At 63.7% G+C, this 115343-nt stretch carries 99 protein-coding genes, 1 tRNA gene and 3 pseudogenes (2 of these 103 cut by a window edge); 50 read left to right on the top strand and 53 right to left on the bottom strand.

All coding sequences use genetic code 11. The features are described 5' to 3' along the window. From gltB to HU752_RS03020, 9 genes are all read right to left on the bottom strand, one after another. Positions 1-142, bottom strand: the 5' end (the start) of a protein-coding gene (gltB, locus tag HU752_RS03060) for a glutamate synthase large subunit (RefSeq protein ID WP_186688868.1). The gene continues 4307 nt to the left of window position 1, outside the view; 142 of the gene's 4449 nt are visible here — the first part of the coding sequence; the start codon lies at positions 140-142; its stop codon lies off the left edge, out of view. Positions 143-489: 347 nt separating this feature from the next. Beyond that, positions 490-2097, bottom strand: coding sequence for an AAA family ATPase (locus tag HU752_RS03055; protein WP_186688867.1), 1608 nt, complete (start codon positions 2095-2097; stop codon positions 490-492). 10 nt (positions 2098-2107) lie between these two features. Continuing rightward, entirely contained in the window at positions 2108-3208 is a 1101-nt protein-coding gene (aroB, locus tag HU752_RS03050; protein WP_186688865.1) for a 3-dehydroquinate synthase, read from the bottom strand. A 149-nt stretch (positions 3209-3357) separates the two neighbouring features. Beyond that, positions 3358-3876 (bottom strand): shikimate kinase AroK, encoded by a 519-nt coding sequence (gene aroK / locus HU752_RS03045; protein ID WP_186688851.1) that lies wholly within the window; start codon positions 3874-3876, stop codon positions 3358-3360. A 4-nt stretch (positions 3877-3880) separates the two neighbouring features. After that, entirely contained in the window at positions 3881-5956 is a 2076-nt protein-coding gene (locus HU752_RS03040; protein ID WP_186688849.1) for a type IV pilus secretin PilQ, read from the bottom strand. A gap of 11 nt (positions 5957-5967) precedes the next feature. Beyond that, on the bottom strand, positions 5968-6495 hold the full coding sequence (gene pilP, locus HU752_RS03035; protein WP_186688847.1) for a type 4a pilus biogenesis lipoprotein PilP: 528 nt from the start codon (positions 6493-6495) through the stop codon (positions 5968-5970). Further along, the gene (pilO, locus tag HU752_RS03030; RefSeq protein ID WP_186688845.1) at positions 6492-7115 is read right to left on the bottom strand and encodes a type 4a pilus biogenesis protein PilO; all 624 of its coding nucleotides are present in this window, start codon (positions 7113-7115) and stop codon (positions 6492-6494) included. The genes pilP and pilO overlap by 4 nt, the downstream gene beginning before the upstream one ends. After that, positions 7112-7678 carry a PilN domain-containing protein gene (locus tag HU752_RS03025; protein WP_186688832.1) on the bottom strand — a complete coding sequence of 189 codons (567 nt, stop codon included), beginning with the start codon at positions 7676-7678 and terminating at the stop codon, positions 7112-7114. Before HU752_RS03025 ends, pilO begins: the two co-directional genes overlap by 4 nt. Beyond that, on the bottom strand, positions 7678-8742 hold the full coding sequence (locus HU752_RS03020; RefSeq protein ID WP_186688830.1) for a pilus assembly protein PilM: 1065 nt from the start codon (positions 8740-8742) through the stop codon (positions 7678-7680). Before HU752_RS03020 ends, HU752_RS03025 begins: the two co-directional genes overlap by 1 nt. A 206-nt stretch (positions 8743-8948) precedes the next feature. Here HU752_RS03020 and HU752_RS03015 point away from each other — a divergent pair, with 206 nt between their 5' ends. Beyond that, entirely contained in the window at positions 8949-11381 is a 2433-nt protein-coding gene (locus HU752_RS03015; protein WP_437182350.1) for a penicillin-binding protein 1A, read from the top strand. 770 nt (positions 11382-12151) lie between these two features. On the opposite strand, the gene HU752_RS03010 is transcribed toward HU752_RS03015, so the two are convergent. Both HU752_RS03010 and rpmE read right to left on the bottom strand, forming a co-directional pair. After that, positions 12152-13420: a malic enzyme-like NAD(P)-binding protein gene (locus tag HU752_RS03010; protein ID WP_186687223.1), complete on the bottom strand. Its 1269-nt coding sequence runs from the start codon at positions 13418-13420 to the stop codon at positions 12152-12154. 353 nt (positions 13421-13773) lie between these two features. Next, a complete protein-coding gene (gene rpmE / locus HU752_RS03005) occupies positions 13774-13992 on the bottom strand; it encodes a 50S ribosomal protein L31 (protein WP_017901761.1) in 219 nt (72 codons plus the stop codon). Between the two features lie 165 nt (positions 13993-14157). On the opposite strand from rpmE, the gene HU752_RS03000 reads away from it, so the two are divergent. The 10 genes from HU752_RS03000 to HU752_RS02955 all read left to right on the top strand — a co-directional run bounded on the left by HU752_RS03000 (position 14158) and on the right by HU752_RS02955 (position 27139). Further along, positions 14158-16377 (top strand): primosomal protein N', encoded by a 2220-nt coding sequence (locus HU752_RS03000; RefSeq protein ID WP_186687226.1) that lies wholly within the window; start codon positions 14158-14160, stop codon positions 16375-16377. 239 nt (positions 16378-16616) lie between these two features. Beyond that, complete coding sequence (gene argS, locus HU752_RS02995) at positions 16617-18353, top strand: arginine--tRNA ligase (protein WP_186687229.1); 1737 nt, start codon at positions 16617-16619, stop codon at positions 18351-18353. Between the two features lies 1 nt (position 18354). Beyond that, positions 18355-19065, top strand: a complete 711-nt coding sequence (locus tag HU752_RS02990) for an SPOR domain-containing protein (RefSeq protein ID WP_186687232.1) — start codon at positions 18355-18357, stop codon at positions 19063-19065. Between the two features lie 196 nt (positions 19066-19261). Further along, positions 19262-19792: an ATP-dependent protease subunit HslV gene (hslV, locus tag HU752_RS02985; protein ID WP_017901757.1), complete on the top strand. Its 531-nt coding sequence runs from the start codon at positions 19262-19264 to the stop codon at positions 19790-19792. 54 nt (positions 19793-19846) lie between these two features. Next, positions 19847-21184, top strand: a complete 1338-nt coding sequence (gene hslU, locus HU752_RS02980) for an ATP-dependent protease ATPase subunit HslU (RefSeq protein WP_186687235.1) — start codon at positions 19847-19849, stop codon at positions 21182-21184. A gap of 141 nt (positions 21185-21325) precedes the next feature. Beyond that, entirely contained in the window at positions 21326-21706 is a 381-nt protein-coding gene (locus tag HU752_RS02975; protein WP_186687239.1) for a gamma-butyrobetaine hydroxylase family protein, read from the top strand. 277 nt (positions 21707-21983) lie between these two features. Then, complete coding sequence (gene phaC, locus HU752_RS02970; protein WP_186687242.1) at positions 21984-23663, top strand: class II poly(R)-hydroxyalkanoic acid synthase; 1680 nt, start codon at positions 21984-21986, stop codon at positions 23661-23663. A 136-nt stretch (positions 23664-23799) separates the two neighbouring features. Further along, the gene (gene phaZ / locus HU752_RS02965; protein WP_186687245.1) at positions 23800-24657 is read left to right on the top strand and encodes a poly(3-hydroxyalkanoate) depolymerase; all 858 of its coding nucleotides are present in this window, start codon (positions 23800-23802) and stop codon (positions 24655-24657) included. 126 nt (positions 24658-24783) lie between these two features. Then, complete coding sequence (gene phaC, locus HU752_RS02960; RefSeq protein ID WP_186687247.1) at positions 24784-26466, top strand: class II poly(R)-hydroxyalkanoic acid synthase; 1683 nt, start codon at positions 24784-24786, stop codon at positions 26464-26466. Between the two features lie 52 nt (positions 26467-26518). Further along, positions 26519-27139, top strand: coding sequence for a TetR/AcrR family transcriptional regulator (locus HU752_RS02955; RefSeq protein WP_186687249.1), 621 nt, complete (start codon positions 26519-26521; stop codon positions 27137-27139). A gap of 324 nt (positions 27140-27463) precedes the next feature. On the opposite strand, the gene HU752_RS02950 is transcribed toward HU752_RS02955, so the two are convergent. The 3 genes from HU752_RS02950 to HU752_RS02940 form a co-directional block, all read right to left on the bottom strand. Next, positions 27464-28369, bottom strand: a complete 906-nt coding sequence (locus HU752_RS02950) for a phasin family protein (RefSeq protein ID WP_186687251.1) — start codon at positions 28367-28369, stop codon at positions 27464-27466. A 10-nt stretch (positions 28370-28379) separates the two neighbouring features. Beyond that, positions 28380-28802: a phasin family protein gene (locus HU752_RS02945; protein ID WP_186687253.1), complete on the bottom strand. Its 423-nt coding sequence runs from the start codon at positions 28800-28802 to the stop codon at positions 28380-28382. Between the two features lie 190 nt (positions 28803-28992). Further along, positions 28993-29268, bottom strand: coding sequence for a polyhydroxyalkanoic acid system family protein (locus HU752_RS02940; protein WP_186687255.1), 276 nt, complete (start codon positions 29266-29268; stop codon positions 28993-28995). Between the two features lie 156 nt (positions 29269-29424). On the opposite strand from HU752_RS02940, the gene ubiE reads away from it, so the two are divergent. From ubiE to HU752_RS32020, 11 genes and pseudogenes are all read left to right on the top strand, one after another. Next, positions 29425-30195 carry a bifunctional demethylmenaquinone methyltransferase/2-methoxy-6-polyprenyl-1,4-benzoquinol methylase UbiE gene (gene ubiE / locus HU752_RS02935; protein WP_017903194.1) on the top strand — a complete coding sequence of 257 codons (771 nt, stop codon included), beginning with the start codon at positions 29425-29427 and terminating at the stop codon, positions 30193-30195. Then, positions 30195-30812: a ubiquinone biosynthesis accessory factor UbiJ gene (locus HU752_RS02930; protein ID WP_186687258.1), complete on the top strand. Its 618-nt coding sequence runs from the start codon at positions 30195-30197 to the stop codon at positions 30810-30812. Before ubiE ends, HU752_RS02930 begins: the two co-directional genes overlap by 1 nt. Next, positions 30809-32413: a ubiquinone biosynthesis regulatory protein kinase UbiB gene (gene ubiB / locus HU752_RS02925; RefSeq protein WP_186687260.1), complete on the top strand. Its 1605-nt coding sequence runs from the start codon at positions 30809-30811 to the stop codon at positions 32411-32413. Before HU752_RS02930 ends, ubiB begins: the two co-directional genes overlap by 4 nt. Before the next feature lie 80 nt (positions 32414-32493). Then, entirely contained in the window at positions 32494-32886 is a 393-nt protein-coding gene (gene hisI / locus HU752_RS02920) for a phosphoribosyl-AMP cyclohydrolase (RefSeq protein WP_054060519.1), read from the top strand. A gap of 2 nt (positions 32887-32888) precedes the next feature. Next, positions 32889-33221, top strand: coding sequence for a phosphoribosyl-ATP diphosphatase (locus tag HU752_RS02915; RefSeq protein ID WP_017903198.1), 333 nt, complete (start codon positions 32889-32891; stop codon positions 33219-33221). Positions 33222-33246: 25 nt separating this feature from the next. After that, positions 33247-33516 (top strand): twin-arginine translocase TatA/TatE family subunit, encoded by a 270-nt coding sequence (locus tag HU752_RS02910; protein WP_017903199.1) that lies wholly within the window; start codon positions 33247-33249, stop codon positions 33514-33516. A gap of 10 nt (positions 33517-33526) precedes the next feature. Then, positions 33527-34021, top strand: coding sequence for a Sec-independent protein translocase protein TatB (gene tatB / locus HU752_RS02905; RefSeq protein ID WP_186687263.1), 495 nt, complete (start codon positions 33527-33529; stop codon positions 34019-34021). Further along, positions 34018-34809, top strand: coding sequence for a twin-arginine translocase subunit TatC (gene tatC / locus HU752_RS02900; protein ID WP_186687265.1), 792 nt, complete (start codon positions 34018-34020; stop codon positions 34807-34809). Before tatB ends, tatC begins: the two co-directional genes overlap by 4 nt. After that, positions 34806-35513 (top strand): 16S rRNA (uracil(1498)-N(3))-methyltransferase, encoded by a 708-nt coding sequence (locus HU752_RS02895; RefSeq protein ID WP_186687268.1) that lies wholly within the window; start codon positions 34806-34808, stop codon positions 35511-35513. Before tatC ends, HU752_RS02895 begins: the two co-directional genes overlap by 4 nt. Positions 35514-35645: 132 nt before the next feature. Further along, positions 35646-36704: pseudogene (locus tag HU752_RS32025) on the top strand (methyl-accepting chemotaxis protein); the annotation flags it as partial. Continuing rightward, positions 36699-37562, top strand: a complete 864-nt coding sequence (locus HU752_RS32020) for a methyl-accepting chemotaxis protein (RefSeq protein WP_437182349.1) — start codon at positions 36699-36701, stop codon at positions 37560-37562. The pseudogene HU752_RS32025 and the gene HU752_RS32020, both read left to right, overlap by 6 nt. Before the next feature lie 12 nt (positions 37563-37574). Here HU752_RS32020 and HU752_RS02885 read toward each other — a convergent pair whose 3' ends face one another. From HU752_RS02885 to pip, 5 genes are all read right to left on the bottom strand, one after another. Further along, complete coding sequence (locus HU752_RS02885; protein WP_186687279.1) at positions 37575-38372, bottom strand: transporter substrate-binding domain-containing protein; 798 nt, start codon at positions 38370-38372, stop codon at positions 37575-37577. A 218-nt stretch (positions 38373-38590) separates the two neighbouring features. Further along, positions 38591-41161, bottom strand: coding sequence for a glucans biosynthesis glucosyltransferase MdoH (mdoH, locus tag HU752_RS02880; RefSeq protein ID WP_186687282.1), 2571 nt, complete (start codon positions 41159-41161; stop codon positions 38591-38593). After that, positions 41154-42962, bottom strand: coding sequence for a glucan biosynthesis protein G (locus HU752_RS02875; RefSeq protein ID WP_275959757.1), 1809 nt, complete (start codon positions 42960-42962; stop codon positions 41154-41156). Before HU752_RS02875 ends, mdoH begins: the two co-directional genes overlap by 8 nt. A 267-nt stretch (positions 42963-43229) precedes the next feature. Continuing rightward, positions 43230-43667, bottom strand: a complete 438-nt coding sequence (dtd, locus tag HU752_RS02870) for a D-aminoacyl-tRNA deacylase (RefSeq protein ID WP_186687287.1) — start codon at positions 43665-43667, stop codon at positions 43230-43232. Continuing rightward, positions 43664-44635, bottom strand: a complete 972-nt coding sequence (pip, locus tag HU752_RS02865) for a prolyl aminopeptidase (protein ID WP_186687290.1) — start codon at positions 44633-44635, stop codon at positions 43664-43666. The genes dtd and pip overlap by 4 nt, the downstream gene beginning before the upstream one ends. A 271-nt stretch (positions 44636-44906) precedes the next feature. Here pip and HU752_RS02860 point away from each other — a divergent pair, with 271 nt between their 5' ends. Beyond that, positions 44907-45827 (top strand): CgnE/CgnB domain-containing protein, encoded by a 921-nt coding sequence (locus tag HU752_RS02860; protein ID WP_186687292.1) that lies wholly within the window; start codon positions 44907-44909, stop codon positions 45825-45827. Between the two features lie 12 nt (positions 45828-45839). On the opposite strand, the gene hutG is transcribed toward HU752_RS02860, so the two are convergent. The 12 genes from hutG to hutC form a co-directional block, all read right to left on the bottom strand. After that, complete coding sequence (gene hutG, locus HU752_RS02855) at positions 45840-46643, bottom strand: N-formylglutamate deformylase (RefSeq protein ID WP_186687294.1); 804 nt, start codon at positions 46641-46643, stop codon at positions 45840-45842. Positions 46644-46653: 10 nt separating this feature from the next. Beyond that, positions 46654-47859 (bottom strand): imidazolonepropionase, encoded by a 1206-nt coding sequence (gene hutI / locus HU752_RS02850; RefSeq protein WP_186687296.1) that lies wholly within the window; start codon positions 47857-47859, stop codon positions 46654-46656. Between the two features lie 16 nt (positions 47860-47875). Continuing rightward, entirely contained in the window at positions 47876-49285 is a 1410-nt protein-coding gene (locus HU752_RS02845; protein WP_186687298.1) for an amino acid permease, read from the bottom strand. 335 nt (positions 49286-49620) lie between these two features. Further along, a complete protein-coding gene (hutH, locus tag HU752_RS02840; protein WP_186687300.1) occupies positions 49621-51159 on the bottom strand; it encodes a histidine ammonia-lyase in 1539 nt (512 codons plus the stop codon). A gap of 112 nt (positions 51160-51271) precedes the next feature. After that, complete coding sequence (locus tag HU752_RS02835; RefSeq protein ID WP_186687302.1) at positions 51272-52795, bottom strand: HAL/PAL/TAL family ammonia-lyase; 1524 nt, start codon at positions 52793-52795, stop codon at positions 51272-51274. A gap of 177 nt (positions 52796-52972) precedes the next feature. Further along, positions 52973-53803: a quaternary amine ABC transporter ATP-binding protein gene (locus tag HU752_RS02830; RefSeq protein ID WP_186687304.1), complete on the bottom strand. Its 831-nt coding sequence runs from the start codon at positions 53801-53803 to the stop codon at positions 52973-52975. Further along, positions 53800-54651, bottom strand: coding sequence for an ABC transporter permease (locus HU752_RS02825; protein ID WP_186687317.1), 852 nt, complete (start codon positions 54649-54651; stop codon positions 53800-53802). Before HU752_RS02825 ends, HU752_RS02830 begins: the two co-directional genes overlap by 4 nt. Before the next feature lie 66 nt (positions 54652-54717). Then, positions 54718-55686, bottom strand: a complete 969-nt coding sequence (locus tag HU752_RS02820; RefSeq protein ID WP_186687319.1) for an ABC transporter substrate-binding protein — start codon at positions 55684-55686, stop codon at positions 54718-54720. A 106-nt stretch (positions 55687-55792) separates the two neighbouring features. Continuing rightward, positions 55793-57265, bottom strand: coding sequence for a purine-cytosine permease family protein (locus HU752_RS02815; protein ID WP_186687320.1), 1473 nt, complete (start codon positions 57263-57265; stop codon positions 55793-55795). 190 nt (positions 57266-57455) lie between these two features. Continuing rightward, positions 57456-59156: a urocanate hydratase gene (hutU, locus tag HU752_RS02810; protein ID WP_186687321.1), complete on the bottom strand. Its 1701-nt coding sequence runs from the start codon at positions 59154-59156 to the stop codon at positions 57456-57458. A 522-nt stretch (positions 59157-59678) separates the two neighbouring features. Next, complete coding sequence (locus tag HU752_RS02805; protein ID WP_186687322.1) at positions 59679-60257, bottom strand: HutD/Ves family protein; 579 nt, start codon at positions 60255-60257, stop codon at positions 59679-59681. Then, positions 60254-61042: a histidine utilization transcriptional repressor HutC gene (gene hutC / locus HU752_RS02800; protein WP_186687323.1), complete on the bottom strand. Its 789-nt coding sequence runs from the start codon at positions 61040-61042 to the stop codon at positions 60254-60256. The genes HU752_RS02805 and hutC overlap by 4 nt, the downstream gene beginning before the upstream one ends. Positions 61043-61144: 102 nt before the next feature. Between hutC and HU752_RS02795 the strand changes: the two genes are divergently transcribed. Then, positions 61145-62509, top strand: a complete 1365-nt coding sequence (locus HU752_RS02795) for a formimidoylglutamate deiminase (RefSeq protein WP_186687324.1) — start codon at positions 61145-61147, stop codon at positions 62507-62509. Between the two features lie 119 nt (positions 62510-62628). Here HU752_RS02795 and HU752_RS02790 read toward each other — a convergent pair whose 3' ends face one another. Together HU752_RS02790 and HU752_RS02785 are read right to left on the bottom strand one after the other, a co-directional pair. Further along, a complete protein-coding gene (locus HU752_RS02790) occupies positions 62629-63186 on the bottom strand; it encodes a lipocalin family protein (protein WP_186687326.1) in 558 nt (185 codons plus the stop codon). Between the two features lie 31 nt (positions 63187-63217). Next, the gene (locus HU752_RS02785; RefSeq protein WP_017903223.1) at positions 63218-63472 is read right to left on the bottom strand and encodes a hypothetical protein; all 255 of its coding nucleotides are present in this window, start codon (positions 63470-63472) and stop codon (positions 63218-63220) included. Positions 63473-63745: 273 nt separating this feature from the next. On the opposite strand from HU752_RS02785, the pseudogene HU752_RS32015 reads away from it, so the two are divergent. Next, positions 63746-64780 (top strand): annotated as a pseudogene (locus HU752_RS32015) (HAMP domain-containing protein); the annotation flags it as partial. Continuing rightward, positions 64760-65638, top strand: a complete 879-nt coding sequence (locus HU752_RS32010) for a methyl-accepting chemotaxis protein (RefSeq protein WP_437182348.1) — start codon at positions 64760-64762, stop codon at positions 65636-65638. The pseudogene HU752_RS32015 and the gene HU752_RS32010, both read left to right, overlap by 21 nt. 258 nt (positions 65639-65896) lie before the next feature. Here HU752_RS32010 and HU752_RS02775 read toward each other — a convergent pair whose 3' ends face one another. From HU752_RS02775 to HU752_RS02755, 5 genes are all read right to left on the bottom strand, one after another. Beyond that, positions 65897-66499 carry a DUF924 family protein gene (locus HU752_RS02775; protein WP_186687332.1) on the bottom strand — a complete coding sequence of 201 codons (603 nt, stop codon included), beginning with the start codon at positions 66497-66499 and terminating at the stop codon, positions 65897-65899. Between the two features lie 3 nt (positions 66500-66502). Then, positions 66503-67513, bottom strand: coding sequence for a class 1 fructose-bisphosphatase (locus HU752_RS02770; RefSeq protein ID WP_017901787.1), 1011 nt, complete (start codon positions 67511-67513; stop codon positions 66503-66505). A gap of 336 nt (positions 67514-67849) precedes the next feature. Beyond that, complete coding sequence (locus HU752_RS02765; protein WP_186687335.1) at positions 67850-69214, bottom strand: DUF3999 domain-containing protein; 1365 nt, start codon at positions 69212-69214, stop codon at positions 67850-67852. Further along, positions 69211-72843 carry a DUF2339 domain-containing protein gene (locus tag HU752_RS02760; RefSeq protein WP_186687338.1) on the bottom strand — a complete coding sequence of 1211 codons (3633 nt, stop codon included), beginning with the start codon at positions 72841-72843 and terminating at the stop codon, positions 69211-69213. The genes HU752_RS02765 and HU752_RS02760 overlap by 4 nt, the downstream gene beginning before the upstream one ends. A gap of 439 nt (positions 72844-73282) precedes the next feature. After that, complete coding sequence (locus HU752_RS02755) at positions 73283-75733, bottom strand: glycogen/starch/alpha-glucan phosphorylase (protein WP_186687340.1); 2451 nt, start codon at positions 75731-75733, stop codon at positions 73283-73285. Positions 75734-75997: 264 nt separating this feature from the next. Here HU752_RS02755 and HU752_RS02750 point away from each other — a divergent pair, with 264 nt between their 5' ends. After that, complete coding sequence (locus HU752_RS02750) at positions 75998-76432, top strand: YkgJ family cysteine cluster protein (RefSeq protein ID WP_186687343.1); 435 nt, start codon at positions 75998-76000, stop codon at positions 76430-76432. 972 nt (positions 76433-77404) lie between these two features. Here HU752_RS02750 and typA read toward each other — a convergent pair. After that, entirely contained in the window at positions 77405-79225 is a 1821-nt protein-coding gene (typA, locus tag HU752_RS02745; RefSeq protein ID WP_186683765.1) for a translational GTPase TypA, read from the bottom strand. 139 nt (positions 79226-79364) lie between these two features. After that, on the bottom strand, positions 79365-80819 hold the full coding sequence (thiI, locus tag HU752_RS02740) for a tRNA uracil 4-sulfurtransferase ThiI (protein WP_186683766.1): 1455 nt from the start codon (positions 80817-80819) through the stop codon (positions 79365-79367). Positions 80820-81151: 332 nt separating this feature from the next. Here thiI and glnA point away from each other — a divergent pair, with 332 nt between their 5' ends. The 6 genes from glnA to ntrC all read left to right on the top strand — a co-directional run bounded on the left by glnA (position 81152) and on the right by ntrC (position 87321). After that, positions 81152-82558 (top strand): type I glutamate--ammonia ligase, encoded by a 1407-nt coding sequence (gene glnA, locus HU752_RS02735; protein ID WP_186683768.1) that lies wholly within the window; start codon positions 81152-81154, stop codon positions 82556-82558. A 192-nt stretch (positions 82559-82750) separates the two neighbouring features. Then, positions 82751-83311: a chorismate mutase gene (locus tag HU752_RS02730; protein ID WP_186683769.1), complete on the top strand. Its 561-nt coding sequence runs from the start codon at positions 82751-82753 to the stop codon at positions 83309-83311. Positions 83312-83376: 65 nt separating this feature from the next. Beyond that, entirely contained in the window at positions 83377-83907 is a 531-nt protein-coding gene (locus HU752_RS02725; RefSeq protein WP_186683770.1) for a DUF4124 domain-containing protein, read from the top strand. Between the two features lie 7 nt (positions 83908-83914). Beyond that, complete coding sequence (locus tag HU752_RS02720) at positions 83915-84553, top strand: DUF4124 domain-containing protein (RefSeq protein WP_186683771.1); 639 nt, start codon at positions 83915-83917, stop codon at positions 84551-84553. Positions 84554-84802: 249 nt separating this feature from the next. Continuing rightward, on the top strand, positions 84803-85888 hold the full coding sequence (gene glnL / locus HU752_RS02715; protein ID WP_186683772.1) for a nitrogen regulation protein NR(II): 1086 nt from the start codon (positions 84803-84805) through the stop codon (positions 85886-85888). After that, entirely contained in the window at positions 85885-87321 is a 1437-nt protein-coding gene (ntrC, locus tag HU752_RS02710; RefSeq protein ID WP_054057998.1) for a nitrogen regulation protein NR(I), read from the top strand. Before glnL ends, ntrC begins: the two co-directional genes overlap by 4 nt. Positions 87322-88090: 769 nt before the next feature. On the opposite strand, the gene HU752_RS02705 is transcribed toward ntrC, so the two are convergent. After that, the gene (locus HU752_RS02705; protein ID WP_186683773.1) at positions 88091-88531 is read right to left on the bottom strand and encodes a DUF2283 domain-containing protein; all 441 of its coding nucleotides are present in this window, start codon (positions 88529-88531) and stop codon (positions 88091-88093) included. Here HU752_RS02705 and HU752_RS02700 point away from each other — a divergent pair. After that, positions 88530-88994, top strand: coding sequence for a tRNA (cytidine(34)-2'-O)-methyltransferase (locus tag HU752_RS02700; RefSeq protein WP_186683774.1), 465 nt, complete (start codon positions 88530-88532; stop codon positions 88992-88994). The genes HU752_RS02705 and HU752_RS02700 overlap by 2 nt on opposite strands. Before the next feature lie 83 nt (positions 88995-89077). Here HU752_RS02700 and secB read toward each other — a convergent pair whose 3' ends face one another. The 3 genes from secB to HU752_RS02685 are packed head-to-tail and all read right to left on the bottom strand — an operon-like array spanning position 89078 to position 90268. Beyond that, on the bottom strand, positions 89078-89557 hold the full coding sequence (secB, locus tag HU752_RS02695; protein ID WP_186683775.1) for a protein-export chaperone SecB: 480 nt from the start codon (positions 89555-89557) through the stop codon (positions 89078-89080). A 41-nt stretch (positions 89558-89598) separates the two neighbouring features. After that, positions 89599-89853, bottom strand: a complete 255-nt coding sequence (grxC, locus tag HU752_RS02690) for a glutaredoxin 3 (protein WP_186683776.1) — start codon at positions 89851-89853, stop codon at positions 89599-89601. 1 nt (position 89854) lies between these two features. Next, a complete protein-coding gene (locus HU752_RS02685; RefSeq protein ID WP_186683777.1) occupies positions 89855-90268 on the bottom strand; it encodes a rhodanese-like domain-containing protein in 414 nt (137 codons plus the stop codon). Positions 90269-90415: 147 nt separating this feature from the next. On the opposite strand from HU752_RS02685, the gene gpmI reads away from it, so the two are divergent. From gpmI to HU752_RS02665, 4 genes are all read left to right on the top strand, one after another. After that, positions 90416-91951: a 2,3-bisphosphoglycerate-independent phosphoglycerate mutase gene (gene gpmI / locus HU752_RS02680; protein ID WP_186683778.1), complete on the top strand. Its 1536-nt coding sequence runs from the start codon at positions 90416-90418 to the stop codon at positions 91949-91951. 139 nt (positions 91952-92090) lie between these two features. Beyond that, positions 92091-93386, top strand: coding sequence for a murein hydrolase activator EnvC family protein (locus tag HU752_RS02675; protein WP_186683779.1), 1296 nt, complete (start codon positions 92091-92093; stop codon positions 93384-93386). Between the two features lie 31 nt (positions 93387-93417). Continuing rightward, positions 93418-94740, top strand: coding sequence for a S41 family peptidase (locus HU752_RS02670; protein WP_186683780.1), 1323 nt, complete (start codon positions 93418-93420; stop codon positions 94738-94740). Position 94741: 1 nt separating this feature from the next. Continuing rightward, positions 94742-95521 (top strand): divergent polysaccharide deacetylase family protein, encoded by a 780-nt coding sequence (locus HU752_RS02665; RefSeq protein ID WP_186683781.1) that lies wholly within the window; start codon positions 94742-94744, stop codon positions 95519-95521. 234 nt (positions 95522-95755) lie between these two features. Here the strand turns inward: HU752_RS02665 and HU752_RS02660 are convergent, their stop codons facing one another. From HU752_RS02660 to HU752_RS02630, 7 genes are all read right to left on the bottom strand, one after another. After that, entirely contained in the window at positions 95756-96511 is a 756-nt protein-coding gene (locus HU752_RS02660) for a substrate-binding periplasmic protein (protein WP_186683782.1), read from the bottom strand. A 72-nt stretch (positions 96512-96583) separates the two neighbouring features. Further along, the gene (gene hisF, locus HU752_RS02655; RefSeq protein WP_017904598.1) at positions 96584-97354 is read right to left on the bottom strand and encodes an imidazole glycerol phosphate synthase subunit HisF; all 771 of its coding nucleotides are present in this window, start codon (positions 97352-97354) and stop codon (positions 96584-96586) included. Positions 97355-97363: 9 nt separating this feature from the next. After that, complete coding sequence (hisA, locus tag HU752_RS02650) at positions 97364-98101, bottom strand: 1-(5-phosphoribosyl)-5-[(5-phosphoribosylamino)methylideneamino]imidazole-4-carboxamide isomerase (RefSeq protein WP_186683783.1); 738 nt, start codon at positions 98099-98101, stop codon at positions 97364-97366. Positions 98102-98142: 41 nt separating this feature from the next. Beyond that, entirely contained in the window at positions 98143-98403 is a 261-nt protein-coding gene (locus HU752_RS02645; RefSeq protein WP_186683784.1) for a DUF2164 domain-containing protein, read from the bottom strand. Beyond that, complete coding sequence (gene hisH, locus HU752_RS02640; protein ID WP_186683785.1) at positions 98403-99041, bottom strand: imidazole glycerol phosphate synthase subunit HisH; 639 nt, start codon at positions 99039-99041, stop codon at positions 98403-98405. Before hisH ends, HU752_RS02645 begins: the two co-directional genes overlap by 1 nt. Then, positions 99041-99634, bottom strand: coding sequence for an imidazoleglycerol-phosphate dehydratase HisB (gene hisB, locus HU752_RS02635; protein ID WP_017903926.1), 594 nt, complete (start codon positions 99632-99634; stop codon positions 99041-99043). The genes hisH and hisB overlap by 1 nt, the downstream gene beginning before the upstream one ends. A 297-nt stretch (positions 99635-99931) precedes the next feature. After that, positions 99932-101593, bottom strand: coding sequence for an OFA family MFS transporter (locus HU752_RS02630; protein ID WP_186683786.1), 1662 nt, complete (start codon positions 101591-101593; stop codon positions 99932-99934). A 398-nt stretch (positions 101594-101991) separates the two neighbouring features. Between HU752_RS02630 and HU752_RS02625 the strand changes: the two genes are divergently transcribed. From HU752_RS02625 to HU752_RS02595, 7 genes and pseudogenes are all read left to right on the top strand, one after another. Next, positions 101992-104211 carry an AsmA family protein gene (locus tag HU752_RS02625; RefSeq protein ID WP_186683787.1) on the top strand — a complete coding sequence of 740 codons (2220 nt, stop codon included), beginning with the start codon at positions 101992-101994 and terminating at the stop codon, positions 104209-104211. Further along, complete coding sequence (mutY, locus tag HU752_RS02620) at positions 104208-105275, top strand: A/G-specific adenine glycosylase (protein ID WP_186683788.1); 1068 nt, start codon at positions 104208-104210, stop codon at positions 105273-105275. The genes HU752_RS02625 and mutY overlap by 4 nt, the downstream gene beginning before the upstream one ends. Then, complete coding sequence (locus HU752_RS02615) at positions 105272-105544, top strand: oxidative damage protection protein (protein ID WP_186683789.1); 273 nt, start codon at positions 105272-105274, stop codon at positions 105542-105544. Before mutY ends, HU752_RS02615 begins: the two co-directional genes overlap by 4 nt. Before the next feature lie 103 nt (positions 105545-105647). Beyond that, positions 105648-105723 (top strand) — tRNA-Phe (locus tag HU752_RS02610). Positions 105724-105877: 154 nt separating this feature from the next. Further along, positions 105878-106837: an alpha/beta hydrolase family protein gene (locus tag HU752_RS02605; protein WP_186683790.1), complete on the top strand. Its 960-nt coding sequence runs from the start codon at positions 105878-105880 to the stop codon at positions 106835-106837. A 114-nt stretch (positions 106838-106951) separates the two neighbouring features. After that, positions 106952-107527, top strand: a pseudogene (locus tag HU752_RS02600) (DUF1016 N-terminal domain-containing protein); the annotation flags it as partial. 79 nt (positions 107528-107606) lie between these two features. Further along, positions 107607-108014: a hypothetical protein gene (locus tag HU752_RS02595; protein ID WP_017901597.1), complete on the top strand. Its 408-nt coding sequence runs from the start codon at positions 107607-107609 to the stop codon at positions 108012-108014. A gap of 94 nt (positions 108015-108108) precedes the next feature. Here HU752_RS02595 and gabP read toward each other — a convergent pair whose 3' ends face one another. Further along, positions 108109-109500: a GABA permease gene (gene gabP, locus HU752_RS02590; protein WP_186683791.1), complete on the bottom strand. Its 1392-nt coding sequence runs from the start codon at positions 109498-109500 to the stop codon at positions 108109-108111. A gap of 532 nt (positions 109501-110032) precedes the next feature. On the opposite strand from gabP, the gene HU752_RS02585 reads away from it, so the two are divergent. The 5 genes from HU752_RS02585 (at position 110033) to HU752_RS02565 (ending at position 114609) form a co-directional block, all read left to right on the top strand. Continuing rightward, positions 110033-110806: an ABC transporter ATP-binding protein gene (locus HU752_RS02585; protein ID WP_017901599.1), complete on the top strand. Its 774-nt coding sequence runs from the start codon at positions 110033-110035 to the stop codon at positions 110804-110806. Positions 110807-110819: 13 nt separating this feature from the next. Continuing rightward, on the top strand, positions 110820-111575 hold the full coding sequence (locus HU752_RS02580; protein ID WP_186683792.1) for an ABC transporter substrate-binding protein: 756 nt from the start codon (positions 110820-110822) through the stop codon (positions 111573-111575). A 237-nt stretch (positions 111576-111812) separates the two neighbouring features. Continuing rightward, positions 111813-112505 (top strand): ABC transporter permease, encoded by a 693-nt coding sequence (locus tag HU752_RS02575; protein ID WP_186683793.1) that lies wholly within the window; start codon positions 111813-111815, stop codon positions 112503-112505. After that, a complete protein-coding gene (locus HU752_RS02570) occupies positions 112505-113194 on the top strand; it encodes an ABC transporter permease (RefSeq protein ID WP_186683794.1) in 690 nt (229 codons plus the stop codon). Before HU752_RS02575 ends, HU752_RS02570 begins: the two co-directional genes overlap by 1 nt. A gap of 203 nt (positions 113195-113397) precedes the next feature. Continuing rightward, positions 113398-114609 (top strand): methyltransferase, encoded by a 1212-nt coding sequence (locus HU752_RS02565; RefSeq protein ID WP_186683795.1) that lies wholly within the window; start codon positions 113398-113400, stop codon positions 114607-114609. A 399-nt stretch (positions 114610-115008) separates the two neighbouring features. Here the strand turns inward: HU752_RS02565 and HU752_RS02560 are convergent, their stop codons facing one another. After that, a protein-coding gene (locus HU752_RS02560; RefSeq protein WP_186683796.1) for an FMN-dependent NADH-azoreductase crosses the window boundary here: on the bottom strand, positions 115009-115343 show its 3' portion. It continues 268 nt past the right edge of the window; only the last 335 of its 603 coding nucleotides appear in the window; its start codon lies beyond the right edge, outside the window; the stop codon is at positions 115009-115011.

Below are 115343 nucleotides of genomic sequence, written 5' to 3'. Positions count from 1 at the left end.
TCCCACCGCGGTGGGTCATGCAGGTCAGGGCCTCGATGGCCGTCTGCAACAGGTGATGACTGGGCTCGCCTTGCATGTGCGCAATCAGGCCGAAACCGCAGTTATCCTTGAATTCATCTGGTTGGTACAGACCTGCTTTCATAGACACTTTCTCACCAGGCTGCCTCTCAAAGAGGCAAATTTCTTTTCAATTCAACCACTTACCATCCACGCCGAACGTACGCCGGCTTTGCAGGGGCAAAAGGGAGGTCATTGTACACACCGACACAGACGCCCACAAATTTAGCGACGAAATGTCGAAAACTCGTGTCGCATTTATGAAAGTTTTAAAGCGATATTTCGTGATAGTCAAAATTTTTTGAATTCTGACCGCTACGACTCAAACCTACCGTGACGCAGACACCACAAGGCACGCAGCTTTGCGGGCTGCGCGCCGAGGTGGAAATTTTGAGGTGCTGGGAGGGCGGCCTGGGTAAGGCCGCCGAATCATCAGCGAGTTGTGGCGAGGTCCTGTTGGACGCTGGCGACAGTGCGAGGCCAAGGTTTACCAGCCTGAACCTTCGCTGGCAAGGCCTTGATAGCGCTTACCGCTGCATCGCGGCTGGCGAAGCTGCCATAGGTGATCACATACAGCGGCTTGCCGTTGAGCACTTTCTTGAAGTAGCGGTACTCGCCGCCCTGCTCCTTGATGAAGTTCTGGGCAGTGGCTTCGGAGCTGGTGCCGAGGATCTGCACCACGTAGTGACCCGGGGCCTGGCCAGCATACCAGCTGCCACCGGCGGCGGCCTTGGCCGCTGGAGCTGGCTTCTCGGCCGGCTTCTCAGCCTTGGCTACCGGCTTGGCTGGCACCGGCACCGGCGTTTGCGCAGGCTTGGCAGCGGGAGTGGCCGGCTTGGCGGTAGCCACCTGGGTCTGCGCTGGAGTCGGCCGCGCCGGTACCGGCACCGGTGTTGGCGCCGGCCCGGCAGGCACGCCCACAGGAGGCGCGGTGGTGGTCACGGTCGGTGGCTGTGCCACACCGCCGTTCACCGCCGGGGCACCACCGTCATCACCCTCCGGCATGCCACCGGCCGCTTCGGCCAACGGACCGCGCATCACCGGTTGCGACTGGCCGACCAACGGCAATGGCATCGGTTGCGAATTACCGGCGAATTCCACCGCCGGACCACTGCCCGGCTTCGGCGCCTGCCCCAGCGGCAGCTGGGCCTGTTCGTTTGGCGCGCCGGCGGTGACCGGCGCCTTGCTACGCCCTGAACTCATCCAGGCCGCAGCGATCGCGACCACTACCACGCCGGACAACGCCAACACGTATTTCTTGGACATTTTGAACCCCATACTTGGTCGCTTGACCGCGGAGCGGCTGGCAATCATGGCTTCGATCATCGCGTCGCGGGCGACCTGGTTGATGTTCCCGGGCCAGCCCTCGGCGCTTTCGTGAATCTCAGTGATCTGCTCAGCGGAAAAAAGTTCTATTCCCTGCCCCGCACCTTCCAGGCGCTGGGCCAGGTACTCGCGGGTTTCCTCTTCCGTGTAGGGCTGCAGCTCGATCACATGGAAGCGCTCTTCTTCCGCGCTGTGCGGCTCCAGGGCAGCAATCAGCGACGACTCGCCGAACAGGAAGACATGCGGACGCCCTTCCGGGGCACCGGCGGCCAGGGCCAGCAGCGCCTCTATCGCCGATTCGTCCAGTTGCTCGGCGTCATCGACCAGCAGATAGACTTCCTGGCCGGTGAGGGCCAACTGCACCACCTGCGCCAGGATCGAGGAAACGTCGGCCTCGGCCACGTTCAGGGCCTGGGCGATCTGGTACAGCACACCAGCCGCATCGCCGGCACCGCGGGCCGAAACCACCACGCTCTGCACCGACTGCTTGTTGGTGCTGGCGACCAGCGCCTGGCGCAGCAGGGTCTTGCCGCTGCCCAGTGGACCTGTGACCACCAGCAGCAACTGGCTGTAGCGCGCCAGGTGATGCAACTGCCCCAACACCGGCTTGCGCTGGGCCGGGAAGAACTTGAAGCCAGGCACCCGTGGAGCGAAAGGATCGTGACTCAACTGATAATGGCCGAGGAAAGCCTCGTCGGCATGCAAACTAGTCATCGGAATCTAATCAACCTTTAAGCTGAGCCAGGGCGCGGTAGTCCGCACCCAGCGTGGCCTGTAGAACCTCTTTCGGATAATCGTCGGTCACCACGGCTTCGCCCATGCGGCGCAACAGCACCAGGCGCATGCGACCGTCGATCACTTTCTTGTCAACCGCCATGTGTTCGAGAAAATCGGCCTCGGTCATTTCCTCGGGAGGAATGACCGGCAAACCGGCACGCTGGAACAGGCGAATACCACGATCGCGCTCGGCCTCGCTGATCCAGCCCAGGCGCGCGGACATTTCCAGCGCCATCACCGTTCCCGCCGCCACCGCCTCGCCGTGCAGCCAGACACCATAGCCCATGTGGGTTTCGATGGCGTGGCCGAAGGTGTGCCCGAGGTTGAGCGTGGCGCGCACGCCGGATTCGCGCTCATCGGCGCCGACCACGGCCGCCTTGGCCGCGCAGGAACGCTCGATCGCCACGGTCAGGGCCTTCTGGTCCAGGGCCCGCAGGGCGTCGACATGCTCTTCCAGCCAGGTCAGGAAGGGCTCGTCGCAGATCAGCCCGTACTTGATGACTTCCGCCAAGCCGGCCGACAGCTCGCGGGCCGGCAGCGTCTTGAGGGTCGCCGTGTCGATCAGCACCGCGTTCGGCTGGTAGAACGCACCGACCATGTTCTTGCCCAGCGGGTGGTTGATACCGGTCTTGCCGCCCACCGACGAATCGACCTGCGACAACAAGGTAGTCGGTACCTGGATAAAATCCACTCCGCGCTGGTAACAGGCCGCAGCGAAACCGGCCATGTCACCGATGACCCCGCCACCCAGGGCGATGATGGTGGTCCGGCGGTCGTGACGGGCTTGCAGCAGGCCGTCGAAAATCAGTTGCAGGGTTTCCCAGTTCTTGAAGGCTTCGCCGTCGGGCAGCACCACCGAGATCACCGAGTAGGCTCCCAGGCTGCGGCTCAGGCGTTCGAGATAGAGCGGAGCGACGGTGGCGTTGGAGACGATTGCGACTTGCCGACCGGCAATGTGCGGCGTCAGCAGCTCGGGTTGGTCCAGCAACCCTTCGCCAATATGGATCGGATAGCTACGCTCGCCAAGATCGACCTTAAGTGTCTGCATGTGTCCCCACAGTGAAGATGGACGCGGGCGTCCAATCCCAGGATTAACGATTGTTGGCGGCGCCCGTTTCCGGCGCGACCCAATGGCCTTGGGCCATGACCGCGAGCGGGCATGGCGGGCGTCGAGAATAGCGCATTTCTGCGCGAGCTTTAACGGGGAGGTAGCTGCTGCAAGCGCTCAAGGATGTCCAGCACGACCATTCGCGGTGGCCGCTCATCGGTTTCCACCACCAGATCGGCGATTTCCCGGTAGAGCGGGTCACGGATTGCCAGCAGCTCGCGCAGCGTCTTCGCCGGATCGGCGGTACGCAGCAGGGGCCGGTTGCGGTCGCGGGCCGTACGCCCCACCTGCTGCTCCACCGAAGCATGCAGGTAGACCACTCGCCCACCGGCGTGCAGTGCCTGACGGTTTTCGTCGCGCATCACCGCACCACCGCCCGTGGCCAGGACCACACCGTCGCTGGCGCACAGCTCGGCAATCATGGCCTGTTCGCGATCACGGAAGCCCGGTTCGCCTTCCTTGTCGAAGATCCACGGGATATTCGCGCCGGTGCGCAATTCAATTTCCTTATCGGAATCCTTGAAAGGCAGGCGCAGCTCTTTGGCCAACAATCGGCCTATGGTGCTCTTTCCAGCCCCCATAGGCCCAACAAGAATCAAATTTCGCACAGAATCAACGACTCACAGCAATCGCCTGGTTATTCATGATACGCGGAGTCAGGAATACCAGCAGCTCGGATTTTGCTTCCGAGACGATGTCCCGACGGAAAAGGCGCCCAACATACGGCACATCGCCCAGAAATGGCACCTTCTCTTCGGTCTTGCTCTGAGTATTCGAGAACACGCCACCGATCACCACGGTTTCACCGTCGTTGACCAGCACCTTGGCGTTGACTTCGTTCTTCTTGATCGGCGGCACGTTGTTGAGCACGTTCTGGTAGTCCGGCTCATCCTTGGTGACCTTCACTTCCATGATGATCCGGTTGTCCGGGGTGATCTGCGGCGTGACCTCGAGAGACAGCGACGCCTCCTTGAAGGAGACCGAGGTGGCACCGCTGGAACTCGATTCCTGGTACGGGATCTCCGTACCCTTGAGGATCTTCGCGGTTTCCTTGTCGGAAGTCACCACCTTCGGTTGCGACACGACTTCACCGTTGCCGGTCTTCTCCATCGCGCTCAGTTCCAGGTCGAGGATGGTGTTGTCGGTGACGAAGCCGATACCGATGCCGGACGTTGCCGAGGTTGCACCCAGGTCGACGAACGGTGTGCTGCTGCTCTGGCCGGTCAGTTTGGACAGCGTCGGCGAGCCGCCGTTGGTCTTCCAGTTGCCACCGGAGATGCTGCCGCCCCAACGGGCGCCCAACTGCTTGTCATAGCCGACGTTGGCTTCGACGATGCGCGCCTCGATCATCACCTGGCGCACCGGAATGTCCAACTGCGCCACGATTCGCCGCAGCTCATCGAGACGTTCCTGGGTCTGGTAGGCAATGATGTTGTTGGTGCGTTCATCCACGGTGATCGAACCGCGCTCGTCACCCTTGCTCTCGGCACTGGTCACCGACTGGAACAGCTTGGCGATGTCCGCCGCCTTGGCGTAGTTGACCTGCAGCAGCTCACGCCGCAGCGGTGCCAGCTCGGCGATCTGCTTCTGCGACTCCAGCTCCTGGCGCTCACGCGCGGCGATCTCGTCCGCCGGCGCCACCAGCAGCACATTGCCGATCTTGCGCTTGTCCAGGCCCTTGGTCTTGAGCACCAGGTCCAGCGCCTGGTCCCATGGCACGTTCTGCAGGCGCAGGGTGATCCCGCCCTGCACCGTGTCGCTGGCCACCAGGTTCAGGTTGGTGAAGTCGGCGATCAGTTGCAGCACCGAGCGGACGTCGATGTCCTGGAAGTTGAGCGAGAGCTTTTCACCGGTGTAGACGAAACGCTCCGCATTGCGCCGCTGCAGGTCGTCGACGGTCAGCGGACGGACGCTGATGGTCAGCTTGTTGTCGGTCTGGTAGGTCGAATAGTCGAAGGCACCGCCCGGCTCGATGGAAATGCTCGCCCGATCGGCGGAAGCCGTGGCGTTGACATACTGCACCGGCGTGGCGAAATCCTTCACGTCCAGGCGTACGCGCAGCGGCTCAGGCAACTGGGTACGAGGGAAATCCACGCTGATCTTGCCGCCTTTTTCCTGGATATCAGGGCTGATGGACGGATCGGAGAGTTCGATGACCACATTGCCCTCGCCCTGCTCGCCCCGCTGGAAGTCGACACTGCGAATGGCCTTGCCCACCGGCACGTAGGGTTTCGGTGCAACCCGCGCAGGCTGTGCCGCCGCAGCCACCGGACGGGCGCTGGCAGCCTGGCTCGACGCAACGGGCGCCGCCCCCTGGCCGACCACCACGAACAGGTTGTTGCCATCGATTCGGGTGTTGTAGGGCGCCAGCTTGGTCAGGTTGATGATCAGCCGGGTACGATCCTTGGCCTCGACCACGGTCACGCTGCGCGCATTACCCACGCCCAGGTCGCGGGTCCGCGTGGCCAGTTGGCTGGCCACACCGGTCAGGTCCAGGGCGATCCGCGCCGGCTGCTCGGTGGTGTAGCCGTGCGGGGCTGGCGGCGCGCCGTCGAAGGCCAGCTTGAGCTCGACCCGATCCCCTGGCAGAGCCGCCACGTCGAGGGTCTTGAGGTTGGCCGCGAACACCATCGGCGACACCAGCGCCATCCATAGCGAAATGCCGAGGGAGGAAAGGATCCGGTTCATATCGAGTTCCACTATGAGTGCTCTTTCAAGGGGATAGTGCGAGGTCGCTCCAGCCAGCCGCCTTCGCCGTCCGGAACGATTTCGATCACTTCGACCTGGGAGTCGGTGATGGCCACGATATGACCTTCGTTACGCCCCAGGTAATCGCCCACTTTCAATCGATGAACGCCACCCGCACCACGCAACAAGGCGTAGGTGCCGCTGGCATTGGAAAGGGTGCCAACCATCTCGAACTGTTCGATATTGAAGCCTTCGAGGAACTGCCTGGTCCGGTTCGGATCCGGCTTGACCTCACGCGAACCCTTCTGGCGATTCGCCAGGTCGATCTTGACCGGCGGCTGGAACGGGCTGCGCAACGATGCGGCACGGTAGGTAAAGGCCTCATAGGACTGGAACTTCGGCGTCGGCTCGATGTTGCCGGCCGGCCGCGCGCGCACCTCGCGCATATAGGCATCGAGGTCGCCGAAATCATTGCCCCCGCCACAACCGGCCAGCAGCAGCGTCAGCAGCCCCACGCACAACCCGCGCACGCCGATCATTTCTGCAGCCCCTTGTCGTTGTAGCGATAGGTCTTGGCGAGAATGCTCATGCGCAGCTTGTTGCCATTGCCCTCGGCCACCGGCCTGATCTCGAAATCATGCAGGGTGACGATCCGTGGCAGGCTGGCCACGCCACTGACGAAAGTGGCCAGGTCGTGATAGGCCCCCGTGACGGTGATCTGGATCGGCAGCTCGATATAGAACTGCTGCGTCACCTCCGGCAGCAGCTTGATCTCCTCGAACTCCAGCCCGCTGCCAAGCCCGGTGCGCGTGATGTCTTCCAGCAGCCCCGGCACTTCGGTATCGCTGGGCAGTTGCTTGAGCAGCGCACCGAAAGACGCCTCCATGTCACTCATCTGCTGGGTATAGGCCTCGAGGTTCGCCGCCAGGTGCGCCTTGGTCGCGAACTGCTCCTTGAGGGTGATCTCGGTGGCCTGCTGCTGGTCCAGTTGCCCGGTCAGGTCCTTGATATAGCCGAAGTAACCCAGCATCAACACCAGCAGCGCGACGAAGATTGCGCAAACCACCTTGACCGCAATCGGCCAGGAACCGATGTTCTGCAGGTCAAGATCGGCAAGATCGATCTTGCGCAGGTTCTCCAGGCGTTCGGAGATATTCATTTGGCAGCCCCCGCAACCGGAGGCTGGGTCTGGCGAACGCTCAACTGGAACACGTTGGCCTGATCGACCGTCCCGCTGGTGGTCGCCTTGACCTCGGTCAGGCTGGGAGCCTCGAGCCATTCGGACGCTTCGAGATTACGCATCAGGTCCGAAACCCGGTTGTTGGACTCCGCCGCACCGGTGATCGCAATGACCTTGCCCGTCATCTTCACGTCCGTGAAATACACACCGTCGGGCAGGGTTCGCGTCAACTGATCGAAGATCCGCCCGCTGATCGAACGATTGCCCTGCAGGTCCTGGATGATCTTCATCCGCTCGATCAGTTGCTGGCGACGCGCCTTCAGTTCGCTGATCTGCTTGATCCGCGAGTCGAGCTGGGCGATTTCCTTGTTCATGTAGGCGTTGCGCGCCACCTGCTGGTCGATGGAACGGCTGATGTACTGGTCGGCGATCAGGACAATGCCGACCGAGGCCACCAGCACCCCGACCAGCGCCGTCAGAAAGCGCTTGCGCCGCTCTTCGCGCAGCTGTTCGCGCCAGGGGAGAAGGTTGATCCGTGCCATCAGTCAAAACTCCTCAACGCCAGGCCACAGGCGATCATCAGGGCCGGCGCGTCACTGGCCAGCGCCCCGGCATTGACCTTGCTGCTCAACGCCATGTCGGCGAACGGGTTGGCGACCATGGTCGGCGTCCCCAGGCGCTGCTGGATCAGGTGGTCGAGCCCGGCAATCGAGGCGGTACCGCCAGCCAGCAGGATGTAGTCGACATCGTTGTACTGGCCCGAGGCGAAAAAGAACTGCAGGGAACGCGAAACCTGTTGGACCAGGGCTTCCTTGAACGGCTGCAGAACCTCGACGACATAGTCGTCGGGCAGGCCACCCTGCTTCTTCGCCAGGCCGGCCTCCTCGTTGGACAGGCCATAGCGGCGCTGGATTTCCTCGGTGAGCTGGCGCCCGCCGAACAACTGCTCGCGGGTATAGATGATCCGCCCGTTGTGCAGGACACTGAGGGTGGTCATGGTCGCACCGATGTCGACCACCGCGACCGTCAGCCTGTCGTGGTCGATCGCCAGTTGGGAGGCCAGCAGGCCGAAGGAGCGCTCCAGTGCATAGGCCTCGACATCGACCACCCGGGCATCGAGCCCGGCCAGGCCGAGCGCCGCCTCGCGCACTTCGACGTTTTCTTTCCGACAGGCGGCCAGCAGTACCTCGACACGCTCGGGGTTGCGCGCCGAATAGCCCTGGACCTCGAAGTCGATGGCGACTTCCTCCAGCGGATAGGGAATGTACTGGTCGGCTTCGATCTTGAGCTGGTTCTCCATGTCGTCGTCGGAGAGCCCGGCATCCATCTCGATGGTCTTGGTGATGACGGCGGAACCGGCCACGGCCACCGCGGCCTCGCGCGCACTGGTCCGCGCCTTGAGCAACACGCGGGTGAGGGCCTGGCCGACCCCCTCCAGCTCGGCAATGTTCTTCTCGACCACGGCATTGGGCGGCAGCGGCTCCACGGCATAGGACTCGACCCGATATCGATTGCCCGAGCGGCTCAATTCGAGGAGTTTGACCGAGGTCGAACTGATGTCTATCCCCAGGAGCGAATGCGCTTTTTTGCCGAAGAGTCCAAGCACTACCGATTCCCTATTACTATCCGCGACTTACGGACCCTTTATGATGAAGGGCATTTAATAGCAGTCTTGACATAAGCGCAAATGACGCTCAAGGCCAAAAATGCTTATAATGCCCCACGCTTTTCTCCGAGTCGTCGAACCAGCGCTTGCCGTGAATCTAGCCTGACGCCTAACTCATTCTTTTATCTGGAAATCCACAAGCCTTGATTCGTCTGCTGAAGTTTTTCGGGTGGTCTATCGTCGCCGTATTCTGCGGGCTTCTGCTCGTCCTGAGCGGCGCGTTTCTCTATCTTAGTCCGGGCCTGCCATCCGTGGAGGCGCTGCGAAGCATCCAGTTGCAGATTCCGCTGCGGGTCTACACCAGTGACGGCAAACTGATAGCAGAATTTGGCGAAATGCGTCGCTCTCCCATCCGCTTCGCCGACATCCCCCCGAACTTCATCAACGCCCTGCTGAGCGCCGAAGACGACAACTTCGCCAATCACTATGGCGTCGACCCCAGCAGCCTGATGCGCGCCGCGACCCAACTGGTCAAGAGCGGGCATATCCAGTCCGGCGGCAGCACCATCACCATGCAGGTGGCGAAGAACTTCTTCCTGTCGAGTGAGCGTAGCTTCTCGCGCAAGACCAACGAGATTCTCCTGGCCCTGCAGATCGAACGCCAACTGACCAAGGACGAAATCCTCGAGCTGTACGTGAACAAGATCTACCTGGGTAACCGCGCCTACGGTATCGAGGCCGCGTCACAGGTTTATTACGGCAAGTCGATCCGCGACATCAGCCTGGCCCAGATGGCCACGATCGCCGGCCTGCCCAAGGCGCCGTCGCGCTTCAACCCATTGGCCAACCCGGTACGGGCCAAGGAGCGCCGCGACTGGATTCTTGGCCGCATGTACAAGCTGGGCAAGATCGACGAAGCCGCCTACCAGGCCGCCCTCGCCGAGCCGATGAACGCCAGCTATCACGTACCGACGCCGGAAGTGAACGCCCCCTACATTGCCGAGATGGCCCGCGCCGAAATGGTCGGCCGCTATGGCAGCGACGCCTACACCGAGGGTTTCCGCGTCACCACCACGGTGCCGAGCAACCTGCAGGAGCTGGCCAACCACGCCGTCCAGGAAGGCCTGATCACCTATGACCAGCGCCATGGCTACCGCGGCCCGGAGTCGCGCCTGCCGGGCAAGACCCGCGAAGCCTGGAACCTCGAGCTGAGCAAGCAGCGCACCATCAGCGGGCTGGAGCCGGCGATCGTTACCCAGGTGGACAAGAACGCACTGCACGTACTGACCCGCAACGGCACCGAAACCGTGGCCTGGGACAGCATGAAGTGGGCCCGCCCCTACCTGAACACCAACAGCATCGGTGCCGTGCCGAAACAGCCGGCGGACGTCGCCCAGGTCGGCGACCTGATCCGCGTGCAACGCCAGGCCGACAACAGCCTCAAGTTCAGCCAGATCCCGTCCGCCCAAAGCGCCCTGGTCTCGCTTGACCCGCAGAACGGCGCCATTCGCGCCCTGGTCGGTGGCTTCGCCTTCGAGCAGAGCAACTACAACCGCGCCATGCAGGCCAAGCGCCAGCCGGGTTCGAGCTTCAAGCCGTTCATCTACAGCGCGGCCCTGGACAACGGCTACACCCCGGCCAGCCTGGTCAACGACGCACCGATCGTGTTCGTCGACGAGTACCTGGACAAGGTCTGGCGGCCGAAGAACGACACCAACACCTTCCTCGGCCCGATCCGCCTGCGCGAAGCGCTGTACAAGTCGCGCAACCTGGTCTCGATCCGCCTGCTGCAGAGCCTGGGCGTCGACAAGACCATCGACTACATCACCCGCTTCGGCTTCAACAAGCAGGACCTGCCGCGCAACCTGTCCCTGGCCCTGGGTACCGCGACCCTGACGCCGATGGAAATCGCCACCGGCTGGAGCACCTTCGCCAACGGCGGCTACAAGATCACGCCGTACCTGATCGACAAGATCGAAAGCCGCAATGGCGAGACCCTGTTCGTCGCCAACCCGCCGAGCGTACCGACCGGCATGGCCGCCAGCAGCGGTATCGCGGCACCGAGCCATTCGACCTTCACCATCAACGGCAGCAGCGAAGGCCCGGCGCCCGCCGCCCAAGCCCCGGCAGTCGCCGAGCGCATCGTCGACGGGCGCACCACCTACATCCTCAACAGCATGCTCGAGGACGTGATCAAGCTCGGCACCGGCCGCCGCGCCCTGGCCCTGGGCCGCAGCGACCTGGCCGGCAAGACCGGTACCACCAACGACTCCAAGGATGCCTGGTTCAGCGGCTACAACGCCGACTACGTGACCACTGTCTGGACCGGTTTCGACCAGCCGGAAAGCCTTGGCCGTCGCGAGTTCGGTGGCACCGTGTCGCTGCCGATCTGGATGGACTACATGGGCGCCGCGCTCAAGGACAAGCCTGCGCACACCCAGGCCGAACCGGAAGGCATCCTCAGCCTGCGGGTCGATCCGGTCAGCGGGCGTGCAGCAGTACCCGGCACACCGAACGCCTACTTCGAACTGTTCAAGAGCGAAGACACGCCACCGTCGGTCAACGAACTGGGCACCGGCGGCAGCGCCCCTGGCAGCCCGCTGCCAGCGGACGAATCGGCACCGATCGACCTGTTCTGACCAGACGGGAATGACTCCTCCAACAATGGGGGGGTGGACACGCCTGATAGGCGGGCGCTTGTGGCGAGCAGGCTTGCCCGCGCCCGGCTGCAAGGCAGCCGCAACTCAGGCAGCCCGTGTCTCCTGAACTGACGCAACCAGCAGGCTTCAGGGGTGCCTTGCACCCCAGCGCGGGCAAGCCCGCTCGCCACATCAAGCAGCCTCGACACCCTACGGAGCAGCCAATCGCTTGAGAAAAGCCTGCTGACAGCGGTCAGCAGGTTTACCGTGATGAAAGCCGAACTCTCGGGATAAGAGCAGGTTTTGTGGCAAGCGGGCTTGCCCGCGCTCGGCTGCAACGCAGCCGCAACTCAGGCAGGCCGTGTCTCCTGAACTGACGCAACCAGCAGGCTTCAGGGGTGCCTTGCACCCCAGCGCGGGCAAGCCCGCTCGCCACATCAAGCAGCCTCGACACCCTACGGAGCAGCCAATCGCTCGAGAAAAGCCTGCTGACAGCGGTCAGCAGGTTTACCGTGATGAAAGCCGAACTCTCGGGACAAGAGCAGGTTTTGTGGCGAGCGGGCTTGCCCGCGCTCGGCTGCAACGCAGCCGCAGCCCAGGCAACCCGTATCGCCTGAGACGGCGCAACCCGCAGGTTTTGGGGTGCTTTGCACCCAGCGCGGGCAAGCCCGCTCGCCACACCGAGCAGCCTGCACCATAGGCAATATCACCCGCCACAAAAAAGCCCCGGCTCTCACGAGCCGGGGCTTTTCATTTGACGCTACAGCGGCTTAGCCGTTGAACACGTCATCCACGCTTTTCAGCGGGTAGTGCTTCGGATACGGCAGGGTCGCCACACCGGTCTCGATCGCAGCCTTGGCCACGGCATCGGAGATCACGGTGATCAGGCGGGCATCCAATGGCTTCGGAATGATGTACTCACGACCGAATTCCAGCGAATCAACCCCGTAGGCCTCGCACACTTCCTTCGGAACCGGCAGCTTGGCCAGGTCTTTCAGCGCGTTGGCAGCGGCGATCTTCATCTCCTCGTTGATACGCTTGGCGCGAACGTCCAGGGCGCCACGGAAGATGAATGGGAAGCCCAGGACGTTGTTGACCTGGTTCGGGAAGTCCGAACGACCGGTGGCCATGATCACGTCGCTACGGGTAGCGTGGGCCAGCGCCGGGGCGATTTCCGGATCAGGGTTCGAACAGGCGAACACGATCGGGTTGGCCGCCATCGACTTCAGGCCTTCAGCGCTCAGCAGGTTAGGACCGGACAGGCCGACGAATACGTCAGCGCCTTCCAGGGCATCAGCCAGGGTACGCTTGTCGGTCGCGTGGGCGAAGACCGCCTTGTACTGGTTCAGGTCGTCACGGCCGGAGTGGATGACGCCACTGCGGTCGATCATGTAGATGTTCTCGATCTTCGCACCCATGCTGACCAGCAGCTTCATGCAGGAGATCGCGGCAGCACCGGCACCCAGGCAGACGATCTTGGCTTCCGGCAGGGTCTTGCCGGCGATTTCCAGGGCGTTGATCATGCCGGCTGCAGTGACGATCGCGGTACCGTGCTGGTCATCGTGGAACACCGGGATGTCGCACTGTTCAATCAGCGCGCGCTCGATCTCGAAGCACTCGGGTGCCTTGATGTCTTCCAGGTTGATACCACCGAAGGTGATGGAAATGCGCTTGACGGTGTCGATGAAGGCTTGCGGGCTTTCCGAGTCGACTTCGATGTCGAACACGTCGATGCCGGCGAAGCGCTTGAACAACACGCCCTTGCCTTCCATTACAGGCTTGGAGGCCAGCGGGCCGAGGTTGCCCAGGCCGAGGATCGCGGTGCCATCGGAAATGACCGCAACCAGGTTGCCCTTGCCAGTGTACTTGTAGGCCAACTCGGGATCGCGGCCGATTTCACGTACGGGCTCGGCAACACCAGGGCTGTAGGCCAGCGACAGGTCGCGGGCAGTAGCGGTGGCTTTGGTGAGCTCGACGCTCAGCTTCCCCGGACGAGGATTGGCATGATACTCGAGAGCGGCAGTTTTCAGATCTGACATATGGGCATTCCGCTTTTTACTGTGGGACAGACGGACCGCCGAGGATACGCGTGTCGCAAAGTCCTCACAAGACTGACCAGTCACCGGTGTCAAGGGTCGCAACCTACGACTTTGGCCCAAGAGCCACGGAATACAAGGCGCCAACTGTTCACAATCGAGATTAAAAGTGTCTACAATTTTTCTCGAAAGGCCAGCTTGATCATCCCCCGATCACTTCAAGAATAGCAGCCGGCACGAACCTGCCCTGCCGATGGCCACCAGACAAGCAACCTTGCGCCCACAAAAAAGGCGCTCACAAGGAGCGCCTTCTTCATCAGCGTGGGACAGCCATTCAGGCCGCCCGGAAAAAAGCCTTAGGCCTTCTTCGCACCGAATGCACCGAAACGATCGGCGAACTTCTGAACGCGGCCGCCGGTGTCCAGAGTCTTCTGCTTACCGGTGTAGAACGGGTGGCACTCGTTGCACACGTCGATTGCCAGAGGCTTGGCGAAGGTCGAACGGGTTTCGAACTTGTTGCCGCAGCTGCAGGTCACAGCAACGACTGGGTATTCTGGATGAACGTCTGGTTTCATGGTGACTTCCTCGGCTAGCGTGCCGCCGCCCAACACTATTGTTGAACACCGCACGTAATTTAGCCGGCGATCATACCACCCTTGCAGAATGAAGCAAGCTGTCACCGACACCAGTCGTCTGCTAGGCTCGCGCCCTTCTTCATCGCCATTATCCGGGATCACCGCGTGTCCGAAGCCATCCTGCGCCTCGCCCTGCCTTCACCCCTGCGCCGCCTGTTCGATTACCAGGCGCCCAAGGGCGTGCCGCGCGGTGCCTTGCACCCGGGCATGCGACTACGGGTTCCTTTCGGGCGACGGGAAATGATCGGCATCCTGGTGGAGGTCGCCGAGCACAGCGAAGTCCCGGCCGAAAAGCTCAAGCCGGCACTGGCCCTGCTCGACACCAATCCGCCACTGCCACCAGAGCTGTTCAAGCTGTGCCTGTGGACCGCCCAGTACTACCAGCACAGCCTTGGCGACACCCTGAGCTGGGCCCTGCCCGTGCTGCTGCGTCAGGGCGAGCCTGCCGAGGCTCGCCAGGAGCGTTTCTGGTCGATGACACCCGGCGCACGCCTCGACGACCCGCGCATCGCCCGGGCACCACGCCAGCGCGAGGCGCTCGCCACCCTGGCCCAGCACCCCCACGGCGTGGCCCACCAACTGCTGGGCAAGCTGCAACTGAGCAAGGACAGTCTCGACCTGCTGCTGGCCAAGGAGCTGGTGCAAGTGGAAATCCGCCGCCATGCACCGGGCGAGCGCCATGAACACTGGCTGGCACAACCGGAACTGCCGCTCAACGAGGAGCAGCGCGCCGCCTGCACGGCGATCCGCGCCGGCTTCGACAGCTTTCATGCCTTCCTGCTGGCCGGCGTCACCGGCAGCGGCAAGACCGAGGTCTACCTGCAACTGATCCGCGAAACCCTCGAGGCCGGCAAGCAGGCCCTGGTGCTGATCCCCGAGATCAACCTCGGCCCACAGACCCTGGCGCGCTTCGAACAGCGCTTCAATGCCCGGATCGCCCTGCTGCACTCGGCCGTCAACGATCGCGAACGCCTGGATGCCTGGCTGGCGGCACGGGACGGCGAGGCCGACATCATCATCGGCACCCGCTCGGCGCTGTTCACGCCGATGAAGAACCCCGGGCTGATCATCATCGACGAGGAACACGACGGCTCCTATAAACAGCAGGAAGGCCTGCGCTATCACGCCCGCGACCTGGCGCTGGTGCGCGCCCGCCAGGAAAACATCCCGATCGTGCTGGGCTCCGCCACGCCATCCCTGGAAAGCCTGCACAACGCCCATATCGGTCGCTACGGGCTGCTGCGCCTGACCCAGCGCGCCGGCGGCGCCAAGGAGCCACGTTTCCTGCGCCTGGACGTAAAAAGCCGCCCACTGGACAGCGGCATCTCCGGCCCCATGCAACAGGCCATCGGCCAGACCCTCGCCGCCGGCCAGCAGGTGCTGGTGTTCCTCAACCGCCGCGGCTTCGCGCCGACGCTGCTGTGCCACGACTGTGGCTGGATGTCCGAATGCTCGCGCTGCGATGCGCGCATGACCGTGCACCAGCGCTACGGCGAACTGCGCTGCCACCATTGCGGCAACGTCGAGCGGGTACCGCGCAATTGCCCGCAATGCGGCAAGGTCGACCTGCGCCCGGTCGGCGCCGGGACCGAACGGGCCGAGGAGCGCCTGGCGATCCTGTTCCCCGACTACCCGGTATTGCGGGTCGACCGCGACAGCACGTCGCGCAAGGATGCGATGAACCAGCTGTTCGCGACCATCCAGAAAGGCCAGCCGTGCATCCTGGTGGGCACGCAGATGCTCGCCAAGGGCCATCACTTCCCCCGGGTGACCCTGGTGTCGATCCTCGACGCCGACGGCGGCCTGTTCTCCGGCGACTTCCGCGCCAGCGAGCGCATGGCCCAGCTGATCGTCCAGGTCGCAGGCCGGGCCGGGCGCGCCGAGGAGCCGGGCAAGGTGATCATCCAGACCCACCTGGCCGATCATCCGCTGCTGGTACAACTGACCGAACAGGGCTATTTCGCCTTCGCCGAGCAGGCCCTGAGCGAGCGCCGTGCCGCCGGCCTGCCGCCGTTCGCACACCTGGCCCTGTTGCGCGCCGAAGCCCACAAGCCGGGGCAGGCCGAGGGCTTTCTCGACGAGGCCTGCAGCGAGGCCGAACGCCTGCTGGCGGAAATGGAGTTGGGCGGCATCGAGCTGCTGGGGCCGGTCCCGGCCCCGATGGAACGCCGCGCCGGGCGCTTCCGCGCGCAACTGCTGCTGCAGGCCAACGCCCGCGCGCCGCTGCATCGCCTGCTGAGCCACTGGTTGCTGGTATTGGAACAGATGCCTGGCGGGCGCCAGGTCAGATGGTCGCTGGATGTCGATCCGGTGGATCTGTATTGACCGGGATGACCCTTTCGCGGGCAAGTCGGATCGCCGCCCGCCCGCTCCTACAAGGTCGGCGTCGAGCACAAAACTCGTGTACGGCACGGACCTGTAGGAGCGTGGCTTGCCCGCGAAGGGGCCCTCAAGCACACCACAAGTCCGCAACCGGTTGGCAAGCTCGCCCCGGCAACGGATAATGCCCAGTTTTTCAACCTGCGCCTTGGGCGCCGCCGCGCACGCGGTCGAAAGAGAAGACCATGAAAGACACCATTCGCCAGCTGATCCAGCAAGCCCTCACCCAACTCGTCACCGAAGGTGTGTTGCCTGAAGGCCTGACGCCGGCGATCCAGGTCGAGAATACCCGTGACAAGACCCACGGTGACTTCGCCAGCAACATCGCCATGATGCTGGCCAAGCCGGCCGGCCTGAAACCGCGCGACCTGGCGGAAAAGCTGATCGCCGCCCTGCCGGCCGACGAGAACGTCAGCAAGGCGGAAATCGCCGGCCCTGGCTTCATCAACTTCTTCCAGAACACCCAGGCCCTGGCCTCGCGCCTGGATGCCGCCCTGACCGATGCCAGACTCGGCGTACGCAAGGCCGGCGCGGCCCAGCGCACCGTGGTCGACCTGTCGGCACCGAACCTGGCCAAGGAAATGCACGTCGGTCACCTGCGCTCGACCATTATCGGCGACGGCGTGGCGCGAGTCCTGGAGTTCCTCGGCGACACCGTGATCCGCCAGAACCACGTCGGCGACTGGGGCACCCAGTTCGGCATGCTGATGGCCTACCTGCAGGAAAACCCGATCACCAGCGACGAGCTGTCGGACCTGGAGAACTTCTACCGCGCCGCCAAGCAGCGCTTCGACGAGTCGCCCGAATTCGCCGACCGCGCCCGTGGCCTGGTGGTCAAGCTGCAGGCCGGCGACGCCGAATGCCTGGCCCTGTGGACCCGTTTCAAGGACATTTCGCTGTCCCACTGCCAGAAGATCTACGAACTGCTCAACGTCAAGCTGACCATGGCCGACGTCATGGGTGAAAGCGCCTACAACGATGACCTGATCAACGTGGTCAACGACCTCAAGGCCGCCGGCATGCTGGTCGAAAGCAATGGCGCCCAGTGCGTGTTCCTCGACGAGTTCAAGAACGCCGAAGGCGAACCGCTGCCAGTGATCATCGTCAAGGCCGACGGCGGCTACCTCTATGCCACCACCGACCTGGCCGCCGTGCGCTACCGCAGCCGCCAGCTCAAGGCCGACCGCGCTCTGTACTTCGTCGACCAGCGCCAGGCCCTGCACTTCCAGCAGGTGTTCGCCGTGGCCCGCAAGGCCGGCTTCGTGACCCACCCGATGGAAATGGAGCACATGGGTTTCGGCACCATGAACGGCGCCGATGGCCGTCCGTTCAAGACCCGCGACGGTGGCACGGTCAAGCTGATCGACCTGCTGACCGAGGCCCGCGAGCGGGCCTACAACCTGGTCAAGGAAAAGAACCCGGACCTGGCCGAGGCCGAACTGCGCGAGATCGCCCGCGTCGTGGGCATCGGCGCGGTGAAATACGCCGACCTGTCCAAGCACCGCACCAGCGACTACAGCTTCAACTTCGACCTGATGCTGAACTTCGAAGGCAATACCGCACCTTACCTGCTGTACGCCTACACCCGCGTATCCGGCGTGTTCCGCAAGCTGGGCAAGGACTTCAGCGAAGTCGACGGCCAGATCGTGCTCGAAGCCGCCCACGAACAGGAACTGGCGGCGAAGCTGGCGCAGTTCTGCGAAGTGCTCAATAGCGTCGCCGAGAAAGGCACGCCGCACATCCTCTGCACCTACCTGTACGATGTCGCCGGCCTGTTCTCCAGCTTCTACGAGAACTGCCCGATCCTCAGCGCCGACACCCCGGCCCGCATGCAGAGCCGCCTGCGCCTGGCGGCCCTGAGCGGTCGCACCCTCAAGCAAGGCCTGGAGCTGCTGGGCCTGGAAACCCTGGAGCGCATGTAAGTTGGCCGCGAAGAAAAAACCCGCACCGAAACGCGGCGCCAGCCGCTACCAGGCCCCCGAGAAAAAACCGATCCCGGGCTGGCTGTGGCTGGCCATCGGGCTCGGCGTCGGCGCCTTCATCGTGTTCCTGATGAAACTGGAGCCGGGCAAGGGGGACGACGTCAAGCGGGTCAAGCAGGAACAGCAAAAGGCGACCCGGATCGCCGAGGCCAACAAGACGCCGCCAAGCCCGACCCAACCGGTGAAGCCCAAGTACGACTTCTACACGCTGCTGCCGGAATCGGAAGTCATCGTGCCGCCGGAAGCCGTGCCGGAGAAAACCCTGCCGACGCCGCAGACCGTGCCGACCCCGCAAACCCCGGTGACCCCGGCCGAAGCGGCCAAGATCGACACTGCGCGAGCCCAGGCGGCGCTGGCCGGGATCACCCCGCCACCGCCACCACCGGTGGCCAAGGCAGAGCCGGCGGCGGTGACGAAGTTCTTCCTGCAGGCTGGCTCGTTCCGCAAGGAAGCCGATGCCGACAAGGTCCGCGCGCAGATCATCCTGCTCGGCCAGGCGGTCTCGGTCGAGTCCGGTACGGTGAAGGACGAGACCTGGTATCGGGTCCTGGTCGGTCCGTTCAGCAACCGCGAACAACTGACCACGGCACAGAAACAGCTGGCCGCCAGCGGCTTCAGCAATCTGTTGTTACAACAACGCCAGAGCCGCTGACCTGCCGAAACGCTGCGGGCTTCCAACCCACTCGGAGCCCCGCAGCCCTTCCTCTGTGAGGGCCCTTTCCCACAGAGTTGTGCACATCCGCCCTACACCGCTTGTCCCTCAACCCTACCCAAGGTTGAAAATCCCTCCACGACCCCCATATGAGTTTCCATCAGGCATTTTCGCCCCGCTGCGTGGAGACACTCCCTTGACCACCATCGTTTCAGTTCGCCGCCACGGCAAAGTCGTCATGGGTGGCGACGGCCAGGTTTCCCTCGGCAATACCGTCATGAAAGGCAACGCCAAGAAGGTCCGCCGTCTCTACCACGGCCAGGTTCTCGCCGGTTTCGCCGGTGCCACCGCCGACGCCTTCACCCTGTTCGAACGTTTCGAGGGCCAGCTCGAGAAACACCAGGGCCACCTGGTCCGTGCCGCCGTCGAACTGGCCAAGGAATGGCGTACCGACCGTTCCCTGAGCCGCCTGGAAGCCATGCTGGCGGTTGCCAACAAGGACGCTTCGCTGATCATCACCGGCAACGGCGACGTGGTCGAGCCGGAACATGGCCTGATCGCCATGGGCTCAGGCGGCAACTATGCCCAGGCCGCCGCCAGCGCCCTGCTGAAGAAGACCGACCTGTCGGCCCGCGAAATCGTCGAGACCGCCCTCGGGATTGCCGGCGACATTTGCGTATTCACCAATCACCACTTCACTATTGAGGAGCAGGACCTCGCGGAATAAGGAGTGCCAGACCTGTGCCCACCCTGACCCCTACCGCTTGAGGCCCCACATATCATGTCCATGACTCCCCGCGAGATCGTCCACGAACTCAACCGCCATATCATCGGCCAGGACGATGCCAAGCGCGCTGTCGCCATTGCCCTGCGCAACCGTTGGCGCCGCATGCAGCTCCCTGAAGAGCTGCGCGTTGAAGTCACGCCCAAGAACATCCTGATGATCGGCCCAACCGGCGTCGGCAAGACCGAAATCGCCCGGCGCCTGGCCAAGCTGGCCAACGCCCCGTTCATCAAGGTCGAAGCGACCAAGTTCACCGAAGTCGGTTATGTCGGGCGCGACGTCGAATCGATCATCCGCGACCTGGCGGATGCCGCGATCAAGCTGCTGCGCGAGCAGGAGATGGTCAAGGTCCGTCACCGTGCCGAGGACGCTGCCGAGGAACGCATTCTCGACGCCCTGCTGCCTCCGGCCCGCTCCGGGTTCAACGAGGAAGCCGCACCGGCCCAGGACTCCAACACCCGCCAGCTGTTCCGCAAGCGCCTGCGCGAAGGCCAGCTGGACGACAAGGAGATCGAGATCGAAGTCGCCGAGAACACCGGCGTCGATATCTCCGCGCCACCCGGCATGGAAGAGATGACCAACCAGTTGCAGAGCCTGTTCGCCAACATGGGCAAGGGCAAGCGCAAGAGCCGCAAGCTCAAGGTCAAGGAAGCGCTCAAGCTGGTACGCGACGAGGAAGCCGGACGCCTGGTCAACGACGAGGAACTCAAGGCCAAGGCCCTCGAGGCGGTCGAGCAGAACGGTATCGTGTTCATCGACGAGATCGACAAGGTCGCCAAGCGCGGCAATGTCGGCGGCGCCGATGTGTCCCGTGAAGGCGTGCAGCGCGACCTGCTGCCGCTGATCGAAGGCTGCACCGTCAATACCAAGCTGGGCATGGTCAAGACCGACCACATCCTGTTCATCGCTTCCGGTGCGTTCCACCTGAGCAAGCCGAGCGACCTGGTTCCCGAGCTGCAAGGCCGCCTGCCGATCCGTGTCGAACTCAAGGCGCTGAGCCCGGAAGACTTCGAGCGCATCCTCAGCGAGCCGCACGCGTCGCTGACCGAGCAGTATCGCGAACTGCTGAAGACCGAAGGCCTGAACATCGAATTCCAGCCGGAGGGCATCAAGCGCCTGGCGGAGATCGCCTGGCAGGTCAACGAGAAGACCGAGAACATCGGTGCCCGTCGCCTGCACACGCTGCTGGAGCGCTTGCTCGAGGAAGTCTCGTTCAGCGCGGGTGACATGGCCGGAGCCCAGGGCGCCGAGCCACTGCGGATCGACGCCGACTACGTCAACAGCCACCTCGGCGAATTGGCGCAGAACGAAGACCTGTCGCGGTATATCCTGTAAGAAATACCGCTCCCCCTCTTTTCCGTGGGAGCGGGCTTGCCCGCGAAGGGGCCCTGAAGGCCGCCCAAAAGCTTCGCAGGCAAGCCCGCTCCCACAAAAAAAGAGGGGGAAGGCTCTTACATCGACAGGTCCGCGCTCGTCATGACTACCCGAATTCCCACCGCCATCAACCTGCACAAAGCCTCGAAGACCCTGACCCTCAAGTACGGTCCGAACGAGGAATACCACCTGCCCGCCGAGTTCCTGCGGGTGCACTCCCCCTCCGCCGAGGTCCAGGGCCACGGCCAGCCGATCCTGCAGTTCGGCAAGCTCAACGTCGGCCTGAGCAAGCTCGAACCCGCCGGCCAGTACGCACTGAAACTGACCTTCGACGACGGCCATGACAGCGGCCTGTTCACCTGGGACTACCTCTATCAACTCGCCTGTCGTCAGGATGACTTGTGGGCCGAGTATCTTGCCGAACTCAAGGCAGCCGGAAAATCCCGCGACCCTTCCGAGTCGATCGTCAAGCTGATGCTCTAGCGACCTGTGCGAATTCGCCACACAGGCCTCTGGAACGGTCACCTTGCCATTTGGGGCGTATTTTCTAATCTGTTCTGATCCAATACCCGGAAGCAGCGGCTGACGTTCGGCCCGCTTGCGAAAAAAATTAAACTCGGGTAACCAATGGACTTGGCAAGTCCCGTGCATTTAACGATGCGCAATCAACCGGTCACCCGAGCAGCAGTACTTGGCATTCGTTGTGCCTGGTCGCACAGTGTTTACCCGGTACTCGTCTCAGGACAATGGAGCGTCGTAGATGAGTGACAAGAACAACGATGACCTCAAGCGTCAGGCCTCGGAAAATACCCTGGGCCTGAACCCCGTCGTCGGCTTGCGTAGAAAGGATCTTCTGACTTCTGCACGAATGGTATTGGCCCAGACCCTCCGGCAACCCATTCACAGCGCCAGGCACGTCGCCCATTTCGGCGTCGAACTGAAGAACGTGCTGTTCGGCAAATCCGAGCTGCAACCGGAAAGCGACGACCGCCGCTTCGTCGATCCGGCCTGGAGCCAGAACCCGCTCTACAAACGTTACCTGCAAACCTACCTGGCCTGGCGCAAGGAACTCCATGACTGGATCGACGACAGCTCGCTCTCGCCCCAGGACATCAGCCGCGGGCACTTCGTCATCAACCTGCTGACCGAGGCCATGGCCCCGACCAACACCGCAGCCAACCCGGCGGCGATCAAGCGTTTCTTCGAGACCGGCGGCAAGAGCCTGCTCGACGGCCTGTCGAACCTCGCCAAGGACCTGGTGCACAACGGCGGCATGCCCAGCCAGGTCAACATGAGCGCCTTCGAGGTCGGCAAGAACCTCGGCACCAGCGAAGGCGCGGTGGTGTTTCGCAACGACGTGCTGGAACTGATCCAGTACGGACCGACCACCGAACAGGTGCATGAGCGTCCACTGCTGGTGGTGCCGCCACAGATCAACAAGTTCTACGTCTTCGACCTCAGCCCGGACAAGAGCCTGGCGCGTTTCTGCCTGCGCAGCCACCAGCAGACCTTCATCATCAGCTGGCGCAACCCGACCAAGGCGCAGCGCGAGTGGGGCCTGTCGACCTACATCGAGGCGCTCAAGGAGGCCGTCGACGTGGTCTGCGCGATCACCGGCAGCAAGGACCTCAACATGCTCGGCGCCTGCTCCGGTGGCATCACCTGCACCGCCCTGCTCGGTCATTACGCGGCCCTTGGCGAGAAGAAGGTCAGCTCCCTGACCCTGCTGGTCAGTGTGCTCGATACCACCCTGGACACCCAGGTCGCACTGTTCGTCGACGAACAGACCCTCGAGGCCGCCAAGCGCCACTCGTACCAGCAGGGCGTACTGGAGGGCAGCGACATGGCGAAGGTGTTCGCCTGGATGCGCCCCAACGACCTGATCTGGAACTACTGGGTCAACAACTACCTGCTGGGCAACGAGCCGCCGATCTTCGACATCCTGTTCTGGAACAACGACACCACCCGCCTGCCCGCCGCATTTCACGGTGACCTGATCGAAATGTTCAAGAACAACCCACTGGTACGCGCCGATGCCCTGGAAGTGTGCGGCACGCCGATCGACCTGAAGAAAGTCGACGCCGACATCTTCGCCCTGGCCGGTACCAACGATCACATCACCCCCTGGAAGTCCTGCTACAAGTCGGCGCAATTGTTCGGCGGCAAGGTCGAATTCGTGCTCTCGAGCAGCGGACATATCCAGAGCATCCTCAACCCGCCTGGCAACCCCAAGTCCCGCTACATGACCAACGACGAAATGCCGGCCAGGGCCGAGGACTGGCAGGAGAACTCCACCAAGCATACCGACTCCTGGTGGCTGCATTGGCAGGCGTGGCTGGCGGCCCGCTCGGGCAAGCTGAAGAAGGCACCGACCAGCCTGGGCAACAAGGCGCACCCACCGGCCGAGGCGGCGCCGGGCACTTACGTGCACGAGCGCTAGACCGACTTCCTTCTTGTAGGAGCGTGGCTTGCCCGCGAAGCTTTCAGCGGTCTCGCGGCCGCATTCGCAGGCAAGCCATACTCCTGCAGAGGGCAGTGTCGAAGCAGAAAGCCGACTCAACCACAGGGCTTGCAGTATGCCGCAACCGTTCATTTTCAAAACCATCGAGCTGGACGGCCAGACCATCCGTACCGCGGTTCGCCCCGGCAAGCCACACCTGACGCCGCTGTTGATCTTCAACGGCATCGGCGCCAACCTGGAGCTGGTGTTTCCGTTCGTCCAGGCGCTGGACCCGGACCTGGAAGTGATCGCCTTCGACGTCCCCGGCGTCGGTGGCTCGTCCACGCCAAACCGTCCCTATCGTTTTCCCGGACTGGCCAAGCTCAGTGCGCGGATGCTCGACTACCTGGACTATGGCCAGGTCAACGCAGTCGGCGTGTCCTGGGGCGGGGCACTGGCCCAGCAGTTCGCCCATGACTATCCGGAGCGCTGCAAGAAGCTGATCCTGGCCGCTACCGCTGCCGGGGCGATCATGGTTCCAGGCAAGCCCAAGGTGCTTTGGAACATGGCCAGCCCGCGCCGCTACATCCAGCCATCCCACGTCATCCGCATCGCCCCGACCATCTACGGCGGTGCCTTCCGCCGCGATCCGCACCTGGCCGCCGAACACGCCGCCAAGGTGCGCTCGGCCGGCAAGCTGGGCTACTACTGGCAATTGTTCGCCGGGCTCGGCTGGACCAGCATCCACTGGTTGCACAAGATCCGCCAGCCGACCCTGGTCCTGGCCGGCGACGATGATCCGCTCATTCCGCTGATCAATATGCGCCTGCTGGCCTGGCGTATTCCCAATGCCCAGCTACACATAATCGATGACGGCCATTTGTTCCTGATCACCCGTGCCGAAGCCGTGGCGCCCATCATCATGAAGTTCCTCCAGGAAGAACGTCAGCGGGCCGTCATGCATCCGCAGCCGGCGCCATTCAAGAGCACCTGAGGCGGCCTGTCCGCCAGGCGCCCTGCGGCAGGACGTCGACAGGGCACAACAGCACCGGGCAGAGGACCGTCCCGGGCTGGCGCGATGTAACGGTTGATCAGCTTGATGACGAAGGAGTGTTGATTCATGCCAGAAAAATCAGCGACGGGGGCGCTCCCCGCGCCCGCTGCGCCCACCCATGTACAGAGTGCGATCACCGGTCTGCGTGGCCAGGATCTGTTTTCCACCCTGCGCAATGTCGCCACCCATGGCCTGCGCAATCCGGTGCACACGGCCAGGCATGCGATCGCCCTGGGCAACCAGCTGGGCAAGGTGCTGCTCGGCGAGACACCGCACCAGCCATGCCCGCGTGACCCACGCTTCCGCGACCCGGCGTGGAGCCTGAACCCGTTCTACCGGCGTGGACTGCAAGCCTACCTGGCCTGGCAGACCCAGGTCCGGCACTGGATCGACGACAGCCGGATGAACGACGACGACCGCGCCCGGGCACACTTCGTCTTCAACCTGCTCAACGATGCCGTGGCGCCGTCCAATACCCTGCTGAACCCGCTGGCGATCAAGGAGCTGTTCAACTCCGGCGGCAACAGCCTGGTGCGCGGCATCAGCCATCTCTTCAACGACATGCTGCACAACAACGGCCTGCCCAGCCAGGTCACCAAGCACTCCTTCGAGGTCGGCAAGACCCTCGCCGTCACCCAGGGTTCGGTGGTGTTTCGCAACGAGGTGCTGGAGCTGATCCAGTACCGGCCCATGAGCGAAAAGCAGTACGCCAAGCCACTGCTGATCGTGCCGCCGCAGATCAACAAGTACTACATCTTCGACCTGAGCCCAGCCAACAGCTTGGTGCAATACGCCCTGAAGAACAGCCTGCAGGTGTTCATCATCAGCTGGCGCAACCCCGACATCCGCCACCGCGAGTGGGGGCTTTCGACCTACGTCGAGGCAGTGGAAGAGGCCATGAACGTCTGCCGGAGCATTACCGCCAGCCGCGAGGTCAGCCTGGTCGGTGCCTGTGCCGGAGGCCTGACCATCGCCGCCCTGCAGGGCTACCTGCTGAGCAAGCGCCAACTGCGCCGGGTCGCCAGCGCCACCTACCTGGTCAGCCTGCTCGACAGCCGGCTGGATACCCCGGCGACCCTGTTCGTTGACGAACAGACCCTCGAGGCCGCCAAGCGCCGTTCCTACCAGCAAGGTGTGCTGGATGGCCGCGACATGGCCAAGGTGTTCGCCTGGATGCGGCCCAACGACCTGATCTGGAACTACTGGGTCAACAACTACCTGCTGGGCAAGGAGCCGCCGGCCTTCGACATCCTCTACTGGAACAACGACCACACCCGTCTGCCGGCCGCCCTGCATGGCGACCTGCTGGATCTGTTCAAGCACAACCCGCTCAGCCACCCCGGTGGGCTGGAGGTCTGTGGCACGCCCATCGACCTGCAGAAAGTCACGGTCGACAGTTTCAGTGTCGGTGGCATCAACGACCACATCACGCCGTGGGACGCGGTCTATCGCTCGACGCTGCTGCTGGGGGGAGAGCGCCGCTTCGTGCTGTCCAACAGCGGCCATATCCAGAGCATCCTCAACCCGCCAGGCAACCCCAAGGCCAACTACATCGATAACCTCAAGCTGAGCAGCGACCCGCGTGCCTGGTACTACGATGGCAAGCAGGTACAGGGCAGCTGGTGGCCGCAATGGCTGGAATGGCTCCAGGCACGCTCCGGCGCCCTGAAGGACAGCCAGTTGGCCCTCGGCAATGCCAAGTACCCCACCATGGAGGCTGCACCCGGCACCTATGTGCGGGTGCGTTGACTATCACCGGACACGGCTGCCCGGCAGCCGTGGCTAGACCTAAGAAGACTGGATGAAAACCCGCGACCGGATTCTTGAATGCACGCTGCAACTGTTCAACCAGAAAGGCGAACCGAATGTCTCGACCATGGAGATCGCCAATGAAATGGGGATCAGCCCGGGTAACCTGTACTACCACTTCCATGGCAAGGAACCCCTGGTGCTCGGTCTCTTCGAGCGCTTCCAGGCGGAGCTGACCCCGTTGCTCGACCCGCCGGCGGACGTCGAGCTGGCGCCCGAGGACTACTGGTTCTTCCTGCACCTGATCGTCGAGCGCCTGGCCCAATACCGCTTCCTGTTCCAGGACCTGTCCAACCTGGCCAGCCGCCTGCCCAAGCTGGCCCGGGGCATTCGCAACCTGCTCAACGCCCTCAAGCGCACCCTGGCCTCACTGCTCGCGCGGCTGAAAGCCCAGGGGTTCATCCTCAGCGAAACCCAGGCACTCGGGCAACTGGTCGAGCAGATCACCCTGACCCTGCTGTTTTCACTGGACTACCAGCGGATCCTGGGGCGCGAGGGCGAGGTGCGGCTGGTGGTGTACCAGATCATGATGCTGGTGGCGCCACACCTGCTGCCGCCGGCACGGCTGGCGACCGAGCGGATGGCCCTGCGTTATCTCGAAGACCACGAATAGAACACCGTCCCGTGAGAGCCAACTGTCTTTAACTCACCGCCGATAAGCGGTAGAGAACGCCCTGCCCTCTTCGCGGATAAATCCGGCTCCCACAAGGTAACGTGCCGACCACACATCTTGTGATCGACGCAGAACCGTGGGAGCCGGATTCATCCGCGAAGACGTTGGCGCCCACTGCGACGTCTTCGCGTGCATACACCAACATTGCATACGACTCGCCTCTGCAAAAGCCGGGCTTGCCCGCGAAGAGGCCAGACCTGAGCCCCCCCAAACAAAAACGCCCGACCTTCACAGGCCGGGCGTTTTCATGACACCAAATGCCACTCAGGACTGAGAGGTCGGCGCCGATGGAGCTGGGGTCGCAGCCGGAGCGGCGGCGGTGGCCGGGGCCACCGAGTTGGTGGTGGCTGGGGCCACTGCCGGTTTTGCGGCGGCGGGGGCCGCAGGCTTGGCTACGGCTGCCGGCTTCGCTGCTGCGGGCTTGGCCGCTGCCGGTTTTTTCGCAGCGGCTGGCTTCGCGGCAGGTTTGGCCGCCGGTTTTGCAGCAGCGGGTTTCGCCGCAGGCTTGGTTGCCGGTTTCGCCGCAGGCTTGGCCGCAACCGGCTTGGCTGCAGGCTTCGTGGCAGGTTTGGCTGCCGCCGTCTTGGCAGCGGGTTTTGCGGCCGGCTTGGCCGCAGGTTTCGCTGCTGGCTTGGCCGCCGCGGTTTTGGCCGCGGGCTTGGCGGCTGGTTTAGCGGCTGCGGCCTTGGCCAGCGGTTTGGCTGCCGTCTTCGCCGCAGGCTTGGCTGCCGCCGTCTTCGTTGCCACCGGCGTCACTTTCTGGCCAGTGAGTTGCTCGATCTGCTTGGTCAGGGTGTCGACCTTGCTGTGCAGCGCCTTCACTTCATGGCGGCTGGGCACGCCCAGGCGCGAGATGGCGCTGTTCAGACGCTTGTCGAACGCCTCTTCCAGCTCGTCCCACTTGCCCAGCGCGCGCTCCTTGACGCCAGTGATGCGCGACTTGGCGGAACCGGCAGAGTCCTTGGCCGCCTCGACGGTCTTGCCAACGGCGCTCTTGGTCAGTTTCTCGGCCTTCTCGCCATCCTTGACCAGGCTCTCGAAGAGCTTGCTGCCGTCACTGTCGATTTTCGAGTACACGCCTAAACCGGCAAGCCAGATCTTGCGGGAGTATTCCTCAACCTTCCCGATCCACGAGCTGCCTTCTTTCTCAGTATTCTTTTTGCCAGCCATCCCGTTCTCCTTAATGTTTACGCGCGACACGTTCGAGCAATGCCGTCAACTCATCGAGCTTAGCAGAGAGTGCCTCAACGTCATGTTTAGACGGAATCCCGATACGATTCAAGGCACTGGCGACTCGGCTGTCGAAGGCTTTCTCGACCTTGTCCAGTTGCACTTCGACCCGGCCCTTGAGGCCACCGACGTCGCTCTTGACGTTATCGATCTGGCTGTTGGCGGCTTCAAGCTTCGCATCGACAGCCTTTTTGCCTTCCTTTTCAACCACTTGGCCGGCCTTGACGAGTTCCTGGAAGTACTCGCTGCCTTCCTTGCCGACCTTGGCGTAGGCGCCCAGGCCCGCCAACCAGATCTTGCGGGCATAGAGTTTCACTTCAGCCAGGGCGGTGGGCTGAACGTCGGATTTTTTCTTCAGACTGACTTTGGCCATGGTGCACCTCACACGTGAACGGTTGGAGGAACTGCCCGCGCAAACGGGGACTGGAACACAAAGTAGTGACAAAAATTAGAATGGGCACCCTAACCGATGTGGCCAAGGTTCACTTCTGGGAACCGCACTCCCCCGTGGGAGCCGGACTCCCACCGGGTTGACCCCCCGTGCAGGGTCGGCTCACGCCGATTCAGGCCAGCGCCTTGTCCAGCGCCTTCTCGATCTCGCTCTTGATGGTGCCGCTCATGGCCGACATCAACATCCCCAGCTCGACATCGACCCTGATGCGATCCTCGCCGATCTTCACCTCGCCAGTGACACCGGAACGCTTGAGGCTGACGGTATCACCCGACCAGCTCGGCGCCAGGCCATACTGGTCGGCCAGTTTCTGCACCAGCGCCTCGGCTTTCCCACGAGCGCCTGCCAGACCAAGGTGGTGGGTACGCTCGACACTAATCCGGGCCATCGCTTGACTCCTGTTCCATGAATGTAGGCCGGGCCGGCCTTGAACAGTGCTGCGTCAATCCGCCCCGGTCGCCCACTATACTTACATTCCGCCTTTGCCAAGACAAAGCCGGCTACCGGGATTAGAATGCCCGCATTCTCTTCTGGTGACAGCGATATGACTGATCAGCGCAAAGGCAGCGATGCCGAACCCACCACCCACTTCGGCTACAAGAACGTGCCGGAAAGCGAAAAGGCCGGCAAGGTAGCCGAGGTCTTTCACTCGGTGGCCGCCAAGTACGACCTGATGAACGACGTCCTCTCCGGTGGCATGCACCGCCTGTGGAAGCGTTTCACCATCGAACTGTCGGGCGTGCGCACCGGTAACCGGGTACTGGACATCGCCGGCGGCACCGGCGACCTGGCAGCCAAGTTCTCGCACCTGGTGGGCCCTACCGGCCAGGTGGTGCTGGCCGACATCAATGCCTCCATGCTCAAGGTCGGTCGTGACCGCCTGCTCGATCGCGGCGTGGCCGGCAATATCGAATTCGTCCAGGCCGACGCGGAAAAGCTGCCGTTCCCGGACAATCACTTCGACTGCGTGACCATCGCCTTCGGCCTGCGCAACGTCACCCACAAGGAAGATGCCCTGCGTTCCATGCTGCGGGTGCTCAAGCCCGGTGGCCGCCTGCTGGTGCTGGAGTTCTCCAAGCCGACCAACGCGCTGATGTCCAAGGTCTACGACGCCTATTCGTTCGCATTCATGCCGCTGGCCGGCAAGCTGATCACCAACGACTCGGAAAGCTATCGCTACCTGGCCGAATCGATCCGCATGCACCCTGACCAGGAAACCCTCAAGTCGATGATGGTGGACGCCGGCTTCGACCGCGTGACCTACCACAACATGACCTCGGGGATCGTTGCCCTGCACCGCGGCATCAAGCCCTGATGCTGCTCAGCGGCCTTCTCGCCGGCGTCGAACACGGCCTCAACCGTGTCCTGCGCATGGACAGCACCGCCCTTGGTCGCCTCGGCCACCTGACGGGCAAGGTCATCGAGGTCGACAGTCCGGCCTTGAAGCTGTTCATCCTGCCCAGCGACGAAGGCCTGCTGCTGGCGGCCCACTGGGCCGCCGAAGCCGACTGCATTCTGCGTGCCCCCACCTCCAGCCTGCTCAACCTGGCCCTGAGCAAGGACAAGAGTGCCGTGCTCCATGGCCCGGACGTGCACCTGGAGGGCGACAGCGCGGTGCTGCTGGACCTCGCCGGCGTGCTGCAGGACCTGGAGCTGGACTGGGAGTACGAGCTGTCGCGCTGGCTCGGCCCGGTCGCCACGCAACTGGTCAGCGGCCACCTGCGCAGCCGTGCCGGCTGGTACCGCCAGGGCTTTGCCAGCCTCAATCAGAACCTGGCCGAGTACCTCAGCGAAGAGTCGCGCACGCTGGTCGGCAAACACGAGGCCGAAGCCCGTTTCGCCGAACTCGACCGGCTCAAGCTAGACCTAGAACGACTCGAGGCGCGTTTCGAACGCCTCTCCCGATCCCTCAATTCCAGCGATAACGCATGAAGCTGCTCGCCGTCCGCCGTCTGTTGCGCATCCAGCGCGTCGTGATCCGCTACCGTCTCGATGACCTGCTGTTCGATCTGCCCCTGCCCTGGTTCCTCCTGGCCCTGCGCTTTGTCCTGCCGTGGCGCTGGTTCCCGCGCAAGCCGCTGGAGCTGAGCCGCGGCGCACGCCTGCGCCTGGCGCTACAGGACCTGGGACCGATATTCATCAAGTTCGGGCAGATCCTCTCGACCCGTCGCGACCTGCTGCCCGAGGACATCGCCGACGAGCTGATGCTGCTGCAGGACCGCGTGCCGCCGTTCGACCCGCAGAAAGCCGTGGCACTGATCGAGGCGCAGCTGGGGCGCAAGATCAGCGAGGTTTTCAGCCGCTTCGACATCGAGCCACTGGCCTCGGCCTCGGTGGCCCAGGTCCACGCCGCGCAGCTCAAGAGTGGCGAGGAAGTGGTGGTGAAGGTCATCCGTCCGGGCCTCAAGCCGGTGATCGCCCAGGACCTGGCATGGCTGTTCCTACTCGCCCGTACGGCCGAAAGGCTCTCCGCCGATGCCCGCCTGCTGCATCCGGTGGATGTGGTCAGCGACTACGAGAAGACCATCTACGACGAGCTCGATCTGCTGCGCGAGGCGGCCAATGCCAGCCAGCTGCGGCGCAATTTCGAAGGTTCGGACGTGATGTACGTACCCCAGGTCTACTGGGACTGGTGCCGGCCGAAAGTGCTGGTGATGGAGCGCATCTACGGTATCCAGGTCACCGATCTCGCCACCCTTGCCGACCAGCGCACCGACATGAAGATGCTCGCCGAGCGCGGCGTGGAGATCTTCTTCACCCAGGTGTTCCGCGACAGCTTCTTCCACGCCGACATGCACCCCGGCAACATCTTCGTCAGCACCGTGAACCCGTGGAGTCCGAAGTACATCGCCATCGACTGCGGCATCGTCGGCAGCCTGACCCCGCAGGACCAGGACTACCTGGCCCGCAACCTGTTCGCCTTCTTCAAGCGTGACTACCGCCGCGTCGCCCAGTTGCACATCGACTCGGGCTGGGTACCGGCGGACACCCGGCTCAACGAATTCGAGGCAGCGATCCGGACCGTTTGCGAGCCGATCTTCGAGAAGCCGCTGAAGGACATTTCCTTCGGCCAGGTGCTGATGCGCCTGTTCCAGACCGCCCGACGCTTCAACATGGAAGTCCAGCCACAACTGGTGCTGCTGCAGAAAACCCTGCTGAACATCGAAGGCCTGGGCCGCCAGCTGTACCCGGAGCTGGACCTGTGGAGCACCGCGCAACCGTTCCTCGAACGCTGGATGCGCGAGCGCGTCAGCCCGAAAACCCTGCTGGGCAACCTGCAGAGCCAGGTCGAGCAACTGCCGCACCTGGCCAACATGACCCGCGACCTGCTCGAGCGCCTGTCGCAGCCCCACGCTGCCGATCCCGAGCCGCCCTACAAAAAGCGCAAGGACGACTGGCTGCTGCGCCTGCTCGGCTCGCTGCACCTGGGTGGCGGCGCCTTTCTCGCCGCCAACGGCCCGTTGCATGAGCTGGGCCATTGGCCCGCGGGTATCATGCTGGCCGTTGGTTTGTATCTGGTCGTGCGCCGATAGCCATCAGGGCTCGCGGCTGGCAAACTGTTCATTCGCCGAGGCCCAACCACGCAGGTTGCGCCCGGTTGTCGGAGTCGAAGATGAAAGACTGGCTGGACGAGATCAAGTGGGACAGTGACGGCCTGGTGCCGGCCATTGCCCAGGATCACAAGACCGGGCGCGTGCTGATGATGGCCTGGATGAACCGCGAGGCACTGCAACTGACCGCCCGCGAAAATCGCGCCATCTACTGGTCACGTTCGCGTGGCAAGCTGTGGCGCAAGGGCGAGGAGTCCGGCCACGTGCAGCACCTGCATGAAATGCGCCTGGACTGCGACGCCGATGTGATCATCCTGATGGTCGAGCAGGTCGGCGATATCGCCTGCCACACCGGCCGCCAAAGCTGCTTCTACCGCGTCTACGAGAACGACGGCTGGAAGACGGTCGATCCGGTCCTCAAGGACCCGCACAGCATCTACGCAGCAGGACACTGAACATGACCGATACCCTGACCCGCCTGGCCCAGGTACTGGAAGAGCGCAAGGGCGCCGCCCCCGACAGTTCCTATGTCGCCAGCCTGTACCACAAGGGTCTGAACAAGATCCTGGAGAAGGTCGGCGAGGAGTCCGTCGAAACCATCATCGCCGCCAAGGACGCCGCCACCAGTGGTGATTGCAGCGACGTGATCTACGAGACCGCCGACCTGTGGTTCCACAGCCTGGTCATGCTCGCCCAACTGGGCCAGCATCCGCAGGCCGTGCTGGATGAATTGGACCGTCGCTTCGGACTGTCCGGACACGCCGAGAAAGCCTCGCGCCCGTCCGCCTGAACAATCTTTTGAGAGGAGAAACACCATGGGCATTTTTGACTGGAAACACTGGATCGTCATCCTGATCGTCGTCGTGCTGGTGTTTGGTACCAAGAAACTGAAGAACCTCGGCACCGACGTCGGCGAATCGATCAAGGGCTTTCGCAAGGCCATGAACGACGACGAGAAGCCGGCCGAGCCGGTGGTGCCGCCAACCGTACAGCCTGCCCAGCCGCAACCCGGCGCACAGCAGAACGCGCCACACACCATCGATGTGCAGGCACAGAAGGTCGAAGAGCCCCGCAATCATTCGTGAGCACTGACTAATGTTCGGTATCAGCTTCAGTGAGCTGCTGCTCGTCGGCCTCGTGGCACTGCTGGTCCTCGGTCCCGAGCGCCTGCCAGGCGCCGCGCGGACAGCTGGCCTGTGGGTCGGACGGCTGAAGCGCAGCTTCAACGCGATCAAGCAGGAAGTGGAACGGGAAATCGGTGCCGACGAGATCCGTCGGCAACTGCACAACGAGCACATCATGTCCCTGGAACAGGAGGCTCGCAAGATCCTCTCCCCGGTCCAGGAGCCCGTACCCCAGGCACAGCCCCAGGGCCCGGCCCAGCCAGTTGCCGAGCCTGCGGCTCAGCCAGCCAGTGCAACGCCACTGCCGAGCGACCTGCCACCGGCCACCGTTGCCCCGGGCGACGCCGTGCCGGTGCTCGGCGCTGTCGAACCGGCCCCGCACGTTCCAGGCGAGACCGCTGCTCCTGCACAAACACCAGGTGCGTCAGCGCCTCATGACCCCACTTTGCCGCCGCGAGCCCCATGAGCGACTTTCCGGAAAACGACCAGCAGATGCCGCTGGTCTCGCACCTCACCGAGTTGCGCACCCGCCTGCTGCGTTGTGTCGCGGCGATCTTCCTGATCTTTGCCGGGCTGTTCGCCTTCACCCAGCAGATCTACACCTTCGTTTCCACGCCGCTGCGCCAGTACCTGCCGACCGGCGCGACGATGATCGCCACCGACGTCTCCTCGCCGTTCCTGACGCCACTCAAGCTGACCATGATGGTCTCGCTGTTCCTGGCGATCCCGGTGATCCTGCACCAGATATGGGGCTTCATCGCACCGGGCCTGTACAAGCATGAAAAGCGCGTCGCCGTGCCACTGCTGGTATCGAGCATCGTGCTGTTCTACACCGGCATGGCCTTCGCCTATTACCTGGTGTTCCCGCTGATCTTCAAGTTCTTCGCCGCCGCGACCCCGGCCGGCGTGGAGATGATGACCGACATCACCAGCTACCTCGACTTCGTGATGACGCTGTTCTTCGCCTTCGGCGTGGCGTTCGAGATCCCGGTGGCCGTGGTGCTGCTGGTATGGATCGGCGTGGTCGACGTCAAGTACCTGAAAAAGATCCGCCCATACGTGATCATCGGCTGCTTCGTGGTCGGCATGATCCTGACCCCACCGGACGTGTTCTCGCAGACGCTGCTGGCCGTGCCGATGTGGCTGCTGTTCGAGATCGGCGTGCTGTTCGGCGGCCTGGTCAGCAAGCGCGGCGAGGAAGAGGAAGAAAAGCCCTCCGACACTGGCCCACAGCCGCCAGCGCCACTCGCGTGAACCTGCTGCTGCTGGAGGAGGCCGACTTCATCGCGGCCGACCGGGTCGTGCTGCGCGATCGACGCCTGACCCACATGCAGGAGGTCCACCGGGTCGCGGTGGGCGACAGCCTGCGGGTCGGGCGTATCGGCGGCCTGATGGGCAGCGCCCAGGTCCTGCACCTGGAGGCCGGTGAGGCCCAGCTACAGGTCAGCCTCGACCAGCCGCCGCCGGCCAAGCTGCCACTGACCCTGGTACTTGCCCTGCCGCGTCCGAAAATGCTCCGTCGGGTATTCCAGACCATCGCCACCATGGGCGTGCCCAAGCTGGTGCTGGTCAACAGCTACCGGGTGGAAAAGAGTTTCTGGCAGACGCCTTTCCTGGAACCCGAGGCGATTCGCGAGCAACTGGTCCTGGGCCTGGAACAGACCCGCGACACCGTGCTGCCGGAAGTCATCATCGAGAAGCGCTTCAAGCCCTTCGTCGAGGATCGCCTGCCGGCCATCAGCGCCGGGACCCTGGGGCTGGTCGGCCATCCGGGCAGCTACCCGCCCTGCCCCCGCGCGGTGGCGGAACCGGTGACCCTCGCCATCGGTCCGGAAGGTGGCTGGATTCCCTACGAAATCGAGCTGCTGGGCAAGTCCGGCCTGCAACCGGTACAGCTCGGCGAGCGCATCCTGCGCGTCGAAACCGCCGTCACCGCCCTCCTCGCCCGCCTATTCTGAGCCCCAAAGGGAACGCCCCCGTTCCCGTTGGCGCCTGACGCTACAGAATCGACCTGCATCGCCGATATAACGGCAATACTCAATATAAAAATATGTCATCAGACGTAAAGCACCTGTCAGGAGTCTGTCCCCATGTACCAATGGTTATCTCAGAAGCTGGGTAATGTGAGCGTCAATCGAAAACTCGGCATCGGCTTCAGCCTGGTGCTGCTGCTGACCGTGCTCATCACCTTCACTGGCTGGACCGGCCTGAGTTCAATCATCAATCGTGGCGACAAGCTGGGCTACATTTCCAGCCTCAACCTGCTGACCAAGGACTTGCGGATCGCCCGTCTCGACTACGAGATGCGCAAGGGTGAACAGGGCCCGGGCACCGTCAACGACCTGCTGGGCAAGCTGGAAAGCGGCCTGCAGACCGCACGCAAGCTGCTCGAAACGCCTGAAAGCATCACCCTGGTCGATCAGCAGTTGGAAACCCTTGCCCAATACAAGCGCGCCTTCGCCGACATGAACCAGGCGATGCAGAACCGCGAGAGCGCCCGCGGCAAGCTCGGGGCCAGTGCCGACAACGCGGTGGCAAAGGTCGCCGAAGTCGAGAAGGCGCTGCTGCAGGGGGACAGCGTGGCCCAATTCAACAGCGTGATCGAACTCGGCAAGCTGATCCAGCAGGCTCGCTTCCAGGTCCGCGGCTACACCTATAGCGGTCGCAGCGACGCCGAACAGCCTGCCCTGGACGCCATCGACAACGCCTCCAGCTACCTCTCCAGCCTGCCAGCCAAGCTGCCGCAGGAACACCTGGGCAATCTCCAGCAGGCCAGCGATTCGCTCAAGGCCTACCGGTCCGCCGTCAGCGACTTCCGTGACTCCCAGACCGCCAGCGGCCAGGCCCTCAAGCGCATGGAAGAGCTGGGCAACCAGTTGCTGGTCCTGAGCAATCAGTTGACCGACCTGCAAACCAGCCGCCGCGACCGCGACGCCGCGCAGGCGAAGAACCTGCTTGCCATCTCCACCGCCCTGGCCCTGCTGTTCGGCGTGATTGCGGCCTGGGCCATCACCCGGCAAATCATCATTCCGCTACGCCAGACGCTCAAGGTCGTCGAACGCGTGGCCTCCGGCGACCTCAGCCAGGACCTGGCGACCGCCCGCCGCGACGAACTCGGCCAGCTGCAGCGGGCCATACAGAGCATGAGCGTCAGCCTGCGCAAGCTGATCAGCGGAATCAGCGACGGCGTCACCCAGATCGCCAGCGCCGCCGAGCAGCTCTCCGCCGTAACCGAACAGACCAGCGCCGGGGTCAACAGCCAGAAGGCCGAGACCGACCAGGTCGCCACGGCCATGCACCAGATGACCGCCACCGTGCAGGAAGTCGCGCGTAACGCCGAGGAGGCCTCGGAAGCCGCTGTCGCCGCCGACCAGCAGGCCCGTGAAGGCGACAAGGTGGTGGGCGAGGCTGTGGCCCAGATCGAGCGCCTGGCCGCCGAGGTCAGTCACTCCACCGAAGCGATGAGCCACCTCAAGGCCGAAAGCGACAAGATCGGCAGCGTACTCGATGTGATCAAGTCGGTGGCCGAGCAGACCAACCTGCTGGCCCTCAACGCCGCCATCGAGGCCGCCCGTGCGGGCGAAGCCGGGCGTGGTTTCGCGGTGGTCGCCGACGAGGTCCGCAGCCTGGCCCAGCGGACCCAGAAATCCACCGAGGAAATCGAGCAGTTGATCGTCGGCCTGCAAGGTGGCACCGAGCAAGTGGCAACCATCATGGACAACAGCCGCAGCCTGACCGACAGCAGCGTCGAACTGACCCGCCGTGCCGGTGGCGCGCTGGAGAGCATCACCCGTACCGTGTCGGCGATCCAGACGATGAACCAGCAGATCGCCGCCGCTGCCGAACAGCAGAGCGCCGTGGCCGAGGAAATCAACCGCAGCGTGCTGAGCGTGCGTGACGTCTCCGAACAGACGGCCTCGGCCAGCGAGGAGACCGCCGCCTCCAGCACCGAACTGGCACGGCTGGGCAATCACCTGCAGATGCTGGTCAGCCAGTTCCGCGTCTGAGCCGTCCCGACCTCAGTCGAGGTCGGCCAGCCAGGCGGTGTCCTTGAACCACTTGTCGTGGATCCGGTCGTAAGTGCCGTCTTCGGCGATCTGATGCAGGAAGTGGTTGATCCAGTTCAGGCTGTCGTGGTCGCCCTTCTTCAGGCCGAACGCCAGGCGTTCGTAGGTGAACGGCTGGTCCAGGCAGAGCAGCTTGCCGGCGCCCAGCCTGTTCACCGCCACCAGGTTGTAGGGCGCGTCGTGAATGAAGGCATCGGCCTTGCCGTCGAGCACATCGCGCACCCCCTCCTCCTCGGTGGCGTAGCTGACCAGCTGGGCGTTGCCGATCAGCTTCTTCGCGACGATTTCCCCGGTGGTGCCGGCCTTGACCCGAATACGGTAGCCGGCATCGTTCAAGTCCTCGAAACTCTCGACCGTGCCGCCCAACGCCTGCGGGATCAGCATCGTCTGGCCGACCACGATGAAAGGATCGCTGAAGTTCAGGCGCAGATTGCGCTCGGGGGTCAGGGTCATGCCGCTGGCGATCAGGTCGATCTTGCCCGCCAGCAGGTCGGGGATCAATTGCGGATAGCCGCTGGGCAGTATCTCCAGGCGCACGCCGAGGGCCTTGCTCATTTCATGCAGCAGGTCGATCTCGAACCCCACCACCCGCCCCTGCCGGTCGGTCATCTGAAACGGCATGTAGGTCGGATTGGTGCCCACCTTGAGGCTGCCACGCCTGACCGCCTCGTCGATGGCACCGGCCTGGAGCCCGCAGGCCTGCAGGCATACGACCACGCCCAGCAGCAGCGCCAGGTACCCTTTCGTCATGAGAACTCCTTGATCCATTTCCCGATGAGCTTGCCCTGTTCGGACAACTTCGAGCGGCCACCACGCAGCCGACACGATTTCGGGGCGCGATCCTAACGCACTCGAACAGGCCACCGAGCGGACGTTTTGTTACCAAATGACAAGGGCTACAGGCGGGAGAGAAACGTCTTACAGAGGGTGTCGCATTCCCCCTGGAGCGAGCTCCAGGGGGAATGGAATCAGGCAGGTTGGCCGACGGCCATGGCCGGTTGCAGTGGCAGCAACGGCGCGTGCGGGTCGGCCTTGACCGAGGCACGCCAGGCATCGAGCCACTCGCCATGGCCTTCGCTCCAGACCTGCGCATGCAGGCGGGCCAGGGCCACCGGGTCGCTGAGCAGTTGCAGGCGGGCATGGTTGTCGAGCGCCGCCGGACCGGCTTTCAACGCATGCCGTACACGCTCGATGCGCAGCCACTCGATCGGCTCGGCCTGCAGGTGCCGGGAAGTTGCCAGTGCACAGGCCAGGGCGTTCTGCCGCGGATCGACCACGGCCCGGATGAAGCCGTCGTTCAGTGCGTGCCAGCGGTTCTCATGCGTGTACTCGTCGGTCGCCTGCAATGCCTGGGGCGGGTTGTACTCTTCGGGAATGAGGAACAACTGCTCATCCTTCGAGCGCAGGCCCAGGTTGACCCGGCTGGAGATCACCGATACCGGGATCGACAGCATCAGCGAACCGACGATCGGTACCAGCCACCACAGGAAGCTCGGGTTCAGCCAGATCACCAGCAGCGCCCAGGCAGCCCCCAGCAGGGTCTGCGGGCCATGACGGCGAACCGCCTCGCTCCAGGGCGTGGAGTCGTCGTCACGCTGCGGCGAGTTCCAGGTCGCGGCCCAGCCAAGAAATGCGGCCAGGACGAAACGGGTGTGGAAAATCATCCGCACCGGCGCCAGCAGCATGGAGAACAGCATCTCCAGCAGCATCGACACGGTCACCTTGAACTTGCCACCGAACTCTTTCGCGCCCTTGGCCCAGATCAGGATGACGCTGAGCAGCTTGGGCAGGAACAGCAGCACGATGGTGGTGGAGAACAACGCCACCGCCTTGTCCGGATGCCATTGCGGCCACAGCGGATAGAGCTGCCGCGGCTCCATGAAGTACTGCGGCTCCATCAGCGTGTTGACCGCCAGCAGCGCCGTCGACAGCACCAGGAAGAAGAACCACAGCGGCGCCGACAGGTAGGACATCACGCCGGTGAGGAACACCGCGCGGTGCACCGGGTGCATGCCCTTGACCAGGAACAGGCGGAAGTTCATCAGGTTGCCGTGACACCAACGACGGTCGCGCTTGAGCTCGTCCAGCAGGTTCGGCGGCAATTCCTCGTAGCTGCCGGGCAGGTCGTAGGCGATCCACACGCCCCAGCCGGCACGGCGCATCAGCGCGGCTTCGACGAAGTCGTGGGAAAGGATCGCACCGGCGAACGCGCCCTTGCCGGGCAACGGCGCCAGGGCGCAGTGCTCGATGAACGGTTTCATGCGAATGATCGCGTTGTGGCCCCAATAGTGCGACTCGCCCAGTTGCCAGAAGTGCAGGCCGGCGGTGAACAGCGGACCGTAGACGCGGGTCGCGAACTGCTGCATGCGCGCATAGAGGGTATCCATGCCCGACGCACGAGGCGCGGTCTGGATAATGCCGGCGTCCGGCGTGGCTTCCATCAGGCGTACCAGGCTGGTCAGGCACTCGCCGCTCATGACGCTGTCGGCGTCGAGCACGACCATGTACTTGTAGTCGCCACCCCAACGACGGCAGAAGTCGTCGAGGTTGCCGCTCTTGCGCTTCACCCGACGGCGACGGCGACGGTAGAAGATCTTGCCGAAGCCCGAGGCTTCACGGCAGACATCCAGCCACGCCTGCTGTTCGGCCACGCAGATATCGGTGTCGTTACTGTCGCTCAGGACGAAGAAGTCGAAGCGATCCAGGTCACCGGTGGCCGCGACCGACTCGAAGGTCGCCCGCAGGCCGGCGAAGACCCGCGCCACGTCCTCGTTGCAGATCGGCATGACGATCGCGGTGCGCGCATCGGCCGGGATCGGCTCGCTGCCGGCACTGGCCCCGGAAATACGGTACTTGTCATGTCCGGTGAGCAATTCGAGGAAGCCCATCAGGGCGGTCCAGAAGCCGGCCGACACCCAGCAGAACAGGATCCCGAACATCACCAGAATGGTGGTCTGCAGGGCGTACGGCAGGACCTGCCGCGCGGTCTGCAGGATCGGCTGGTGCAGCACCTCGTTGAGATCGACGAACGACCAGCCCTGGTAAGGCATGATGCCCTTCATGTACCAGCCGGCGACGATGGTCTGGCCGAGCATCAGAAGCAGCAGGATATAGCGCCGGATCGAGCCTACAGTCCGCCAGCGGGCATGCGGCAGCTCGCGCCGGTCATCCTTGGGTGCCGGCGGGTTGCTGCGCCCGGTCAGGCGTCGCCAGCCACGGACCAGGATGTTGGTCCGCCACGGCTCGGGCACGACACGGGTACGTCGGACCGGCGGGGTGGCCTTGAGGCGCACCCGACCCGCGGCGTCGACCGACAGCATCTCGGCCTCTTCCAGGTCGACGGCACTGTCGAGAGTCAGGCGACGCCCCACCGAGGCTTGCGCAGCCTCGGCGGAGTCGACGGCAGGTTCGGCACTGAGGCGCTCATGCAACTCGGCGAACGAGCCGCAGCTCGCCAATTCGGCGCGCTGCTCGGCACTTAGTGGCAGGTGCGCCAGATACTCGGAGAGAGCCTCTGGCTGGGCGATAGAATTACTCATCGGCAGGCAACTGGTAGCTCCAGGTCTCAGTCAGGACCTGTTCGGTCTTGGCCGGTTCCGGGGTGGTTGGGGCAGCCTCGGCAGCTGGCGCCGGGGCGTCATGCTCTTTCTTGTCCTTGGCCTTGTCTTTCTCTGGAGCCTTGGCGGCGTCCTTGTCCGCGGCCTTGGCCACGTCCTTCTCGTGCTTCTCGTGCTTTTCCTGGGTCTTGGCGGCGACCTTGTCGGCCTTGACCACCTGGGACGAAGCCTTGATCGGCTCGGCGGCGACGATGTCCTTGACCAGCGCGGCGCGCAGTTCGGTGGACTTGCCCGGATCCTTGATCTTCAGGCGCAGGGTCAGGCGCCAGCCTTCGGTTTCCGGGTTGTAGCGCAGGCTGTTCTCGACCACTTCGGCGTTGTCGCCGACGCTGACCTGGCTGCGCACTGGCGCATCTGCCGGCAAGGCCTTGAGGGACGGACCCTCGAAATCGACCAGGTAGGCCACGCTGCCGTCCGGTTGACGGATCAGGTTCGACTGCTTGACGTCACCGGTGGATTTCAGGGTCTGCTTGACCCAGGCACTGTCCGGCGAATGCAGGGCAGCCTCATCCAGGGTCCAGTGCAGGCGGTAGGCGAAATTCATCGCCTCACCTGGCTGGGCGAGCTTTTCCGGATTCCAGAAAGCCACGATGTTGTCGTTGGTTTCGTCAGCGGTCGGGATTTCCACCAGGTCGACAGTGCCCTTGCCCCAGTCACCCTTCGGCTCGATCCAGGCGCTTGGGCGCTTGTCGTAGCGGTCGTCGAGGTCTTCGTAGTGGCTGAAGTCGCGGCCACGCTGCAGCAGGCCGAAACCACGCGGGTTCTCCACGGAGAAGTTGCTCACCGCCAGGTGTTTCGGGTTGTTCAGCGGACGCCACAGCCACTCGCCGTTGCCAGCGTGGATCGACAGCCCGGCGGAGTCGTGCAGCTCGCGACGATAGTTGAGGACCTTCGACGGCTGGTTGGCGCCGAACAGGAACATGCTGGTCAGCGGGGCCACGCCCAGCTTGCCGACCTTGTCACGCAGGAACATCTGCGCCTTCACGTCGACGATGGTGTCGGCACCCGGGCGCAGGGTCAGGCGGTAGGCGCCGGTCGCCCGTGGCGAATCGAGCAGGGCGAAGATCACCAGGTGCTTGTCGGTCGGCTTGGGCTGCTGGATCCAGAACTCGGTGAAGCGCGGGAATTCCTCGCCGGAGGGCAAGGCGGTATCGATCGCCATGCCCCGGGCGGACAGGCCATAGGCCTGACCCTTGCCCACGACGCGGAAATAACTCGCGCCGAGCATGGTCATGATCTCGTCCTGCTTGTCGGCCTTGTTGATCGGATACAGCACACGGAAGCCGGCATAACCCAGCTGCTCGGTGGTCTTCGGATCGAACTTCAGGTCACCGAAATCGAAACGGCTCGGATCGTACTTGATCTCCGAGACTTCGTTGGCAGTGATTTCGTTGATTTTCACCGGCGTGTCGAAGTGCATGCCCTGGTGATAGAACGACAGCTTGAACGGCGTCTTCTGGTCAGCCCATTCGGCCTTGTCGGTCAGGAAGCGGATTTTCTGGTAGTCCGCGAACTTCATCTCACGGAATTCGTTCGGCAGATTACTGCGCGGAGCTTCGTACTTCTGCCCGGCCAGGGTCTTCGCCTTGGCCGCCACATCGTCCAGATTGAATGCAAAGATTTGGCCGGCACTGAGCAGGCAAAGCAGTGCGGAGCCCGTCACCAGCGCTTTTCTCAACCCTCTGGCAGTCAATTTTGGTGCATTACAGGGACTAACAATCACGAGCAACCCTCGCCGAAAACAGATCAAAAAACCAACGGCTAGCTATCTATGCGCCAGGTTGGCGAGCATTGTTCCGACTCCCCCGGGGCGAAATGATTCCCCAAACGATGTCGGACAAGTCTCTACCTTTATTCAAAATGGACCAACGAACGCTGATCCCCGTAGCGCGCGATTATCTAGTAGGCGGCGTTACAACGCATCAGGCGAAACAAAGTATTTATCGACAAAACGCCCTGTTTTCAGCCCGATACGTGGTTTTTTTCCATTTCAGGTCTGTAACAGGAAGGTTACCGGGCCATCATTGACCAGATGAACCTTCATGTCCGCCCCGAAACGTCCCGTCGCCACCTGACCATGCAACTGCTGCGCCTGTGCCACCACGTAGTCGAAAAGCTCTTCGGCAAGCGCCGGTGGCGCGGCCGTGGAGAAGCTCGGACGCAGCCCGCTGCGGGTATCGGCGGCCAGGGTGAACTGCGACACCAGCAGCAAACCGCCGCCGGTGTCCGCCAGGGAAAGGTTCATCTTGCCCTGGGGATCGCTGAACACCCGATAGTTAAGCAGCTTATGCAGAAGTTTGTCGGCGCTGGCCCGGGTGTCCCCGGGCTCGACGGCCAGCAGCACCAGCAAACCCTGGTCGATGGCACCGACCACTTCCCCCCCGACTTCGACCCGCGCGCCACTGACGCGCTGCAACAGGCCCCTCATGCTTCTTCGGGAGGCAGGTCGAGCAGGCGCCGCGCCATCTGGTTCGCGGCACGCACCAGCGCATCGGTGATGCCCGGTTCCGAGGCGGCGTGGCCGGCATCGCGGATCACCTGCAGCTCGCTGTTGGGCCAGGCCTGGTGCAGCGCCCAGGCGTTGTCCAGCGGGCAGATGGCATCGTAGCGGCCGTGCACGATCACCCCCGGCAGGTGGGCGATCCGATCCATGTCGCGGATCAGTTGGTCGGGCTCCAGGAACGACTTGTTGGTGAAGTAATGGCACTCGATCCGGGCGATCGACAAGGCCCGCTGCGGTTCGGAGAAACGATCGACCACCTGCGGGTTCGGCCGCAGGGTTGCGGTACGCCCTTCCCACAGCGACCAGGCCTTGGCCGCGTGCATCTGGGCGATCTGGTCGTTGCCGGTCAGGCGCTTGTGGAAGGCGCCGAGCAGGTCGTCGCGCTCCTCCGGCGGCACCGGCGCCACGTAGTCCTGCCAGTAGTCGGGGAACAGGCGGCTGGCACCGCTCTGGTAGAGCCATTCGACGTCCTGCGGACGGGCCAGGAAGATCCCGCGCAGGATCAGGCCGTGAACCCGCTCGGGGTGGCTCTGCGCATAGGCCAGCGCCAGGGTCGAACCCCAGGAGCCGCCGAACAGCACCCACTTGTCGATACCCAGGTGTTCGCGAATCCGCTCCAGGTCAGCCACCAGGTCCCAGGTGGTGTTGTTCTCCAGGCTGGCGTGCGGCGTCGAGCGACCGCAGCCACGCTGGTCGAAGGTCACGATCCGGTACAGGGTCGGGTCGAAGTAGCAGCGGCTCTGGGCATCACAGCCGGCACCCGGGCCGCCATGAATGAAAACCACCGGCAAGCCCTCGGGCGAACCGCTTTCATCGACGTACAGCACATGCGGCTCATCCACGGCCAGATCGTGCCGGGCGTAGGGTTTGATCTGCGGGTACAAAGTCTGCATCACACGCTCCGTAAGGGTCGGGGTCATCCTTGGTGGCCTGTGTGGCTACTAGGGGGACTTCTTTGATTCTGCCGTCCGGCATCATAAACCCGAATCACGCAAACGGCATGTCCTTGTCAAAAGCACGGTTGTTTGAAGCCGCGTGCTGGCAACTAGCCGTTCGGTCAGTGTTCAGCCCGACGCGTTCGGCGATTCAATAAGGAGCGTAGAACCGAGCGGCAGGAGCCGCTTTCCATGGCTGCCCACAGCCAGAAAAGACAGGGAGTGCCGCATGAATCCATACCGCTTGCCCGATCTGCTTGCCTACCCGGAAAAGGCCGTGATCGTCGCCGACAGTGAAATCTTTATCCGGGGCCTGCGTGAACTGGGGCTGGAGGCCAGCCTGCTGGGCAATCTGGAAAGACTGCCGGCGCAAAGCCTGGCCTTTTCCTTTTCGCCCCAGGGCGCCCGACAGCTCTATCAGCGTGCGGCCCGCACCGCGCACAAGCAGACCCTGCTGTGCCCGCTGCATGCATTCGACACGGGCCTTGAGAACGCGCTCTACAGCCTGATGCTGTTGCTGCGCTGCAACTTCGCCGATTGCCTCAGACGCCAGCAGCACTACCTGGCGCAGCTCAACGGCCTGCGCCGCCTGCACCTGACCAGCGCCAACAGCCGGGCCGAGGTCTGGCTAAACGGCCGCTGCGCGCCCTACGCCCTGACCCGCAACGAGATCGGCGACAGCTTCGTGCTGTCGGCCACCGAACTGTTCGAAGTGCACTACGCGCACATGCGGCCAGACTGCCCGGATATCTTCCAGGTCAGCGGCGTCCTGCACATCAGCGGCCTGCTGCTGTCACGGGGCAGCCGGGCACGGCCATTGCCCGACGGGCTGGCGAGCGACATGCACAGGCTGGCCGAACAGGTCGCCCGGCACGATGCCTGGTTGCACATCGAGCACAACCAGGTCCGTTCATTCAAGGTCGCGGGAGAGGAATACCTCGACCTGCTGGGCCAGGCCGCCGGCCAACGCGGGCTATACCTGAGCGAGTTCGCCATCGGCGTGAACGAGGCCATCGGGCCGAACATCAACTACCTGCGCAACTCACCGATGAACGAAGGCATCAGGGGCGTCCACGTTGCCCTGGGTGATGGGCTCAACGGTTATCACATCGACTTTCTCTGCCCCGGCGTCGAAGTGCTCCCCGGATGAGCCGGACGCCTCTCAACGCCCGTAGCGCTCGCGCCCCCAGGCCAGCAGGCCCTGCAGCAGTTCCCTGAGCACCACTCGCGTCGGCTCGGCCAGGTCGCTGCGGTAGTTGAAGGGTTCGAACTCTTCCATGTAGTTGCACTGGCCCAGCTCCAGCTGCACGGCATGGATGTGCTCGGCCGGGTTGCCGTAGTGACGGGTGATGTGTCCGCCCTTGAAGCGCCCGTTCAGCACGTGGCTGTAGGCCGGATGCCCGGCACAGATGGCCTCCAGCCGCGAAGCCAGCTGCGCGTCGCAACTGGCGCCATTGAAGGTGCCGAGGTTGAAATCCGGCAGCTTGCCTTCGAACAGGTGCGGGATCACCGAACGGATCGAATGTGCGTCGAACAGCAGTGCGTAGCCGAATTCGGCCTTGAGCCGTGCCAGTTCCTCCTGCAGGGTCCGGTGATAGGGCCCCCACACCTGTTCCAGGTAACCCGCCCGCTCCTCTGCCGAGGGCTCGCGGCCGTCCTGGAACAGCGGCACGCCATCGAACAGCGTGGCCGGGTAGAGCCCGGTAGTGGCACCGGCGTACAGCGGCTTGTCATCGGACGGACGGTTGAGGTCGATGACGAAACGCGAGTACTCGGCGGCCAGGGTGCTGGCACCCAACGCCTCGGCAAAGTCATAGAGCTGCGGAATGTGCCAGTCGGTGTCCGGCAGGCTGCGGGCCTCGGGAATCAGCCCGTCACGGACCGCCGGTGTCAGTTTCAGCCCGGCGTGGGGCATGCTGATCAGCAGCGGCACGCGGCCTTTCTTGAAGTTCAGGACGTTATCCACAACCACTCTCCTAGATCAGTACTTCGATGCCGTGGCGTACCACGCGTTTGTCCAGGTCGCCGCCCAGCCAGTAGGCCAGGTCCGCCGGCCGATCGATCTGCCAGGCGACGAAGTCGGCCACCTTGCCGACCTCCAGGGATCCATGGGTGTCGCCCATGCCCAGCGCCGTGGCAGCGTGCAGGGTGACCCCGGCCAGCGCCTCCTCCGGCGTCATGCGGAACAGCGTGCAGGCCATGTTCAGCATCAGGCGCAGGGACAGGCCCGGCGAAGTCCCGGGGTTGAGGTCGGTGGCGATGGCGATCTTCACCCCATGCCGGCGCAGGGCATCCATCGGCGGCAGCTGGGTTTCACGCAGGAAATAGAAGGCACCGGGCAACAACACCGCCACCGTGCCCGCCGCCGCCATGGCGATGGCGTCTTCCTCGGTCATGAACTCCAGGTGATCGGCCGACAGCGCCTGGTAGCGTGCCGCCAGGCTCGAACCGTGCAGCGAGGACAACTGCTCGGCATGCAGTTTCACCGGCAGGCCCAGGCGCTGCGCGACCTTGAACAGCCGCTCGACCTGCTCCGGGGAAAACGCCAGGTACTCACAGAACGCATCGACCGCATCCACCAGCCCCTCGGCCGCCAGGGCCGGGAGCATCTCGTTGCAGATGTGTTCGATGTAGTCATCGGCACGGTCCTTGTACTCCGGTGGCAACGCATGGGCCGCCAGGCAGGTGGCGCGCACGCTGACCGGCAGTTCCTCGCCAAGACGACGGGCCACCCTGAGCATCTTGCGTTCGTTTTCCAGGTCCAGGCCGTAGCCGGACTTGATCTCGACGCTGGTCACACCCTCGCGCAGCAGGCAGCTCAGGCGCTGCCGGGCGCTGGCGAACAGTTGCTCCTCGCTGGCCGCGCGAGTCGCCCGCACGGTGCTGGCGATACCGCCGCCGGCAGCGGCGATCTCGGCATAGCTGACACCCTGCAGGCGCTGCTCGAACTCGCCACTGCGGTTGCCGCCGAACACCGTGTGGGTGTGGCAGTCGACCAGCCCCGGCGTTACCCAGGCCCCGCCCAGGTCATGGACCTGTGGATAATCCGCAGCCGGCAGTTCGGCGCGCGGGCCGATCCAGTCGATCTTCGACGCCACGGTCACGATGGCGGCATCCTCGATGATCGAGTAGGTGCCTTGTGCCATGCTTGCAACGTGACAGTTCTGCCAGAGCGTTTTCATCCGGGGCCTCCGTGGGCTATCGATGAGACAGGGAAGGATCTTGTGCGACTCGTGCCGCCTGGGCCGCCGCCGGCTTGACCCAGACCAGGTACGCCAGCACCAGCAGGCCGATCCACACCGCACCGACGATCAGCGCCGGCCGACTGTCCGGGAACCAGCCCAGCACGCCGAAGATGAAGACCATGAAGGTGATGGCGGCGATCGGCGCATACGGCCAGAACGGCACGGGGAACTTGAGCTGGGCCACCTCTTCGCGGCTCATAGAGCGGCGCATGGCGACCTGGGTGATCAGGATCATGATCCACACCCAGACGGTGGCGAAGGTCGCGATCGAGGCGATCAGCAGGAACACGTTTTCCGGGATCAGGTAGTTCAGCAGCACGCCGAGGAGCAAAGCAGCCCCCATCACCACCACGGTCATCCACGGCACGCCGGCACGCGACAACGTGGCAAAGGCCTTGGGCGCCTGCCCCTGCTGGGCCAGGCCGTACATCATGCGGCCGGCACCGAAGATATCGCTGTTGATCGCCGACACCGCCGCCGAAATCACCACGATATTGAGAATGGTCGCCGCCGAGCCGATCCCCAGGTTCTGGAAGATCTGCACGAACGGACTGCCCTGGCTGCCGATCTGCGGCCAGGGGTAGATGGACATCAGCACCAGCAGGGTCAGTACGTAGAACAGCAGGATGCGCACCGGTACCGCGTTGATCGCCTTGGGGATGACCCGCTGCGGATCACGGGCCTCGCCTGCGGTGACGCCGATGATCTCGATGCCGCCGAAAGCGAACATCACCACCGCGAAGGAGGCGATGATGCCGCCCACGCCGTTGGGCATGAAGCCGCCATGGGCCCAGAGATTGCCGAGACCGACCTCGGCGGACGGCGTGGCGGTGCTGATGCCGAAGAACATGATGCCGAAGCCGCCGAGGATCATCGCGACAATCGCGCCGACCTTGAGCAGCGACAGCCAGAATTCCATCTCACCGAAGACCTTCACCGCGCACAGGTTCAGCGCGCCGATGAGGAAGACGATGCCCAGGACCCAGATCCAGCGGTCGACCTCGGGGAACCAGAAACCCATGTAGATGCCGAAGGCGGTGACGTCGGCCAAGCCGACGATGACCATCTCGAAGGCGTAGGTCCACCCGAGGATGAAGCCCGACATCGGGCCGACGTAGGTGCTGGCGTACTGGCCGAACGAGCCGGAAACCGGGTTGTGCACCGCCATCTCGCCGAGGGCGCGCATCACCATGAACACGGCGGCGCCGCCGATCAGGTAGGCCAGCAGCACGGCCGGGCCGGCCATCTGGATGGCCGAGGCGGAGCCGTAGAACAGGCCCGTGCCGATGGCGGAACCCAGGGCCATGAAGCGAATGTGTCGGGCGGAAAGCCCGCGTTTCAAACCTTTTACTGGCTGTTGCATTACTCGTCCTTAATTATTCTTATCGGTGCAGATCGACAAGAATCAGACTTGGGGCGAAGGTCTTGCGGCCACCCGGCCGCAAAAAGGGGTCGCAGAGTACCCAACCCGACCCGCTCAGGCAAAAAGCATCTGCCCGGTGGCTATCCTGGCACATGCCTGTGTGGCGAGTGGGCTTGCCCACGCTCGGCTGCGCAGCAGCCGTAAATCAGCACTCGCGTTACCACCTGGGTAACGCGGTGCCTGACTTCAGGGCCGCTTCGCGCCCCAGCGCGGGCGAGCCCGCTCGCCACAGAAGGTCTTGCCGCCGAATAAATCAGTCCGTTCTTGTGTAACGCTTACAGGCTCGGCAACAACTTCGCCGGAACCAGCTCGGTCAGGCAGCGCGACGCCAGCAGTTCGGTGGCGGCCTCGATGTCCGGGGCGAAGAAACGGTCCTTGTCGTAGTAGGCGACCTTTTCGCGCAAGGTGGCGCGAGCGGTTTCCAGGGTCGGCGAGGTCTTCAGGCCATTGCGCAGGTCCAGGCCCTGGCAGGCGGCCAGCCACTCGACGGCGAGAATCCCGCGAGTGTTCTCGGCCATTTCCCACAGGCGCTTGCCCGCTGCCGGCGCCATCGACACGTGGTCTTCCTGGTTCGCCGAAGTCGGCAGGCTGTCGACACTGTGCGGGTGCGCCAGGGCCTTGTTGTCGCTGGCCAGGGCCGCGGCGGTCACCTGGGCGATCATGAAGCCGGAGTTGACGCCACCGTTGGCCACCAGGAATGGCGGCAGCTGCGACATGTGCTTGTCCATCATCAGCGAAATGCGGCGCTCGCTCAGCGAGCCGATCTCGGCAATCGCCAGGGCCATGTTGTCGGCGGCCATGGCCACCGGCTCGGCGTGGAAGTTGCCACCGGAGATCACGTCACCCTGGGCGGCGAACACCAGCGGGTTGTCGGACACGGCGTTGGCCTCCACCACCAGCACTTCGGCCGCCTGGCGGAACTGAGTCAGGCAGGCGCCCATGACCTGCGGCTGGCAGCGCAGGGAGTAAGGGTCCTGGACCTTTTCGCAGTTCTGGTGCGAATCGGACACTTCGCTGCGCTCACCGAGCAGATGGCGATAGCTGGCCGCCGCGTCGATCTGGCCGCGCTGGCCACGTGCTTCATGGATACGGGCATCGAACGGCGAACGCGAACCCAGCACCGCCTCGACGGTCAGGCCACCGGCGACCAGCGCCCCGGCGAACAGGTCCTCGCCCTCGAACAGGCCACGCAAGGCGAACGCCGTGGACACCTGGGTGCCGTTGAGCAGCGCCAGACCCTCTTTCGCCGCCAGGGTCAGTGGCTTGAGGCCTGCCTGCTTGAGCGCGGCCGGTGCATCCAGCCACTGGCCCTTGTAGCGGGCCTTGCCTTCGCCAAGCAGCACCAGCGACATGTGCGCCAATGGCGCCAGGTCGCCGGAGGCACCGACCGAGCCCTTCAGCGGGATATGCGGGTAGACCTCGGCATTGATCAGCGCGATCAACGCATCGATCACCTGCCGGCGAATGCCGGAGAAGCCGCGGCTGAGGCTGTTGACCTTGAGCACCATGATCAGGCGCACCAGGTCATCGCTGATCGGCGCGCCGACGCCAGCGGCATGGGACAACACCAGCGAACGCTGGAGGTTTTCCAGGTCGGCGCTGGCGATGCGGGTCGAGGCCAGCAGGCCGAATCCGGTGTTGATGCCGTAGGCGGTGCGGTTCTCGGCGAGGATCTGCTCGACGCAGGCGACGCTGGCGTCGATCGGCGCCGAAGCGCTGGCGTCCAGGCTCAGTTGTACCGGCTGCTGGTACACGGCACGCAGTTGCGCCAGGGTCAGCTGGCCGGGAATAAGGTTCAATGCAGTCACATTCATGCTCCTTTTGAGAGTGTTATCAACTGCCAGTCGCTCCGGAAGCTTCCGTTATCCGTCGCTGTCCGCTTTTTGGGCGGATGGCGCCTTGGCACGCTGGCTATCTTTGTTTGAATCAGTTCAGGTTCGGCAATCGTTCGGCCAACAGCGTCGGTGCGCGCAATAACGCCGCCGCACTGGCGATATCCGGCGCCAGCCAGCGATCCTGGTCATAGGCCGGCACGTGCTCGCGCAACAGCTTCCAGGCGACGTCCGTACCGGCGCCGAAGCGTTGTTCCTTGAGGAATTCGAAGGCCTGGGCCGCCAGCAGGTACTCGATGGCGAGGATCTGCGTGCCGTTCTCCAGGACCTGGTGCAATTTCAACGCGGCGTTGGTGCCCAGGCTCAGGTGATCTTCCTGCAGCCCCGAGGTGACGTAGTTGTCGAGCACTGCCGGTTGTGCCAACTGGCGGTTCTGCGCACAGAGGGACGCAGCGACGTACTGCACGATCATCATTCCCGAGTTGACGCCCGGCTGGCTGACCAGGAACGCCGGCAGGCCGCTGACGTGCGGGTTGATCAGGCGGTCAAGACGCCGCTCGGCGATCGAGCCGAGCTCCGCCATGGCGATCGCCAGCAGGTCCGCCGCCATGGCGACCGACTGGCCGTGGGGGTTGGCCTGCGACATCACCCGGAAGTCGTCCGGCGTGCCCAGCAACAGCGGGTTGTCGGTGCAGCCGTTGAGCTCGATCTCGACCTGCCGGGTGGCGTGGGCCAACTGGTCGCGAGCCGCACCGTGCACCTGCGGGATCGAACGAATGCTCAGGGCGTCCTGGGTACGGATGCCCTTGCTCGCGGCAATCACCTCGCTGCCGTCGAGCAGGTCGCGCAGGTTGCTGCCGACCTGTTGCATGCCCGGGTGCGGCTTGAGCGCGATGATTTCGGCATCGAAGGCGGCGATCTGGCCACGCTGGGCCTCGAAGCTCATCGCCGCGGTCACGTCGGCCCATTGCACCAGGCGGTTGGCGTCAGCCAGGGCCAGGCAACTGAGACCGGTCATGCACGGCGTGCCGTTGACCAGGCACAACCCGTCCTTGGCGCCCAGCACCACCGGCTGCAGGCCTTCCTCGGCCAGGGCCTGCCCGGCGGAGACGATCCGGCCACGATAGCTGACCTGGCCGACCCCGAGCAGGGCCACGCCAACATGGGCCATGTGGGTCAGGTAGCCGACCGAACCCTGGGACGGCACCTGCGGTGTGATGCCATGGTTGAGCAGCGCCAGCAGCGCCTCGACCACCTGGCGATGCAGGCCGGACTTGCCCTGGCTGTAGTTGATGACCGCCGCGCAGATGATCGCCCGGGTCTGTTCGTCAGACAGGGGCGCACCAACGCCACAGGCGTGGCTGAGCAGGGTGTTGCGCGACAGCTGGCTCAGTTGCTCGCCGGACAGCGACACATTGGACAGCGCGCCCAGGCCAGTATTGATGCCATAGGCACGCTCGCCACTGACAACGATGCGCTGGACGATCGCCTGGGCATTGTCGATCCGCGCCCAGGCCTGCGGCGCCAGCTCCAGCCGGGCACCATGGCGGGCGACCGCGACCACATCCTGCCAGCGCATCGGCGCATCGGCGATAACCATTCTTTCAGCCTGGGACATCTGAAGCCTCATACAAATTCCGGTGGTTGACACTTGTGGCGAGGGGGCTTGCCCCCGTTCGAGCGCGAAGCGGTCGCAAAACCGCCAGACGAATTTAGCCCGGCGACAGACCCTGGGGCTGCGACGCAGCCCAGCGGGGGCAAGCCCCCTCGCCACAAGCCAGCCACAAGGCTCGTCTCATACGGTCGCCGCCCGCCGCTGGACGAACCGGTCCACGTACTCATCCGCCGGCGAATGCAGGATTTCCCGCGGCGTACCGACCTGGATCAGCCGGCCATCCTTGAGAATCGCAATGCGGTTGCCGATGCGCACCGCCTCGTCGAGGTCATGGGTAATGAACACGATGGTCTTGTGCAGGGTTTTCTGCAGCTCGAGCAACTGGTCCTGCATCTCGGCGCGGATCAGCGGGTCGAGGGCGCTGAAGGCCTCGTCCATCAGGATGATGTCGGTGTCTGCCGCCAGGGCCCGGGCCAGGCCGACGCGCTGGCGCATGCCGCCCGACAGCTGGTGCGGGTACTTGTTCTCGTAGCCCTTGAGGCCCACGGTGTTGATCCAGTGCAGCGAACGTTCGACACACAGCTGCTTGCTCTCGCCACGGACCTTGAGGCCGTAGGCGACGTTCTCCAGCACGGTCTTGTGGGGCAGCAGGCCGAAGCTCTGGAACACCATGCTGATCTTGTGCCGACGGAATTCGCGCAGGGCGTCCATGTCGTGCTGCAGGATGTCCACGCCGTCGACCAGGATCGCGCCGCTGGTGGGATCGATCAGGCGGTTGAAATGGCGCACCAGGGTCGACTTGCCGGAACCCGACAGGCCCATGATCACGAAGATCTCGCCGGTGCCGATGCTCAGCGACAAATCGTTGACCCCGACCACGCAGCCGGTCTCGGCCAGCACCTGGTCCTTGGTCTTGCCCTGGCGGATCAGGTTCAGCGCATCATTGGAGCGCGCACCGAAGATCTTGAAGACGTTCTTGACTTCGATCTTGCTGACGATGGAATCAGTCATTTGCTCACCTCATGGCGCGGACGACCATAGGCCTGGGTAATGCGGTCGATGACCACGGCGAGAATCACGATGGCCAGGCCCGCCTCGAGGCCACGCCCGACGTTCAGGGTCTGGATGCCGACCAGCACGTCTTCGCCCAGGCCACGGGCACCGATCATCGAGGCGATCACCACCATCGACAGGGCCATCATGGTGGTCTGGTTGATCCCGGCCATGATGCTCGGCAGGGCCAGCGGCAGCTGCACGCCGAACAATTGCTGCCAGCGGTTGGCACCGAAGGCGTTGATCGCTTCCATCACCTCGCCGTCCACCTGGCGGATACCCAGGTCGGTCAGGCGGATCAGCGGCGGCGCGGCGTAGATCACCGTGGCGAAGATCGCCGGGACCTTGCCCAGGCCGAACAGCATCAGCACCGGGATCAGGTACACGAAGCTGGGCATGGTCTGCATGATGTCCAGCAGCGGCATCAGCACCGAGCGCAGGCGGTTGCTGCGCGCCGACAGGATGCCCAGCGGGATCCCGATCAGCACCGAGATCAGCGTCGCCACCAGCATCAGCGCCAGGGTCTGCATCAGCTTGTCCCACAGGCCGACGGCGCCGACCAGGAACAGCAGGCCGACGATCACCGCGGTGCTGACCAGCTTGCGGGTGGCGTGCCAGGCGATACCGCCGACGATGGCCAGCATCAGCCACCACGGCACCAGGCGCAGCAGGCTCTCGAGGTTGACGATGGCCCACAGCAGGGTGTCGGAGATGTGCCGGAACACATCGCCATAGTTGGTCACCAGTGCATCGACCCAACCGTTGACCCAGTCGGCGATGGAAAACGTGAAATTCTCGGGAAACATTGGAAACTCTCGATCAAGTGGATGTAGCGTCCCGGCCAGCCTCTCGGCTAGCCGGGAGGAATCGACCTACAGAGCCGCGTTGATTTTCTTGGCAGCGTCAGCGCTGACCCAGGCCTGCCAAACCTCAGGGTGTTCCTTGAGGAAGATTTTCGCCAGCTTCGGCGACTCGATCCGCTCCTTGGTCATGCGTCCCAGGTTCTGGTTGAGCAGGTCGATCGGCAGGTTGGCCTTCTCCAGCACGGCCACCAGCTCAGGTGCTTCATCGTGGAAGGTCTTGGACAGACCGACCTTGATGCTCACACTCTTGTCGACACCCGGCTTCTCGTCCAGTTTGATCAGGTCGACCTGACCCATCAGCGGCGTCGGCGACCAGTAGTAGAACAGGATCGGCTCGCCACGCTTGTAGCTCGACAGCACTGCGGCATCCAGAGCCGGCCCGGTGCCGGGACGGAAGTTGGTGTAGGCGTTTTCCAGGCCGTAGCTCTTGAGCATCTCGCTGTTGTCCAGCTCGCAGGTCCAGCCGGCCGGGCAGTTGTAGAAACGGCCCTTGCCCGGCTCTTCCGGATCCTTGAACACCGAGGCGTACTGGGCCAGGTCGGCGATGTTCTTCAGGTTCGGCGCCTTGGCCTCCAGCTTGCGCTTGGCATCACCCTCGACCACATAACGCGGCACGTACCAGCCTTCGATCGCGCCGACCACCGGTGCACCGACGCCGACCACCTTGCCGGCCTTCTCGGCCTTGTTCCAGACCTCGCTGCGGCCAACCCACTCCTCGGCGAAGACCTGGATATCGTTGGTGCTCAGGGCGTTCTCCATGGTGATGGAGTTGCCCGGCAGGCTGTCGGTCTTGCAGTCGTAGCCCTTTTCCAGGACGAACTGCAGGACGTCGGTCAGCAACATGCCGCTTTCCCAATTGAGGCCCGCGAACTTCACCGGCTTGCCCGACTCGCACCAGCCGGCGGCCTGGCTCGCGCCAGCAGCGGTCAACAGGCCGAGGGACAACGCCGTGGTCAGCAGGGTCTTTTTCATTTTCATTATGTGACGCTCCTAATCATGAATGGGTTAACGGCAGTCAAGAGGCATCCGGCCCGGGTTGGCCCGCATGCGGGCCCTGTCCACGTCTTGCAGGCAGGCTCGGGGTTCAGGCAGCCGACGACGGCTGGGCCCGACCACTGGCCTTGGGTACTGCGACCTCGCCCTGCTCTGGCGGCAGGATCAAACGATCAGGAACCGCGCCGTGCCACTTCTTCGCCGCGAAGTAGTACAGCGCCGCCGGCACCACCAGGCCGATGATCCAGGAGATATCGGTATCGCCCAGGCTCGCCACCAGGGGGCCGGTATAGAAATGCGTGGAGATGAACGGCATCTGGATCAGCACGCCGAACACATAGATGCTGATGCCCATGATGTTCCAGCGCCCATAGCGGCCATCGGGGTCGGACAACGCGGGAATGTCGTAGCGCTCCTTGGTGATGCAATAGAAGTCCACCAGGTTGATCGCGCTCCACGGTGTGAAGAACGCCAGCAGGAACAGGATGAACGCGGAGAACTCCTTGAGGAACGAGTCCTTGCCGAGCAGCGCCAGGGCCGCCGCGAGGCTGACCATGATGAAGATGTACAGCAGGCGCACGCCGCTGCCGATGTGCCGGTTGCCGCGAAAGCCGCTGATGATGGTGGCGATCGACATGAAGCTGCCGTAGGCATTGAGCGTGGTCACGGTGACCTTGCCGAAGGCCACGGCGAAGTACAGCGCCGCGGCGATCACGCCGGTGCCACCGAGGCCGACGATGAACGACACCTCGTGGTGGGCGAACTGCGAACCGGCCAGGGCCGCCGCGAACACGCCGAAGACCATCGATGCCTGCGAGCCGATCACCGAACCCAGGCCCACCGCCCAGAAGGTTTTCGACGCCGAAGTGCTGCGCGGCAGGTAGCGCGAGTAGTCCGCCACGTAGGGGCCGAACGCGATCTGCCAGGACGCCGACAGCGACACCGCCAGCAGGAAACTCGCCAGGGAGAAATGCTTGTTGGCCAGCAACGCGGAAACGTCGTTGCCCGCCAGCAGCTTGTAGAACAGGTAGATGAAGGCGATCACCCCCAGCACGCTGGCGACCCGGCCGATGCCGTGGATCACCCGGTAGCCGAAGATGGTGAAGACCAGGATCGAGGCGGCGAACAGCACGATGCCGACCCAGTCCTCGACGTGCAGCAACTGCGCCACCGCCTGCCCCGCCAGCAGCGAACCGCTGGCCGAGAAACCGATGTACATCAGGCACACCAGCACCAGCGGGATCACCGCACCGTAGACACCGAACTGTACGCGGCTGGAAATCATCTGCGGCAAGCCGAGCTGCGGCCCCTGCGCAGCATGCAGCGCCATCACCCCGCCGCCGAGCAGTTGCCCGAGCAGCAGGCCGACCAGCGACCAGTACACGTCGCCGCCGAGCACCACCGCCAGCGCACCGGTGACGATCGCGGTGATCTGCAGGTTGGCGCCCAGCCACAGGGTGAACTGGCTGAGTAGACGACCGTGTCTTTCCGCTTCCGGGATGTAGTCGATCGAACGCCTTTCGATCAACGGTTTGTTGCTTGCACGATCATTCGAACCAGCCATTTATCGTTCAACCTCTGATGGATTGTTTTTCGGTGTTCAGGCATCACTTGCAAAAAACGCCTCCCTGTAGGAGCCGGCTCGCTGGCGATAGCGCCGTGTCAGGCAACGCATCTGCTGACTGATTCACCGCTATCGCCAGCAAGCCGGCGCCTACAGGGGACGCACGCCATGCGGCGTCCCCCGCACGACCTTATTTGCCGGTGATCATCGGCAGGTTCAGGCCCTGCTCCTTCGCGCAATCGATCGCGATCTGGTAGCCGGCATCGGCGTGACGCATGACACCGGTCGCCGGGTCGTTGTGCAGCACACGGGCGATACGCGCGGCCGCCTCGTCGGTACCGTCGCAGACGATCACCATGCCCGAGTGCTGCGAGAAGCCCATGCCGACGCCGCCGCCGTGGTGCAGGGAGACCCAGGTCGCACCGCTGGCGGTGTTGAGCAGAGCGTTGAGCAGCGGCCAGTCGGAAACGGCATCGGAACCGTCCTGCATCGACTCGGTTTCACGGTTCGGACTGGACACCGAGCCGGAGTCCAGGTGGTCGCGACCGATCACGATCGGCGCCGACAGCTCGCCGCTGCGGACCATTTCGTTGAATGCCAGGCCGAGCTTGGCGCGCAGGCCCAGGCCAACCCAGCAGATACGCGCCGGCAGGCCCTGGAAGCTGATGCGCTCGCGCGCCATGTCCAGCCAGTTGTGCAGGTGGGCGTCGTCCGGGATCAGTTCCTTGACCTTGGCGTCGGTCTTGAAGATGTCCTGCGGATCACCCGACAGCGCCGCCCAGCGGAACGGGCCGATACCACGGCAGAACAGCGGACGGATGTAGGCCGGTACGAAGCCGGGGAAGTCGAAGGCGTTCTCGACGCCCTCTTCCTGGGCCATCTGGCGGATGTTGTTGCCGTAGTCGAAGGTCGGGATGCCTTGTTTCTGGAACGCCAGCATCGCCTTGACGTGCACCGCCATCGACTGCTTGGCGGCCTTCACCACGGCGGCCGGTTCGGTCAGCGCGCGGGCGCGGTACTCTTCCCAGGTCCAGCCGGCTGGCAGGTAGCCGTTGAGTGGGTCGTGGGCGCTGGTCTGGTCGGTGACCATGTCCGGGCGCACGCCGCGACGGACCAGTTCCGGGAGGATCTCGGCGGCGTTGCCACACAGGGCGATGGAGATCGCCTTGCCTTCGGCGGTGTACTTGGCGATACGGGCCAGGGCGTCATCGAGGTCCTTGGCCTGCTCGTCGACGTAGCGGGTCTTGAGACGGAAGTCGATGCTGGTCTGCTGGCATTCGATGTTCAGCGAGCAGGCTCCGGCCAGGGTTGCGGCCAGTGGCTGAGCGCCACCCATGCCACCCAGGCCGGCGGTCAGTACCCAACGGCCCTTGAGGTTGTTGTCGTAGTGCTGGCGGCCGGCTTCGACGAAGGTTTCATAGGTGCCCTGGACGATGCCCTGGCTGCCGATGTAGATCCAGCTGCCGGCGGTCATCTGGCCGTACATGGCCAGGCCCTTGGCATCCAGTTCGTTGAAGTGTTCCCAGGTGGCCCAGTGCGGCACCAGGTTGGAGTTGGCGATCAGCACGCGCGGGGCGTTGCTGTGGGTCTTGAACACGCCGACCGGCTTGCCGGACTGGACCAGCAGGGTCTCGTCGTCATTCAGGTGGGTCAGGCTCTCGACGATCTTGTCGTAGCACTCCCAGTTGCGCGCAGCCCGGCCAATACCCCCGTAGACCACCAGTTCCTTGGGGTTCTCGGCCACTTGTGGGTCGAGGTTGTTCATCAGCATCCGCAGCGGCGCTTCGGTCAGCCAGCTCTTGGCGGTCAGCGTGTTGCCACGGGCGGCACGGATTTCGACGTCACGGCGCTTGGTAAAGGTGGCGGTAGGTTTCTGGGTATTCTCAGTCACGAAAAAACTCCTCTGCGATCGTCCGAACCCGCCCAGGCAGTGGGCAAGCGAGCTTGTGCCGGCTACATCCATCACAAGCGGGAAATGGGGTGGGTGCGTAGCGGTTCCTGATCGACTCATACGCACACATATTTACTTGTACATACAAGCATATGCAATCAAGCGGCCAACTTGAGAAACGTGCGCTGAAGAATTCTTCAGAATAGTCGCCAAGGGCCGTGGGACGTGGCTTTGAGAGGGCAATGAATGTGTAGGACGAGGCGGGACTGGATACAGGAAGCTGTTACCGGGGCAGCTTTTTGCCCCAGGCTGGGGCGTTCGGTAACAAAAGGGTGCGAGTGGAACCATCCTTAATACGATCGTTCCCACGCTCCGCGTGGAAACGCAGCCCAGTGACGCTCTGCGTCACAAGAGCGGACGCCGAGCGTCCTGAGAGGCGTTCCCACGCAGAGCGTGGGAACGATCGGGCCACCTACGGTGGGAGCCGGGGATGCCCCAAATAGAGTGGGGGATACAGCAGAATCAGGCAGGAATCAGTTCGATCACACAGCAACGGCCAGTGACCGCCACTTCCTGAAGCCCGGCGTTACCGTCCAGCCGCAGGCAGTCATGCCGGCCGAGCACTTCGTAACCATTGTCGGCCAGGCCGACATGCAACTGGTCGCTGACACTGAAGATCAGCAGCACCGCCGCCGACGTAAAGAAGCGCTTGGGTTGCGCGGCCTCCAGCCATTGCAGCCGGGCACTGTAGCGATCCGGGGCGTAGATCAGGTTGAAGTCGCGGATCGGTCCGTCGAGCAGCGTGCAGCCGACCTGGCTCGCACCACTGAAGGCAAACGGGTCCAGTGGCAGCAATGCGCGAGTGCGCTGGCCGTCGACCTGCAGGGTCATGCCCGCGCCCTGCAGCACGGTAATGATCCGCTCATAACCGGCAAAGCTGGAAAAGCCACCCGACTCACCGATATCGGCGATCGACAGGCGCCAGCCGAAACCGTCCAGCCCCTCGCCTTCGTCGCGAGTGATTTCCTCGGTGCTGCCACCGCCGTTTTTCCATGGCATGCGCGGGTAATCCGCCGCACGCAAGACTTTCAGTGAACTCATTTGGTAAAGCGTCCTTCCAGACGATGACGGGAACCGGGGTGGATCAACCGGGCGGCCGTCACCGGCTGGCGACCGGACCAGGTCCGCCGGCGAATCATCAGGCACGGCTCGCTCCGCTCGATCTGCAGCAACTCGCACTCGGTGGCATCGGCGAGAATCGCCTCGACCACATGCTCGCCCTCGGTCAACGGTGCGACCTGGGACAGGTAGGCGTAGGGCGTCTGCAGGGTGAAATCCTGCTTGAGGTAGTCCGGCGCCACCAGCGCGTTGACGAAGCGGTCCTCGATCTGCACCGGAATGTCGTTCTCGAAATGCACGATCAGCGAGTGAAAGACCTTCTGTCCCTCGCGCATGTCCAATGCCACGGCGCGCTCGGAGCCGGCGACCTCTTCACCGAGGGTGATGATCTTGCAGGTATGGCGATGACCGCGCGAGGCGATCTCGTCGGCAATGTTGTGCACCTCGAACAGCGCCGACTGGGTCTTGGGCTCGGCGACGAAGGTGCCGACACCCTGCATGCGCACCAGCAGGCCTTCGGCGGTCATTTCCCGCAGGGCACGGTTGATGGTCATGCGGCTGTAGCCCAGCTGTTCCACCAGTTCGCTCTCGGACGGCACGCGGTAGTGCGGCGGCCAGTTCCCACTGTCGATCTGCTGGGTGATCATCTGTTTGACGCGGGCATATAACGGCGCCGGACTTTCGCCCATTTGGGCAGCCAGCGGGTTGTTGGCAGGCGGAGTCGGCACAGGAAATCCTTGTTCGGTTCTAGGGGTGGCAGGTGTCATGTCCCACGGATTCGTGGACAGGATACCAGCTTGCCGGAGTTTACCGGGCACGCAAACGTCTGTATATGTATATACAAATAACACACGATGGGGTGCTGAACCATGTCCGCCTTCTTTGCCGAACGCGCGCTGCTGCCTAGTGGATGGGCCAGGAACGTATTGCTCGAGGTCGACGCCCAGGGCGTACTGACCCGGGTCGAGGCCAACTCCGCCGCACAAGCCGCCGAACGGCTGGGCGGCCCGCTGCTGCCAGGCATGCCGAACCTGCACTCCCACGCCTTCCAGCGGGCGATGGCCGGGCTGGCGGAAGTGGCCGGCAACCCGAACGACAGCTTCTGGACCTGGCGCGACCTGATGTACCGGCTGGTGGGCAGGATCAGCCCGGAGCAGATGGGCATCATCGCCCGCCAGCTCTATATCGAGATGCTCAAGGCCGGCTATACCTCGGTGGCCGAGTTCCATTATGTACACCACGATACCCACGGCCAGCCTTACGCCGACCCGGCCGAACTGGCCCTGCGCATCAGCCAGGCGGCCACGGACGCCGGCATCGGCCTGACCCTGCTGCCAGTGCTCTACAGCCACTCCGGATTTGGTGGCCAGGCGCCCAGCGACGGCCAGCGGCGCTTCATCAACAGCACCGAGAACTACCTGAAATTGCAGGCACGTCTGCAGCCGTTGCTGGCAAGCCAGCCAGCCCAGGCCCTCGGCCTGTGCTTCCATTCGTTGCGGGCGGTCACTCCGCAGCAGATCAGCGAAGTGCTGGCGGCCAGCGACCGGCAATGCCCGGTGCATATTCACATCGCCGAACAACAGAAGGAAGTCGACGACTGCCTGGCCTGGAGCGGCAAGCGTCCGCTGCAATGGCTCTACGACAACGTCGAAGTGGACCCGCGCTGGTGCCTGGTACATGCCACCCACGCCAATGCCGAGGAAGTCAGCCGCATGGCCCGCAGCCAGGCGATTGCAGGCCTGTGCCTGACCACCGAGGCCAACCTCGGCGACGGGATCTTCCCGGCAGTGGACTTCCTCGCCCAGGGCGGGCGACTGGGCATCGGCTCCGACAGCCATGTCTCGCTGAGCGTGGTCGAGGAGCTGCGCTGGCTGGAATATGGCCAGCGCCTGCGCGACCAGCGCCGCAATCGCCTATACCGGGCCGACCAGCCGATGGTCGGGCGCACGCTGTTCGATGCCGCACTGGAAGGCGGCGCCCAGGCGCTGGGCCAGGCCATTGGCGGACTGGAGGTGGGCAAGCGCGCCGACTGGCTGGTGCTCGATGGCAACGACCCGTACCTGGCGACAGCCGAGGGTGACGGCATTCTCAACCGCTGGCTGTTCGCCGGCGGCGATCGCCAGGTACGCGAGGTGATGGTCAACGGCCAGTGGGTGGTACGCGGCGGCCGGCATGCGGCGGAGGAAGACAGCGCGCGGGCGTTTGCCCAGGTGTTGCGTGAACTGCTGAACTGACTCCCCACATGGCTGTAAGCCGGGCTTGCCCATGAACAGGCCCTCATGCCCTGCGCCGCCTGAACGGACGCATTCGCGGGCAAGCCCGGCTCCTACAGGGAATGTGCTGGCCAGTCAGATCAGTTGGGCATTTTCGAATCCGGCGTGCGCCAGATCAGCCGGGTGGTGTCATACCCCTGCTGGCGCGCCCGGCTCAGCAGGTCCTCGCGGGTATCGGCATTGACCTTGGGACTGCGGGACAACAGCCACAGGTAGCGCCGGCTCGGGTCGCCGACAATCGCGTTGTGGTAGTCATCGCTGACGTAGAGTATCCAGTAGTTACCCTTGGCTACGCCCGGCAGCAGTGCGGTGAACCAGTTGTCGAAACGCACCCAGAGCTTGTCGGTCTGCCCTTCGACCTGCGGTGTCGCGGTGCCCTTGGCCTCTTCCCAGGTCCACTGCTCGGTCAGGCAGCGGTTGAACACCGCCATCCGGCCGTCGGGCATCAGGCTATAGCGGGCCTCGGATTGGGCGCAGTTGCGCTGGAAATACATCGGCATCCGCGCCAGTTCGTACCAGGTGCCCTGGTAGCGCTTGAGGTCGACGTGACCCGCAGTCTTGGGCGCCAGATCGTCACCGGACGTAGCGCAACCGGCCAGCAACAAGCCAGCCAAAAGAGTAACCACTAGACGCAACATTTCTTCTTCTCCCGAGGGCTTGCGCCCCGGTTTACTTCAGGCCTTGCCCGGAAAACATCAGGACTTTGTCACCGGCGTACTGCACGCTGATAAAGCTGTTCTTGTCACCCCAGGTACAACTGGACATCCCCAGCGCGCCGGAACAATCGGACGGTGAACCAAGCAGTGCCTCGACTTCGGCCTTGGGCATGCCCGTGGACAGTTTCGAGTAATTGGCCTGGTTGACCTTGCTGCAGGCGGCCAGCAGCACGCAGAACGACAACAGAGCGAGAGAGCGCAACGACATGGGGAGAAACTCCTGGGGACGAAAAGGTCGGCGCGGGGGCCTACCGCAAGCTTAGAAGAGAAAACCGCCATCTGGTTCCCGAGCCTACGAGCTTTTCTTACAGGGCTTTCCTTTGCAGATCAGCACTTTTGCGGGCGGAACAGGCATTTCGTCGGCTTTACCGTCAAGAAACTAATCTTTAACACGTGTGTGTCGAGATATAGAGGCGCGACGCCATCAAACGTGGCAAATTGTCGCCCCCTAGTTGACCCGTCCTCTGCAGACAGCCATTTCATGACCAGAAACCTCAAATTCAGCCACAAGATTCTCCTGGCTGCGGCCCTCGTGGTCGCCGTGGCGTTCGCCTGCTTCATCCTGTTCAACGACTACCGCCAGCGCCAGGCGCTGTACAACAGCACCCAGGCGTCGATGCAGGAGCTGGGCAGCCTGACCACCAGCAACATCCAGACCTGGCTGGAAAGCCGCATCCAGCTGTTGCAGTCGCTGTCGCAACAGATCGCCGTGGACGGCAGCTCCGCCGACAGCCTCAAGCGTGCGGTCGGCCTGCCCGCCTACACCGGCAACTTCCAGCTGAGCTACTTCGGCAGCCAGGAAGGCGTGATGTTCTCGGTGCCGACCGGCAATCGCCCCGCCGACTATGACCCGCGCGCCCGCGGCTGGTACAAGGCCGCCAATGCCGCGCAGCAGACCATCGTCACCGAACCCTACATCGCCGCCTCGTCGGGCAAGCTGGTGATCACCCTCGCCACCCCGGTGCAGCATGAAGGCAAGTTCATCGGCGTGACCGGCGCCGACATCGACCTGGGCAGCGTCAGCGCCATCATCAACTCGCTGAACTTCGGCGGCCACGGCCACGCCTTCATCGTCAGCGCCGACGGCAAGATCCTGATCCACCCGGACAGCAAGCTGATCCTCAAGAACCTCGCCGAGGCCTATCCGGGCGACACCCCGAAGATCAGCCCCGGCCTGAAGGAAGTGACGGTGGCCGGCAAGACCCAGTTCATCTCCTTCACCCACGTCAACGGCGTGCCCTCGGCCGACTGGTACGTGGCCCTGGTGCTGGACCAGGACACCGCCTTCTCGATGCTCAGCGAGTTCCGTACCTCGGCGATCGTTGCCATGCTGATTGCGGTGGTGATCATCATCGCCCTGCTCGGCATGCTGATCCGCGTCCTGATGCAACCGCTGCACCTGATGGGCCGGGCCATGCATGACATCGCTGAAGGTGAAGGCGACCTGACCAAGCGCCTGACCATCCACGGCCATGACGAGTTCGGCACCCTGGGCATGTCGTTCAACCGTTTCGTCGAGCGTATCCACACCTCGATCCGCGAAGTGGCCTCGGCCACGGGCCAGGTCAACGAAGTCGCCCTGCGCGTGGTCAGCGCCTCCAACTCGTCGATGTTCAACTCCGACCAACAGGCCAGTCGCACCAGCAGCGTCGCCGCGGCAATCAACCAGCTCGGGGCCGCCGCCCAGGAAATCGCCCAGAACGCCGCCCTCGCCTCGCAGCATTCGAGCGACGCGCGCAACCTCGCCGAAGACGGCCAGCAGGTGGTGGACAAGACCATCAGCGCGATGCAGCAGCTGTCGGCGCAGATCAGCGACTCCTGCGGCAATATCGAGACGCTGAACGCCAACACGGTGAACATCGGGCAGATCCTCGAAGTGATCACCAGCATTTCCCAGCAGACCAACCTGCTGGCGCTCAATGCGGCCATCGAGGCGGCCCGGGCCGGTGAAGCCGGCCGCGGCTTTGCCGTGGTCGCCGACGAAGTGCGCAACCTCGCCCACCGCACCCAGGACTCGGCGCAACAGGTGCAGAAGATGATCGAGGAACTGCAGGTCGGTGCCCGCGAAGCGGTCACCATCATGACCGACAGTCAGCGCCAGAGCGAAAACAGCGTCGGTATCGCCAACCAGGCCGGTGAACGCCTGGGCAGCGTGACCCAGCGGATCGGCGAGATCGACGGCATGAACCAGTCGGTGGCGACCGCGACCGAGGAGCAGACCGCCGTGGTCGAATCGATCAACGTCGACATCAACGAGATCAACACCCTTAACCAGGAAGGCGTGGAAAACCTGCAGGCGACCCTGCGTGCCTGTGCGGACCTGGAGCAGCAGGCAGCACGCCTGAAGCACCTGGTGGGCAGTTTCCGGATCTGACGACCGCGCCGGCGCCTTCGCGGGCGAGCCCTGCTCCTACAGGCCTGCCAGGCAGTACCGCCTTGCGGGCACACGGATCCCCTGTGGCGAGCGGGCTTGCCCGCGCTCGACTGCGAAGCAGTCGCAAACCGGCTGGCGCGTTTCAGTCTGACAATACGCGGGGTCTGGTTTTAGGACTGCTTCGCAGCCCAGCGCGGGCAAGCCCGCTCACCACAGAAAGCTCGCTGGCAACAACAGGCCATTCAGCAGGCGAAAGGGCTAGAAGCGCGAACCCGGCTCATGCAGAAACGCCACTTCCTCGGCCGTGGATTCGCGCCCGAGGATGGCGTTGCGATGGGGAAAACGCCCGAACCGGGCAATGACCTTCTGGTGCCGCTCGGCATAATCCAGCTGGCTGGCGAACACCGCCCGCTGGTCCTCCGGCTGCTCGCGCAACAACGCCGCGAACCGCGACACCGCCTCGTTCTGCGCCGCCAGCAGCTCGCAATGCTCGAACACCAGGTAGATGAAGGAGCGCTGCATCGCCGGCAGCTGCCGGTCGAAATCGGCGGCAATCCCCTGCGCGACCAGCGCCTGGGCGCGGGCGTCACCGGAAAAGGCCCTGGGAGTATCGCGGAAGATCATCCGCGGCAGTTGATCGAGCAGCAGCACCACGGCCAGCCAACCCTGCGGACATTGCGTCCATTCGGTCAATCCGCCGGCCAGGGCCTGCTCGACCCAGTCCCCAAAGCGCTCACGCGCCTCGAGGTCCTGGCTGTCACGCTTGCCGAACCACAACCGGCCCTTGTCAGCCTCGATCTCGCTGGGCGTTTCGGCTGGACCGAACCACCATTCGAGCAGAGGCTGCCAGGGCGCGGACATGGGTTACGCCTTGTGGTAAGCGGTAACCCGCTCCACTTCTTCCTTCGAACCCAGGAACACTGCCACGCGCTGGTGCAGGCCCTCGGGCTGGATGTCGAGAATGCGCTGGTGGCCGTCAGTGGAGGCGCCGCCAGCCTGCTCGATCAGGAAGGACATCGGGTTGGCTTCGTACATCAGGCGCAGTTTGCCTGGCTTGGACGGCTCACGGCTGTCGCGTGGGTACATGAACAGGCCACCACGGGTCAGGATGCGGTGCACGTCGGCAACCATCGCGGCCACCCAGCGCATGTTGTAGTTCTTCTTCAGCGGACCGGTGTCACCGGCCAGCAGCTCTTCGACATAACGCTGTACCGGGGCTTCCCAGTGGCGCTGGTTGGACATGTTGATCGCGAACTCCTGGGTGGAGGCCGGGATGGTGATGTCTTCGTGGGTCAGCACGAAGCTGCCCATTTCGCGGTCCAGGGTGAAGCCCTTGACGCCATTGCCCAGGGTCAGGATCAGCATGGTCTGCGGGCCGTAGATCGCGTAGCCGGCAGCGACCTGCTGGGTGCCTGGCTGCAGGAAGGCCTTTTCGTTCAGCGCTTCGTTCTGGCTCAGGTATTCGTTCGGGCAGCGCAGTACGGAGAAGATGGTACCGACCGGAGCGTTGATGTCGATGTTCGACGAGCCGTCCAGCGGGTCGAATACCAGCAGGTAGGCGCCTTTCGGGTACTTGCCCGGAATCTGGTAGGCATTGTCCATTTCCTCGGACGCCATGCCGGCCAGGTGACCGCCCCACTCGTTGGCTTCAAGCAGGATTTCGTTGGACAGGACGTCGAGCTTCTTCTGCACTTCGCCTTGTACGTTCTCGGTCCCCATGCTGCCCAGGACGCCACCCAGCGCGCCCTTGGAGACGGCGTGGCTGATTTCCTTACAGGCGCGCGCAACCACCTCGATCAGGAAACGCAGATCGGCAGGCGTGTTGTTGCTGCGGGTCTGCTCAATCAAAAAGCGACTCAGGGTAACGCGGGACATGGATGGCTCCGGAGAAAGGGGGGGCTTAAAAAACCCGCGCAGTTTAACGCGAGTCGCGCTGCAAATCCTCATGCTCAGACACGGATGACGCACAGAGAGTTCACGGGTCGACTTCAGCGTAGCCCAAAAGCACCGCCTGGCGCCTTCGGTCAAGCGTTCGTGCCAGGCACAAGGGCCTCTTCGCGGGCAAGCCCGCTCCCACACGGGAAGGTGTTCATCTTGACCGATCGTTCCCACGCTCCGCGTGGGAAGGCCTCTCTGGACGCTCTGCGTCCGCTCTTGGGACGCAGAACGTCACGGGCTGCATTCCCACGCAGAGCGTGGGAACGATCAGGTTCAGGCCTGCGGCTTGCGCAGCAGGCTGAAGGCCATGCCGCCCAGTGCCGCCACGCCCAGCAACAGCACCGCCCACAAGCCGATCTTCTTCCAGTCGGTCGCGGGCGCCGCCGTGGTGGCCGGTGCCGACGGAGCAACCACCTGCGCCGCACCCGCAGTGGCCCTGCCGATCGAGGCCAGGCGTTGCGGGCCGTAGTCGGGGATCAGCGTCGACAGGGGCAGGTTCGCGGCGGCGACCGTCGGATTGCCCAGCGCCAGCGAGAACGGCGCATTGCCGCGGGCCAGGAACACCAGTTGCGTCGGCCGCACGGCATAACTCAGTGCCGGCGCCGTCGCACCAAGCCCACCGCCACGCTCGTCGACCACCAGTTTCAGCTGCGCAACCGTGTAGCCGGGCAGCTCCAGGGTATTCTGCAACACATCCTGGCCCCCCTGGGTCAGCCGATAGAGCAGCCCGCTGCCCAGCGCCTGCCAGGCTTCATTGCCACTGCGGCGTCCGTAAAGCTGTGCCGGCGCCAGGCTGTTGGGCTGGGCCAGGTCGATCCGCACCTGCTCCAGGTTCAAGCCGGTGGGCAACGTCCAGGTGTACTCACCGGACTTGGCGGTGCTGCCAGCCAACGGTTGCGACCAGGCCAACGGCGACGCCGACAGGCTGCTGGTGCTGCTCACCAACTGCGCCGCATTCAGGACCGGCGCCGACTGTGGTGACTGCCATAGCAGCCGCAGGTAACGCGCCGACTGGCCCGGCAGGCTCACCTCACGCTGCTCGATGCGCTCGTCGGCAAAGGACAGCCGCGCCACCTGGCCGTCCCCCCAGGCCTGCCAATGTTGCAGGTCATCACTGGCCTCGATGCTGAAACGCTGGAAACCGTCACGCTCGCTGGTCCAGTCGAGCAGCAGTTGCTGCAACGGGGCCTTGATCGCACTGGCGTCGAGCAGCCAGCCACGCAGTACTTCCTCACCCGCCTCCAGGTGACTGGACGGAGTCACCTCGACCAGGGTGCCCGAGGTGGTCGACTGCACCCGCACGCTCGGCGCCGCCTGGGGCGCATCGGCCGAGCTGTACAGCGGGAACCACTTCACGTCGGTCTGGCTGCGCTGCTGGGTCGACTGCGCCTGCTCCTGGAGCAAGGCATAGGCCTGCGGCTCCCCCGCCGAGTTGAACACGCGAACGTCGTTCAGGTCAGCCTGGCGAGCCTGGGCCTGCAAGGCCAGCGGCAATTCCAGTCGATACCAGGGGCCTTCACCACCCAGGGTCAGGGGCACCACGGTGCTGTAGTCCGCCGGTTTCTCCTGGGCCAACAACGATGCACTCAGGCACAACAGCACCACGCCCAGGCAGCCCGGGCTCAACTTGCGAATCAAGACGACACTCCTTCCGTTTGCTTGTCGGCCGCTTCGGCCTCTGCACGCTTGGGTGGCAGCGGCGCGAAATAGCCCACCACCAGCATCAGCACACCCACGCCGATGAACGAGACGATCCGCGCCAACCCGCCACGGTTGCTCAGTTCGACGAAGAACAGCTTGGCCACCACCACCGCGATCAAGGCGGCACCGATCAGCCAGACCTCGCGACGATGGCGCAGGTGACCACCGATCATCAGGCTCAGGGCGATCAGGCTCCAGGCGATCGACAGGCCGGCCTGCACCAGCATCGACGCGAGCAACGCATCGAGCTCGAAGTCCACCCCGCCCCAATGATGCGCAGCGCGCATCACCAGCGCCGTGACGAAGGCGAACAACGACAGGCCCGAGACCAGCTGGGCAGCCCGCTCGGCATGCACGGCACGCACGCCCAGTTGCGGCACTGCGCTGCGCGACCAGATGTAGATACTGCCCAGGGCGAACAGCAGCCCCAGTTCCAGCGGGTTGAGCAGCGGTACATAGGGCAGCGGCTCGGCGTGACCATCGCTGAAGCTGTTCGCCAGCCAGAACCAGCCGAGCATCAGCAAGGCCAACGGTGCGGCGGCATACAGGCGATATTCGCGCGAGTAGGCGGCAATCGGCCACGGCCATGCGCGCGGCGCGGCCATCAGCACCAGGTACAGGCTCGGCAAAATCGCATAACCCAGCCAGCGCCAGGCGTTGTAGTGTTCCGAGAGCAACAGCAGCCCGTAGCGCAACTCCAGCGCCAACACGCCGAGGATCAGCCAGCAACCCAGCACATGGGCGATGCTCGATACCCGCGCCGGCAACTGCGGCGCCAGCTTGCGCAGCGACAGCAGGTGCACGGCGAACAGCACCGGCCACACCAGCCAGCCGAAATGCCCTGCCGGGTTGTAGTGGCGGGTCCAGTCCAGCAGCAGGATCACCCCGGCCACCGGCACCAGCAGGGTGCAGAGCAGCGCCAGGTCCGACCAGCGCAGGCGTACCGCCAGCAGCGCCCACAAGGCCACGCTGGCGGCGGCGATCGCCAGCATCCAGGAGGCCCAGGTTGCCGACGCGGCGAACAGCATGACTTCACCGGCCCAGGCCAGCACCCACCAGCCCGTACCCCAGACCAGCAGTACCTGGGACAGGCGGCGTAGGCTCAGGGCATCGAATACTGTCGGCAGGTTGTCGCGCTGCAGGCGCCAGGCCCCGACGAAGGCAGCCAGCCCGAGCACCATCGGCGTCCAGAAACCGCTGTGGGCGAGCAGGCGCAGGCCATCGCTGTCGAACGAACCGAATTGCCCCGGCCCCTCGAGCAGGAACGCGCCGCCACCCATCAGCTGCAACAGCAGGCCGAACAGGAAACTCAGGCGCTGGCGCAGGTACAGGCTCAGCCAGATGATCAACAGGCCACTGGCGGCCCAGACACCGCTGGCCGTGCCCCAGGGCAGTACGAACAGCACCGCCAGGTTGATCAGCATCAGACCGGCCAGCAACACCACCGACAGTCCGCGCAATAGCCGCGCATCGTTGCGCACCATCTCGTCGCGCGCCGCCAGCAGCATCCCGCCAATCAACGACAGGCCGATCAGCGAGGCGCTCATCAACCCGCTCCAGCCGGCACTGAAGACCGCCGACGATTCACCTTCGGCGCCCTGCAACCGCGCCAGGAACAGCGCACCGCCGAGCAGTTGCACGGCAAACGCGCTGAACAGGAACGCCCGCGACTGCAGGCGCAGGCCGGCAAACAGGGTTGCCAGCCCCGCCAGCGCCCAACTGATGGCGGTGCCCTGGCTGAGGAAGAACAACGGCGCCAGCAGGTAGAGGAAGGCCAGGCCCAGGCAGCCCAACACCGGCGTGCCACGCAGCTCCCACTCGGCCGCCTGCCCGGGCGCTGCCCCGCGCAGCTGCCAGAAGCTGAACAGCAAGGCCAACCCGAGCAGCAGCGCACCCAGCGGCGCCGCGTCGAGCAGACTGTGATCGCCGGCCTGCAGGGTGCCGAGGAATGCCAGCGCCGAACCCAGTTGCAGCAACAAGGCGAAAATCCGCGCGAACGGCCGTTGCTGGCGCAAGCCCAGCCAGAACATACCTGCGCCTTCAACGGCCCAGGCCGCCGCCGTCCAGCGTGCGTCGAGGCCCAGCGGAATCGCCAGGCTGGCGAAGATCACGCCCAGCGCCAGGCAGGTTTCCGCCAGCAGCAGTGCCCGGCCGCCCATCAGCAGGCGGGCCAGGCCCATGTAGACGATCCCCAGCGCCAGGGCGCTGAACGCCGCCGCAAACTCCAGGTGCTGGACCAGCGCAAACTGCAGGCCGAAACCCACCAGCGGCGGACCGAACAGCATCGTGCCGTCAACGTAGTCGCCCTGGCGCGCCGACCAGCGCAGCAGCCCTTCACGGCTATCGTCCTCCGGCCCGCCAGCCATGTCGCGCAACTTGCGCCGGGCGAACAGCAGGCCGATGGCCAGGTACATCAGGAAGAACAACACCAGGAACGGCTCGGTGCTCCACAGCAGGTCCGGCTGGTAGGAGCGCAGGCCCCAGGCAAAGCCGATGCCGAAAGTGCCGACGAAGCCGATCAGGTTGAGCAGGCGCCAGGCCTTGAACCAGGCGATGGCCAGGATGCCGCTGTTCAGCAGGATGAAATAGCTGAACAGGGCGACATGGTTGCCGGACCCGGTGGAGGTCAGGATCGGCGCGGCGAAACCGCCCAGTGCCGCTGCGGCAGCCAGCCCCAGGGCATCCTGGGTCACGGCGAGAATCGCCGAGAACACCGTGACCGCCACCAACAGGCCAAGGGCGGCGGAAGGATCGAGCAACGGGTGCAGGCGCATCGCGGCAAACACCGTCAGGTACAGCACCGCGATCCCCGTACCCTGCAGCATCAGGCCATAGTTGCTGTTGCGCAGACGCAGCCACCAGCCCAGGCCGAGCAGGCCCAGCGCCGAGGCGGCAACCCCGGCGTAACGCAGTTCGATCGGCACCACCATGCCTTCGGTGGCGTAGCGCAGCAGGAAGGCCAAGCCGAGGAACAGCAGCAGCACCCCCACGCGCAGCACGGTGTTGCCACCGAACAGCCAGTTGCGGGCGCCGGCTACGGCACGCTCGATCAGGTTCGGTTGGCGTGGCGTCGGGGGTACGGGTGGCGCGGCCGGTTCGCGGGCCTCGAGCGGTTCCGGTGCCCATGCATCGACTTCGGGGCGCACGGCCCGGGGCTCGTTGTGTGGCGCAGGCTCCTGCAACTCCTCGGGCAGCTCCCAGACCAGTTCCGGTACCGCGCGCAGTGCCTGGGGCAGCTCTTCGGCCACCGGCTCGGCAGCCTGGGCCGGGGTAGAAACGGGTGTTTCATCGACGACAGGGGCGGGTTCGACGGCAGGTGCAACCAATGGCTCGGCTCGGCCGAGGCCTGCGACCTCCAGTTCACGCAGCCGCTGCTCGACAGTGGCCAGGGCCTGTTGCGTCTGCTCCAGGCGAGCGCCCTGGCGAGAGGTCTCGCGTCCCAGGCTCCTGAGGCGCAACGCCTGGCCGAGCGCCAGGCCGAACAAGGCACCGATCAGGGCGTCGAGGATGAGCTCGTCGATCATCCAGCCCAGCACCAACCCGACCAGCATCAGAATCCATTGCATTCACGATATCCCTAAGCGGAGTCATGGCACGGGAGTCCCGATCACGAACCGACAGCACACACCGCCACTTGCGGGAAACTCTGGGATTCTGCGCAAGGCTTGGCAGCCTGTTCGCGGATAAATCCTGCTCCCACAAGGTATGAGCCAGGCGCGGCCAGTGTGGGAGCCGGCTTGCTGGCGATGGCGGCGTGTCAGGCAACGAAGATGTCGACTGTCGGATCGCTATCGCCAGCAAGCCTGCTCCCACAAGGTACGAGCCAGGCGCGGCCAGTGTGGGAGCAGGATTTATCCGCGAGTGGCTCTCAGGTCTTGTGCAAAACCAAAGAGTCTCCCACCGGAGGGTTGCGTGTCTTGGGGCAAGGCCCCGGCCAATTTGTCGCGTAGTATATCGATCCGGCCCCACCAGAGTGGGGCCGGCCTCACAAGTTATTGCAAAAGATTACTCAAGCGCCTTCCAGATCTCGGTGGCGTATTCACGGATGGTCCGGTCCGAGGAAAACCAGCCCATGCGGGCGCTGTTCAACACGGCAGAACGCCACCATTCCTTGCTGTCGTGCCAAAGCGCCTCGACCCGCCCCTGGGCGGCCCAGTAGGCGTCGAAGTCGGCGCAGACCAGGAAACGGTCGTAGTCGATCAGCGAATCGACCAGGCCGACGTAACGGGCCGGATCGTCCGGGGAAAACACTCCGCCACGAATGGCCTGCAGCACGTCGTTGAGTCGATGGGAAGCGGCCACGTCCTGTGCCGCGCTGAACTCGCCATTGCGCTTGCGCGACTCGACCTGCTGGGCACTGAGGCCAAAGATGAACATGTGCTCCTGGCCGACCCGCTCGCACATTTCCACGTTGGCACCGTCCATCGTGCCGATGGTCAGCGCACCATTGAGGCCGAACTTCATGTTGCTGGTGCCCGAGGCCTCGAAGCCGGCGGTGGAGATCTGCTCCGACAGGTCGGCGGCCGGGATGATGCTTTCCGCCAGGCTGACGTTGTAGTTGGGCAGGAACACCACCTTGAGCAGGCCGCGCACGGTCGGGTCGTTGTTGACCGTGCGGGCGATGTCGTTGGTCAGCTTGATGATCAGCTTGGCCTGGTGATAACTCGCGGCCGCCTTGCCGGCGAAGATCTTCACCCGTGGCACCCAGTCGGTTTCCGGCTCGGCGCGGATCGCCTGGTACAGCGCCACGGTGTGCAGCAGGTTGAGCAACTGGCGCTTGTACTCGTGGATACGCTTGACCTGCACATCGAACATCGCCGCCGGGTTGACCGCGATGCCCAGCCGCTCCTGGATCAACGCTGCCAGGGCCCGCTTGTTGTGCAGGCGCTGCTCGGCGAACTGCTTGCGAAAACCGGCCTTCTCGGCAAAGGGTTCCAGGCCCAGCAGCAGTTCCTCGGGACTGTCCAGCACCTCGGCGCCGAGTGCATCGACCATCATCTCGGTCAGCCTGGGATTGGCCTGATACAGCCAACGGCGGAAGGTGATGCCGTTGGTCTTGTTGTTGATCCGCTCCGGGTAGAGCTTGTGCAGTTCGGAGAACACCGTGCTGCGCATCAACTGCGTGTGCAACCCGGACACACCGTTGACGCTGTGCGACCCGAGGAACGCCAGGTTGCCCATGCGCACCCGGCGACCGTTGTCCTCCTCGATCAGCGACACCGAGCGCAGCACGTCGAAGTCGTGGATGCCCTTGGCCCGTAGCGCATCGATGTGCTGGGCGTTGATCAGGTAGATGATCTGCATGTGCCGCGGCAGCATGCGTTCCATCAGGCCCACCGGCCAGGTTTCCAGGGCTTCGGGCAGCAGGGTGTGGTTGGTGTAGGAAAGCGTCTCGACGGTGACCTGCCAGGCGGCGTCCCAGGTGACGCCATGCAGGTCGACCAGTTGCCGCATCAGCTCGGCCACGGCGATCGAGGGGTGGGTATCGTTCAGCTGGATAGCCGCATGTTCGCCGAGGCTGAGCACCGAGTCGTGCATGTTCTTGTGCCGGCGCAGCAGGTCCTGCAGCGACGCCGAAACGAAGAAATACTCCTGGCGCAGCCGCAGCTCCTGGCCGGCCTCGGTGCTGTCCGCCGGGTAGAGCACGCGGGAGATGCTTTCCGCCCTGGCCACCTCGGCCACCGCACCGAGGTGGTCACCGGCATTGAAGCGCTCCAGGTGCAGCTCTTCCGTGGCCCGCGCACGCCACAGGCGCAGGGTGTTCACACTGGCCCCGCGCCAACCGACCACCGGCGTGTCGTAGGCCACTGCCCGCACGGTCTCCGCCGGCCACCAGACCTGGCGGGCCTGGCCGGTCTCGTCGTGCACCGTTTCGACGCTGCCGCCGAAGCCCACCGGGTAGATCACCTCGGCACGCTCGAATTCCCAGGGGTTGCCGAAGTCCAGCCAGTTCTCGGTCTGCTCCTGCTGCCAGCCGTCGACGACCGCCTGGCGGAACAGCCCGTGCTCGTAGCGGATGCCATAGCCATGACCGGCGATGCCGAGCGTCGACATGCTCTCCATGAAGCAGGCCGCCAAGCGCCCCAGGCCGCCGTTGCCCAGCGCCGCGTCCGGCTCCAGCAGGCGGATGCGCTCCAGGTCGACGCCGAGGTCCACCAGCGCCTCACGGGCGATGTCCAGCAGGCCGAGGTTGCTCAGGCTGTCGTACAGCAAGCGGCCGATGAGGAACTCCAGGGAAAGGTAATAGACCCGCTTCTGCCCCTTTCGATAGATCTGTCGCGTGTGATCCATCCAGTGCTCGACCATGTGGTCGCGGGCGGCCAGGGCAATCGCCTCGAACCAGTCATGGTCGAAGGCATGGTCGGGATCCTTACCCACCGAGTAGGTGAGTTTGGCAAGGACGGCGGCACGAAAGGCAGCCACCTCAGCTTCACGGACAAGCGTTTCCTGAGACATCGATGCGACCTCTAGCGAGATGGACGATTTAAAAGACGAGTTGTCTGAGCCTAGTCGGTTCGACACAAGGCGATGGCTCTGGTTCGGGGTTTTTTTCCAAGCGGCACGGGAAGAGTCGCCAAATGGCGAGGGCGTTTAACCAGTCAACAGGCGGGAAATTTGCGCGACGAAGCGTCGATTGTGCGAAAAACCGTCAAAAGGTTGTTCACAAATCCACCAGCCCCGGTATGATCGCGCGCCCGATACACCCCCGGATGCCACCTGATGAAACCGACCCTGATCGCAGCCGCAGAGCTCGACCGCCTCGAAACCTGGCAGAAGTACTCCAGCCACATGTGCGGCAGCTGCATGTCCAGCTGCTGCACCTTGCCCGTCGAAGTGAAGATCAAGGACCTGATCCGCATCGGCATCGTCGATGAATTCGAGCGTGGCGAACCGGCGAAGAACATCGCCAAGCGCCTGCAGAAGGAAGGCATCGTCGAGCGCTACAACCAGAAGTCGGAGATCTTCACCCTGCAGCGCATGAGCAACAACGATTGCCTGTACCTGGACCGCAAGACCCGGCTGTGCACCATCTACGACAAGCGTCCGGACACCTGCCGCAACCACCCGAAGATCGGTCCGCGCCCGGGCTACTGCGCCTACAAGCCCAAGCCCCAGGAGCGCCAGGCGCCGAGCCGGAACCTGGAGCGGTTCTGACCCAGGCACGCGGCAGGTAGCACCCTTGTGACACCAGCCCTGGTGGCGAGCGGGCTTGCCCGCGCTGGGGCGCGAAGCGGCCCTGAAACCTGTCGGCGCGGTGCATCAGGCACAACGAGGTCGCTGGGCTTGCGGCTGCGTTGCAGCCGAGCGCAGGCAAGCCTGCTCGCCACAACAGCATGCTCGCGCAACTTCACCCACCCAAAGGCTCACCCTTCACCCCCAAAGGCTCCCCCCTACCCTGTGGTGAGCGGGCTTGCCCGCGCTGGGGCGCGAAGCGGCCCTGAAACCTGCCCGCGCGGTGTATCAGGCACAAGGAGGTCGCTGGGCTTGCGGCTGCATTGCAGCCGAACGCAGGCAAGCCTGCTCGCCACAACAGCGTGCTCGCGCAACTTCACCCAACCAAAGGCCCCCCCCAACCCTGTGGTGAGCGGGCTTGCCCGCGCTGGGGCGCGAAGCGGCCCTGAAACCTGTCGGTGCGGTGTATCAGGCACAAGGAGGTCGCTGGGCTTGCGGCTGCGTTGCAGCCGAGCGCAGGCAAGCCTGCTCGCCACAACAGCATGCTCGCGCAACTTCACCCAACCAAAGGTCCCCCCCCCCCCTGTGGTGAGCGGGCTTGCCCGCGCTGGGGCGCGAAGCGGCCCTGAAACCTGCCCGCGCGGTGTATCAGGCACAAGGAGGTCGCTGGGCTTGCGGCTGCGTTGCAGCCGAGCGCAGGCAAGCCTGCTCGCCACAACAGCGTGCTTGCTACAACAGCATGCTGGCTAAAACAGTCTGTTTGATCGTTCCCACGCTCTGCGTGGGAATGCCTCCCAGGACGCATGGCGTCCGCCCTTGTGACGCAGAGCGTCACGGGCTACGTTCCCACGCGGAGCGTGGGAACGATCAGTCTCTCCAGTGTTCTCCCGGACATAAAAAAACGCCCCCGGCCTTTCGACCGGGGGCGTTTTTCATTCAGCCCGGGCTAGAAGATCAAGCCTTGGCTTTCTTGGCAGCGCGGGTACGCTCGCCTTCGTCCAGGATCTTCTTGCGCAGACGGATCGACTTCGGCGTGACTTCGCACAGCTCGTCGTCCTGGATGAATTCCAGGGCCTGTTCCAGGGTGTGGCGAACTGGCGGAACCAGGGCGATCACCTCGTCCTTGCCCGAAGCACGCATGTTGTCGAGCTTCTTGCCCTTGGTCGGGTTGACGCCCAGGTCGTTGTCACGGCTGTTCAGACCGATGATCTGGCCGTTGTAGATGTCCTGGCCGTGCTCGATGAACAGCTTGCCGCGAGCCTGCAGGGTTTCCAGCGAGTAGGTCAGCGCCTTGCCGGTCTCGATCGAAACCAGTACACCGTTCAGGCGGCCGGACATGTGGCCTGGCTTCATGGTGTCGTAGCGATCGAAGATCGAGGTCAGGATGCCTGCACCGTTGGTCAGGGTCAGGAACTGGTTACGGAAGCCGATCAGGCCACGAGCTGGAACGTTGTACTCCAGACGTACACGACCCTTGCCATCCGGCGCCATGTTGGTCAGGTCGCCCTTACGCAGGCCCATTTCTTCCATGACCTTGCCCTGGGATTCTTCAGGGATGTCGATGGTGACGTTTTCGAACGGTTCCTGCTTCACGCCGTTCACTTCGCGGATGATCACTTCCGGACGGCCTACGGCCATTTCGAAGCCTTCGCGACGCATGGTTTCGATCAGAACCGACAGGTGCAGCTCACCACGGCCGGAAACCTTGAACTTGTCGGCCGAGTCGCCTTCTTCAACGCGCAGTGCCACGTTGTACAGCAGCTCCTTGTCCAGACGCTCCTTGATGTTCCGGGAGGTCACGAACTTGCCTTCCTTGCCGCAGAATGGCGAGTCGTTGACCTGGAAGGTCATGGAAACGGTTGGCTCGTCAACGGTCAGGGGCTTCATCGCCTCGACGGTGTTCATGTCGCACAGGGTGTCGGAGATGAACAGTTCGTCGAAACCGCTGATGCAGACGATGTCGCCGGCAGCGGCTTCTTCGACGTCCACACGGTGCAGACCGTGGTGACCCATCAGCTTCAGGATACGGCCGTTACGCTTCTTGCCGTCGACATCGATCGCCACCACCGGGGTGTTTGGCTTGATGCGACCGCGAGCGATACGACCAACGCCGATCACACCCAGGAAGCTGTTGTAGTCCAGAGCGGAGATCTGCATCTGGAACGGACCATCGCGGTCAACGGCCGGAGCTGGCACGTTGTCGACGATCGACTGGTACAGCGGGGTCATGTCTTCGGCCATGTCGGTGTGGTCCAGACCGGCGATGCCGTTCAGGGCCGAGGCGTAGACGACCTTGAAGTCCAGCTGTTCGTCGGTGGCACCGAGGTTGTCGAACAGGTCGAAGATCTGGTCCAGAACCCAGTCAGGACGCGCGCCCGGACGGTCAACCTTGTTGATCACGACGATTGGCTTCAGGCCGGCTTCGAAAGCCTTCTTGGTCACGAAGCGGGTTTGCGGCATAGGGCCGTCCTGGGCGTCGACCAGCAGCAGCACGGAGTCGACCATCGACATCACGCGCTCTACTTCACCACCGAAGTCGGCGTGGCCGGGGGTGTCCACGATGTTGATGTGGTAGCCGTTCCAGTTGATGGCGGTGTTTTTCGCCAGAATGGTAATGCCGCGCTCTTTTTCCTGGTCGTTGGAGTCCATCACGCGCTCGTCGTTGAGCTCGTTGCGCTCCAGGGTGCCGGATTGACGCAGCAGTTTGTCAACCAGGGTGGTCTTGCCATGGTCAACGTGGGCGATGATGGCGATGTTGCGTAGATTTTCGATCACTTGTGTATCTCGATCAGAGGATTCGGTGTGCTGACAAGTCTTGGCAGCGATTGACGGTAGTGTCCGGCGTGGCCGTTACAGCTTGACGGCGGCGTCGGGGGGCCGGTGACGCAGGCCACAGGCAAACAGCCCCGGGCACTTAGCTCGGTCGATAAACGCGCACATTGGCATGCCCCTCACTGAGCAAATGGTGGGCATGCAGGCGACTCATCACGCCTTTGTCGCAATACAGCAGGTACTGGCGAGTAGGGTCCAGTTCCTTGAAACGAGCATTCAGTGCATAGAACGGCATCGTTTGTACCTCGATGCCAGCCAGTTCCAGCGGGTCGTCTTCCTGGGCATCCGGATGCCGGATGTCGATGACGATATGACCCGCCAGCGCCTCGCTGACTTCTTCGATCTGCAGATCCTGGCCCAGTTCGTCGATCACGTGATCGATCGAGACCAGCTTGGCGCGTTCGAGCGCACGCTCGAGGATCGCCATGTCGAACGCTTTCTCTTCGTGCTCCACGCGGTAGCGCTTGGCGTGGGTCTTGGGGTTGACCGAAATCACCCCGCAGTACTCCGGCATGTGCCGGGCGAAGTTGCCGGTACCGATCTGGTCGGCCAGGTCGATGATGTCCTGCTTGTGACTGGCGATCAGCGGACGGATCACCAGCTTCTCGGTCACGCAGTCGATTACCGACAGGTTTGGCAGCGTTTGGCTGGACACCTGGGAAATCGCCTCGCCGGTGACCAGCGCATCGATATGCAACCGCTCGGCCATCGCCGAAGCCGCCCGCAACATCATACGCTTCAATACTACGCCCATATGACCGTTATCGACCTTGCCGAGAATTTCTCCCAGCACTTCCTCGAACGGTACGCTGATGAACAGCACGCGATGGGAGCTGCCGTACTTCTTCCAGAGGAAGTGGGCGACTTCCATCACGCCCAGCTCGTGGGCGCGACCGCCCAGGTTGAAGAAGCAGAAATGGGTCATCAGGCCGCGACGCATCATCTGGTAGGCGGCGACGGTGGAGTCGAAACCACCGGACATCAGCGTCACGGTCTGCTCCACCGAGCCCAGCGGGAAGCCGCCGAGGCCTTCATGCTGGCCGTGGATGACGAACAGCCGCTGGTCGCGAATCTCGATCCGCACCTCGACCTCGGGGTCCTTCAGGGAAATCCCCGCAGCACCGCATTCGCGCCGCAGGCGGCTGCCGACATGCTTCTCGACATCCATCGAGCTGAAGCTGTGCTTGCCGCCACGCTTGCAGCGTACCGAGAAGATCTTGCCCGGCAGCACGTCAGCGTAGTGCTGCAGGCACTTGGCGGTGATGTCGTCGAAGTCGCCCAGCGGGTACTCGTCGACCTGCAGCAGGTGGGCGATACCCGGCGTGCAGCACAGGCGCTCCTTGAACTCCTGCAGGGCCTTCGGATCGGTCAGCGCGGTTTCCAGCTCGAGGTTGTCCCACACGCCATTCACCACCACGGCCGGGTCCAGATCCTTGAGCACGGCACGGATGTTCTTCGCCAACTGGCGAATGAAGCGCGTCCGGACAGGACGGCTCTTGATGGTGATTTCGGGGAAGACTTTTACGATTAGTTTCATGAAAACAGCGCGCGAACGGCCGGCCGAAAAAAGTGGGGCGCGGATTATAGCGGAAATTGCTCAAGGTTTGACCAGTTATTGTACGGACGGTTTTATGCGCACCAAAACGGGTCATCACAGCGCTTTTTGGCACCACAAAGGTGCGGGCAACGCCCGAAAATTCTCCTATGCTGGCTGGAACGCTTGAGATTGGGGCAAAAAACCCATCACGGGGCACTGGCATGCAATTTGCTCCCTTGTGAGGCAGGTTGCCTTGGCCGAGTATTCGCGCCGGCATCACTACTATTTCAGGGCTACTCCAATATCCAGCCCGAAGCCACCCGGAGGACACCATGTCGAAGTCGGTTCAACTCATCAAAGATCATGACGTTAAGTGGATTGATCTGCGCTTCACGGACACCAAAGGTACTCAGCACCACGTGACCATGCCGGCCCGTGATGCGCTGGATGAAGATTTCTTCGAAATCGGCAAGATGTTCGACGGTTCCTCCATCGCTGGCTGGAAAGGCATCGAAGCTTCCGACATGATCCTGATGCCGGACGACAGCACCGCCGTGCTCGATCCGTTCACCGAAGAGCCGACCCTGATCCTGGTCTGCGACGTGATCGAACCTTCGACCATGCAAGGTTACGACCGCGACCCACGCGCCATCGCCCGTCGCGCCGAGGAATACCTGAAGTCCACCGGTATCGGTGACACCGCCTTCTTCGGTCCAGAGCCTGAGTTCTTCATCTTCGACTCGGTCAAGTTCAAGTCCGACATCTCCGGCTCCATGTTCAAGATCTTCTCGGAACAAGGTTCCTGGATGTCCGACCAGGACGTGGAAGGCGGCAACAAGGGCCACCGTCCAGGCGTGAAAGGCGGCTACTTCCCAGTGCCTCCGTTCGACCACGACCACGAAATCCGTACCTCCATGTGCAACGCGCTGGAAGAGATGGGCCAGACCGTCGAAGTTCACCACCACGAAGTGGCGACTGCCGGCCAGAACGAAATCGGCGTGAAGTTCAACACCCTGGTTGCCAAGGCTGACGAAGTCCAGACCCTGAAGTACGTCGTGCACAACGTGGCTGATGCCTACGGCCGCACCGCGACCTTCATGCCAAAACCGCTGTACGGCGACAACGGCTCGGGCATGCACGTTCACGTGTCCATCTCCAAGGATGGCAAGAACACCTTCTCCGGCGAAGGTTATGCCGGCCTGTCCGATACCGCCCTGTACTTCATCGGCGGCATCATCAAGCACGGTAAGGCCCTGAACGGCTTCACCAACCCTTCGACCAACTCCTACAAGCGTCTGGTCCCAGGCTTCGAAGCTCCAGTGATGCTGGCCTACTCGGCTCGCAACCGTTCCGCCTCGATCCGTATTCCTTACGTCAACAGCCCCAAGGCTCGTCGTATCGAAGCGCGCTTCCCGGACCCGGCTGCCAACCCATACCTGGCTTTCGCTGCCCTGATGATGGCGGGCCTGGACGGTATCCAGAACAAGATCCACCCAGGCGACGCTGCCGACAAGAACCTGTACGACCTGCCGCCTGAAGAGGCCAAGGAAATCCCACAGGTTTGCGGTAGCCTGAAAGAAGCCCTGGAAGAGCTGGACAAGGGCCGTGCGTTCCTGACCAAGGGCGGCGTTTTCAGCGACGACTTCATCGACGCCTACATCGAGCTCAAGAGCGAAGAAGAAATCAAGGTCCGCACCTTCGTACACCCACTGGAATATGAGCTGTACTACAGCTGCTAATCCGGTCGCGCCCGCCCAGGCAGGCGCAGCTTGAAAAATGCCCCGCATCGAAAGATGCGGGGCATTTTTTATGGGCGCGGCGCCAGCGGCTCCGGCCATGCGGCATTTTCATGAAAATGCACTGGCGCTGGCAGGGCCTTGTGGCGTTAACTCTGGACCCTGCCCCACCACCGGAAAAGTCGAAGCCCGCCCATGCCGCTGAACAAACGCCTTGCCAGCCTGTTGCTCGCCTCCTGCCTGAGCACCAGCGCACTGGCCGCCACCCCACCCGCCCCGAACAGCCTGGCGCCACTGCTGCAGACCATCAGCGAGCGCCTGACCATCGCCAACCAGGTGGCCCTGACCAAATGGGACAGCGGCAAGCCGGTCGAGGACAGCCCGCGCGAACAACAGGTGATCGCCAACGCCCGGGAACAGGCGCAGGCCTATCAGCTCAAGCCCGAGGAAGTCGGCCAGTTCGTCGCCGCGCAGATCGAAGCCAACAAACTGGTGCAATACGCGCTGCTGGCCAAGTGGCACAACAGCGGCAAGGCACCGGTGATCGCCCGCCCCGACCTGGTCACACAGATCCGTCCGGTCATGGATCAACTGCAGGTCAAGCTGCTGCAGCAGTACGCCGCGTTCACCCCCTATCGGCAGGACCCGAACTGCCTGGCCTGGCTGACCCAGGCGCGCCGTGACCTGGCCTCCGACAGCATCCACGACCTGGCCCTGGTACGTGCCGTGGGCGAATTGTGCCAGCGACCACAGTGAAAAGGGCGGCGGTTCTGCTCTATGCTGACAGCTTGTCACGTCCAGGACGCTCACCGGGAACCGCCATGGGTCGACCCCTGCTCTATCTGCTGCTGGCCTGCTTCGCCCTGCCGGCGTCGGCGCAGATCTACAAGTACACCGATGCCAACGGCAACACCGCCTACAGCAGCCAGCCGCCCGACGGCCTGCCCGCCCAGACCGTGGAGTTGCCACCGCTGAACAGCGTCGAGACGCAGAAACCGGGAACACCGACACCCGCCCGGCCGGTGGCCGCACAAGCGACCGGGACGCAGGAAGCCGTTGCCCCCTACAGCGCGCTGGAACTGACGGATATCCCGACCGACGAAGCCCTGCGCGCCAACAACGGCACCTTCACCGTCGGCGTGAAGATCGAGCCGCGCCTGCAACGCCAGCACCTGCTGCGACTGGTCCTCGATGGCGCCCCCTACGGCCAGTCGAGCAACGTCCCGCGCCTGCAACTGGTGAATGTCGACCGGGGCGACCACACGCTCGCCGTGCAAGTGCTGGACGGCGAGAAGGTCGTGCAGCAGAGTCCGGCCGTGACCTTCACCGTCCAGCGGGTGCACAAGCCTTGAGCCACCCATGATCGGATCGCTTCTTCGGGCATTGGGCCTGGCCTTGCCGCTCGTCGCCCTGCCGGCGGCGGCCGAGATCTATACCTACACCGATAGCCAGGGCAACCGGGTGTTTACCGACCAGCCCCATAAAGGTGCGACACGCGTACCGCTGACGCCGAGCAACCGCATGTCGGCCAATCCGCACGGCCAAGCCCCCAAGCCCAGTGTGAGCAAGACCACCCCCAGGCCCGGCCCGATCTTCCACTACCAGATGGTCCGCGTCCTGGTACCCGACCCGGACGCCACGGTGCGCAGCGCCGAGGGCAACCTGATCGTCAGCGTCACCAGCGAACCCGGCCTGCAGGCCGGCCATGGCTACCGCCTGCTGCTGGACGGCAAACCCACCCGCGAGGCCGGCACCAGCCCGGTATTTGCCCTGGAGAACATCGATCGCGGCACGCACCAGCTCGCCGTGGAAATCCTCGACGAACATGGCCGGATCGCCGAACGCACCGCCAACCAGCCATTCCACATGGTGCGCATGTCCCTCAGCCAGAAACGCCAGGCCAAGCCCTGCCAACTCGCCGACTATGGGCAGCGCCCGGAATGCCCGCTGGCGGACAAGCCCAAGGAAGAAGAAAGCAGCATCCTGCCATTTCTGTAGTTCACGTCACAAAAGCACCAAAGCAGTGCACTAAACTACTTCTTGATCCGAAGCCGATCCCATTTTGGGTCGAAACGACCTGCCAACGCCGCAAGAACGCCACTCAATCGAGCCTGAAATGCCCATTTTCAGGCGATTCGCGCTTCTTTTCGGAGCCTTGGTTTGGTTTTTGCATTTTCCCCATATCGGCGCCTTAGTCCGCGCGCAAACGGGACGACTCCCGTTTGACATGCTCCAAAAGAGGTCCCCATGACCATCAGCGACGCCCTGCACAGACTGTTACTCGACAACCTGACCACCGCGACCATCCTGCTCAACGCCGAACTGCGCCTTGAGTACATGAACCCCGCGGCCGAAATGTTGCTCGCCATCAGCGGCCAGCGCAGCCATGGTCAATTCATCAGCGAGCTGTTCACCGAGTCGACCGAGGCCCTCAACTCCCTGCGCCAGGCCGTCGAGCAGGCACATCCCTTCACCAAGCGCGAAGCCATGCTGACCGCCCTGACCGGCCAGACCCTGACCGTCGACTACGCTGTGACGCCCATTCTCAGCCAGGGCGAAACCCTGCTGTTGCTGGAAGTCCACCCGCGCGACCGGCTGCTGCGGATCACCAAGGAAGAGGCCCAGCTGTCCAAGCAGGAAACCACCAAGATGCTGGTGCGGGGCCTGGCCCACGAGATCAAGAATCCCCTCGGCGGGATTCGCGGCGCCGCCCAGTTGCTGGCCCGCGAGCTGCCGGAAGAAAGCCTCAAGGACTACACCAACGTCATCATCGAGGAGGCCGACCGCCTGCGAAACCTGGTCGATCGCATGCTCGGTTCGAACAAGCTGCCGTCATTGGCGATGACCAACGTCCACGAAGTGCTGGAACGGGTCTGCAGCCTGGTGGAGGCCGAAAGCCAGGGCTGCATCACCCTGGTGCGCGACTACGACCCGAGCATCCCCGACCTGCTGATCGACCGCGAACAGATGATCCAGGCCGTGCTCAACATCGTGCGCAACGCCATGCAGGCCATCAGCAGCCAGAACGAGCTGCGCCTGGGCCGCATCAGCCTGCGCACCCGCGCCATCCGCCAGTTCACCATCGGCCACGTGCGCCACCGCCTGGTGACCAAGATCGAGATCATCGACAACGGCCCGGGCATTCCTGCCGAACTTCAGGAAACCATCTTCTATCCAATGGTCAGCGGTCGTCCCGACGGTACCGGGCTGGGCCTGGCCATTACCCAGAACATCATCAGCCAGCATCAGGGCCTGATCGAGTGCGATAGCCATCCTGGCCACACCACGTTCTCGATCTTCCTGCCCCTGGAACAAGGAGCCACATCGACATGAGCCGTAGTGAAACCGTGTGGATCGTCGATGACGACCGTTCTATCCGTTGGGTTCTGGAAAAAGCCCTGCAACAGGAAGGCATGACCACCCAGAGCTTCGACAGCGCCGACGGCGTGATGAGCCGCCTGGCCCGCCAGCAGCCGGACGTGATCATTTCCGACATCCGCATGCCTGGCGCCAGTGGCCTGGACCTGCTGGCGCGGATCCGCGAACAGCATCCGCGCCTGCCAGTGATCATCATGACTGCGCACTCCGACCTGGACAGCGCTGTCGCGTCGTACCAGGGCGGCGCCTTCGAGTACCTGCCCAAGCCGTTCGACGTCGACGAGGCGGTCTCACTGGTCAAGCGCGCCAACCAGCACGCCCAGGAACAGCAGGGCCTGGATGCCCCGCCGACGCTGACCCGCACCCCGGAAATCATCGGCGAAGCGCCGGCGATGCAGGAGGTGTTCCGTGCGATCGGCCGCCTGAGCCACTCGAACATCACCGTGCTGATCAACGGCGAATCCGGTACCGGCAAGGAACTGGTCGCCCACGCCCTGCACCGCCACAGCCCACGGGCCGCATCGCCGTTCATCGCCTTGAACATGGCGGCGATCCCCAAGGACCTGATGGAGTCGGAGCTGTTCGGCCATGAAAAGGGCGCCTTCACCGGCGCGGCCAACCTGCGCCGCGGACGCTTCGAACAGGCCGACGGCGGCACGCTGTTCCTCGACGAGATCGGCGACATGCCGGCGGACACCCAGACCCGGTTGCTGCGGGTCCTGGCGGACGGCGAATTCTATCGGGTCGGCGGGCATACCCCGGTCAAGGTGGACGTACGCATCATCGCGGCCACCCACCAGAACCTGGAAACGCTGGTGCACGCCGGCAAATTCCGTGAAGACCTGTTCCACCGCCTGAACGTGATCCGCATCCATATCCCGCGGCTGTCGGACCGTCGTGAGGACATCCCGACCCTGGCCAAGCACTTCCTGGGACGCGCCGCACAGGAATTGTCGGTGGAGCCCAAGCTGCTGAAGCCGGAAACCGAGGAATACCTGAAGAACCTGCCGTGGCCGGGCAACGTGCGCCAGCTGGAGAACACCTGCCGCTGGATCACCGTCATGGCCTCCGGTCGCGAGGTGCACATCAGCGACCTGCCACCGGAGCTGCTGAACCTGCCGCAGGACTCGGCACCGGTCACCAACTGGGAGCAGGCCCTGCGCCAGTGGGCCGACCAGGCGCTCGCCCGGGGCCAATCGAGCCTGCTCGACAGCGCCGTGCCGAGCTTCGAGCGGATCATGATCGAGACCGCGCTCAAGCACACTGCCGGCCGCCGTCGCGACGCCGCCGTGCTGCTGGGCTGGGGCCGCAACACCTTGACCCGCAAGATCAAGGAGCTGGGCATGAAGGTCGATGGCGGGGATGACGAGGACAGCGAAGAAGCCTGATCCCCCCGCGTCGAACGAAGCCCTCGGTAGCCCGGCTACCGAGGGCTTTTTATTAGCACTCTGATCGTTCCCACGCTCTGCGTAGGAATGCAGCCAGTGACGCTCCGCGTCACAAGGGCCGCCGAGCGTCCGGGGAGGCATTCCCACGCAAAGCATGGGAACAATCTGAGGGCTTTCCACCGCAGGCAACCATCGACCAACGCACCATGAGAATGCGCCCTGACCCGTGATCGGGCAGCCCCCAAGGCCCAGCAGTTGGCAGGCTCTTGCGCGCTCTTGCGTGAAACGTCCCGGATTCCGGGGCCTGCAGCCACTTCAGAAAAAAATCGCACACAACCTGAAGCACTTTCCCAAAGCTGGCACGCCCTCTGCAATAACCCTGGCAAGACCCAGTTTTGGGGGCCTTGGTACAGGCAGGCCAAGGAATCCCCTTCTTTACATCCGGGACTCATACCGCTCAGAGCGACGAGTCCCACACGTTTTGGGGACCCTGGTACAGGCAGGCCGGGAATCCCCATCTTTGATCCGGGACTCACCCCACACAAAGTGGCGAGTCCCAGCTGTTTCGGGGACCTCGGTACAGGCAGGCCGAGAATCCCCTCTTTAACACCCGGGGCTCACACCGCTGGTAGCGACGAGCCCCAGACCGTTTCGGGAGCCCTGGTACAGGCAGGCCAGGGATTCCCTCTTTAATCGCCGGAACTCGCACCGTGTCGAGTCCCGAACCCTTCAGGGAGCTTTGGTACAGGCAGGCCGGAGATTCCCTTTTTTATTCCTCGCGCAGGTTGATCGCCAATCTCCAGCGACCCTCGACCTTGGCTCCGGCCCAATCCCCCTGCAGGGGACGCGCGGCCACCAGCGTCAGCAATACTCCCTTGTCCGTCAGGCGCAGCCGCCAATTGGCGTCCTTGCCGGCGACCTTCAGGCGGCCAGCCTGCGCCTTGCCCTCGGCATCGAACAGCAGCGCCACGGTGCCATCCACCTGCTCACCATGGACCTTCGGCTCGCTGGAAAACCACACCACCAGCGCATCGTCCGCCGCGTCGACCTGCTGCAACTGCGCGGGCTCGGGATTGGTCAGGCGACCTATCATCAACCCCACCATCACCCCGAAAATCGCCAGGGACCCCATCACCCGCAGCATTACCTTCGGCCGCGGGTCCTCATCGGGGGTAGAATGCTGCCCATCTTCATCTTCGGAGCCGTGCATGTTTCACGTCATCCTTTTCCAACCAGAAATTCCGCCGAATACCGGCAACGTTATCAGGCTGTGCGCCAACAGCGGTTGCCACCTGCACTTGATCGAGCCTATCGGCTTCGAACTGGATGACAAGCGCCTGCGTCGCGCCGGCCTGGACTACCACGAATACGCCACGCTCAAGGTCCACCCGGACCTGGCCAGCTGCCTGGAAAGCCTCGGCCAGCCACGCCTGTTCGCCTTCACCACCAAGGGCTCGCGGTTGTTCCACGATACCCAATTCGCCGAAGGCGATGCCTTTCTTTTCGGCCCGGAGAGCCGCGGCCTGCCCGCCGAGGTGCTCGACAGCCTGCCTGGCGAGCAACGCCTGCGCCTGCCGATGCGTGAAGGCTGCCGCAGCCTGAACCTGTCCAACACCGTGGCCGTGGCGGTCTACGAGGGCTGGCGCCAGTTGGGCTTTGCCGGGGCCGTATAAACCCGCACCGCATAAAAAAAAGCGCCGCAAGGCGCTTTTTTCATCTGTGGCCGACCAAAAGGCCAACCACAACGACCCTGCCCTTACTGGACGGTCGGCGAACCTTCCTGCTGCAGGCGCTGCAGTTCCTGCGCGTACAGCGCATCGAAGTTCACTGGAGCCAGCATCAGTGCCGGGAACGAGCCACGGGTCACCAGGCTGTCCAGCGCTTCACGCGCGTACGGGAACAGGATGTTCGGGCAGAACGCGCCCAGGGTGTGGTTCATCGAAGCCGGGTCGAGGTTCTTGATCAGGAAGATACCCGCCTGCTGGACTTCAGCGATGAAGGCCACTTCTTCACCGTTCTTGACGGTAACCGACAGGGTCAGCACCACTTCGTGGAAGTCGGCTTCCAGGGCTTTCTGACGGGTGTTCAGGTCCAGGCCAACGCTCGGCTCCCACTGCTGGCGGAAGATCGCCGGGCTTTTCGGGGCTTCGAAGGACAGGTCACGCACGTAGATGCGCTGCAGGGAGAATTGCGGTTGGCTTTCTTCGTCGGCAGCGGTGTTCTGTTGGTCAGTCATGGCAGATCCTTCTTGATCTTCAGGTCTTTAGGGTTTCAGAGTCAGACGTTGAGCAATGCGTCGAGTTTACCGGCGCGCTCGAGGGCGTACAGGTCATCGCAACCACCGATGTGCTGGCTGCCGATCCAGATCTGCGGCACGGACGTACGCCCGGCCTTGTTCGCCATCTCGGCACGCACCTGTGGCTTGCCATCGACCTTGATTTCCTGGAAGGCAACCTGCTTGCTCGCCAGCAGTTGCTTGGCGCGCGAGCAGTACGGGCAGTAATCACTGGAGTAGACGACAACCTGGGTCATATCACTTCACCAATGGCAGGTTGTCGGCTTTCCAGCTGGAAATGCCGCCGGACAGCTTGGCTGCGGTGAAGCCGGCCTTGAGCAGTTCGCGGGCATGAGTGCCGGAATGCTGGCCCTGGGCGTCGACCAGGATCAGGGTCTTGGCCTTGTGCTTCTCCAGCTCGCCGACGCGCGCCATCAGCTTGTCCTGGGGAATGTTCAGCGAACCGACGATATGGCCGGCGGCAAAATCCTTGCTCGGGCGCAGGTCGATCACCACGGCCTGGTCCTTGTTGACCAGCGCAGTCAGCTGCGCCGTGCTCAGGCTCGCGCCACCGCGGCTCGCCTCGTGGGCGATCAGCAGGGCCAGCAGCAGTACGAAGGCGCCGGTCAGCAGGTAGTGGTTAGTGGCAAATGCAATCAGATGATCGACCATCAGGAGGTTCCAGGGCGTTAAAATGTCGGCCAGTATACACAGCCGTCAAGGTGGGCCAAACCCCGCCCGGCGGTGACTGCGTTTGAACTTGCCATTAAACTGCGACTCTTTTTCCATGTTCCTTCAATCCAGCCGCGAGTGGGATCTATGACTGCCACGCCTAAACCTTTGGTCCTGATCATCCTGGATGGCTTCGGTCACAGCGAGAGCCAGGACTACAACGCCGTCTACTCGGCGAAGAAACCGGTGCTCGACCGCCTCACCGCAAGCATGCCCAACGGCCTGATCTCGGGCTCCGGCATGGATGTCGGCCTGCCCGACGGGCAAATGGGCAACTCGGAAGTCGGCCATATGAACCTCGGCGCCGGCCGCGTGGTGTACCAGGATTTCACCCGCGTCACCAAGGCGATCCGCGATGGCGAGTTCTTCGAGAACCCGACCATCTGCAAGGCCGTGGACCAGGCCGTGGCCGCCGACAAGGCGGTACACATCCTCGGCCTGCTGTCCGAGGGCGGCGTGCACAGCCACCAGGACCACCTGGTCGCCATGGCCGAACTGGCCTTCAAGCGTGGTGCGCAGAAGATCTACCTGCACGCCTTCCTCGACGGCCGCGACACGCCACCCAAGAGCGCCCAGTCGTCCATCGAGCTGCTGGATGAAACCTTCCGCACCCTGGGCAAGGGCCGCATCGCCAGCCTGGTTGGCCGCTATTTCGCCATGGACCGCGACAACCGCTGGGACCGCGTGGCCCAGGCCTACAACCTGATCGTCGACGGTCAGGCCGAATTCCAGGCCGCCACCGCCCAGGAAGGCCTGCAGGCCGCCTACGAGCGCGGTGAAAGCGACGAATTCGTCAAGGCCACCCGCATCGGCGAACAGGTCAAGGTCGAAGACGGCGACGCCGTGGTGTTCATGAACTTCCGCGCCGACCGCGCCCGCGAGCTGACCCGGGTGTTCGTCGAGGACGACTTCAAGGACTTCGAACGCGCCCGCCAGCCCAAGCTGGCCGGCTTCGTCATGCTGACCCAGTATGCCGCCAGCATTCCCGCCCCCTCGGCCTTCGCACCGGGCAGCCTGGAAAACGTGCTGGGCGACTACCTGGCGAAAAACGGCAAGACCCAGCTGCGTATCGCCGAGACCGAAAAATACGCCCACGTGACCTTCTTCTTCTCCGGCGGCCGCGAAGAGCCGTTCCCGGGCGAAGAGCGCATCCTGATCCCGTCGCCGAAAGTCGCCACCTACGACCTGCAGCCGGAGATGAGTGCGCCGGAAGTCACCGACCGTATCGTCGATGCCATCGAGAACCTGCGTTATGACGTGATCGTGGTGAACTACGCCAACGGCGACATGGTCGGCCACAGCGGCGTGTTCGAGGCGGCCGTCAAGGCCGTGGAATGCCTGGATTTGTGTGTAGGACGTATCGTCGACGCACTGGAAAAGGTCGGCGGCGAAGCGCTGATCACCGCCGACCACGGCAACGTCGAGCAGATGGAAGACGAGTGCACCGGCCAGGCCCACACCGCCCACACCACCGAGCCAGTACCGTTCATCTACTACGGCAAGCGCGACCTGAAGGTCCGTGAAGGCGGCGTACTGGCGGACGTGGCACCGACCATGCTCAAGCTGCTGGGCCTGAAACAGCCCGAAGAGATGACCGGTACTTCGATCCTGACTGACCGTTAAAAGCTGAAAATCCGGCCGACAGCGTGCTGTCGGCCTACCTCTTTATCGGAAACGCCTGAAAGCAACCGCTTTTGGACGTTTTTTTTACAACGTATGGCGGGCATACTAGGCCGTCTCGTTTCCAGGTGCTGCCCGCCCCATGCTTCGCGCCCTTATCGCCCTAGCCCTGATCTGCCTGCTCCAACCGGCCTTCGCCGACGAGCGCGCGCAAACCCAACAGCAGTTGGAGTCCACGCGCCAGGACATTGCCGAACTGAAGAAACTGCTGGGCAAGCTGCAGGAAGAAAAATCCGGCGTGCAGAAAGACCTGCGCGGCACCGAAACCGAGATGGGCAAGCTGGAGAAGCAGGTCGACGCCCTGCAGAAAGAGCTGAAGAAGAGCGAGAGCGAACTGCAGCGGCTCGATGGGGAGAAAAAAAAACTCCAGAGCGCGCGCACTGAACAGCAGCGACTGATCGCCATCCAGGCCCGGGCCGCCTACCAGAGCGGTCGCCAGGAGTATCTCAAGCTGCTGCTCAACCAGCAGAACCCGGAAAAATTCGCCCGCACCCTCACCTACTACGACTACCTGAGCCAGGCCCGCCTGGAGCAGCTGAAGAACTTCAATGAAACCCTGCGCCAGCTGGCCAATGTCGAAAAGGACATCAACCTGCAGCAGGCGCAATTGCTGGTGCAGAAAGGCAACCTCGACAGCCAGCGCGAAGAGCTCGAGAAGGTTCGCCAGGAACGCCAGGCCGCCCTGGCCAAGCTCAACCAGGACGTGAAGGACCGCGACCAGAAGCTCGCCGCCCGCGAACAGGACCAGGCCGACCTGTCGAAAGTCCTGAAAACCATCGAGGAAACCCTGGCACGCCAGGCCCGAGAGGCGGAGGAAGCGCGTCAGAAAGCGCTGCTCGCCCAGCAGGAAGCCGAAAAAAAGCGCCAGCGTGAGGCCCAGGCCCTGGCCGATCGTGACGACGACAGCCCGCGTAAACCGCCGCGCTCGACCCCTGGTCCGCTGGTTTCCAGCGCTGGCGAGTCCTTCGGCGGCCCTTTTGCTTCAGCACGCGGCAAACTTCCATGGCCAGTTGATGGTCGATTGTTGGCGCGCTTCGGAGAAACCCGCGGCGATGACTCCCGTAGCAAGTGGGACGGCGTGATGATCGGTGCTGCCGCCGGCAGCCAGGTGCATGCCGTGCATGGAGGCCGCGTGGTGTTCGCCGACTGGCTGCGCGGTGCCGGTTTGCTGGTGATCCTCGATCACGGCAACGGCTACCTGAGCCTGTATGGCCACAACCAGACCCTGCTTAAATCGGCAGGGGATGTGGTAAAAGCCGGTGAGTCGATCTCTACTGTAGGCAACAGTGGCGGTCAGGACGCACCCGCGTTGTATTTCGCTATACGTCAGCAGGGTCACCCGAGTGATCCGGCCCAATGGTGTCGCGCGCAAGGATAGGCGCCGTACCTTATTTAGGAGTTCGTTCGACATGCTGCATTTGTCCCGCCTCACCTCGCTGGCCCTGACGATCGCCCTCGTGATCGGTGCGCCCCACGCGTTCGCTGCGCAACCTGCCCAGCCCGCTCCGGCGGCCGCGCCTGTCGTCACTGCCAAGGCCCCGCTGCCGCTCGACGAGCTGCGCACCTTTGCCGAGGTCATGGACCGGATCAAGGCCGCCTATGTCGAGCCGGTGGACGACAAGACCCTGCTGGAAAACGCCATCAAGGGCATGCTCAGCAACCTTGACCCGCACTCCGCCTACCTGGGTCCGGAAGACTTCGCCCAGCTGCAGGAAGACACCAGCGGCGAATTCGGCGGCCTGGGCATCGAGGTCGGCATGGAGGACAACTTCGTCAAGGTGGTGTCGCCGATCGACGACACCCCGGCGTCCAAGGCCGGTATCGAGGCCGGCGACCTGATCGTCAAGATCAACGGCCAGCCGACCCGCGGCCAGACCATGACCGAAGCCGTCGACAAGATGCGCGGCAAGGTCGGCCAGAAGATCACCCTGACCCTGGTCCGCAACGGCGGCACGCCGTTCGACGTGACCCTGACCCGGGCGATCATCCGCACCAAGAGCGTACGCAGCCAGATGCTGGAGAACGGCTACGGCTACATCCGCATCACCCAGTTCCAGGTCAAGACCGGCGAAGAGGTCTCCAAGGCCCTGACCACGCTGCGCAAGGAAAACGGCAACAAGAAGCTCAACGGCATCGTCCTCGACCTGCGCAACAACCCCGGCGGCGTGCTGCAGGCCGCGGTGGAAGTGGTTGACCACTTCATCACCAAGGGCCTGATCGTCTACACCAAGGGCCGCATCGCCAACTCCGAGCTGCGCTTCTCGGCCACCGGCCACGACGAAAGCGATGCCTCGCCAATGGTCGTGCTGATCAACGGCGGCAGCGCCTCGGCCTCGGAAATCGTCGCCGGCGCCCTGCAGGACCAGAAGCGCGCGGTACTGATGGGCACCACCAGCTTCGGCAAGGGCTCGGTACAGACCGTGTTGCCACTGAGCAACGACCGTGCGCTGAAGCTCACCACGGCGCTGTACTTCACGCCGAACGGGCGCTCCATCCAGGCCCAGGGCATCATCCCGGACATCGAGGTCCGCCAGGCCAAGGTCACCGGCGCCCAGGACGACGAAACCTTCAAGGAAGCCGACCTGCAGGGTCACCTGGGCAACGGCAACGGCGGCGCCGACCGGCCAAGCGTCAAGTCGGCCAAGGGCAAGGCCCGCCTGCAGGACGATGACTATCAGCTGGGGCAGGCGCTGAGCCTGCTCAAGGGCCTGAGCGTCACGCGCGGCAACTGATATGCGGCGCTGGACCCTGCTGGCGCTGTTCGGCTGCCTGATCGGCGTTGCCCAGGCAACGCCGGTCGAAACACCGGCACCGGCGAAAGCCTACCTGACACTGATCATCGATGACCTGGGGCAGAACCTGCCTCGGGATCGTCGTGTGCTGGCCCTGCCCGGGCCAATCACCCCGTCGATCATGCCCGACACGCCCCACGCCGCCGAACTGGCCCGCGAGGCGCACCAGGCCGGCAAGATCGTCATGCTGCACATGCCCATGGACCCAGCCACCGGGCCTTTTGCCTGGCACCCCGACCTGCCCTTGGAAGAGCTGCAGAAACGCCTGGCGGCCGCCTTCCTGGCCGTGCCTTTCACCAGTGGCATCAACAACCACGAGGGCAGCCGCATGACCGCCGAACCGGTGGCCATGGCCTGGCTGATGGGCGAGCTGCAGCGGCGCAACAAGTTCTTCGTCGACAGCCGCACCAGCGCGAAGACGGTCGGCGCCGCCGAGGCGCAGAAGATCGGCCTGGCCAGCGTGTCGCGGGATGTGTTCCTGGACAACGAACGCACGGAGCCGGCGATCACCACACAGTTGCAGACCGCAATCAGATTGGCGCGCAAGCAGGGCACCGTGGTGGTCATCGGCCATCCCTACCCGCAGACACTGGCGGTGCTGGAACGCGAGTTGCCCAGGCTCAAGGAGCAGGGCATCGAGTGGATCGACATCCGTTCGATGATTGCCCTGCGTGGCAACCAGGCCACTACGGGGCATGGCAAGGACGGCGTCTACCGCTGAAGCTGACTCGCCATGGAGAGCGCGCTTGCGGGGTGGGCGACCAATGTGGCGAGCGGGCTTGCCCGCGCTCGGCTGCAACGCAGCCGCAGAAACAGGCGACCTGGTTGATCAGGCATATTGAGTTGTCCGGGTTTGGGGCCGCTTCGCAGCCCAGCGCGGGCAAGCCCGCTCACCACAAAAAACCATCCACTACACAATCCCGCTCACCACAAGGGCTGCACCCGCCCACGCACGCTACAGATAGCGCGCCATGATCTCGTCGATCTTGCCTTCCTTGCGCAACTGATCCAGCGCCGCCTGCAACCGGGCAACCACCTCGTCCGGCACCTCCCGGTTCAGCGCCAGGTACAGCTCGGCACTGTTGAAGCGCAGCACGGTCTTGAGCCCGGTCACGCCCTCCTGGCGCGCGAGGAAGCGCCCTGCCGGGTCACCGGTGGCCCACAGGTCGATCTGCCCGCCCACCAGCTTCCTGGCATTGTCCTGGTCACGCAGCACCAGCACCGGCTCCAACCCCTGGCGAGCCAGGCTCAGCGCAATGGCATCGCCCTTGTAGGCACCGACCTTGTACTTGCGCGCCTGCGCCAATGTCGTCAATGCCAGCTTGCTGTCGGCCCGGGCGAGCATTACCCAGTCATCCGGCCCGATCGGCCCGACCCACTTGAACAGGGGTTCGCGCTCCGGCAGGCGCGCCAGCACGAACACCCCGTAACCGGGCTGTTCCAGCGCGAGCTTGTAGATGCGCTCCCAGGGAAAGCGCAGGGTCAGGCTGTAGCGGATCTCGGCACGCTTGAAGGTTTCACGGACGATATCCACGGCAATGCCTTCGATATTCTCGTCCTGGGCGAAGTTCTTGCCGTTCTTCGCCATGTTGTACGGCGGGAAGTTCTCGGTCAGCAGGACCAGCGACGTGTCGGCACTTTCCTGCGCATGAGCGGCCCCGGTCAGCAGCAGCGAAGTGCTGGCGACGGCCAGTAGAAGACGTTTGAGCATGCTGTACTACCGAAATCCATGGCGTGCCCAAGAGTGACCCGGGCCCGCCATGCTGTCCAGTGATCCGTGTATTCAGCGGACCACGATACCGCGTTGCGCCATGTAGGCCTTGGCTTCGGGGACGGTGTATTCGCCGAAGTGGAAGATGCTGGCGGCCAGCACCGCACTGGCATGCCCTTCGAGGATACCGTCGGCCAGGTGCTGGAGATTGCCGACGCCGCCGGAGGCAATCACCGGAATGCCCAGGGCATCGCTGATGGCGCGGGTCACGCCAAGGTCGAAGCCGCTTTTCATGCCGTCCTGGTCCATGCTGGTGAGCAGGATCTCACCGGCTCCCAGGCCTTCCATTTTCTTCGCCCACTCGACCGCGTCCAGCCCGGTCGGCTTGCGCCCGCCGTGGGTGAAGATTTCCCAGCGCGGCGCTTCGCCCGGCTGCGAGACCTTCTTGGCGTCGATGGCGACGACGATGCACTGCGAACCGAAGCGATCGGCGGCCTCGCCGACGAACTCGGGATTGAACACCGCCGCGGTGTTGATCGATACCTTGTCGGCACCGGCGTTGAGCAGGTTGCGGATGTCCTGAACGGTACGCACGCCGCCGCCCACGGTCAGCGGGATGAACACCTGGCTGGCCATGCGCTCGACGGTATGCAACGTGGTGTCACGGCCATCGACGCTGGCGGTGATGTCGAGGAAGGTGATCTCGTCCGCACCCTGCTCGTCGTAGCGACGGGCGATTTCCACCGGGTCACCGGCGTCGCGGATGTTCTCGAACTTGACGCCCTTGACCACGCGACCGTTGTCGACGTCCAGGCAAGGGATGATGCGTTTGGCCAGCGCCATGGTCAGTCCTCAGCCAGTGTACGAATCGCAGAAGGCTTGCGCCTCGGCGACATCGAGAGTGCCTTCGTAGATTGCCCGGCCGGTGATCGCGCCGATGATGCCCGGCGCCTTGGCGTCCAGCAGGGTCTTGATGTCACCCAGGTTGTGGATACCACCGGAGGCGATCACCGGGATGCTGGTGGCGGCAGCCAGGGCAGCGGTGAACGGTACGTTGCAGCCCTGCATCATGCCGTCCTTGGCGATGTCGGTGTAGACGATCGCCGACACGCCATCGGCCTCGAAACGCTTGGCCAGGTCGATCACCTGCACCGAGCTGACCTCGGCCCAACCGTCGGTGGCGACGAAACCATCCTTGGCGTCCAGGCCGACGATCACCTTGCCAGGGAACGCGCGGCAGGCCTCGGCCACGAACTCGGGCTGCTTGACCGCCTTGGTGCCGATGATCACGTAGCTCACGCCGGCCTTCACGTAGTGCTCGATGGTTTCCAGCGAGCGAATGCCACCGCCGATCTGGATCGGCAGGTGCGGGTAGCGCTTGGCGATGGCGGTAACCACCTCGCCATTGACCGGCTGGCCTTCGAAGGCGCCGTTCAGGTCGACCAGATGCAGACGGCGGCAGCCGCCCTCCACCCACTTGGCAGCCATGCTCACCGGGTCATCGGAGAACACCGTGGAATCTTCCATGCGGCCCTGGCGCAGACGTACGCAGGCACCGTCTTTGAGATCGATAGCGGGGATAATCAGCATCTGGCAAACCTTAAAGTCGTTTTTTCAGCTTCACTCGAGAATCAGTCTTTCTCGAGCGCCCACAGGTCGCTTTCGATGCTCTCGAACCTTTCCTTAAGGTGCGTCTGCACATCGAAAATCGCCCTGTTGTAATAGTGCGGAGCAATTTCGCGGGTAAACAGCTCGAGGATTTCCGCCGCTTCGAACGAACCCAGGTCCAGTTCGAAGCGGTCCTCCATGAACCGCTTGATCTTGTGGCAAGCCTCGCTCTCCTGCTCGGCAGTGAGCGCCATGAACGGCGGCTTGCCCTTCTTCGCGGCCATTACCAGCGGCCGTCCCAGGCGGCGAAGTTCTGCAGCAGCTGCAGGCCATGGGTATGGCTCTTCTCCGGGTGGAACTGCACGGCGAAACGCGAACCCTCGGCCAGCGCGGCGGCGAAGTCGACGCCGTAGTGGCCGCTGCCCACCACCTGCCGCGGATTGCCGGCGGTGATGTAGTAGCTGTGCACGAAATAGAACCGCGCCAGGTCCGGGATGTTGTGCCACAGGGGATGGTCCACCGCCTGCTTCACCTCGTTCCAGCCCATGTGCGGGACCTTCAGGTGCGCGCCATCTTCCTGCAGGTCCTTGCCGAAGAACTTCACCTGGCCGGGGAACAGGCCGATGCAGTCGACGCCGTCGTTCTCCTCGCTGCGCTCGAGCAGGGCCTGCATGCCCACGCAAATGCCGAGGAACGGCCGGTCCTGGCTGACTTCATGTACCAGCGAGTCGAAGCCCAGGCGCCGAATCTCCGCCATGCAATCGCGAATCGCACCGACACCGGGGAATACCACCCGGTCCGCCTCGCGAATCACCGCGGCGTCGCTGGTGATCAGTACCTTGCCGGCACCGACGTGCTCGAGGGCCTTGCCCACCGAGTGCAGGTTGCCCATGCCGTAATCGATAACCGCAACTGTCTGCATCAGAGCACGCCCTTGGTCGAGGGCATCTGCCCGGCCATGCGGTCATCGAGTTCGACGGCCATGCGCAGGGCGCGACCGAAGGCCTTGAAGACGGTCTCGATCTGGTGGTGGGTGTTGTGCCCACGCAGGTTGTCGATATGCAGGGTGACGTTGGCGTGGTTGACGAAGCCCTGGAAGAATTCCTGGAACAGGTCGACGTCGAAACCACCGACGGTGGCGCGGGTGAACGGCACGTGCATCTGCAGGCCGGGACGACCGGAGAAGTCGATGACCACGCGCGACAGCGCTTCGTCCAGCGGCACATAGGCATGGCCGTAGCGGCGAATGCCCTTCTTGTCGCCGATGGCCTTGGTGAAAGCCTGGCCGAGCGTGATACCGACGTCTTCCACGGTGTGGTGATCGTCGATATGCAGGTCGCCCTTGCTTTCGATATCCAGGTCGATCAGCCCGTGACGGGCGATCTGGTCGAGCATGTGTTCAAGAAAAGGTACACCGATATCGAATCGGGCCTTTCCGGTGCCATCCAGGTTGATCGAGGCTTTGATCTGGGTTTCCAGGGTGTCGCGCTCGACGGACGCCTTACGTTCGGCCATCACCAGCTCCGCAAAATCATTGGGCGAAAAAGGCAACCATTATAGGCGTGCGGACGACAAACAGAAACACGGAAGGTGAGTTCCCTGACGGGCTGGAACCAGCACCGTCAGGGCTATACCTGTCAGGACAACCGCCTAGTGGCCTGTGTGGCTAATTCGCCGACTCAACTTCAGGTCCAGGGATTCGCCAGACTGCGTTGCCATTCCTCGCCGTAGCCCTGCTACGACTCTTCATGGCGCCTTGCCTGGCAAACCCCTGAACCCGAATTTGAGTGTGCGGATTAACCGTACAGGCAACTAGTGGAACAGTACGGCGGTCTTTTGCAGGGTGACCCAGACACCCCAGGCCAACGGAATGCCCACCACCAGCCAGGCGGCGATCGCCAGCGGCTTGCTGCCCGGCGCGGCTTTCCACTCCAGCACGGTACTGCCGTCGGCGCCCTTGTCATGACCCAGCGCCTGTTCGGCGGCCAGTTCGGCATCGGTCATGAAGTACTTGTCGGCCACCGGACGCACCAGCAGGTTGCAGATGAAGCCCAGCACCAGCAGGCCGGCGAGGATGTACAGGGTGATGTCGTAGGCAGCGGCCCGCGGCACGCCCAGGCTCAGCTGGTACTCACGCAGGTAGTTCACCAGCACCGGGCCGAGCACGCCAGCAGCGGCCCAGGCGGTCAGCAGGCGACCGTGGATCGCACCGACCATCTGCGTACCGAACAGGTCCGCCAGGTAGGCCGGGACCGTGGCGAAGCCACCACCGTACATCGACAGGACCACGCAGAACGCCGCCACGAACAGCGCGACGCTGCCTAGGTGACCGAGGCTCGGTACCGAGGCGTAGAGCGCGAAGCCCAGGGCGAAGAACACGAAGTAGGTCGCCTTGCGGCCGATGTAGTCCGAGAACGAGGCCCAGAAGAACCGGCCACCGATGTTGAACAGGCTCAGCAGGCCGGTGAAACCGGCGGCGATCGCGGCGATCTGCGCCAGTTGTCCGGCGTCCAGCTGACCGAAGGTCAGGCCGTTGCCCAGCAGCTTGCCAGCGAACACTTCCTGCAGCAGCGGCGAGGCCATGCCGAGGATGCCGATACCGGCGGAAACGTTCAGGCACAGCACCAGCCACACCAGGCGGAACTGCGGGGTTTTCCAGGCCACGTTCACATGCACGTGACGGTTGGTGATCATCGCGTTGCTGGCCTTCTTCACCGGCGCGGTCCAGCCCTCGGGCTTCCAGCCGGTCGGCGGCACGCGGTAGGCCAATGCGCCACCGATCATGAAGACGAAGTAGATCGCCGCCATGGCGACGAAGCTCTGCCACACGCCGACGCTGGTCGGCGAAGCGAAGTGGCCCATCAGTGCGGTCGCCAGCGGCGCACCGACCATCGCACCACCACCGAAGCCCATGATCGCCATGCCGGTGGCCATGCCCCGCTTGTCCGGGAACCACTTGATCAGGGTCGATACCGGCGAGATGTAGCCCAGGCCCAGGCCGATACCACCGATCACGCCCGAACCGAGCCACATCAGCCAGATCTGGTGGGTATGGATACCCAGTGCGGAGATCAGCAGGCCACCGCACCAGCACAGCGCCGAAACCACACCGGCCTTGCGCGGTCCGGCGTGTTCCAGCCAGCCGCCCCAGATCGCCGCGGAGCAGCCCAGGAAGATGAAGAACAGGGTGTAGATCCAGCCAAGCATCGAGATCGGCCAGTCGCACTGCGACGAGAACACCTGTTCGAAGAAACCGATATCCGGCGCGCAGGCGACCGGTGCGGTGATACCCAGGGCCTTGGACAGTGGCAGCCAGAACACCGAGAAGCCATAGGCCATGCCGATGCACAGGTGGATGGCCAAGGCGGCCGGTGGAACCAGCCAGCGGTTGAAACCGGGCTTGGCGATGATGCGTTCCTTGGACAGGAACGCCGGCTCGGCGGCAACGCTGCCCGCCGTAATGCTAGTGCTCATTGGTGTTTTCCCCCATTGGAATTGTGGTTCGCCGGACACACCTCATTCCCAACCTTCATGCACGCAGGCGTGGTCGTTTTATCGAAATGAAGCTCCAGAACGCGACAAAAAGCCGCAGAAAGGCAGACGAACTGCGAGAGATTACCACTTGCGCGTTACAGATAAAGCAAACTGATATCGTCTTTTGTAATCAAACTGCACCGCAGTGCCACTTCCCCTCTGCGGGAGCGGCCCGCCCCTCTCCCGGTGGGAGCCGGCTGGCTGGCGATGACGCATTTGCGGCAACACCGCTACACCGGTCGATTCACAATCGCCAACAACCTAGCGCCAACCGACCGTCCTCGTAGCGTTATACTCGCCAGCTGACTCCAAATTCGACTCAACACAAGGATTCGCCCATGAAAGCGTTCGGCAAAATCCTGGGGCTGGTACTTCTCGGACTGTTGCTGATCATCGTGGCACTGGGCTTCGCGCTCACCCACTGGTTCGATCCCAACGACTACAAGGACGAGATCCGCCAGATAGCCCGCGACAAGGCCCACATCGAGCTGACCCTCAATGGCGACATCGGCTGGAGCCTTTTCCCGTGGCTGGGCCTGGAACTGCATGACGCCAGCGTGGCGACCCTGACCAACCCGACCAAGCCGTTCGCCGACCTGCAGATGCTCGGCCTGTCGGTGCGCGTCCTGCCGCTGCTGCGCCGCCAGGTGCAGATGAGCGACGTGCGCGTCGAAGGCCTGAACCTGATGCTCAACCGCGACAAGGACGGCCACGGCAACTGGGAAGACATCGGCCAGCCGCTGCCGAGCAAGACCGCCAGCGCCACCGGACAGCCGGCTGACACGCCACCGGGCAGCGCAACCGCCGAGACCGAAAAGCCCTCGCAGCCGATCCGCCTGGACATCGACAGCCTGACGGTGAACAACGCGCGGGTCGAATTCAACGATGAGAAGACCGGCCGCCAGATCACCTCGGAAAGCATCCAGCTGAGCACCGGCCCGGTTCACGAAGGCAAGGAGATCGCGGTCAAGCTGACAGCCTTCTTCGGCACCAACCAGCCGGTCCTGCGAGCCCGTACCGAGCTGGGCGGCAACCTGCGCTTCGACCGCGCGCTCAAGCGCTACCAGTTCGAAGACATGCGCCTGACCGGCGAGGCCTCGGGCGATCCCTTGCAAGGCAAGAGCCTGACCTTCTCGATGCAGGGACAGTTGCTGGTGGACATGGCGGCCAACATCGCCGAATGGACCGGCCTCAAACTGTCGGCCAACCAGCTGCGCGCGATCGGCGAGCTCAAGGCTCGCGACCTCGACAAGACCCCGCAGTTCAGCGGCGGCCTGTCGATTGCCCAGTTCGACCTGATGAAGTTCCTCGCCAGCGTCGGCCAGCCGCTGCCACCCGTGGCCGACGGCAGCCTGACCAACGTCGAGCTGGTGACCCGCCTGAGCGGCACGCCGACCAGCCTGGCACTGGACAACATCAACCTGAAACTCGACGACAGCAATTTCAGCGGCCGCATCGCCATCGAGGACTTCGCCAAGCAGGCCCTGCGCGTACAGCTCAAGGGCGACACGTTCAACGCCGACCGCTACCTGCCGCCGAAGTCGGCCGATGCCGACAGCGCCTCGAAGGTGCGCCAGGCCGAAGTCATGAGCAGCGAGGCGAACGCCGTCGCCGGCACCACGCCGCTGCCCGACTCACCGACCAAGGGGGCCTGGAGCAACGACCGGCTGCTGCCAATCGAGCGCCTGCGCAGCCTCGACGTGGACGCCGACCTGAACTTCGACCAGTTGACCCTGAAGAAGCTGCCGATCGACAACGCCGCCCTCAAGGCCACCGGCCAAGGCGGCCTGCTGACCCTCGGCAGCCTGCGCGGCGAGCTCTACAACGGCAGTTTCGAGAGCAAGGGCAGCCTTGACGTGCGCAACGACCAACCGCGCCTGAACCTGCAGACCCGGCTGAACCGGGTGCCGGTCGAGCGCGTGCTGCAGGCCCAGGGCCAGAAGCCGCCGATCAAGGGCGCGGTGACCCTCGACAGCAACCTGAGCGGCACCGGCAACAGTGAAAAGGCGCTGATCGACAGCCTCAACGGCACCGCCAGCTTCGTCCTCAACAACGGCGTGCTGCTCAACGCCAACCTGGAACAGCAACTGTGCACCGGCATCGCCCTGCTCAACCGCAAGACCCTGAGCAGCGAACCACGAGGCAAGGACACCCCGTTCCAGGAACTCAAGGGCAGCCTGAACATCCGCAACGGCGTCGCCAGCAACCCTGACATGAAGGTCCGCATCCCCGGCCTGACCGTCAACGGCAACGGCGACATCGACCTGCGCGTGCTGGGCATGGACTACCGCATCGGCGTCATCGTCGAAGGCGACAAGAGCGACATGCCGGACCCGGCCTGCCAGGTTGGCGAGCACTTTGCCGACATCGAATGGCCGCTGCGCTGTCGCGGCCCGCTGGAACTGGGCGCCAAGGCCTGCCGCATCGACAAGGACGGGCTCGGCCAGGTGGCCGCACGCGCGGCCGGCAACAAGCTGAGCGAGAAGATCGACGAGAAACTCGGCGACAAGGTCAGCCCGGAATTGAAGAACGCACTCAAGGGCCTGTTCAAACGATGAAAGCCGAGCAGTTTTCCACGGCGGTGCTGGAATGGTACGACCGCCATGGCCGTCACGACCTGCCCTGGCAGCAGGACATCAACCCGTACCGGGTGTGGGTATCGGAAATCATGTTGCAGCAGACCCAGGTCAGCACCGTGCTGAACTATTTCGACCGGTTCATGGCATCGCTGCCAACCGTCGAGGCCCTGGCTGCCGCACCGGAAGATGAAGTACTGCACCTGTGGACCGGGCTGGGCTACTACACCCGGGCGCGCAACCTGCAGAAGACCGCGAAAATCGTCGTCGCCGAACATGGCGGCGAGTTTCCGCGAGATGTCGAGAAGCTGACCGAGCTGCCGGGCATCGGCCGCTCCACGGCCGGCGCCATCGCCAGCATCAGCATGGGCATCCGCGCCCCGATCCTGGACGGCAACGTCAAGCGCGTGCTGGCCCGCTACACCGCCCAGGAAGGTTATCCGGGCGAACCCAAGGTGGCCAGGCAACTGTGGGCCAACGCCGAGCTGTTCACGCCCCACACGCGGGTCAACCACTACACCCAGGCGATGATGGACCTCGGCGCGACGCTCTGCACCCGCAGCAGGCCCAGCTGCCTGCTGTGCCCGCTGGAAAGTGGTTGTGAAGCCCACAAGTACAGCCTGGAAACCCGCTACCCGATTCCCAAGCCGCGCAAGAGCGTGCCCCAGAAGCGCACGCTGATGCCGCTGCTGGCCAATCGCGAGGGCGCCATCCTGCTTTACCGCAGGCCTTCCAGCGGCCTCTGGGGAGGCCTGTGGAGCCTGCCGGAGCTCGATGACCTCGATGACCTGCCACACCTGGCCCTGCAGCACTCGCTGGAGTTGGGACAGCAGCAGGAACTGCCGGGGCTGACCCACACCTTCAGCCATTTCCAGTTGGATATCGAGCCGTGGCTGGTGCGGGTCGAGGAGTCCGCCCATCACGTGGCCGAGGCCGACTGGCTCTGGTATAACCTCGCCACCCCGCCGCGCCTGGGGCTCGCCGCCCCGGTGAAAAAGCTGCTCAAGCGCGCCGCCGACGTATTGAACGCAGGAGAGTCGTCATGACCCGCACCGTAATGTGCCGCAAGTACCACGAAGAACTGCCAGGCCTGGACCGCCCTCCGTATCCGGGCGCCAAGGGCCAGGACATTTTCGATCACGTTTCGCAGAAGGCCTGGAGCGACTGGCTGAAACACCAGACCCTGCTGATCAACGAAAAGCGCCTGAACATGATGAACGGTGAAGACCGCAAGTACATCCAGGGCGAGATGGACAAGTTCTTTTCCGGCGAGGATTACGCCAAGGCCGAAGGCTACGTTCCACCCGCCGAATGATCCCGTGTTTTCGAGGCTTGAGTCGTAAGCGACGGTAATAATTAAAAAAATTTTGAAATCTTGCTTGACGCATCCTCGAAAAACGCTTTTAATGCGCCCCGTTGCCCAGATAGCTCAGTCGGTAGAGCAGGGGATTGAAAATCCCCGTGTCGGCGGTTCGATTCCGTCTCTGGGCACCACTAATTACTTCAGGTGGTGTCAACGCCAGCTGAAACTAAAAAACCCGCCCAGTGCGGGTTTTTTATTGCCTGGAATTTGCTAGCGTCGACGCCTGACAAGAGCGCTGACGAAACCTGCGCGCAGGCTTCGAGGCAAACGCCAGGAACCCCTCCCATGACAGCCAGCGAGTGCCCTGCGGCCCTATCCACTGTTGACCGCATCGCCGTCCCCTTCGTCGAACCCGCAGCCGACGGCTACGCCCTGGGCGGCTTCCAGTGGCGCCATGGCGAACGCCAGGCCGAGCGTCCAGTGGTGATCATCAATGCCGCCACTTCGTTGCGCTGTCGCTATTACTCGCGATTCGCCGACTACCTGTTCGCCAACGGCCTCGACGTGATCACCTACGACTATCGCGGCATCGGCGAATCGCGTCCGGCCTCGATGGGCGGGTTCAGGGCCTCCTGGAGCGACTGGGGCATGCTGGATTTCGAAGCCATGCTACAGCGGGCCCGCCGCGAGTTCCCTGGCCAGCCGATCGACGTGGTGGGTCACAGCTTCGGCGGCTGTGCGGCGGGGCTGGCGAGTTCGGGGCAGCTGATCCGACGCCTGGTGACCGTCGGCGCACAGTTCGCCTACTGGCGCGACTACGCCCCGGCCATGCGCTGGAAGATGTTCGCCAAGTGGCACCTGCTGATGCCACTGGTGACCGGCCTGTACGGCTACTTCCCCGGCAAACGCCTTGGCTGGCTGGAAGACACGCCCAAGGGTGTAGTAGCCGACTGGAGCACCCCGACCAAACGCTACGAGAAGCGCCCCAGCGCACGCAGGAGAGGCCCCCTGCCCTTCCCCCAAGTCCAGGCGCAACTCCTCGCCATTAGCCTTACGGACGACCCGTTCGGCACTCGCGCGGCCATCGAACGCCTGCTGTGTTACTTCACCGGCAGCGAACGCAGCCACCTGCGTATCGAACCTGAGGACATCGGCGAAACAGAGGTAGGGCATTTCGCATTCTTCCATAGCCGATTCCAGGAGAAGCTTTGGCCCATTGCGCTGCAATGGCTCAGAAAAGCGGAACTGACTGGCGAGCTCCCCGGGCAGCTCAGCAAACTCCAAGGCGGACCTCAGACAAAGTAGAAACGGCCTACAAAGCCTGAGACTACGTTTTTTTACCGTGAAACCTGATGAAGCAGCTGCTGCCATCCTCTTGCGTACAAACCACTCACACAAGAGGCCCCCACGAACCCTTCCATCACCGCCAGCGAGCAGGACAGACAGCTTGCCCCTCTACTCGAAAACCTCGGCGACCTGATTCGCCAAGCCCCTCAACGCGCCTTGCGCGCCGTGGATACGATTCAGGTGCAAACCTGCTGGCAGATCGGCCGGCATATCGTTGAGTTCGAACAGGCAGACGCAGCTCGCGCAGCCTATGGAAAACGCTTGCCGCCAGCCCTTGCCAAGACGCTGACCCGAGACTTCGGCAAGGGGTTCGACGAACGCAACCTACGCCACATGCGCGGCTTCTATCAGCACTTCCCAATTTGGAACGCAGTGCGTACCGAATTGAGCTGATCCCACTACCGCCACCTCCTGCGCGTGGATGAGGAAGCTGCTCGTCATTGGTACATGCATGAAGCAGCCAACCAGAACTGGACCACCCGCGCCCTGGAGCGCCAGATCGGTACGCTTTACTACGAACGCCTGCTCGCCAGCCAGGACCGCGAAGCCGTGCAGCACGAGGCCGCCTCGCACATCGACACCCACCAGGCCAGCCCGAGGGAATTCGTCCGCGACCCGGTTCTGCTCGAGTTCCTTGGCTTGCCATCTCGACAAAATGCTCTTTGGCATTCCTCCGGTTCACTGGGATAATCCGCGCTTGTTCCCTTTTTCAAAGCACCGCAAGCCCATGGCATCCCAGAACAAGCAACACAAGCGCGCACAACGGGCGAAAACCAAGGCCAAGCAGAACCGCGTCCGCCGCGCCAGCGAGCCGGTCGAGTCGCTGCCGATCGATGACGACCGGATCGACCTCGAGTCGGTCGACCTGACGGATCTGTTCAAGAGAATGCGCGACGCCGAGGCCACCAGCCAGCAGGCCATGTGCCGCGTCTTCCTGGAAGACCCGCTGCTGGAGTTGGTCGTAGAACAGGAAGGCGAAGAGGATGCGACAGACTTCATCCTGTCCGCATTGATCGAGTACCGCCAGTGGTCCACCGAGGGCACCGAGGAGGCCGCACTGGCCTGGATCGAGAGCCCGGCCTTCCAGGCAGACTATGTAGCGGCTTCGCAGGCTCTGCAGGACGCTGGAGCATAAAGAAAAAGCGCCCCGCAGGGCGCTTGAGACATCGCCGACAGATCAACTGCCGGTACCAGGCCCCTGGCGGTGAGCAAGGGGCCCTGGCAGGTGCCTAGTTCAGCACTGCACGCCCGGCCTTCTCCAGCCGACGCCGACGCGAGACCAGCAGACCCGCTGCCACCACCAGAATGCTCAGCAGACCCGTCGCCAGCACTTCCACGCGGTGGGCATCCTGGAACAGCATCACGGTCAGCACCGCGACGATGAAGACGATCACCGCCCAGGTCAGGCCCGGGAACAGCCACATCCTGAAGTCGATTTTCTCGCCCTTGGCCATCCGCTGACGACGCATGCGCAGTTGCGACACGGCGATCACCAGGTACACCAGCAGTGCGATCGCGCCGGAGCTGGCGAGCAGGAACTCGAACACCGCAGCCGGGGCCACGTAGTTGGCGAATACCGCCAGGAACGCCGCCCCGGTCGACAACATCACCGCCCAGTAAGGCGTGCCGCTGGCGTTGGTGCGCTTGGACATCGCCGGCGCATCGCCGCGCTTGCCCAGGGAGAACAGCATCCGCGAAGCGGTGTACAGCGCCGAGTTCAGGCAGCTGGTCACGGCAACGAGCACCACCAGGTCGACGATCAGCTTGGCGTTCGGGATACCCATCCGATCCAGCACGGTCTGGTAGGAACCGACGGCCGCCAGGCTCGGGTCATTCCAGGGCACCAGCGACACCACGATGAAGATCGACACCAGGTAGAACAGGCCGATCCGCCAGATCACCGAGTTGGTGGCCTTGGTGATCTGCTTGCCCGGATCCTTCGATTCGGCAGCAGCGATGGTCACGATCTCTGTCCCCATGAACGAGAACATGGTGGTCAGCATGGCCGCCAGCACAGCGCCCAGGCCGTTCGGCATGAAGCCCACGGTATCGACCAGGTGCGACACACCGCTGACCTGGCTGGTCGGCAGCAGGCCGAGGATCGCCAGGATCCCCAGCGCGACGAAGCCGATGATCGCCACCACCTTGATCAGGGCGAACCAGAACTCGAATTCACCGTAGTTCTTCACGCTGAACAGGTTGGTCGCCGTCAGCAGCAAGGTGATGATCAGGGTGAAGGCCCAGATCGCCACATTGGGGAACCAGGCATGCAGGATCGTCGCGGCGGCGTTGGCCTCCAGCGGGATCACCAGCACCCAGAACCACCAGTACAGCCAACCGATGGTGAAACCGGCCCAGTGCCCGATGGCACGGTCGGCGTAGGTCGAAAAGGAACCGGTATCGGGAGAAGCCACGGCCATCTCGGCGAGCATGCGCATCACCAGCACCACCAGGGTACCCGCTGCGGCATAGGCCATCAGCACCGCTGGACCCGCTTCGGCAATCGCATGCCCGGAACCGACGAACAGCCCGGCGCCGATCACCCCGGCGATCGACAACATCGTCACGTGCCGGGGCTTGAGCCCTTGCTCCAGATTGTTGGAATTATGCGTACCGCTCATTGGGAGATTACCTGTGCAATGAAGAGCTATTCACTCCGCCCGGCGTTACCGAGCACCTTGTAAAAGGAACTCAACGGGGCGTGTTTTATTTTTTACGCAAATTTTGCGCCAAAATATTACAGCGCCCCGGCTCCCGGGGCCTGGACACCCGACCGGAGGACGATCGCAAGTCATTGAGATTAATGGCAATTAGCCAGAACGTTACCGAGCCACCCAGATTCAAACCCATCGGTCGCACCGGAAACAGGCAAAAATTGTCAGGCCGCCCCATTTAAGGGCGACACATTGTCCGTTGAGCCGGTTTACCCTTCCAACCCTCGGCCAAAGCTGGCAACATCGCGCCCTTTTTGACGCGACGGTCAAGGTAAAGACGGATCAAACGGGTGTTCGGTTGTTGATGGGGCGACAGTCTGCTGTGCCGATGCGACAACCTGCCACGGCACCGACCTACCCCGTTCGAACCCTATGCTAGCTTGGCGCTCGCCAGGAAGGCAGCCAACAGCAGGAGCGCAACGAACAATGAGGAACGCACATGGCTGAGGCCACGCCCGCGCTAGAAATCCGCAACTTGCACAAACGCTATGGTGAGCTGGAGGTACTCAAGGGTATCTCGCTGACCGCCCGTGACGGTGATGTGATCTCGATCCTCGGTTCCTCCGGTTCCGGCAAGTCCACGTTCCTGCGCTGCATCAACCTGCTGGAAAACCCGCACCAGGGCCAGATCCTGGTCAACGGCGAAGAACTCAAGCTCAAGGCCGCGAAGAACGGCGAACTGGTGGCCGCCGACGGCCGGCAGATCAACCGCCTGCGCAGCGAAATCGGTTTCGTGTTCCAGAACTTCAACCTCTGGCCGCACATGACCATCCTCGACAACATCATCGAGGCCCCGCGCCGCGTGCTCGGCCAGAGCAAGGCCGAAGCCATCGAGATCGCCGAAGCACTGCTGGCCAAGGTCGGTATCGCCGACAAGCGCCACGCCTACCCCGCCCAGCTTTCTGGCGGCCAGCAACAACGCGCGGCCATCGCCCGCACGCTGGCCATGCAACCGAAGGTCATCCTGTTCGACGAGCCGACCTCGGCCCTCGACCCCGAGATGGTCCAGGAAGTCCTCAACGTGATCCGCGCCCTGGCCGAAGAAGGCCGCACCATGCTGCTGGTCACCCATGAAATGGGCTTCGCCCGCCAGGTTTCCAGTGAAGTGGTGTTCCTCCACCAGGGCCTGGTGGAAGAACAGGGCACGCCGCAGCAGGTTTTCGAGAACCCGCAGTCGGCGCGCTGCAAACAATTCATGTCCAGCAACCGCTAACGGAGCAACACGCATGCAGACCTACAAAAAAATCCTCCTGGCCGCTGCCGTCTCCATGGCCTTCAGCGCCAGCGCCCTGGCCGAGACCCTGAAGATGGGTATCGAGGCCGCCTACCCACCGTTCAACAACAAGGACGCCAGTGGTCAGGTCGTAGGCTTCGACAAGGACATCGGCGACGCTCTGTGCGCCAAGATGAAAGTCGAGTGCACCGTGGTCACCTCCGACTGGGACGGCATCATCCCGGCCCTGCAGACCAAGAAGTTCGATTTCCTGATCTCGTCCATGTCGATCACCGACGAGCGCAAGCAGGCGGTCAACTTCACCGACCCGTACTACTCCAACAAGCTGCAGTTCATCGCCGCCAAGAAAGACGCCGAGTTCAAGACCGACAAGGCCTCGCTCAAGGGCAAGATCATCGGCGCGCAGCGTTCGACCCTGGCCGGCAGCTGGCTGGAAGACCACCTGGGCAGCGATGTCACCATCAAGCTCTATGACACCCAGGAAAACGCCTACCTCGACCTGCAGGCCGGCCGCCTGGACGCCATCCTGGCGGACAAGTACGTCAACTACGAGTGGCTGAAAAGCGATGCCGGCAAGGCCTACGAGTTCAAGGGCGAGCCCGTGGAAGAAAGCGACAAGATCGGCATCGCCGTACGCAAGAAGGACGACGCCCTGCGTGAACGCCTGAACGCCGCGCTGAAGGAAATCATCGCCGACGGCACCTACAAGAAGATCAACGACAAGTACTTCCCGTTCAGCATCCTCTGACCCGTCCCGATGGCCGGCACCCCGAAGGGCCATAGGCTGTGTACGAAATTGTTTGAAACGCAGGTTAGGCAAGGCAAAAACCGGCGAGGAACGCCCGGGGTCGCGCCCGACTTGACTGGTTGTCAATGAGCATTCCGAGCCGGTTTTTAACGCCGCATAAACAAGTTTCAAGCGATTTCGTGCATAGCCTAGAGCCCGACGGGTGCCGCTCGTCCCCAAGCAAAGCCTGCCTTGCCCATGAATATTGATCTCTACGGATTCGGCCCGGTGCTTGCCGCCGGTGCGCTGATGACCGTCAAGCTCGCGCTCTCGGCCCTGTGCCTGGGACTGGTGCTCGGGCTACTCGGTGCATTGGCCAAGACTTCCCCCTACAAGCCGCTGCAATGGCTGGGAGGCACCTATTCGACCCTGGTCCGCGGCGTCCCGGAATTGCTCTGGGTGCTGCTGATCTATTACGGCACCGTCAACCTGATGAGCGCCCTGGGTGACCTGTTCGGCAACCCCGACCTGGCCCTGAGCCCCTTCGCCGCCGGTGTCATCGCCCTGGGCCTGTGCTTCGGCGCCTACGCCACGGAAGTGTTCCGCGGGGCGATCCTGGCGATTCCCAAGGGCCATCGTGAAGCCGGCGTCGCGCTGGGCATGTCCCGGCCGCGGATCTTCACCCGGCTGATCCTGCCGCAGATGTGGCGCATCGCCCTGCCCGGGCTGGGCAACCTGTTCATGATCCTGATGAAGGACACCGCCCTGGTGTCGGTCATCAGCCTGGAAGAAATCATGCGCCAGGCACAGAACGCCGTGCAGTTCACCAAGCTGCCCTTCACCTTCTACCTGGTGGCAGCCTTCATGTACCTGGGCCTGACCATCCTCTCGATGATCGGCATGCACTTCCTGGAAAAACGTGCCGCTCGCGGTTTTGTGAGGACCACATAATGGAATGGGAAGTCATCATCAAATGGCTGCCGAAGTTCTTCCAGGGCGCGGCCTTGACGCTTGAGCTGCTGGGCATCGCCGTGGTGCTGGGACTGATCCTCGCCGTGCCGCTGGGCATCGCCCGGGCGTCGAAGCTGCGCTACGTGCAGGCCCTGCCCTACTGCTACATCTTCTTCTTCCGCGGCACGCCGCTGCTGGTGCAGCTGTTCCTGGTGTACTACGGCCTGGCGCAGTTCGACGTGGTCCGCGACAGCTTCATGTGGCCGTACCTGCGTGACCCGTTCTGGTGCGCGGCGGCGACCATGACCCTGCATACCACCGCCTACATCGCCGAGATCCTGCGCGGCGCCATCCAGGCCATACCGCCGGGCGAGATCGAGGCGGCGCGGGCACTGGGCATGTCGCGACCCAAGGCACTGTTCTACATCATCCTGCCACGGGCGGCGCGCATCGGCCTGCCGGCCTACAGCAACGAAGTGATCCTGATGCTCAAGGCCAGCTCGCTGGCGAGTACCGTGACCCTGCTGGAACTGACCGGCATGACCCGGACCATCATCGCGCGCAACTACCTGACGGTGGACATGTTCTTCACCGCCGGGGTGTTCTACCTGGCGATTTCGTTCCTGCTGGTGCAGGCGTTCAAGCTGCTGGAACGCTGGATGCGAGTCGACGCCTGCCAGGGGCGCTGATGCGAATCGCGCGGGGGTTTCAAATCACCTGCGCGACAGAAGATTTCTGTCGACTTGAGGGGCCTCTTCGCGGATAAACCGGGACGCCGGACCGCCGGCTCCCACAAGATGCTCGCGCCGTGCATGAATCCTGCGAACGACGCCGACACTGTGGGAGCCGGATTCATCCGCGAAGAAGCCGCCCCGACAACCCGGACCCCAGCATGCACCCCATCCTCCAAGGCCACACCCTGCAAACTCGCTTCCAGGCCCTGGACACCTTCCTGTCGGCTCACCAGCACCTCTGGAGCCCACGGCCCTTCACCCACCTGCAACTGCCGTGGGAAACCGAACATCCGCAACTCGCCACCTGGCTCCGCCAGCGCAGCCTCGAAGAGGCCGAAAACAGTCACAACCATCCCGAGCAACTTGGCGCCCCAGCGCCGTTCCCGGCACTGGCTGCCGAGTCCGCAGCCCTGGCCAGCGTCGGCAACCTCCCGGACAAATCGCTGCCGGCCGCCAGCCCACGCCTCAACGTCGATGTCCCCGGTCGCAAATGGCAGCAGATCGAAGCCTTCGCCGCCTGCCTCGATTTCACCCACACTCCCGGCCACTGGCTCGACTGGTGCTCGGGCAAGGGCCACCTCGGTCGTCGACTGCTGCAACCCGGCCAGCAACTGACCTGCCTGGAATACGACCCGGCCCTGGTCGCCAGCGGCGCCCGCCTGAGCCAGCATCACCACCTGTCTGCCCAGCATGTCCAGCAGGACGTCATGGCCACCGAAGCCGCCCAGCGCCTGGATGCCGGCCACACACCAGTGGCCCTGCACGCCTGCGGCGACCTGCACGTGCGCCTGATGCAACTCGCCAGCCGCGCCGGCTGTGGACAACTGGCCATCGCCCCATGCTGCTACAACCGCATCAGCGCCAGCCACTACCAACCCTTATCCATCGCCGCCAAGGCCTCCGGGCTGCAATTGTCGCTGGAGGACCTGGCCCTGCCCCTGAGTGAAACCGTCACTGCGGGCAATCGGGTACGCCGCCAGCGCGACCACTCCATGGCTCGTCGCCTGGCCTTCGACCTGCTGCAACGCCAGTTGCGCGATAGCGACGACTACCTGCCCACGCCCTCGCTGCCCAGCGCCTGGCTGGACAAGCCCTTCGCCGACTACTGCCGCGACCTGGCCGCGCTCAAGGAGTTATCCACAGTCGGCGAGCAGGATTGGGCGCAACTGGAAGCCGCCGGCTGGCAACGATTGGCCGAAGTGCGCAACCTGGAACTGCTGCGCGGCCTGTTCCGCCGCCCACTGGAGCTCTGGCTGGTGCTTGATCGGGCGCTGTATCTGGAAGAACAGGGCTACCGCGTACGCCTCGGTCAGTTCTGCGAAAGCCCACTGACACCACGCAACCTGATGCTGCTGGCCGAACGCGACTAACTGTCACATTGCCATGCACAGCCTGTGGATAACTCTGTTGATGCTTTTAGCACATAGCCGCTGAAAACAACGCCTGCATCGCCGACAGACGGTTGGTCATTTTTTGTTCACGAAATAAATCGACGGAAAAACAGACAGTTGCAACATGCTGAGAACGCGTTCACAAATCCTTCCGTTTGCTGCTCCGCCGACCAACCACTTGTGCATAAGCACGCGAGCCAACGGCAATAACCCCTTTCTGAAGACACGCCAATCCTTGTGGGAGACTCTATGGTTGTGGGCAAGACTTGACGGCCTATTCGCGGGCAAGCCACGCGCCTACAGAGGGCCGCGGTCATTGTGGGAGACGGCCGGGCGGCGCTCCGCTTGCTGGCGATCCGCCGCAGGCGGCCATCCACCTCAACCCACCACCGCCAACACCCCCTCAAGAAACAATCTCCTGGCCTCGACCATCTCCAGGCGCACCGCCTCATCCCCACGCACGGATCCCTGCAGATAGATAAACCTCACCTGCCGAATCCCCACGCAATCCAGCTGCGCCGTCAGGCAAGGGGTCAGGAAATCCGGCTGGTTGGCCTTCTCGCCCTGGATGAAACCACCGGAACTGACCAGCACGAAGGTTGGCCGGTCCCTAAGCAGCCCGACTTTCCGCCCTGCCCCATCGCCGCCGAAACTGCGCTGAATCCGCACCACATGATCGACCCACAGCTTCAACGCTGCCGGCAGCGTGAAGT

Origin of the sequence: Pseudomonas vanderleydeniana (assembly GCF_014268755.2) — a bacterium.
Classification (GTDB): domain Bacteria; phylum Pseudomonadota; class Gammaproteobacteria; order Pseudomonadales; family Pseudomonadaceae; genus Aquipseudomonas; species Aquipseudomonas vanderleydeniana.
The sequence above is the reverse complement of the archived record's forward strand: the minus strand, read 5'-3'. Positions and strand labels throughout refer to the sequence as shown.

Excerpts from the sequence above, each read along its gene's own strand:
- HU752_RS03055 (WP_186688867.1), bottom strand. The coding sequence starts at position 2,097 with ATGACTAGTTTGCATGCCGACGAGGCTTTCCTCGGCCATTATCAGTTG.
- aroB (WP_186688865.1), bottom strand. The coding sequence starts at position 3,208 with ATGCAGACACTTAAGGTCGATCTTGGCGAGCGTAGCTATCCGATCCAT.
- HU752_RS03040 (WP_186688849.1), bottom strand. The coding sequence starts at position 5,956 with ATGAACCGGATCCTTTCCTCCCTCGGCATTTCGCTATGGATGGCGCTG.
- pilP (WP_186688847.1), bottom strand. The coding sequence starts at position 6,495 with ATGATCGGCGTGCGCGGGTTGTGCGTGGGGCTGCTGACGCTGCTGCTG.
- pilO (WP_186688845.1), bottom strand. The coding sequence starts at position 7,115 with ATGAATATCTCCGAACGCCTGGAGAACCTGCGCAAGATCGATCTTGCC.
- HU752_RS03025 (WP_186688832.1), bottom strand. The coding sequence starts at position 7,678 with ATGGCACGGATCAACCTTCTCCCCTGGCGCGAACAGCTGCGCGAAGAG.
- HU752_RS03010 (WP_186687223.1), bottom strand. The coding sequence starts at position 13,420 with ATGTCAGATCTGAAAACTGCCGCTCTCGAGTATCATGCCAATCCTCGT.
- rpmE (WP_017901761.1), bottom strand. The coding sequence starts at position 13,992 with ATGAAACCAGACGTTCATCCAGAATACCCAGTCGTTGCTGTGACCTGC.
- argS (WP_186687229.1), top strand. The coding sequence starts at position 16,617 with ATGAAAGACACCATTCGCCAGCTGATCCAGCAAGCCCTCACCCAACTC.
- hslU (WP_186687235.1), top strand. The coding sequence starts at position 19,847 with ATGTCCATGACTCCCCGCGAGATCGTCCACGAACTCAACCGCCATATC.
- HU752_RS02975 (WP_186687239.1), top strand. The coding sequence starts at position 21,326 with ATGACTACCCGAATTCCCACCGCCATCAACCTGCACAAAGCCTCGAAG.
- phaC (WP_186687242.1), top strand. The coding sequence starts at position 21,984 with ATGAGTGACAAGAACAACGATGACCTCAAGCGTCAGGCCTCGGAAAAT.
- phaZ (WP_186687245.1), top strand. The coding sequence starts at position 23,800 with ATGCCGCAACCGTTCATTTTCAAAACCATCGAGCTGGACGGCCAGACC.
- phaC (WP_186687247.1), top strand. The coding sequence starts at position 24,784 with ATGCCAGAAAAATCAGCGACGGGGGCGCTCCCCGCGCCCGCTGCGCCC.
- HU752_RS02955 (WP_186687249.1), top strand. The coding sequence starts at position 26,519 with ATGAAAACCCGCGACCGGATTCTTGAATGCACGCTGCAACTGTTCAAC.
- HU752_RS02950 (WP_186687251.1), bottom strand. The coding sequence starts at position 28,369 with ATGGCTGGCAAAAAGAATACTGAGAAAGAAGGCAGCTCGTGGATCGGG.
- HU752_RS02945 (WP_186687253.1), bottom strand. The coding sequence starts at position 28,802 with ATGGCCAAAGTCAGTCTGAAGAAAAAATCCGACGTTCAGCCCACCGCC.
- HU752_RS02940 (WP_186687255.1), bottom strand. The coding sequence starts at position 29,268 with ATGGCCCGGATTAGTGTCGAGCGTACCCACCACCTTGGTCTGGCAGGC.
- ubiE (WP_017903194.1), top strand. The coding sequence starts at position 29,425 with ATGACTGATCAGCGCAAAGGCAGCGATGCCGAACCCACCACCCACTTC.
- HU752_RS02930 (WP_186687258.1), top strand. The coding sequence starts at position 30,195 with ATGCTGCTCAGCGGCCTTCTCGCCGGCGTCGAACACGGCCTCAACCGT.
- ubiB (WP_186687260.1), top strand. The coding sequence starts at position 30,809 with ATGAAGCTGCTCGCCGTCCGCCGTCTGTTGCGCATCCAGCGCGTCGTG.
- hisI (WP_054060519.1), top strand. The coding sequence starts at position 32,494 with ATGAAAGACTGGCTGGACGAGATCAAGTGGGACAGTGACGGCCTGGTG.
- HU752_RS02915 (WP_017903198.1), top strand. The coding sequence starts at position 32,889 with ATGACCGATACCCTGACCCGCCTGGCCCAGGTACTGGAAGAGCGCAAG.
- HU752_RS02910 (WP_017903199.1), top strand. The coding sequence starts at position 33,247 with ATGGGCATTTTTGACTGGAAACACTGGATCGTCATCCTGATCGTCGTC.
- tatB (WP_186687263.1), top strand. The coding sequence starts at position 33,527 with ATGTTCGGTATCAGCTTCAGTGAGCTGCTGCTCGTCGGCCTCGTGGCA.
- tatC (WP_186687265.1), top strand. The coding sequence starts at position 34,018 with ATGAGCGACTTTCCGGAAAACGACCAGCAGATGCCGCTGGTCTCGCAC.
- HU752_RS32020 (WP_437182349.1), top strand. The coding sequence starts at position 36,699 with ATGAGCGTCAGCCTGCGCAAGCTGATCAGCGGAATCAGCGACGGCGTC.
- HU752_RS02885 (WP_186687279.1), bottom strand. The coding sequence starts at position 38,372 with ATGACGAAAGGGTACCTGGCGCTGCTGCTGGGCGTGGTCGTATGCCTG.
- mdoH (WP_186687282.1), bottom strand. The coding sequence starts at position 41,161 with ATGAGTAATTCTATCGCCCAGCCAGAGGCTCTCTCCGAGTATCTGGCG.
- dtd (WP_186687287.1), bottom strand. The coding sequence starts at position 43,667 with ATGAGGGGCCTGTTGCAGCGCGTCAGTGGCGCGCGGGTCGAAGTCGGG.
- pip (WP_186687290.1), bottom strand. The coding sequence starts at position 44,635 with ATGCAGACTTTGTACCCGCAGATCAAACCCTACGCCCGGCACGATCTG.
- HU752_RS02860 (WP_186687292.1), top strand. The coding sequence starts at position 44,907 with ATGAATCCATACCGCTTGCCCGATCTGCTTGCCTACCCGGAAAAGGCC.
- hutI (WP_186687296.1), bottom strand. The coding sequence starts at position 47,859 with ATGAAAACGCTCTGGCAGAACTGTCACGTTGCAAGCATGGCACAAGGC.
- HU752_RS02845 (WP_186687298.1), bottom strand. The coding sequence starts at position 49,285 with ATGCAACAGCCAGTAAAAGGTTTGAAACGCGGGCTTTCCGCCCGACAC.
- hutH (WP_186687300.1), bottom strand. The coding sequence starts at position 51,159 with ATGAATGTGACTGCATTGAACCTTATTCCCGGCCAGCTGACCCTGGCG.
- HU752_RS02835 (WP_186687302.1), bottom strand. The coding sequence starts at position 52,795 with ATGTCCCAGGCTGAAAGAATGGTTATCGCCGATGCGCCGATGCGCTGG.
- HU752_RS02830 (WP_186687304.1), bottom strand. The coding sequence starts at position 53,803 with ATGACTGATTCCATCGTCAGCAAGATCGAAGTCAAGAACGTCTTCAAG.
- HU752_RS02825 (WP_186687317.1), bottom strand. The coding sequence starts at position 54,651 with ATGTTTCCCGAGAATTTCACGTTTTCCATCGCCGACTGGGTCAACGGT.
- HU752_RS02820 (WP_186687319.1), bottom strand. The coding sequence starts at position 55,686 with ATGAAAATGAAAAAGACCCTGCTGACCACGGCGTTGTCCCTCGGCCTG.
- HU752_RS02815 (WP_186687320.1), bottom strand. The coding sequence starts at position 57,265 with ATGGCTGGTTCGAATGATCGTGCAAGCAACAAACCGTTGATCGAAAGG.
- HU752_RS02805 (WP_186687322.1), bottom strand. The coding sequence starts at position 60,257 with ATGAGTTCACTGAAAGTCTTGCGTGCGGCGGATTACCCGCGCATGCCA.
- hutC (WP_186687323.1), bottom strand. The coding sequence starts at position 61,042 with ATGACACCTGCCACCCCTAGAACCGAACAAGGATTTCCTGTGCCGACT.
- HU752_RS02795 (WP_186687324.1), top strand. The coding sequence starts at position 61,145 with ATGTCCGCCTTCTTTGCCGAACGCGCGCTGCTGCCTAGTGGATGGGCC.
- HU752_RS02790 (WP_186687326.1), bottom strand. The coding sequence starts at position 63,186 with ATGTTGCGTCTAGTGGTTACTCTTTTGGCTGGCTTGTTGCTGGCCGGT.
- HU752_RS02785 (WP_017903223.1), bottom strand. The coding sequence starts at position 63,472 with ATGTCGTTGCGCTCTCTCGCTCTGTTGTCGTTCTGCGTGCTGCTGGCC.
- HU752_RS32010 (WP_437182348.1), top strand. The coding sequence starts at position 64,760 with ATGTCGTTCAACCGTTTCGTCGAGCGTATCCACACCTCGATCCGCGAA.
- HU752_RS02775 (WP_186687332.1), bottom strand. The coding sequence starts at position 66,499 with ATGTCCGCGCCCTGGCAGCCTCTGCTCGAATGGTGGTTCGGTCCAGCC.
- HU752_RS02770 (WP_017901787.1), bottom strand. The coding sequence starts at position 67,513 with ATGTCCCGCGTTACCCTGAGTCGCTTTTTGATTGAGCAGACCCGCAGC.
- HU752_RS02760 (WP_186687338.1), bottom strand. The coding sequence starts at position 72,843 with ATGCAATGGATTCTGATGCTGGTCGGGTTGGTGCTGGGCTGGATGATC.
- HU752_RS02755 (WP_186687340.1), bottom strand. The coding sequence starts at position 75,733 with ATGTCTCAGGAAACGCTTGTCCGTGAAGCTGAGGTGGCTGCCTTTCGT.
- HU752_RS02750 (WP_186687343.1), top strand. The coding sequence starts at position 75,998 with ATGAAACCGACCCTGATCGCAGCCGCAGAGCTCGACCGCCTCGAAACC.
- thiI (WP_186683766.1), bottom strand. The coding sequence starts at position 80,819 with ATGAAACTAATCGTAAAAGTCTTCCCCGAAATCACCATCAAGAGCCGT.
- glnA (WP_186683768.1), top strand. The coding sequence starts at position 81,152 with ATGTCGAAGTCGGTTCAACTCATCAAAGATCATGACGTTAAGTGGATT.
- HU752_RS02730 (WP_186683769.1), top strand. The coding sequence starts at position 82,751 with ATGCCGCTGAACAAACGCCTTGCCAGCCTGTTGCTCGCCTCCTGCCTG.
- HU752_RS02725 (WP_186683770.1), top strand. The coding sequence starts at position 83,377 with ATGGGTCGACCCCTGCTCTATCTGCTGCTGGCCTGCTTCGCCCTGCCG.
- HU752_RS02720 (WP_186683771.1), top strand. The coding sequence starts at position 83,915 with ATGATCGGATCGCTTCTTCGGGCATTGGGCCTGGCCTTGCCGCTCGTC.
- glnL (WP_186683772.1), top strand. The coding sequence starts at position 84,803 with ATGACCATCAGCGACGCCCTGCACAGACTGTTACTCGACAACCTGACC.
- ntrC (WP_054057998.1), top strand. The coding sequence starts at position 85,885 with ATGAGCCGTAGTGAAACCGTGTGGATCGTCGATGACGACCGTTCTATC.
- HU752_RS02700 (WP_186683774.1), top strand. The coding sequence starts at position 88,530 with ATGTTTCACGTCATCCTTTTCCAACCAGAAATTCCGCCGAATACCGGC.
- HU752_RS02705 (WP_186683773.1), bottom strand. The coding sequence starts at position 88,531 with ATGCACGGCTCCGAAGATGAAGATGGGCAGCATTCTACCCCCGATGAG.
- secB (WP_186683775.1), bottom strand. The coding sequence starts at position 89,557 with ATGACTGACCAACAGAACACCGCTGCCGACGAAGAAAGCCAACCGCAA.
- grxC (WP_186683776.1), bottom strand. The coding sequence starts at position 89,853 with ATGACCCAGGTTGTCGTCTACTCCAGTGATTACTGCCCGTACTGCTCG.
- HU752_RS02685 (WP_186683777.1), bottom strand. The coding sequence starts at position 90,268 with ATGGTCGATCATCTGATTGCATTTGCCACTAACCACTACCTGCTGACC.
- gpmI (WP_186683778.1), top strand. The coding sequence starts at position 90,416 with ATGACTGCCACGCCTAAACCTTTGGTCCTGATCATCCTGGATGGCTTC.
- HU752_RS02675 (WP_186683779.1), top strand. The coding sequence starts at position 92,091 with ATGCTTCGCGCCCTTATCGCCCTAGCCCTGATCTGCCTGCTCCAACCG.
- HU752_RS02670 (WP_186683780.1), top strand. The coding sequence starts at position 93,418 with ATGCTGCATTTGTCCCGCCTCACCTCGCTGGCCCTGACGATCGCCCTC.
- HU752_RS02665 (WP_186683781.1), top strand. The coding sequence starts at position 94,742 with ATGCGGCGCTGGACCCTGCTGGCGCTGTTCGGCTGCCTGATCGGCGTT.
- HU752_RS02660 (WP_186683782.1), bottom strand. The coding sequence starts at position 96,511 with ATGCTCAAACGTCTTCTACTGGCCGTCGCCAGCACTTCGCTGCTGCTG.
- hisF (WP_017904598.1), bottom strand. The coding sequence starts at position 97,354 with ATGGCGCTGGCCAAACGCATCATCCCTTGCCTGGACGTCGACAACGGT.
- hisA (WP_186683783.1), bottom strand. The coding sequence starts at position 98,101 with ATGCTGATTATCCCCGCTATCGATCTCAAAGACGGTGCCTGCGTACGT.
- HU752_RS02645 (WP_186683784.1), bottom strand. The coding sequence starts at position 98,403 with ATGGCCGCGAAGAAGGGCAAGCCGCCGTTCATGGCGCTCACTGCCGAG.
- hisH (WP_186683785.1), bottom strand. The coding sequence starts at position 99,041 with ATGCAGACAGTTGCGGTTATCGATTACGGCATGGGCAACCTGCACTCG.
- hisB (WP_017903926.1), bottom strand. The coding sequence starts at position 99,634 with ATGGCCGAACGTAAGGCGTCCGTCGAGCGCGACACCCTGGAAACCCAG.
- HU752_RS02630 (WP_186683786.1), bottom strand. The coding sequence starts at position 101,593 with ATGAGCACTAGCATTACGGCGGGCAGCGTTGCCGCCGAGCCGGCGTTC.
- HU752_RS02625 (WP_186683787.1), top strand. The coding sequence starts at position 101,992 with ATGAAAGCGTTCGGCAAAATCCTGGGGCTGGTACTTCTCGGACTGTTG.
- mutY (WP_186683788.1), top strand. The coding sequence starts at position 104,208 with ATGAAAGCCGAGCAGTTTTCCACGGCGGTGCTGGAATGGTACGACCGC.
- HU752_RS02615 (WP_186683789.1), top strand. The coding sequence starts at position 105,272 with ATGACCCGCACCGTAATGTGCCGCAAGTACCACGAAGAACTGCCAGGC.
- HU752_RS02605 (WP_186683790.1), top strand. The coding sequence starts at position 105,878 with ATGACAGCCAGCGAGTGCCCTGCGGCCCTATCCACTGTTGACCGCATC.
- HU752_RS02595 (WP_017901597.1), top strand. The coding sequence starts at position 107,607 with ATGGCATCCCAGAACAAGCAACACAAGCGCGCACAACGGGCGAAAACC.
- gabP (WP_186683791.1), bottom strand. The coding sequence starts at position 109,500 with ATGAGCGGTACGCATAATTCCAACAATCTGGAGCAAGGGCTCAAGCCC.
- HU752_RS02585 (WP_017901599.1), top strand. The coding sequence starts at position 110,033 with ATGGCTGAGGCCACGCCCGCGCTAGAAATCCGCAACTTGCACAAACGC.
- HU752_RS02580 (WP_186683792.1), top strand. The coding sequence starts at position 110,820 with ATGCAGACCTACAAAAAAATCCTCCTGGCCGCTGCCGTCTCCATGGCC.
- HU752_RS02575 (WP_186683793.1), top strand. The coding sequence starts at position 111,813 with ATGAATATTGATCTCTACGGATTCGGCCCGGTGCTTGCCGCCGGTGCG.
- HU752_RS02570 (WP_186683794.1), top strand. The coding sequence starts at position 112,505 with ATGGAATGGGAAGTCATCATCAAATGGCTGCCGAAGTTCTTCCAGGGC.
- HU752_RS02565 (WP_186683795.1), top strand. The coding sequence starts at position 113,398 with ATGCACCCCATCCTCCAAGGCCACACCCTGCAAACTCGCTTCCAGGCC.